Annotated in this window: 102 protein-coding genes, 2 tRNA genes, 1 other RNA gene, 1 pseudogene and 1 riboswitch (2 of these 107 cut by a window edge); of the genes and pseudogenes, 79 read left to right on the top strand and 27 right to left on the bottom strand. The window is 73.4% G+C overall.

The window, feature by feature from the left end:
* The 10 genes from ACPZVR_RS08400 to ACPZVR_RS08355 form a co-directional block, all read left to right on the top strand.
* Positions 1-1,173 carry the 3' portion of a choice-of-anchor M domain-containing protein gene (locus ACPZVR_RS08400; RefSeq protein ID WP_436699117.1) on the top strand. 441 nt of this gene lie to the left of the window's left edge, so the window shows 1,173 of its 1,614 coding nt (coding positions 442-1,614); the start codon falls outside the window, past its left edge; it ends in the stop codon at positions 1,171-1,173.
* Between the two features lie 76 nt (positions 1,174-1,249).
* Complete coding sequence (locus ACPZVR_RS08395) at positions 1,250-3,610, top strand: TIGR03773 family transporter-associated surface protein (protein WP_436699116.1); 2,361 nt, start codon at positions 1,250-1,252, stop codon at positions 3,608-3,610.
* A complete protein-coding gene (locus ACPZVR_RS08390) occupies positions 3,603-5,147 on the top strand; it encodes an anchored repeat ABC transporter, substrate-binding protein (RefSeq protein ID WP_436699115.1) in 1,545 nt (514 codons plus the stop codon). The genes ACPZVR_RS08395 and ACPZVR_RS08390 overlap by 8 nt, the downstream gene beginning before the upstream one ends.
* Complete coding sequence (locus ACPZVR_RS08385; protein WP_436699114.1) at positions 5,135-6,112, top strand: choice-of-anchor M domain-containing protein; 978 nt, start codon at positions 5,135-5,137, stop codon at positions 6,110-6,112. The genes ACPZVR_RS08390 and ACPZVR_RS08385 overlap by 13 nt, the downstream gene beginning before the upstream one ends.
* Positions 6,109-6,879 carry an anchored repeat-type ABC transporter ATP-binding subunit gene (locus ACPZVR_RS08380; protein WP_436699113.1) on the top strand — a complete coding sequence of 257 codons (771 nt, stop codon included), beginning with the start codon at positions 6,109-6,111 and terminating at the stop codon, positions 6,877-6,879. The genes ACPZVR_RS08385 and ACPZVR_RS08380 overlap by 4 nt, the downstream gene beginning before the upstream one ends.
* Positions 6,876-7,796: an anchored repeat-type ABC transporter permease subunit gene (locus ACPZVR_RS08375; protein WP_436699112.1), complete on the top strand. Its 921-nt coding sequence runs from the start codon at positions 6,876-6,878 to the stop codon at positions 7,794-7,796. Before ACPZVR_RS08380 ends, ACPZVR_RS08375 begins: the two co-directional genes overlap by 4 nt.
* A 333-nt stretch (positions 7,797-8,129) precedes the next feature.
* A complete protein-coding gene (locus ACPZVR_RS08370) occupies positions 8,130-10,961 on the top strand; it encodes a choice-of-anchor M domain-containing protein (RefSeq protein ID WP_436699111.1) in 2,832 nt (943 codons plus the stop codon).
* A gap of 96 nt (positions 10,962-11,057) precedes the next feature.
* Entirely contained in the window at positions 11,058-12,053 is a 996-nt protein-coding gene (locus ACPZVR_RS08365; protein ID WP_436699110.1) for a permease, read from the top strand.
* Positions 12,050-12,730 carry a TIGR03943 family putative permease subunit gene (locus tag ACPZVR_RS08360; RefSeq protein ID WP_436699109.1) on the top strand — a complete coding sequence of 227 codons (681 nt, stop codon included), beginning with the start codon at positions 12,050-12,052 and terminating at the stop codon, positions 12,728-12,730. Before ACPZVR_RS08365 ends, ACPZVR_RS08360 begins: the two co-directional genes overlap by 4 nt.
* Complete coding sequence (locus ACPZVR_RS08355) at positions 12,723-13,205, top strand: hypothetical protein (protein WP_436699108.1); 483 nt, start codon at positions 12,723-12,725, stop codon at positions 13,203-13,205. The genes ACPZVR_RS08360 and ACPZVR_RS08355 overlap by 8 nt, the downstream gene beginning before the upstream one ends.
* Here the strand turns inward: ACPZVR_RS08355 and ACPZVR_RS08350 are convergent.
* From ACPZVR_RS08350 to ACPZVR_RS08330, 5 genes are all read right to left on the bottom strand, one after another.
* Positions 13,184-13,612: a VanZ family protein gene (locus ACPZVR_RS08350; RefSeq protein WP_436699107.1), complete on the bottom strand. Its 429-nt coding sequence runs from the start codon at positions 13,610-13,612 to the stop codon at positions 13,184-13,186. The two genes, ACPZVR_RS08355 and ACPZVR_RS08350, sit on opposite strands and share 22 nt — an antisense overlap.
* Positions 13,613-13,697: 85 nt before the next feature.
* Positions 13,698-13,820: a type B 50S ribosomal protein L36 gene (gene ykgO / locus ACPZVR_RS08345; protein WP_436699106.1), complete on the bottom strand. Its 123-nt coding sequence runs from the start codon at positions 13,818-13,820 to the stop codon at positions 13,698-13,700.
* On the bottom strand, positions 13,817-14,005 hold the full coding sequence (gene rpmF / locus ACPZVR_RS08340; RefSeq protein WP_436699105.1) for a 50S ribosomal protein L32: 189 nt from the start codon (positions 14,003-14,005) through the stop codon (positions 13,817-13,819). The genes ykgO and rpmF overlap by 4 nt, the downstream gene beginning before the upstream one ends.
* On the bottom strand, positions 14,006-15,070 hold the full coding sequence (locus tag ACPZVR_RS08335) for a CobW family GTP-binding protein (RefSeq protein ID WP_436699103.1): 1,065 nt from the start codon (positions 15,068-15,070) through the stop codon (positions 14,006-14,008). It abuts the gene before it with no gap.
* Positions 15,067-15,333, bottom strand: a complete 267-nt coding sequence (locus ACPZVR_RS08330) for a type B 50S ribosomal protein L31 (protein ID WP_436699102.1) — start codon at positions 15,331-15,333, stop codon at positions 15,067-15,069. The genes ACPZVR_RS08335 and ACPZVR_RS08330 overlap by 4 nt, the downstream gene beginning before the upstream one ends.
* A gap of 60 nt (positions 15,334-15,393) precedes the next feature.
* Between ACPZVR_RS08330 and rpmB the strand changes: the two genes are divergently transcribed.
* The 3 genes from rpmB to rpsN are packed head-to-tail and all read left to right on the top strand — an operon-like array spanning position 15,394 to position 16,116.
* Positions 15,394-15,630, top strand: coding sequence for a 50S ribosomal protein L28 (gene rpmB, locus ACPZVR_RS08325; RefSeq protein ID WP_436699101.1), 237 nt, complete (start codon positions 15,394-15,396; stop codon positions 15,628-15,630).
* Position 15,631: 1 nt separating this feature from the next.
* Positions 15,632-15,811 (top strand): 50S ribosomal protein L33, encoded by a 180-nt coding sequence (gene rpmG, locus ACPZVR_RS08320; RefSeq protein ID WP_282401542.1) that lies wholly within the window; start codon positions 15,632-15,634, stop codon positions 15,809-15,811.
* On the top strand, positions 15,811-16,116 hold the full coding sequence (gene rpsN, locus ACPZVR_RS08315; protein ID WP_436699100.1) for a 30S ribosomal protein S14: 306 nt from the start codon (positions 15,811-15,813) through the stop codon (positions 16,114-16,116). The genes rpmG and rpsN overlap by 1 nt, the downstream gene beginning before the upstream one ends.
* Here rpsN and ACPZVR_RS08310 read toward each other — a convergent pair.
* Positions 16,097-17,146, bottom strand: coding sequence for a CobW family GTP-binding protein (locus ACPZVR_RS08310; RefSeq protein WP_436699099.1), 1,050 nt, complete (start codon positions 17,144-17,146; stop codon positions 16,097-16,099). The two genes, rpsN and ACPZVR_RS08310, sit on opposite strands and share 20 nt — an antisense overlap.
* A 59-nt stretch (positions 17,147-17,205) precedes the next feature.
* On the opposite strand from ACPZVR_RS08310, the gene ACPZVR_RS08305 reads away from it, so the two are divergent.
* Positions 17,206-18,483 (top strand): YibE/F family protein, encoded by a 1,278-nt coding sequence (locus ACPZVR_RS08305; protein WP_436699098.1) that lies wholly within the window; start codon positions 17,206-17,208, stop codon positions 18,481-18,483.
* Between the two features lie 76 nt (positions 18,484-18,559).
* On the opposite strand, the gene eccCa is transcribed toward ACPZVR_RS08305, so the two are convergent.
* A complete protein-coding gene (gene eccCa / locus ACPZVR_RS08300; RefSeq protein ID WP_436699097.1) occupies positions 18,560-22,738 on the bottom strand; it encodes a type VII secretion protein EccCa in 4,179 nt (1,392 codons plus the stop codon).
* Between the two features lie 173 nt (positions 22,739-22,911).
* On the opposite strand from eccCa, the gene ACPZVR_RS08295 reads away from it, so the two are divergent.
* The 6 genes from ACPZVR_RS08295 (at position 22,912) to ACPZVR_RS08270 (ending at position 29,512) form a co-directional block, all read left to right on the top strand.
* Positions 22,912-24,309, top strand: a complete 1,398-nt coding sequence (locus ACPZVR_RS08295) for a hypothetical protein (protein WP_436699096.1) — start codon at positions 22,912-22,914, stop codon at positions 24,307-24,309.
* Between the two features lie 132 nt (positions 24,310-24,441).
* The gene (locus tag ACPZVR_RS08290) at positions 24,442-24,759 is read left to right on the top strand and encodes a WXG100 family type VII secretion target (RefSeq protein ID WP_282401536.1); all 318 of its coding nucleotides are present in this window, start codon (positions 24,442-24,444) and stop codon (positions 24,757-24,759) included.
* Positions 24,760-24,790: 31 nt separating this feature from the next.
* Positions 24,791-25,105 carry a WXG100 family type VII secretion target gene (locus tag ACPZVR_RS08285; RefSeq protein ID WP_282401535.1) on the top strand — a complete coding sequence of 105 codons (315 nt, stop codon included), beginning with the start codon at positions 24,791-24,793 and terminating at the stop codon, positions 25,103-25,105.
* Between the two features lie 331 nt (positions 25,106-25,436).
* The gene (gene eccD / locus ACPZVR_RS08280) at positions 25,437-26,819 is read left to right on the top strand and encodes a type VII secretion integral membrane protein EccD (protein ID WP_436699095.1); all 1,383 of its coding nucleotides are present in this window, start codon (positions 25,437-25,439) and stop codon (positions 26,817-26,819) included.
* A 12-nt stretch (positions 26,820-26,831) separates the two neighbouring features.
* Positions 26,832-28,238 (top strand): type VII secretion protein EccB, encoded by a 1,407-nt coding sequence (gene eccB / locus ACPZVR_RS08275; protein WP_436699094.1) that lies wholly within the window; start codon positions 26,832-26,834, stop codon positions 28,236-28,238.
* A 32-nt stretch (positions 28,239-28,270) separates the two neighbouring features.
* Complete coding sequence (locus ACPZVR_RS08270) at positions 28,271-29,512, top strand: S8 family serine peptidase (RefSeq protein WP_436699093.1); 1,242 nt, start codon at positions 28,271-28,273, stop codon at positions 29,510-29,512.
* Positions 29,513-29,651: 139 nt separating this feature from the next.
* Here ACPZVR_RS08270 and ACPZVR_RS08265 read toward each other — a convergent pair.
* Positions 29,652-29,739 (bottom strand) — tRNA-Ser (locus ACPZVR_RS08265).
* 82 nt (positions 29,740-29,821) lie between these two features.
* Between ACPZVR_RS08265 and ACPZVR_RS08260 the strand changes: the two genes are divergently transcribed.
* Positions 29,822-30,043, top strand: coding sequence for a hypothetical protein (locus ACPZVR_RS08260; protein WP_436699092.1), 222 nt, complete (start codon positions 29,822-29,824; stop codon positions 30,041-30,043).
* Positions 30,044-30,149: 106 nt separating this feature from the next.
* Positions 30,150-30,240: signal recognition particle sRNA small type (gene ffs / locus ACPZVR_RS08255), an RNA gene on the top strand.
* Positions 30,241-30,255: 15 nt separating this feature from the next.
* Here ffs and ACPZVR_RS08250 read toward each other — a convergent pair.
* Positions 30,256-31,323, bottom strand: a complete 1,068-nt coding sequence (locus tag ACPZVR_RS08250; protein WP_436699091.1) for a class I SAM-dependent methyltransferase — start codon at positions 31,321-31,323, stop codon at positions 30,256-30,258.
* 110 nt (positions 31,324-31,433) lie between these two features.
* Here ACPZVR_RS08250 and ACPZVR_RS08245 point away from each other — a divergent pair, with 110 nt between their 5' ends.
* From ACPZVR_RS08245 to ACPZVR_RS08220, 6 genes are all read left to right on the top strand, one after another.
* Complete coding sequence (locus ACPZVR_RS08245; protein WP_436699090.1) at positions 31,434-33,644, top strand: DNA polymerase III subunit gamma and tau; 2,211 nt, start codon at positions 31,434-31,436, stop codon at positions 33,642-33,644.
* A 54-nt stretch (positions 33,645-33,698) separates the two neighbouring features.
* The gene (locus ACPZVR_RS08240) at positions 33,699-34,112 is read left to right on the top strand and encodes a YbaB/EbfC family nucleoid-associated protein (RefSeq protein WP_436699089.1); all 414 of its coding nucleotides are present in this window, start codon (positions 33,699-33,701) and stop codon (positions 34,110-34,112) included.
* Between the two features lie 16 nt (positions 34,113-34,128).
* Entirely contained in the window at positions 34,129-34,725 is a 597-nt protein-coding gene (recR, locus tag ACPZVR_RS08235) for a recombination mediator RecR (protein ID WP_436699088.1), read from the top strand.
* On the top strand, positions 34,722-35,378 hold the full coding sequence (locus ACPZVR_RS08230) for a DUF5063 domain-containing protein (protein WP_436699087.1): 657 nt from the start codon (positions 34,722-34,724) through the stop codon (positions 35,376-35,378). The genes recR and ACPZVR_RS08230 overlap by 4 nt, the downstream gene beginning before the upstream one ends.
* 99 nt (positions 35,379-35,477) lie before the next feature.
* Positions 35,478-36,755 (top strand): aspartate kinase, encoded by a 1,278-nt coding sequence (locus tag ACPZVR_RS08225; protein ID WP_436699086.1) that lies wholly within the window; start codon positions 35,478-35,480, stop codon positions 36,753-36,755.
* Positions 36,752-37,804 (top strand): aspartate-semialdehyde dehydrogenase, encoded by a 1,053-nt coding sequence (locus ACPZVR_RS08220; protein ID WP_436699085.1) that lies wholly within the window; start codon positions 36,752-36,754, stop codon positions 37,802-37,804. Before ACPZVR_RS08225 ends, ACPZVR_RS08220 begins: the two co-directional genes overlap by 4 nt.
* 92 nt (positions 37,805-37,896) lie before the next feature.
* On the opposite strand, the gene ACPZVR_RS08215 is transcribed toward ACPZVR_RS08220, so the two are convergent.
* The 3 genes from ACPZVR_RS08215 to ACPZVR_RS08205 all read right to left on the bottom strand — a co-directional run bounded on the left by ACPZVR_RS08215 (position 37,897) and on the right by ACPZVR_RS08205 (position 40,389).
* Positions 37,897-39,177: a hypothetical protein gene (locus ACPZVR_RS08215; RefSeq protein WP_436699084.1), complete on the bottom strand. Its 1,281-nt coding sequence runs from the start codon at positions 39,175-39,177 to the stop codon at positions 37,897-37,899.
* 112 nt (positions 39,178-39,289) lie between these two features.
* Positions 39,290-39,363: transfer RNA gene (locus ACPZVR_RS08210), tRNA-Pro, on the bottom strand.
* Positions 39,364-39,444: 81 nt separating this feature from the next.
* Positions 39,445-40,389 (bottom strand): metallophosphoesterase, encoded by a 945-nt coding sequence (locus ACPZVR_RS08205; RefSeq protein ID WP_436699083.1) that lies wholly within the window; start codon positions 40,387-40,389, stop codon positions 39,445-39,447.
* A 36-nt stretch (positions 40,390-40,425) separates the two neighbouring features.
* Between ACPZVR_RS08205 and ACPZVR_RS08200 the strand changes: the two genes are divergently transcribed.
* Positions 40,426-40,884, top strand: coding sequence for a GatB/YqeY domain-containing protein (locus tag ACPZVR_RS08200; RefSeq protein ID WP_436699082.1), 459 nt, complete (start codon positions 40,426-40,428; stop codon positions 40,882-40,884).
* 357 nt (positions 40,885-41,241) lie between these two features.
* Here ACPZVR_RS08200 and ACPZVR_RS08195 read toward each other — a convergent pair whose 3' ends face one another.
* Complete coding sequence (locus tag ACPZVR_RS08195; RefSeq protein ID WP_436699081.1) at positions 41,242-43,605, bottom strand: transglycosylase domain-containing protein; 2,364 nt, start codon at positions 43,603-43,605, stop codon at positions 41,242-41,244.
* A 239-nt stretch (positions 43,606-43,844) separates the two neighbouring features.
* On the opposite strand from ACPZVR_RS08195, the gene ACPZVR_RS08190 reads away from it, so the two are divergent.
* Positions 43,845-44,123: a WhiB family transcriptional regulator gene (locus ACPZVR_RS08190; protein WP_436699080.1), complete on the top strand. Its 279-nt coding sequence runs from the start codon at positions 43,845-43,847 to the stop codon at positions 44,121-44,123.
* Between the two features lie 62 nt (positions 44,124-44,185).
* Here the strand turns inward: ACPZVR_RS08190 and bagB are convergent, their stop codons facing one another.
* From bagB to ACPZVR_RS08160, 6 genes are all read right to left on the bottom strand, one after another.
* Complete coding sequence (bagB, locus tag ACPZVR_RS08185; RefSeq protein WP_436699079.1) at positions 44,186-45,412, bottom strand: ArsA family ATPase; 1,227 nt, start codon at positions 45,410-45,412, stop codon at positions 44,186-44,188.
* Positions 45,412-46,410, bottom strand: coding sequence for an ATPase BagA (bagA, locus tag ACPZVR_RS08180; protein ID WP_436699078.1), 999 nt, complete (start codon positions 46,408-46,410; stop codon positions 45,412-45,414). The genes bagB and bagA overlap by 1 nt, the downstream gene beginning before the upstream one ends.
* Before the next feature lie 35 nt (positions 46,411-46,445).
* Complete coding sequence (locus ACPZVR_RS08175; protein ID WP_436699077.1) at positions 46,446-48,872, bottom strand: ABC transporter permease; 2,427 nt, start codon at positions 48,870-48,872, stop codon at positions 46,446-46,448.
* Positions 48,872-49,609, bottom strand: a complete 738-nt coding sequence (locus tag ACPZVR_RS08170; protein ID WP_436699076.1) for an ABC transporter ATP-binding protein — start codon at positions 49,607-49,609, stop codon at positions 48,872-48,874. The genes ACPZVR_RS08175 and ACPZVR_RS08170 overlap by 1 nt, the downstream gene beginning before the upstream one ends.
* A 160-nt stretch (positions 49,610-49,769) precedes the next feature.
* Positions 49,770-50,459, bottom strand: coding sequence for a response regulator (locus ACPZVR_RS08165; RefSeq protein WP_436699075.1), 690 nt, complete (start codon positions 50,457-50,459; stop codon positions 49,770-49,772).
* Complete coding sequence (locus ACPZVR_RS08160) at positions 50,456-51,628, bottom strand: sensor histidine kinase (protein ID WP_436699074.1); 1,173 nt, start codon at positions 51,626-51,628, stop codon at positions 50,456-50,458. The genes ACPZVR_RS08165 and ACPZVR_RS08160 overlap by 4 nt, the downstream gene beginning before the upstream one ends.
* 87 nt (positions 51,629-51,715) lie before the next feature.
* Here ACPZVR_RS08160 and ACPZVR_RS08155 point away from each other — a divergent pair, with 87 nt between their 5' ends.
* The 5 genes from ACPZVR_RS08155 to ACPZVR_RS08135 all read left to right on the top strand — a co-directional run bounded on the left by ACPZVR_RS08155 (position 51,716) and on the right by ACPZVR_RS08135 (position 54,407).
* Positions 51,716-51,868, top strand: a complete 153-nt coding sequence (locus tag ACPZVR_RS08155) for a hypothetical protein (protein WP_436699073.1) — start codon at positions 51,716-51,718, stop codon at positions 51,866-51,868.
* Positions 51,869-52,036: 168 nt separating this feature from the next.
* A complete protein-coding gene (sp36, locus tag ACPZVR_RS08150; protein WP_436699072.1) occupies positions 52,037-52,192 on the top strand; it encodes a Sp36 family protein in 156 nt (51 codons plus the stop codon).
* A 3-nt stretch (positions 52,193-52,195) separates the two neighbouring features.
* On the top strand, positions 52,196-52,663 hold the full coding sequence (locus ACPZVR_RS08145; RefSeq protein WP_436699071.1) for a RidA family protein: 468 nt from the start codon (positions 52,196-52,198) through the stop codon (positions 52,661-52,663).
* Positions 52,660-53,589, top strand: coding sequence for an NUDIX hydrolase (locus tag ACPZVR_RS08140; RefSeq protein WP_436699070.1), 930 nt, complete (start codon positions 52,660-52,662; stop codon positions 53,587-53,589). The genes ACPZVR_RS08145 and ACPZVR_RS08140 overlap by 4 nt, the downstream gene beginning before the upstream one ends.
* Complete coding sequence (locus ACPZVR_RS08135) at positions 53,589-54,407, top strand: MBL fold metallo-hydrolase (RefSeq protein ID WP_436699069.1); 819 nt, start codon at positions 53,589-53,591, stop codon at positions 54,405-54,407. Before ACPZVR_RS08140 ends, ACPZVR_RS08135 begins: the two co-directional genes overlap by 1 nt.
* Before the next feature lie 51 nt (positions 54,408-54,458).
* On the opposite strand, the gene ACPZVR_RS08130 is transcribed toward ACPZVR_RS08135, so the two are convergent.
* Positions 54,459-55,136 (bottom strand): Crp/Fnr family transcriptional regulator, encoded by a 678-nt coding sequence (locus ACPZVR_RS08130; RefSeq protein ID WP_141800618.1) that lies wholly within the window; start codon positions 55,134-55,136, stop codon positions 54,459-54,461.
* A 137-nt stretch (positions 55,137-55,273) separates the two neighbouring features.
* On the opposite strand from ACPZVR_RS08130, the gene nth reads away from it, so the two are divergent.
* The 5 genes from nth to ACPZVR_RS08105 all read left to right on the top strand — a co-directional run bounded on the left by nth (position 55,274) and on the right by ACPZVR_RS08105 (position 59,412).
* Positions 55,274-55,990, top strand: a complete 717-nt coding sequence (gene nth, locus ACPZVR_RS08125) for an endonuclease III (protein WP_436699068.1) — start codon at positions 55,274-55,276, stop codon at positions 55,988-55,990.
* Positions 55,990-56,619 (top strand): TlpA family protein disulfide reductase, encoded by a 630-nt coding sequence (locus ACPZVR_RS08120; protein WP_436699067.1) that lies wholly within the window; start codon positions 55,990-55,992, stop codon positions 56,617-56,619. Before nth ends, ACPZVR_RS08120 begins: the two co-directional genes overlap by 1 nt.
* Positions 56,616-57,380: an NUDIX hydrolase gene (locus ACPZVR_RS08115; RefSeq protein ID WP_436699066.1), complete on the top strand. Its 765-nt coding sequence runs from the start codon at positions 56,616-56,618 to the stop codon at positions 57,378-57,380. The genes ACPZVR_RS08120 and ACPZVR_RS08115 overlap by 4 nt, the downstream gene beginning before the upstream one ends.
* A 7-nt stretch (positions 57,381-57,387) precedes the next feature.
* Positions 57,388-58,563: a MarP family serine protease gene (locus tag ACPZVR_RS08110; protein ID WP_436699065.1), complete on the top strand. Its 1,176-nt coding sequence runs from the start codon at positions 57,388-57,390 to the stop codon at positions 58,561-58,563.
* A 72-nt stretch (positions 58,564-58,635) separates the two neighbouring features.
* Positions 58,636-59,412, top strand: coding sequence for an enoyl-CoA hydratase/isomerase family protein (locus ACPZVR_RS08105; RefSeq protein WP_436699064.1), 777 nt, complete (start codon positions 58,636-58,638; stop codon positions 59,410-59,412).
* 75 nt (positions 59,413-59,487) lie between these two features.
* Here the strand turns inward: ACPZVR_RS08105 and ACPZVR_RS08100 are convergent, their stop codons facing one another.
* Positions 59,488-60,384 carry an oxygenase MpaB family protein gene (locus ACPZVR_RS08100; protein WP_436699063.1) on the bottom strand — a complete coding sequence of 299 codons (897 nt, stop codon included), beginning with the start codon at positions 60,382-60,384 and terminating at the stop codon, positions 59,488-59,490.
* Between the two features lie 52 nt (positions 60,385-60,436).
* Here ACPZVR_RS08100 and ACPZVR_RS08095 point away from each other — a divergent pair, with 52 nt between their 5' ends.
* From ACPZVR_RS08095 to ACPZVR_RS08045, 11 genes are all read left to right on the top strand, one after another.
* The gene (locus ACPZVR_RS08095; protein ID WP_436699062.1) at positions 60,437-61,648 is read left to right on the top strand and encodes an oxidoreductase; all 1,212 of its coding nucleotides are present in this window, start codon (positions 60,437-60,439) and stop codon (positions 61,646-61,648) included.
* Positions 61,649-61,785: 137 nt separating this feature from the next.
* Entirely contained in the window at positions 61,786-62,892 is a 1,107-nt protein-coding gene (locus ACPZVR_RS08090; RefSeq protein ID WP_436699061.1) for an NAD(P)H-dependent amine dehydrogenase family protein, read from the top strand.
* A complete protein-coding gene (locus ACPZVR_RS08085) occupies positions 62,889-63,713 on the top strand; it encodes an SDR family oxidoreductase (RefSeq protein ID WP_436699060.1) in 825 nt (274 codons plus the stop codon). The genes ACPZVR_RS08090 and ACPZVR_RS08085 overlap by 4 nt, the downstream gene beginning before the upstream one ends.
* Positions 63,714-63,722: 9 nt before the next feature.
* A complete protein-coding gene (locus tag ACPZVR_RS08080) occupies positions 63,723-64,793 on the top strand; it encodes an MBL fold metallo-hydrolase (RefSeq protein WP_436699059.1) in 1,071 nt (356 codons plus the stop codon).
* A gap of 48 nt (positions 64,794-64,841) precedes the next feature.
* Positions 64,842-64,949: riboswitch (TPP riboswitch) on the top strand.
* Complete coding sequence (locus tag ACPZVR_RS08075) at positions 64,941-66,011, top strand: thiamine ABC transporter substrate-binding protein (RefSeq protein ID WP_436699058.1); 1,071 nt, start codon at positions 64,941-64,943, stop codon at positions 66,009-66,011. It overlaps the preceding riboswitch by 9 nt.
* Positions 66,012-66,171: 160 nt before the next feature.
* Positions 66,172-67,818: an ABC transporter permease gene (locus ACPZVR_RS08070; protein WP_436699057.1), complete on the top strand. Its 1,647-nt coding sequence runs from the start codon at positions 66,172-66,174 to the stop codon at positions 67,816-67,818.
* Positions 67,818-68,855 (top strand): ABC transporter ATP-binding protein, encoded by a 1,038-nt coding sequence (locus ACPZVR_RS08065; RefSeq protein WP_436699056.1) that lies wholly within the window; start codon positions 67,818-67,820, stop codon positions 68,853-68,855. Before ACPZVR_RS08070 ends, ACPZVR_RS08065 begins: the two co-directional genes overlap by 1 nt.
* 10 nt (positions 68,856-68,865) lie before the next feature.
* Positions 68,866-69,942, top strand: a complete 1,077-nt coding sequence (locus tag ACPZVR_RS08060) for a phosphatase PAP2 family protein (protein WP_436699055.1) — start codon at positions 68,866-68,868, stop codon at positions 69,940-69,942.
* Between the two features lie 232 nt (positions 69,943-70,174).
* A complete protein-coding gene (locus ACPZVR_RS08055; RefSeq protein ID WP_436699054.1) occupies positions 70,175-71,425 on the top strand; it encodes a C40 family peptidase in 1,251 nt (416 codons plus the stop codon).
* 32 nt (positions 71,426-71,457) lie between these two features.
* Positions 71,458-73,437, top strand: a complete 1,980-nt coding sequence (locus ACPZVR_RS08050; RefSeq protein WP_436699053.1) for an acyl-CoA dehydrogenase family protein — start codon at positions 71,458-71,460, stop codon at positions 73,435-73,437.
* The gene (locus ACPZVR_RS08045) at positions 73,434-74,117 is read left to right on the top strand and encodes a class I SAM-dependent methyltransferase (RefSeq protein ID WP_436699052.1); all 684 of its coding nucleotides are present in this window, start codon (positions 73,434-73,436) and stop codon (positions 74,115-74,117) included. Before ACPZVR_RS08050 ends, ACPZVR_RS08045 begins: the two co-directional genes overlap by 4 nt.
* A 144-nt stretch (positions 74,118-74,261) precedes the next feature.
* On the opposite strand, the gene ACPZVR_RS08040 is transcribed toward ACPZVR_RS08045, so the two are convergent.
* Complete coding sequence (locus tag ACPZVR_RS08040) at positions 74,262-74,750, bottom strand: inorganic diphosphatase (RefSeq protein ID WP_436699131.1); 489 nt, start codon at positions 74,748-74,750, stop codon at positions 74,262-74,264.
* A gap of 141 nt (positions 74,751-74,891) precedes the next feature.
* Here ACPZVR_RS08040 and dacB point away from each other — a divergent pair, with 141 nt between their 5' ends.
* The 6 genes from dacB (at position 74,892) to folE (ending at position 81,949) form a co-directional block, all read left to right on the top strand.
* On the top strand, positions 74,892-76,352 hold the full coding sequence (gene dacB, locus ACPZVR_RS08035) for a D-alanyl-D-alanine carboxypeptidase/D-alanyl-D-alanine endopeptidase (protein WP_436699051.1): 1,461 nt from the start codon (positions 74,892-74,894) through the stop codon (positions 76,350-76,352).
* A gap of 58 nt (positions 76,353-76,410) precedes the next feature.
* Positions 76,411-77,460, top strand: coding sequence for a zinc-dependent metalloprotease (locus ACPZVR_RS08030; protein WP_436699050.1), 1,050 nt, complete (start codon positions 76,411-76,413; stop codon positions 77,458-77,460).
* Positions 77,460-78,488: a tRNA lysidine(34) synthetase TilS gene (gene tilS / locus ACPZVR_RS08025; protein WP_436699049.1), complete on the top strand. Its 1,029-nt coding sequence runs from the start codon at positions 77,460-77,462 to the stop codon at positions 78,486-78,488. The genes ACPZVR_RS08030 and tilS overlap by 1 nt, the downstream gene beginning before the upstream one ends.
* 5 nt (positions 78,489-78,493) lie before the next feature.
* On the top strand, positions 78,494-79,045 hold the full coding sequence (hpt, locus tag ACPZVR_RS08020; protein WP_436699048.1) for a hypoxanthine phosphoribosyltransferase: 552 nt from the start codon (positions 78,494-78,496) through the stop codon (positions 79,043-79,045).
* A 200-nt stretch (positions 79,046-79,245) separates the two neighbouring features.
* Positions 79,246-81,312: an ATP-dependent zinc metalloprotease FtsH gene (gene ftsH / locus ACPZVR_RS08015; protein WP_436699047.1), complete on the top strand. Its 2,067-nt coding sequence runs from the start codon at positions 79,246-79,248 to the stop codon at positions 81,310-81,312.
* Between the two features lie 58 nt (positions 81,313-81,370).
* Positions 81,371-81,949 carry a GTP cyclohydrolase I FolE gene (gene folE / locus ACPZVR_RS08010; RefSeq protein WP_436699130.1) on the top strand — a complete coding sequence of 193 codons (579 nt, stop codon included), beginning with the start codon at positions 81,371-81,373 and terminating at the stop codon, positions 81,947-81,949.
* A 35-nt stretch (positions 81,950-81,984) separates the two neighbouring features.
* Here the strand turns inward: folE and ACPZVR_RS08005 are convergent, their stop codons facing one another.
* The 3 genes from ACPZVR_RS08005 to rfbB form a co-directional block, all read right to left on the bottom strand.
* Complete coding sequence (locus tag ACPZVR_RS08005) at positions 81,985-82,830, bottom strand: IS5 family transposase (protein WP_436699046.1); 846 nt, start codon at positions 82,828-82,830, stop codon at positions 81,985-81,987.
* A 384-nt stretch (positions 82,831-83,214) separates the two neighbouring features.
* Positions 83,215-84,606 carry a sugar nucleotide-binding protein gene (locus ACPZVR_RS08000; protein WP_436699045.1) on the bottom strand — a complete coding sequence of 464 codons (1,392 nt, stop codon included), beginning with the start codon at positions 84,604-84,606 and terminating at the stop codon, positions 83,215-83,217.
* A gap of 2 nt (positions 84,607-84,608) precedes the next feature.
* Complete coding sequence (gene rfbB / locus ACPZVR_RS07995) at positions 84,609-85,598, bottom strand: dTDP-glucose 4,6-dehydratase (RefSeq protein ID WP_436699129.1); 990 nt, start codon at positions 85,596-85,598, stop codon at positions 84,609-84,611.
* 86 nt (positions 85,599-85,684) lie between these two features.
* On the opposite strand from rfbB, the gene rfbA reads away from it, so the two are divergent.
* Positions 85,685-86,578 (top strand): glucose-1-phosphate thymidylyltransferase RfbA, encoded by an 894-nt coding sequence (rfbA, locus tag ACPZVR_RS07990; RefSeq protein ID WP_436699128.1) that lies wholly within the window; start codon positions 85,685-85,687, stop codon positions 86,576-86,578.
* A 61-nt stretch (positions 86,579-86,639) separates the two neighbouring features.
* Here the strand turns inward: rfbA and ACPZVR_RS07985 are convergent, their stop codons facing one another.
* The gene (locus ACPZVR_RS07985) at positions 86,640-88,223 is read right to left on the bottom strand and encodes a glycosyltransferase family 2 protein (protein WP_436699044.1); all 1,584 of its coding nucleotides are present in this window, start codon (positions 88,221-88,223) and stop codon (positions 86,640-86,642) included.
* An 83-nt stretch (positions 88,224-88,306) separates the two neighbouring features.
* Between ACPZVR_RS07985 and folP the strand changes: the two genes are divergently transcribed.
* The 11 genes from folP to ACPZVR_RS07930 all read left to right on the top strand — a co-directional run bounded on the left by folP (position 88,307) and on the right by ACPZVR_RS07930 (position 101,148).
* A complete protein-coding gene (gene folP, locus ACPZVR_RS07980) occupies positions 88,307-89,185 on the top strand; it encodes a dihydropteroate synthase (RefSeq protein ID WP_436699043.1) in 879 nt (292 codons plus the stop codon).
* Positions 89,182-89,589: a dihydroneopterin aldolase gene (gene folB / locus ACPZVR_RS07975; RefSeq protein ID WP_436699042.1), complete on the top strand. Its 408-nt coding sequence runs from the start codon at positions 89,182-89,184 to the stop codon at positions 89,587-89,589. Before folP ends, folB begins: the two co-directional genes overlap by 4 nt.
* The gene (gene folK, locus ACPZVR_RS07970; RefSeq protein WP_436699041.1) at positions 89,586-90,155 is read left to right on the top strand and encodes a 2-amino-4-hydroxy-6-hydroxymethyldihydropteridine diphosphokinase; all 570 of its coding nucleotides are present in this window, start codon (positions 89,586-89,588) and stop codon (positions 90,153-90,155) included. The genes folB and folK overlap by 4 nt, the downstream gene beginning before the upstream one ends.
* Positions 90,156-90,206: 51 nt before the next feature.
* Entirely contained in the window at positions 90,207-90,710 is a 504-nt protein-coding gene (locus ACPZVR_RS07965) for a DUF3180 domain-containing protein (RefSeq protein WP_436699040.1), read from the top strand.
* A 100-nt stretch (positions 90,711-90,810) separates the two neighbouring features.
* Positions 90,811-91,407 (top strand): hypothetical protein, encoded by a 597-nt coding sequence (locus ACPZVR_RS07960; RefSeq protein WP_436699039.1) that lies wholly within the window; start codon positions 90,811-90,813, stop codon positions 91,405-91,407.
* A gap of 94 nt (positions 91,408-91,501) precedes the next feature.
* Positions 91,502-95,143 (top strand): bifunctional glycosyltransferase/CDP-glycerol:glycerophosphate glycerophosphotransferase, encoded by a 3,642-nt coding sequence (locus tag ACPZVR_RS07955; RefSeq protein WP_436699038.1) that lies wholly within the window; start codon positions 91,502-91,504, stop codon positions 95,141-95,143.
* A 40-nt stretch (positions 95,144-95,183) separates the two neighbouring features.
* Positions 95,184-96,368 (top strand): hypothetical protein, encoded by a 1,185-nt coding sequence (locus ACPZVR_RS07950; RefSeq protein WP_436699037.1) that lies wholly within the window; start codon positions 95,184-95,186, stop codon positions 96,366-96,368.
* A 43-nt stretch (positions 96,369-96,411) separates the two neighbouring features.
* Positions 96,412-97,260 carry a hypothetical protein gene (locus ACPZVR_RS07945; protein ID WP_436699036.1) on the top strand — a complete coding sequence of 283 codons (849 nt, stop codon included), beginning with the start codon at positions 96,412-96,414 and terminating at the stop codon, positions 97,258-97,260.
* Positions 97,257-98,510, top strand: a complete 1,254-nt coding sequence (locus ACPZVR_RS07940) for a hypothetical protein (RefSeq protein ID WP_436699035.1) — start codon at positions 97,257-97,259, stop codon at positions 98,508-98,510. Before ACPZVR_RS07945 ends, ACPZVR_RS07940 begins: the two co-directional genes overlap by 4 nt.
* Positions 98,507-99,679, top strand: coding sequence for a hypothetical protein (locus ACPZVR_RS07935; protein ID WP_436699034.1), 1,173 nt, complete (start codon positions 98,507-98,509; stop codon positions 99,677-99,679). The genes ACPZVR_RS07940 and ACPZVR_RS07935 overlap by 4 nt, the downstream gene beginning before the upstream one ends.
* Before the next feature lie 71 nt (positions 99,680-99,750).
* Positions 99,751-101,148 carry an SDR family NAD(P)-dependent oxidoreductase gene (locus ACPZVR_RS07930; RefSeq protein WP_436699033.1) on the top strand — a complete coding sequence of 466 codons (1,398 nt, stop codon included), beginning with the start codon at positions 99,751-99,753 and terminating at the stop codon, positions 101,146-101,148.
* A 91-nt stretch (positions 101,149-101,239) separates the two neighbouring features.
* Here the strand turns inward: ACPZVR_RS07930 and ACPZVR_RS07925 are convergent, their stop codons facing one another.
* The gene (locus ACPZVR_RS07925; RefSeq protein WP_436699032.1) at positions 101,240-102,361 is read right to left on the bottom strand and encodes a hypothetical protein; all 1,122 of its coding nucleotides are present in this window, start codon (positions 102,359-102,361) and stop codon (positions 101,240-101,242) included.
* Between the two features lie 201 nt (positions 102,362-102,562).
* Here ACPZVR_RS07925 and ACPZVR_RS07920 point away from each other — a divergent pair, with 201 nt between their 5' ends.
* The 10 genes and pseudogenes from ACPZVR_RS07920 to ACPZVR_RS07875 form a co-directional block, all read left to right on the top strand.
* Entirely contained in the window at positions 102,563-104,179 is a 1,617-nt protein-coding gene (locus tag ACPZVR_RS07920) for a glycosyltransferase family 61 protein (protein WP_436699031.1), read from the top strand.
* A 189-nt stretch (positions 104,180-104,368) separates the two neighbouring features.
* The gene (locus tag ACPZVR_RS07915; protein WP_436699030.1) at positions 104,369-105,280 is read left to right on the top strand and encodes a Rossmann-like and DUF2520 domain-containing protein; all 912 of its coding nucleotides are present in this window, start codon (positions 104,369-104,371) and stop codon (positions 105,278-105,280) included.
* Positions 105,277-106,155 (top strand): pantoate--beta-alanine ligase, encoded by an 879-nt coding sequence (panC, locus tag ACPZVR_RS07910; protein WP_436699029.1) that lies wholly within the window; start codon positions 105,277-105,279, stop codon positions 106,153-106,155. The genes ACPZVR_RS07915 and panC overlap by 4 nt, the downstream gene beginning before the upstream one ends.
* Positions 106,156-106,172: 17 nt before the next feature.
* The gene (gene panD / locus ACPZVR_RS07905) at positions 106,173-106,592 is read left to right on the top strand and encodes an aspartate 1-decarboxylase (RefSeq protein WP_436699028.1); all 420 of its coding nucleotides are present in this window, start codon (positions 106,173-106,175) and stop codon (positions 106,590-106,592) included.
* A gap of 25 nt (positions 106,593-106,617) precedes the next feature.
* Positions 106,618-108,288, top strand: coding sequence for an L-aspartate oxidase (locus tag ACPZVR_RS07900; protein WP_436699027.1), 1,671 nt, complete (start codon positions 106,618-106,620; stop codon positions 108,286-108,288).
* Positions 108,285-109,202, top strand: coding sequence for a carboxylating nicotinate-nucleotide diphosphorylase (gene nadC / locus ACPZVR_RS07895; RefSeq protein WP_436699026.1), 918 nt, complete (start codon positions 108,285-108,287; stop codon positions 109,200-109,202). The genes ACPZVR_RS07900 and nadC overlap by 4 nt, the downstream gene beginning before the upstream one ends.
* Before the next feature lie 3 nt (positions 109,203-109,205).
* Positions 109,206-109,982, top strand: a complete 777-nt coding sequence (locus tag ACPZVR_RS07890; protein WP_436699025.1) for a type III pantothenate kinase — start codon at positions 109,206-109,208, stop codon at positions 109,980-109,982.
* A 92-nt stretch (positions 109,983-110,074) separates the two neighbouring features.
* Complete coding sequence (locus tag ACPZVR_RS07885) at positions 110,075-110,413, top strand: histone-like nucleoid-structuring protein Lsr2 (protein ID WP_436699024.1); 339 nt, start codon at positions 110,075-110,077, stop codon at positions 110,411-110,413.
* A 136-nt stretch (positions 110,414-110,549) separates the two neighbouring features.
* The gene (locus tag ACPZVR_RS07880; RefSeq protein ID WP_436699023.1) at positions 110,550-111,788 is read left to right on the top strand and encodes a sensor histidine kinase; all 1,239 of its coding nucleotides are present in this window, start codon (positions 110,550-110,552) and stop codon (positions 111,786-111,788) included.
* Between the two features lie 2 nt (positions 111,789-111,790).
* Positions 111,791-112,352 (top strand): annotated as a pseudogene (locus ACPZVR_RS07875) (response regulator); its annotated part runs 83 nt beyond the window's last position; the annotation flags it as partial.

Below are 112,352 nucleotides of genomic sequence, written 5' to 3'. Positions count from 1 at the left end.
GAGGTCGAAGGTCCGGGCGAGGTCCACTCGTTCATGAACGACTCCTTCGGGGGTGTCGAGAAGCACTACGTCGACAGCAGCGACGGCGGTCCCGACACGATCCCGGTCTCCCGCAGCGCCCACGTCCACACGAACTGGACCTTCTCCGAGAAGGGCGACTACACCTTCGAGGTCACGCCGCGGGCCACGACGACCGGCGGCGCCACCCTGACCGGGCCGACCGCGAGCTACCACATCCGCGTGGGCGACCCGGCCCCGGCGGACCTCGGTGTCGAGGTCACGCCCAACAAGCCGGGCGCGACCTACCTCTACGGCCAGGGCATCACGCTCACGGCGGCACCGACCGCGGCGACGGACCTCGACCACTACCACTGGTTCGTCAAGCGCGCCGGCAGCCCGGACTACGCCATCAGCAACGCCTCCAGCACCGCCGAGCTCAAGCTGCCGACGTCGCTCGTCTGGGACGGTGCTCAGGTCTACGCCAACCTCTACGACGACGCCCACAACGTGGTGGCGTCCTCCGAGCCGCTGACGCTGCACGTGTCGCAACTGCCGCAGGTGACCACGCTCACGGCCCACGCCGACAAGGCGTCGTACGCCGTGGGGGAGACCGCCCACTTCAGCTCGACCCAGAGCCCCGAGACGGGTGAGGACCACTTCCACTGGTACGTCCGCAAGCCGGGCGAGGAGTTCTACACCTACATCCCCGACTCCAACCAGGCCACCGCGGACCTGCCCGTGACCGCCGACCTGCAGGGCGCCGAGGTGATCGCGCGGATCTTCGACCACGACCACGCGGTCATCGCCGAGTCGGCGCCGGTCGTGGTGAGCCTCGCCTCCGGCGCCGCGCCCACGCCGACGCAGCCGGCGGCGGGCAAGGCGGCCAGCCAGGTCGAGGTGAAGGTCAAGCCCCAGCGCCTCACGCCCGGCAAGCGCGGCAAGGTCAAGGTCGCGGTCACCGTCCCCTCGGCGCCCGGCGTCCCGGTGACCGGCACGGTCGTGGTCCGCGCCGGCGGCGAGAAGGTCGCCGCCAAGGCGGTCAAGGTCAACGGCAAGGTCGTGATCAAGCTGCCCCGGCTCACCGTGGGCAAGCACCGGATCAAGGTCGTCTACCAGGGCGACGCGACCACGGAGCGGTCGAGCACGACGCGGGTCGTGAAGGTCCGGCGCTGACCGCCCGGCCGATCTGACAGCCCCCCAGGCGGGGCCGGTCTGACGCCGGCCCCGCCCTCCTCCCCTGGGAGCACCCATGAAGACACCTTCGCGCACCCTCTCGTCCCCGCTCGTCCGCCTGCTTCTCGCGGCCGGTGCCGCGCTCTGCCTGCTCGTGATGAGCGGGCTGCCGGCGGCGCACGCCGGCGCCGCCGGCTCGGCGGTGCTGCGCGCCGCGGACGGCCCCGTCACCCTGCTGGACGTCGCGGCCGGCGCGGACGGAGCACCGTCGCTGTCGCTGGTCCAGGACCAGCGCTCCCATGTGCCCGCCGCGGTCGCCCTCCGTCTCGGGGAGGACGCCCTTGGTGCCGGCGTGCCACTGGGCTGGAACACGCGCCTGGCGCCGGCGTCGGCCACGACCCTGGAGATCGACCTCGCGGTGACCGGTCCGGGCCGGATGCTCGTGCGGGACGTCGACGTCCACGGGGCGCCGGTCGACCTGATCGACACCGGGGACGACCGCCCGGACACGCTGGTCCTCCCGATCGGCAGCGAGGGCTGGCCGGTGTGGTCCTTCACCGGGCCCGGTCGCTACGTCCTGGACGCGACCGTCGCCGGCACGACCGCGCGCTACCACCTCGACGTGCCGCCGGTGGAGCCGACCGAGCCCCTGCCGACCGAGCCGGTGCCGACCGAGCCGGTGCCGACCGAGCCTCCATCGGAGGAGCCGCAACCGGAGGAGCCGCTGGTCTCGCCGGGGTCCCCGCCCCTGCCGCCCACGCCCACGCCCATCGCGACGGCGGCGAAGCAGGAGGACGCCTGTGCCGTGCCGGACCTGCCCGCAGACGCCGTCCGGGTCAGCGACGGCCATTTCGACTACGGCGTGCAGGTCGCGGGCGACCGGCTCGACTCGCAGGTCAAGGACGACCGCACCCACCCGCCCCTTTGGCGGGATCCGGCGACGATGCTGTTCGAGGTCGGCGCGCCGGCCCGCAAGCAGGTGCCGGCGAGCCCGGCTCTCGCCTTCCTCGGTACGCCGGGCAGCGACATCTGGACCGTCGGGCAGGTCCAGGAGGCAGGCGTCCCGTGGCTCGGGTGGAACACCCAGCACGAGAGCGCCATCGGCAACATCCAGGGCGCCACGACCTGGCGGCTCGACGCGGTCGAGGGGCCCGGGCAGCTGTTCGTCTACCAGACCGGCTCGTTCGGGTCGATCACGCCGGTGCTGAGCACCGCGGACGGCTGGCCACGCAGCACCACCATCCCCGCCAACACCCACGGGCACGGGAACTGGTCGTTCACCCAGCCCGGCGTCTACCGCGTCACCACCACCCATCTCGCGCGGCTGAAGTCCGGCGGGGAGGTGTCCAGCACCGACACGCTGACCTTCCGGGTCGGTCCCTGCGCCCAGACGGCGCCCGGCCCGGCGTCCGACGCCGGCAAGGCCGGCGACAAGGCGGGGGACGGAAAGAAGAGCACGAAGGGCACGAAGGGCACGAAGAGCAAGAGCGCCCCGGACGGGCCGGAGGCCGGGACGCCCGCCGCGCCGCCGCCCGCTCCGGCGCGGGCCACCCCGGAGTGCGTTCCGGTGACCCGCGGCGCGCAGGCTCCGGCCCCGTCGGACGGTGCCGGCGCGACGGCCCCCCAGGCCACGCCGACCACGCGGACCGCGGTGAGTGACGGTCACTTCGACTTCGGCTCGATGATCGAGGCCGGAGCGATGCGGGCGCGGGTGAAGGACGATCGCAGTCAGCCGCCGAGCTGGGTCGAGCCGGAGAGCCTGTCGTTCGTGATCGGCGGGCCCGCGCGCCAGGAGGTCCCCGCCGGCGCGGCGTACTCCTTCCTCGGCGCGCCCGGCGACCCGATCTGGCTGATCTCGCAGACCCAGGTCGGCGGCGTGCCGTGGCTGGGCTGGAACACCCAGCACGAGACGGTCCGGCAGCAGGTCCGCGGGCCGGTGCGCTACCGACTCGACGGCGTCAGCGGACCGGGCCGGCTGGCGGTCTACCTCACCGACTCGTTCGGCGGGGTCGGGCAGCGCATGTTCGGCAACGTGAGCGGATTCCCGCGGTCCTTCGACGTGCCGCTCAACGTGCACGCCCACGGCAACTGGGTCTTCACCGCGGCCGGCACCTACGAGGTCACCATCACCCAGTCGGCCACGCTGAACGACGGCACGGCGGTCTCCGACAGCGCGACGCTCACCTTCGTGGTCGGCGGCGGCTCCGGCGGCGGCTCCGGCGGTGGGGGCCGAAGTGTCGGGCTGACCGCGCCCCTGACCCTGCCCGCGGTCCTGCCCGCGACCCTGCCCGGGGCGGCGACCCGTGACTGCATCCCCGCCACCGGCGCCGGGGCGAGCCTCACCGTGCTGCTGCCGCTGGGCGTCACCCTCGTCGTGTCCGGCGCCGCCGTGCTCGGCGTACGCCGTCGGTCGATCCGCCGCCTCGCCCATGCGTAGGCGGAGCGCGGGCGGCGCGGCGCTGGTGGTCCTCCTGACCGCCTGCGCCGCGCCACCCACCCTCTCCGCGAACGACGACCGGCTCCAGGTGATCACGACGACCGGCCTGATCGCGGACCTGGTCCGCAACGTCGGCGGCGAGGACGTGAACGTCGTGCCGCTGGTCCCGGACGGCGCTGACCCGCACAGCCACGAGCCCAGCCTGCGCCGCGCGCGCGACGTGGTCTACGCCGACGTGGCCTTCAGCAACTACCTGCTGCTGGAGGAGCACAGCGTGATCAAGGTGCTCGACGCCAACCTGCCCGACGACGCGGTGAACATCTCGCTCGCCGAGGACGCGGTGAAGTACGCCGCCGAGATCATCCCGCTCGTCGAGAAGGTCAACCTGGACACGATCTGGCTGGGGCTGCGGGTCCACGGTCGCGGCGAGCGGTACGGCGCCACGCGCGCCTCCGACGTGCTCCTCTCCGCGACCGGCATGACCGGGCCCGGCCGCGTCGTCGGCTACCTGACGGGATCCTTCGGCGATCCGGAGGTCTACTTCGACTCCGGCGACGGCTTCGAGGCGGCCGACGGCTACCGGGAGGACACCGCGGTCCTGCCCGCCGACGCGCACACCCACATGTCCTGGTCCTTCTCCGAGCCGGGCGTCTACACGGTGGACTTCGCCGCTCGGCTGCAGGTGGAGAGCGGTGCGAAGCCGCTGCCGATCGGCACCACGACGGTGACCTTCGCCGTCGGGATCCCGCCGGACGAGGCCGGGGAGGGTCGGGTGCTGGATCGCGGGCACGCCGACGTCACGGCCGACCTCGACGGCGGCGACCTCGATCTCCGCTACGACGCCGAGGGCGGCGGCGAGCACAGCCAGGAGGAGCTCGACCCGGCCGAGGTGGTCGTCGACGTGCCCGCGAAGGCGCTGGTCGAGGTGCCGGGTGACGAACGCCTCGGCTTCCTCGGCCGGCCCGGAACACGGGTCTACCAGCTGCCGCAGGCCGTGCTCGGCAAGCACGTGCACGGCGAGATCGACCCGCACCTGTGGCAGGACGTCGGCAATGTGATGGCCTACGCCGAGCTGATCCGCGACACCCTGATCGACGCCGATCCCGAGAACGCGCTGGCCTACCGCGAGCGGGCGGACGCCTACCTCGCGGAGCTGGAGGCGCTCGACCGCTACGTCCGCGACACGATCGCGCAGGTGCCGCAGCGCCGTCGCTACCTGGTGACGACCCACGACGCCTTCGGCTATCTCGCGCACGCCTATGGGCTGCAGGTGGCCGGCTTCGTCACGCCGAACCCGGCCACCGAGCCGTCGCTCGCCGACCGCCGCAAGCTCGTCGAGACCATCCGGACGCTCGAGGTGCCGGCGGTCTTCCTCGAGCCGGGGCTGCGCGCTCGTTCGTCCGTGCTCACGCAGGTCGCCGAGGAGGAGGACGTCGCGGTCTGTGCGATCTACGGCGACGCCTTCGACGACCGGGTGACCGACTACGTCCAGATGATGCGCTTCAACGCAGAGGAGATCCGCACGTGCCTGTCCTGAAGGGGCCTGCCCTCAACCGTTGCCGGGCCGTGGTGCTGGCCGCCGCGCTGTCGCTGCTGCTCGTCCCGGCCGCCGCGGCCGCCCCCGGGGACCCCGCCCCGACGGTGCCGCCGGACGACGGATCGCTGCAGCAGACCATCGACCCCGACCAGGAGGTCGCCACCGACGACGTCGTGCTCGAGGCCGGCCACGTCGACCTCGGCCCCCGCGAGGTCGACGGCGCGTGGACGCTGATGGTCCACGACGACACCCGGCTGGCGGGCTCGGTGTGGCGCCCGCTCGAGCACGCCGTGATCCGGGTCCGCGACGCCGCCACCCAACAGGTGCCCGACGACCCGGCCTACGCCTTCCTCGGCGTGCCGCCCGGCGCCGGCGTGCACGTGGTGCCGCAGACCCAGGACCCGGACGTGGTCTGGCTCGGCTGGAACACCCAGGACCCCTCGGTGCTCGACAGCGTCGACCGTGGCGTCACCCTCACCCTGCGGGGCGTGGACGGCCCCGGCCACCTGGTCGTCTACCTGCAGGACGGCGGCTTCGGAGAGCCCGACGTGCTCTGGGACTCCCGCGCCCTCGCCGCCGACGAAGACCAGGACCTCTGGGTGGACGTCAACACCCACACCCACGCCAACTGGGTGTTCGCCGAGCCCGGCGTCTATCTCGTCTCGATCGCCGCCACCGCGACCCTCGTCGACGGCACCGAGCAGACCGCCACCGGCACGCTCCGGATCGCGGTGGGAGACGCCACCGATCCCGCGCAGGCGCTGCGGGCCGCCGTGAGCGCCCCCGGCCCGGACGCTCCGGAGCCGACCGCCGATGACGCGGACCCGGTCGACGGGGACGGTACGCCGATCTGGCCGTGGGTCGTCGGCGGCGGTGCGGTCGTCCTCGTCGCCGTGCTGCTGGCAGCGGTGGCGCGCGGGCGTCGTACCCGCTCCCGGGCGCTGCTGGACGAGGTCGCGCCATGAGCAGCGGACTGCAGGTGCGCGGCCTGGAGGTCGACCTGGGCGGCCGGCCGGTCCTGCGCGGCGTGGACCTCGATCTCCACCGTGGCGAGCTCGTCGGACTGATCGGTCCCAACGGAGCGGGCAAGACCACGCTCCTGCGCGCGGTCCTGGGCCTGACCCGGGCGCGGGCGGGGGAGGTGCGCGTCGACGACCGTCCGGTACGACGGCGACGCGGCGAGATCGGCTACGTCCCGCAGCGCCACGAGTTCGCCTGGGACTTCCCCATCTCGGTCGAGCAGGTGGTGCTCACCGGGCGGGTCGGCGGGCTGCGCCCCGGTCGTGGGCCGCGGGTCGCCGACTGGAGGGCCGTGGACCGGGCCCTGGGCCTGGTCGCGATGACGGACCTGCGCCGACGGCCGGTGGGGGAGCTCTCCGGCGGCCAGCGCCAGCGGGTGCTGGTGGCCCGGGCGCTCGCCCTCGATCCGTCGGTTCTGCTCCTCGACGAGCCGTTCACGGGCCTGGACCTGCCCACCCAGGAGTCGCTGCTCGCGATGCTCACCGGGCTCGCGGACGGGGTGGACGGGCCGGCGCGCGCGGTGCTGATGACGACCCACGACATCGCGTCCGCGCTCTTCGCCTGCCGCCGGGTCGTGCTCCTCAACCGCACCGTGGTCGCCACGGGGAGCGCCGCCGAGCTCCGGGACCGTCCCGAGGCGTGGTCGGACACCTTCGAGGTGAGCGCCGACAGCCCGTTCCTGCGGGTGCTGGCGGCGGGGGTGACGGTGTGAGCCCGCTGGACTTCCTCGCCGACCTCACCAACCCGGACCTGCGCTTCCTGCCGAAGGCGCTGGCGGTCGCGATGATGTCGTCGGTCGTGTGCGGCGTCGTCGGCTGCTATGTCGTCCTGCGCGGCATGGCGTTCATCGGCGACGCGGTCGCCCACGCGGTCTTCCCCGGTCTGGCCGTCGCCTTCGTGCTGTCCGGCAACCTGATCGTCGGCGGGACCGTCGCCGGTGTGCTCACCGCGGTGCTCATCGCGGTGTTCAGCCAGGGTCGGCGTCTGAAGGAGGACGCCGTGATCGGCGTCTTCTTCGTCGCCGCCTTCGCGCTGGGCGTCGTGATCATCTCCCGGGCGCCTGGGTACGCCGGCTCGCTGCAGCAGTTCCTCTTCGGCTCGATCGCGGGCGTGCCCGACCGCGACGTCGCCGTGATCGCGGTGACCGGCCTGGCGGTCCTCACGACGCTGTTCCTGCTCCACCACGGTCTGGTCGCGGTCACGCTCGATCGGGAGATGGCGCGCGCCCTGGGCCTGCGTGTCTTCCTGCACGACCTGGTCCTCTACGTCCTGGTCACGCTGGCTGTGGTGATGTCCGTGCAGACGATCGGCAACGTCTTGGTGCTGGCGCTGCTCGTGGCGCCGGCCGCGACCGCCCGGCTGTTGACCGACCGGCTCGGCGTGATGATGGTGCTCGCCCCGGGCATCGGGGTGGTCGGGGCGACCGTGGGCCTCTACATCTCCTGGTCCTGGGACCTGCCGGTCGGGGCCACCATCGTCCTGGTGCTGGCCGGCGCCTTCCTGGTCGCCTGGCTCGCGGCACCGCGCCACGGCGTCCTCGCCGGGATCGCGCGGGCCGGCGCGGCGCGGACCGGCGCGCCGTCCTCGGCCGAGGGCGCCGCCGTCCCGCTCAGCGGTGGGCCGCGGTAGCGGTTCCGGTGCGCCCGCGGACGAGGCTCGCCAGGCGTGGTCCATCGCCAGGAACCCGCCTCCAGCGCCGGTTCTGTCAGAGCGCGTCGTGTGCCACGGCCCTTCGTTCGGCTCCGGTCGGCCCGCCGCTTCCACTGAAATGAGATTGACAATCATTCTCAACAACCCTACGGTCGAGACCACCGACCGCGCTCGCCACAACGGCCCGGTCGGCTCCGCTGTCTGCTGCGAACGATGACGAGGACTGTGCCGATGTCGCCTGCCCCTGCGCCCGCTCGGGGCGCTCGTACCCTCCTGCCGCCCCTCGTTTCACTGAAACTCCTGCTGACGGCGTTGCTGACGACGACGTTGGGGCTCGGCGTGCTCGGCGCCCTGCCGGCGCGCACGTCGGCCGCGCCGGGGCCGGCGCCGGACCCGGCGGAGCGACGGGTGATCGCCGACGTGCACACCGACGCGATCGCGACCTTCTGGGAGGACGGCGCGCTGGTGCTGGCGACGAGGGCGGACACGCCCGATCCGCACACCCGCTACCCGGCCGACCGGGTGTGGTTCCACGTCGACGACGACTCACGGCGGACCGCGCCCGCCAGTCGGCCGTTCATCGCGCCCGCCGGTGCCGAGGTGTGGATCGCGCCGCAGGGCTTCGCTGCCGACCAGCTGTGGCCGGGCTTCTCGACCGAGTCCGTCCCCGACGGGACCCTGGACGCGAACACCACCACGATGACCCTCGTCGATGTCGCGGGACCCGGCGACGTCGAGCTCTACCAGAACGACATCGACGGCGCGATCCGGCAGTGGTCGAGCGACGAGGACGTCAAGGCATTCGATCTGGTGGGCCGCTCCCACATGCACACCAACTGGGCGTTCACCGCGGCGGGCATCTACCACCTGACCGTGCGGGCCTCCGGCACGGTCGCCGGGCAGCAGGTCGAGGACACCGCGGTCTACACCTTCGTGGTCGGTGAGCTGCCGGAGCAGGTGGCGACCGAGACCGCCGTGCAGATCGAGGGCGATTCGACGGTCACGGTGGGCACGCCCGTGGAGCTCCGCGCGTCCGTCTCCCCGGCGACGGTGGAGGGGTACGTCGAGTTCCGGGACGGTACGACGGTGCTGGGTCACGAGGCGGTCGTCGCCGGTGCGGCAGCGCTCACCGTGGACGCGCTGGCGATCGGCTCCCACGACGTGACGGCGGTCTTCGTCCCGAGCGTCGCCAACCTGGCGGCGACCTCGAGCTCGCAGCCGGTGACCGTCTCCGTCACCGACGAGGGCGGGGTGCCGTTCGCCGTCACCGGCGTCGAGGCGTCCTATGCGCCGGGAGACCTGCTGAGCGCCGAGGTCGTCGGGGTCACCCTGGCGGAGAGCCAGATGTATCGCTGGCTGTGGCGGCCGATCGGCTCCACCAGCACCGGCCTCAACGTGCAGACGTCGACCTCGTCGGCGTACACCCGGTCGCCGGTGCTGGGCGCCTCCGATGACGGTTACGAGCTGAGCGTAGCGGTGCGCCAGTGCGCCAATGAGACGTGCAGCAGCGGCTCGATCGTCGCTCAGGCGGGCTGGTACCCGGTGCACGTCGAGCAGGCGGGCCAGCGGCCCTCGCTCACCCGCGTCGGCGGCAGCGGCCCCATCTATCCCGGAGACCTCTACCGCCTGGAGGCCGGCGGGCTGGACCTGGCGGAGGGCGAGACCACGGAGTTCGTCTACCGTCTCGGCGTCACCTGGTCGACCCGCCTCGCCGTCTCCGGCTCGACCGCGGCCTACCCGGATCCGGCCTCGGTCACGATCAAGCGGGTGGGCGACAACGCGAACGCCTACGACGTCGCGGTGCGGGTGGTGCGCGACGGCGTGCCGGTGCGCCAGTCCGAGCCCCACCGGGTGCAGGCGGCGAACTTCGAGCTGCCCGTCCAGGGGCTGCAGACGCTCTACTTCGAGGGGGCGAGCGCCGACCTGAGCGCGCAGATCCACCCGGTTCGCGACGGCGACGCGTTCACCTACGAGTGGCAGTTCAGCAAGGCGGCGGACTTCGCCGCCGCCGACCCGAGCACGGTCGTGTGGGCCGCGGGCTCGCAGAGCCCCGCGACCGTGGAGAAGACGGTGAACGTCGCCGATCACGACAAGGGCTACCTGCGGCTGCGGGTGCTCACGCCCGACGGGGTCGAGGCGTTCAGGACTCCCGCCGTGCGGATCTACGTGACCGACGATCCGGACGCCCAGCTGTTCTTCCTCAACCAGCTCGCGGAGCACTATCACCAGGGGGACGCCGTGAGCCTGGCGTCGACCGTGGCGCCCGAGCCGCTGCCGGGCGACGAGATCCGCTGGGAGTGGAAGTGGGCCGACCGCGACTGGGAGCCCTTCCCCGGCGCATCGGGGAAGCAGCACCGGCTCACCGCCGAGCAGGCTCTCGACGGCGTGCAGGTGCGGGTCATCCTCGACTTCGCGGCCGAGGGCAAGGACTCGATCGTCGCCGAGCCGGTGACGATCCAGGTCGACGACCACGGCGCCGCGGCGCGACAGCAGCCCACGATCACGGGGCGGACCTCGGCCATCGAGGGGGAGACCACCACCCTGACGCGTGAGCTGCCGGAGAACGGCCCGACGGTCCTGACCGAGCACCGCTGGGAGCGGAGGGCGGCCGGCTCCGAGGAGTGGACGACGCTCGCGGACGAGGTGGGCGAGACGCTCGGGCTCACCGCCACCGCGGCCGACGACGGTGCTGCCTACCGGGTATCGGTGGTGAAGCCGAACGGCGTCGTGGCCTATGGTCCGTCGCCGGAGGTCACGCTCGCGGTGGAGGCGGCGCCGACCGGCCCGCCGCCGTCGGGGCCGGCCGGGCCGTCGGGGGTGGCGGAGCCGGGCGCCGACCCCGTGGTGAAGGCGACGCCGGTGCTGAAGGTGCGGGTGTCGCGGCCGACCGTGCGGCGCGGTGGGTCGGTGGTCGTGCGGGTCCGGGTGCGGGCCGGCGCGCGGGTGCCGTCGGGTGCTGTCCGGGTCAGGGTGGCGGGCAGGGTCCGCACCGTGCACCTGGACGAGAGGGGCCGGGCCCGGATCAGGGTGCGGATCGCGAAGAGCGTCCCGCCCGGGACGAAGCGGGTCGCCGTGATCTACCGGGGTGACGGCCAGGTCGCGGCCGCGCGGGACCGGTCGACGCGGGTCCGGGTGCGGCGCTGAGCTGAGCTGAGCCCTCTGCTTCCGGAGGCGGGCCGGCCACGGTCCGTTGTTGACAATGATTCCCATTCGTAACCAGATGGCACTACGCTCCGGGCGATGAGCACGACCCGTTCGTCCACGACCCGGGCCGGCGGCGATCTCCAGGTCTGGCTGGTGCTGGGCCTGCTGGTCGCCGCCGTCCCGCTCCAGCGTCTCCTCGGCGACCACCTCGAGGGCGCGGCGTTCCAGACCTGGGCCACCGTCTTCCTCGCGATCGTCGTTCAGTCGATCCCGTTCCTCGTCCTGGGCGTGGCCCTGTCGGGGCTGATCTCGGCGCTGCTGTCGGAGCGACTGGTGTCGCGGGTGCTGCCTCGCAACCCGGCTCTCGCCGTCCCGGTCGCGGGCCTGGCCGGGATCGGGCTGCCGACCTGCGAGTGCGCCGCGGTCCCCGTCGCCTCGGGGCTGGCCCGACGCGGCGTACCGGCGCCGATCGCGCTGACCTTCCTGCTCGCCGCCCCGGCGATCAACCCGGCGGTGATCATCTCCACGGCGGTCGCCTTCCAGGGCCGTACCGACATGGTGGTCGCCCGGTTCGTCGCCTCACTGCTCGTCGCCGTCGTCATCGGCTGGATCTATGTGGTCGTCGCCGGACGGCTGCCGGCGCTGCGGTTGCCCCGGATCAGCGCGGCCCAGCACACCCACGGCGGCGACACCCGGTGGGGCCGCTTCGTCGGGGCGGCGTGGCACGACCTGCTCCCCGCGGGCGGCTTCCTGGTCATCGGCGCGGTCATCGCTGCCACCGTCAACGTGCTGGTGCCGGTCAGCGTCGTCGAGTCCGTCGCCGGCAACGTGCTGGTCGGCGTCGTCGTGCTCGCTGCCTTCGCCTTCCTGGTTGCGCTCTGCTCGGAGGCCGACGCCTTCGTCGCGGTGAGCCTCACAGCGTTCTCCGACACGGCCAAGCTGGTGTTCCTCGTCGTCGGGCCGGCCATGGACATCAAGCTCGCCGCGATGGAGGCGGGCCAGTTCGGGCGTGGGTTCGCGGTCCAGTTCGTGCCGCTCGTCCTCACGGTCGCGACCGTCGTCGCTGTCCTGGTCGGGTGGGTGCTGCTGTGAACCGGAACGCCCAGTCCGTCGTCCTCGCCGCGATCGGCGCGGTCGCACTGCGGGTCGGCCTCACGGACGAGTACGCGCGCTATGTCAACGACTGGATGAAGTGGCCGCTCGTCGTCAGCGGGGCCGCCATGGTCGGCCTCGCCTTCCTCGCCGTCTTCAGCAGCCGCCACGACACCGACCGGTCGTCCCCTGCGGTGTGGGCCCTGCTGCTCCCCGTCGTCATCGCCTTCGTCGTCCAGCCTCCCGCTCTCGGGGCCTATGTCGCCGAGCGGCGGTCCAACGATGTGAGCGCCGTGCGGTACGACAAGGCCGCGGTCGCGCCGCTGCGTGAGGGACAGGTCCACGACATGCTGGTCTCGGAGTTCGTCGCCTACGCCTCGGCGTACGGCGAGGTGCTGACCGGTGCTCAGGTCCGGCTGCGCGGATTCGTCACCCACGACGAGGACGGCTGGTACGTCACCCGGCTCTCCATCAGCTGCTGTGCTGCGGACGCGCTGGCCTTCCGCGTCCGCGTCGACCCGGGCGATGGCGAGCAGGCACCCGCCGACGAGCAGTGGGTCGAGGTGGTCGGCGCCTGGGTGCCGGGCACCGGCGAGGGCATCGGGACAGAGGAGGTGCCGGTCCTGGCCGCTGCCGAGGTCACCCCGACGGGCCCGCCCAAGCGCCCCTATGAGTGACGGGTCCGCGCTGCTGCCGCGCCTCGGCCTCGCCCTGGCCCTGGTCGTCGTGCTGGTCGTGACCCTGACGTTCGGCCGCGGTGGGGGCCACGGTGATGGTGGCGACGACCCTCCGCCGGCGGAGGAGGCGTCCCCCGCGGCCGGCGGTGCGGTGCCGGGCGAGGACGAGTTCTGTGCCGGCTACCTCACCCTGGCCGACGCCCAGGGGCAGTACGCCGCGCAGCCCGGCACTGCGGCGGACGCGCTGCGGGCGGCTGCCGGCGACCTCGTCGCCCTCGGCGTACCCGACTCGATGAGTCCCCTGGCGCGCACCGGCTACTACGTCGAGATCTCCGGGGTCTACGGCTCGCTCGGCGACGAGCTCGACCGGAGCGCCGTTCCGGGTGCCCTGGTCGACGACGGCTCGGGCGCCTCGACCTCGGGCTCGGTGGGTGCTTTCGGGGACTGGCTGGCTCAGTACTGCCCGGCGCGTTGACCCGCCGGCCGGGCCGACAGGCCGACCCGGCTGAGCGGGGCGGCGAGGATCGCTCCGACCAGCCCGCCGAGGCCGTTGTGCACCACGTCGGCGAGCGTCGGCACCCGGGGCGGGAGGAACTGCTGCTGCGCCAGCTCGATGCACGCCGACGCGAGCACCGTCAGGGCCGCCGCGAGCAGCGGCCGGCCGAGCAGGACGGCGAGCAGGAAGCCCGCCGGCACGAAGAGCGCGACGTTCGCGATGACCTCGGTCTCGCTCCAGTCGAGCCGGCCGTGGCTGGCCCGCCGCGCCGCCGCGTCGGCCAGGTCGAAGGCCCAGCGGCCCGCCGCCGGGTCGGCCAGGGTGAGCCGCGCGACGACGACGGAGTAGCAGGCCAGCAGGACGGCGGCGACGGGACGACGGATCATGCTCCCGACGCTAGGTCGGTCGACGGTGCCGGACATCGGTCTCGGGTGCCGACCTGTCGTACCCGAGGACCGGTCCGTCGCGTGATCAGCCCTGGCGGGCCTTCATCCGCGGGTTCCGCTTGTTGATCACATAGACGCGGCCGCGCCGCCGCACGACCTGGGCGCCGGGCTGCTTCTTCAGCGACCGGATCGAGTTGCGCACCTTCATCGCCTGCTCCTCCTTCCCGTCTCGGGGTCGACCAGGCCGTCCATGACCGCGCCGACCAGGCGCCGCGGGACGCGGTGGGTGCGGCCGTCGATCGTGACGGGCACCAGGTCCGGGGCGCTCGCCCGCCACTGCGAGCGACGGTGTCGGGTGCGGCTGCGCGACGTACGACGCTTCGGCACGGCCATTCAGGCCACCTCCCGGATCGGCCCGAGCCACGGTTCGAAGCCGTCCTCGCCCGCCGGCCAGGTCACCGGCTCCCCGGGCGCGAGCAGCAGCCCGTCGAAGGCTGAGCGCAGGTGGGGCGGCGCGACGCCCACGCCGGCCAGGACGATCCGCGTGAACGGGCTGCGGGTGCCCCACGAGCCGTGGTCGCCGATGCTCAGCTGGCCGCCGGCGCCGTCCCACTCGAGGATCCGGCCGGGGCGGCTGGGCAGCCAGAAGCAGCCGCGCGATCGGTGCGCCCCGGCGCCGAGCTGCTCGAGCGAGTCCAGCAGCCGGTCCGGCTGGAACGGGCGCAGCGACTGCAGGTCGACGCGCCACACCCCCTCCGCGCGGACGTCGGGCAGGGCGTCCGTGCGCGCCGGGTCGGTCCATGCGTCCGTGCGCGCGTGCTGGTGGAGTCGTCCGACGAGGACGTCGCCCCCGAGTCCGTGTCCGCCCTCCACGACGGTCGCGTCCGGGCGGGCGAGCGTCGTGACGAGGCCGCGCGCGACCGGGTCGACCGCGTCGTCGAAGGCCACCACGTCGGCGTACTCGACCATGGCGGACAGCACCTCCCCGACGCCGCGGCGGTCGTCGTGGGCGCAGTGGTGGCCGCGTTCGGCGAGCAGGTCGTCGCCGAGCAGGTCGCGCACGGGGTGCCGCGCGCCCACGGCCGTGACGACGGCGGAGACCCGCAGGAACCGCGCCAGCCGGGTGTCCCAGGTGAGCGCGGCGCACAGGTGGGCGGCCTCGGCGCCGACGGGGAGGTGGGCCACGATGCTCTGCCAGCGGCCGTCGCGCGCGAGCCGCTCGAGCGTCGGCAGGATGTCCTCGCGGATCGCGCAGCTGACGCAGGCATGCTCGAGCAGCGTCTCGTGCGTCTCGACGACGCCGCTCAGGTCGCTGACCGTACGGGTCAGCACGCCGCGCTCGACGTCGATGCTGTGCCGGCACGCCACGGCGCCCGGCAGGTCGAACTGCAGGCCCACCATGGTCGCGGCCATCGCCTCCGGGTCGACGCCGCTGAGCAGCACCACGGGCATCCTCATCGGGCGACACCCCGGCCGTACCGGCGCTCGAACGCCTCGACCCGCCCCTCCGTGTCGAGGACGCGGCCCTGGCCGGTCCAGAACGGGTGGCTGTGCACGCTGACGTCGACGTCGACGACCGGGTACGTCGCGCCGTCGAGCTCGATCGTGCGTCCGTCGGCTCCGGCGCGCTCGGCCAGCGTCGACCTGGTGAGCACCAGGTCGCCGGTGGCGCGGTCGCGGAACACGACGGGACCGTAGGCGGGGTGGATGCCCTGCTTCATCGCTTGCTCCTCTGGTTTAGAATGAGAATCATTCTCAATCATAGATCAGGAGGGAAGCAGATGTCACAGGTGTGCCAGGTGACCGGCGCGCGGCCCGCGTTCGGCAACCACGTGTCGCACTCCCACCGGCGGACCCGGCGGCGCTTCGACGTCAACGTCCAGCGCAAGCGCTACTGGGTGCCGTCCCTGGGACGGCACGTCACGCTGCGGGTCTCCGCCCGCGGCATCAAGACCATCGACCAGCGGGGGATCGAGGCCGTCGTGGCCGACCTCCGCGCCCGAGGAGAGAGGCTCTGACATGGCTGGATCGAAGGGGAAGGGATCCGACGTCCGACCGATCGTCAAGCTCCGCTCGACCGGCGGGACCGGCTACACCTACGTCACCCGGAAGAACCGCCGCAACGACCCCGACCGCCTGCGCATGCGCAAGTACGACCCCGTCCTGCGCCGCCACGTCGAGTTCCGCGAGGAGCGCTGATGGCCTCGCGCGCGAAGGTCGCCGCGCAGGACCGGCGCCGCGCCACCGTCGAGAGGTACGCCGAGCGGCGGGCCGTCCTCAAGGAGCGGGTCCGCCGCGCGGAGCCGGGCACGGCCGAGCTGGCGGCGGCGGTCCGGGCACTCGCCCGGCTGCCCCGCGACGCGTCGCCCGTCCGGCTGCGCAACCGCGACCAGGTCGACGGCCGCCCGCGCGGCTACCTGCGCAAGGCCGGCCTCTCGCGGATCCGGTTCCGCGAGCTGGCCCACCGCGGCGAGCTGCCCGGGATCACGAAGTCGAGCTGGTGAGCCGCCGGAGCCGCTCCAGTCGCTGACGACCGTCGCGCTCGGTGCCGGGCTGCCCGGCGCTCGGGGCGAGGGCCGCCTCCAGGCGGGCTCGCGCGGCCGCGGCGTCCAGGCCGACGCCGATCGCGACGAGCTCGCTCGACGCGGGCGCCGGCCGGAGCGCGGCGACGTGGACCTGGCTGCCGACCACGTGCACGACGTACCCCGTGCGGCCCCGGCCGGTGTCGACCGCGACGGTCCCCTTGATCCGGTAGGCCCCGGTGGGCGGATCGAGGAGGAGGTCGACCACCCGAGCGGGGTCGACCGGACCGTCCGTGCGCGCGGTCGCCGAGGCGGCATGGGCGTGGTCGTGGCCGTCGTCGGCCTCCTGCGCGGACCGCTCGGCGCGCAGCAGCGCGGCGAGCGGCAGCTCGTCCGGCGGGTCCTCGGCCCGGGCGACGTCGTGGAGGAGTGCCGGGTCGATCCGGCCGCGCGAGGTGCGCACGACGTGCGCCGCCGGGTTGACCGCGCGGATCCGTGCCTCGATCGCGGCGAGGGTGTCGTCGCGCGTCGTCGGCGGCAACAGGTCTGTCTTGTTGATCACGACCAGGGTCGCCACCGAGAACCGGGCGGGCGGCATGCCCCCGTCGTCGAGCGTCGCGAAGTACTCGACCGCGTCGACCACGTCGACCACCCCGCCGGGACGGACCCGGGGCACCGTGGAGCCGCGGATCATCTGGGCCAGCACGCCCGGCTCCGCGAGCCCGCTGGCCTCGACGACGATCGCGTCCAACGCGAGCCGCGGCCGGGCGAGCCGCTCGAGGGCGGCGTCGAGGCCGGACACGTCCTCGATGCAGCACAGGCACCCGCCGGCGATCGACACCGGCTCGTCCACCTGGCCGGTGACGAGGCCGGCGTCCACGTTGATCGCGCCGAAGTCGTTGACGATCACCCCGACCCGCGCTCCGGGGCGGCGCAGCAGCCGGTTGAGCAGTGTGGTCTTGCCGGCGCCCAGATGTCCGGTCAGGGCGGTCACCGGGACGTGCGGACTCACCGTTCCAGCCTAGTTGACAACGATTCTCATATCGGGGCAGGTCGTGGCAGGGTGGGCGCGTGAGCAGCCATCGCGGCCGGGGGCACGGGCACGGACATGGACACGGCCGCCGGGCGGACCGCGGTCCGGAGGACCGGATCGAGGTCGGGACGACGGCGCGGATCGTGCTGCTCTCCGCGCTGGCGCTCGCCCTCATCGGGACGGTGGCCGGCCTCGCGATCTGGTGGCCGCCCGGCGACGCCGCCGCCCGGAGCGCGCGCAGCGGTGGCGCCGCGGCCCAGTTCGCCGCGCCCGGGGTGACCTTCCCGTCCGCGGACGTGGTCGCCGTGGCCGAGCGCTGCTCGGGCCGGACCGGACTGCCGGACGGGTCCGGCTGCAGCACGATCACCGTCGTGGTCGACGGCGAGGAAGAGCCGGTCCGCCTCGACGTACCCCCCGAGGTGGTCGAGTCCGGGCTCGCGAAGGGTGACCGGGTCGAGCTGCTGCGCACGCCGCCGCCCGAGGGCGCGCCCGACCAGGAGGCGACGTACTCCTACTTCGCGACCGAGCGCTACGGGACCCTGGTCTGGCTCGGCGTGCTCTTCGTCGCCGTCGTGCTCGCCGTCGCCCGCTGGCGGGGGCTGCTCGGCCTGATCGGGCTCGCGTTCGGCGGCGCCGTGGTGTGGTGGTGGATGCTGCCCGCGCTGCTCGACGGCGCCCCGGGCGTGGGGGTGGCGCTGACGAGCGCGACCGCGATCATGTTCGTCGTCCTCTACACGACGCACGGCTTCTCCCTGCGCACCAGCACCGCTCTCGCCGGCACCCTGCTCGGCATCGCGCTGACCGCCGGCATCGGCGTCGTCGCGATCGGCGACGCGCAGCTGACCGGCATCAGCGACGAGACCGGCGCGATCCTGGCCTCGTTCGGCGCGCTCGACTTCCAGGCGCTGCTCGGCTGCGCGCTCGTCATCGCCGGGCTCGGCGTCCTCAACGACGTCACCATCACCCAGGCCTCCGCCGTCTGGGAGCTGCGGGCCGCCAGCCCCCAGGCCTCGCGCACGGCGGTCTTCACCAGCGCCATGCGGATCGGTCGCGACCACATCGCCTCGACGATCTACACGATCGTGTTCGCCTACGTCGGCACCGCGCTCATCCTGCTGATGCTGCTGCGCGTCTACGACCGCCCGCTGATCGACCTGATCTCGACCGAGCAGCTGGCCGAGGAGGTCGTCCGGACCCTGGTCACCTCGATCGGCCTGGTGCTCGCCGTACCGGTCACCACCGCCATCGCCGCGGTGATCGCCGCTCCGCGCGCCGATGCCGAGGCGCCCCTGAGGGAATCGCCGGTCGACCGGTGATTCCTGCACTTGTCGTGCGTTGCAACGCCCGACAAGTGACAGTTTCGCCGGTCGACCGGCGATTCCTGCACCAGGATCACAGCGACGGGTCGGTCCAGGCCAGCTGCACGACCTCGGCCCCACGGTCGCGGGTCAGCATCCGGGCACGTCCGGGCTGCGCCGGGCCGGGCCGCAAGTTGCCGATCAGCGCGCCCTCGTCGCGGCTGCCGGCCAGCAGGATGCCGGGCATCGCCAGGTCGCGCATGGTCTGGATGACCGGCTCGTAGAGGGCGCGGGAGGCACCGCCGGAGCGGCGGGCGACCGCGATGTGCAGCCCGACGTCGCGGGCCTGGGCCATCAGCGGCTGCAGCAGCGCGACCGGCGAGCTCTGCTGGGTCGCGACCAGGTCGTAGTCGTCGACCACGACGAACACCTCGGCCCCGGTCCACCACGACCGGTTGCGCAGCTGCTCGGGGGTGACGTCCGGACCGGGGATCCGGTTCTGGAGGTACGTCGCCAGGTCGTTGAGCGCGGGCTGCGCCTGGGTCGCTGAGGTGAGGTAGTTGAGGAGGTACTCCTCGGGGACCTCGCCCAGCAGCGAGCGGCGATAGTCGACGAGGATGATCTGCGCCTCGGCGGGGGTCCGGGTGCGCATGATCTCCTGGCAGTAGGTGCGCAGCAGGTTGGTCTTGCCGGACTTGCCGTCGCCGAAGAGCAGCAGGTGCGGCTCGGCGTCGACGTCGAGCGCGACCGGCGCCAGCTCCTTCTCGTTGATCGCCAGGAGCAGCTGCCGCTGCGGCGGGGTGCCGGACTGCGCGCGCACCTCGTCGAGGGTGATCCGGTCCGGCAGCAGGCGCAGCTTGGGGCCGGCCGGTCCCCGCCAGGCGGCGGTCACCGCGGCGATCAGCGCGTCCACGCCGTCGCCGAGCGTCTCGGCCGTGCCGTCGCCGTCGGTGCGGGGGAGCGCGCCGAGGAAGTGCAGCTTGCCGGGCACCAGGCCGCGGCCCGGGCGGTTGCCGGGCACCAGCGCGGCCACCTTGCGGTCGATCTCGGAGTCGATGGGATCGCCGAGTCGCAGCTCGAGCCGGGTGCCGAGCAGGTCGCGCATGGCGGCGCGGAAGTCCGGCCACCGGGTCGACGCGGTGACGATGTGGAGGCCGAAGGTGAGCCCGCGCCCGGCGAGCTGTTGGATCTCCAGCTCGAGGTCGTCGAAGTCGGAGCGCAGGGTGCCCCAGCCGTCGATGACGAGGAAGACGTCGCCGTACCCGTCGTCGGCGCGGCCCTGGCCGCGGCGGCTGCGGTAGGTCTCGATGGAGTCGATGCCCTGGCTGCGGAAGTAGCGCTCGCGGCGGTCGACGATGCCCTTGACCTCGGCGACGATCCGGCGCACGACCTCCGGCTCCGAGCGCGACCCGACGCCGGCGACGTGGGGCAGCGCGGTCAGCGGCGCGAAGGTGCCGCCCCCGAAGTCCAGGACGTAGAACTGCGACTCCAGCGGGGTCGTGGTCAGCGACAGGCTGGTGACGATGGTGCGCAGCAGCGTGCTCTTGCCGCTACGCGGCCCGCCGACGACGGCGACGTGACCGGCCGCCCCGCTGAGGCTGATCGTGAGGGTGTCGCGGCGCTGCTCGCGCGGCCGGTCGACCGTGCCGAGCGGCACCGTCAGGCCGCCGACCCCGCGCCACTGCAGCGAGACCAGGCCGAGCTCGGGGTGCGGCGCGAGGTCGGGCATCAGCCGGTCGAGCGTGTCGGGCAGGTCGAGCGGCGGCAGCCAGACCTGGTGGGCGGCCGGCCCCCGGCCGTCCATGCGGGCGACGGCGATGTCGAGCAGCGACGCGCTGCCCTCGACGGGAGCGGGGGCCGCCGTGGCCGCGTCCACGTCCTCGCGCTCCGGCTCGTCGAAGGTCTGCACCTCGGAGATCGTGAACGGCAGGATGCCGCGCACCTTGCCGCCGCTGTCGCGCACGACGCGGCGTCGGCTCGTCTCCGGCGGCCCGGAGACGTACGCCGCCTTGAACCGCGTCATCGTCGTGGGATCGGGCTTGAGGTAACCGAGTCCGGGCACCGCCGGCAGCTCGTAGGCGTCCGGTACGCCGAGCACGGCGCGCGACTCCTGGGCGCTGAACGTGCGCAGGCCGATCCGGTACGAGAGGTGCGACTCGAGACCGCGCAACCGACCCTCCTCCAGGCGCTGCGAGGCCAGCAGCAGGTGCAGGCCCAGCGAGCGTCCGAGGCGGCCGATCGCGACGAAGAGGTCGATGAACTCCGGCTTGGCCGACAGCATCTCCGAGAACTCGTCGACCACGAGGAACAGCGACGGCAGCGGCGCGAGCTGCGCCGCGGCGGGGTCGCCCGACGTACGCGCCTTCTCGTAGTCGCGGATCGACGCGAAGTTGCCCGCCTCGCGCAGCAGCTCCTGGCGGCGCACCATCTCGCCCGACAGGGCGTCCTGCATGCGGTCGACGAGGGTGAGCTCCTGGGCGAGGTTGGTGATCACCGCGGAGACGTGCGGCATCTCGGCCATGCCGGCGAAGGTCGCGCCGCCCTTGAAGTCGACGAGCACCATGTTGAGCTGCTCGGGGGAGTGGGTCATCGCCAGTCCGAGGACCAGGGTGCGGAGGAACTCGGACTTGCCGGATCCGGTCGCGCCGATCACCAGGCCGTGGGGGCCCATGCCCTGTTGGGCGGACTCCTTGATGTCGAGGTGGATCGGCCCGGCCGTGTCGCCGACGCCGATCGGGACCCGCAGCCGGTCGCGGGCGGGGCGCGGTCGCCAGGCGGTGCCGGGGTCGAAGCTGTGGACGTCGCCGAGACCGAGCAGGTCCATGAAGTCGGTGGGGCCGGTGAGGTCGGCGGCCGCCTCCTCGCCGACCGCCGCGCCGGCGGTCGGGGTGAACAGCGGGGTCAGCCGCCGGGCCAGGGCCTCGGCCGTGGCCGCGCCGCACTGGTCCGCCTTGGCCCGCACCGGCTCCGTCCGCAGGCGTACGGCGACCAGGGGCACCGTCTCCGGAGCCTGGCCCGCCGCGACCGCTGCGGCCGGCTGGTCCTCGATCTCGAGGCGCAGTGCCGTCGGGCTGTCGAGCTCGCCCCAGCGGGCGGGCAGGTCGATCACGGTGACGCCGTGCAGGCCGTCGGAGGGGACGAGGTGGTTGCCCGGCGGCAGCTCCGCGCCGTCGGTGACGAGGATGATGTGCGGGATCGCCGGCCGCTCGTCGGCGCCGAAGCGGGGCCGCTCGGTCAGGTCGGGCGGCAGCATGGTGGCGAGGTCGCTGAGCGACGTCGTGACCATGCGCGCCGGCCCGACCGCGTCGTTCTGGTGCTGGCTGTGGGCGTGGGGCAGCCACTTGACCCAGTCCCACTGGGCCAGGGTCGCCTCGCCGGCGAGGACCGCGATCTGCAGGTTCTCCGGCGACTGGAAGGTCGCCGCCGAGCAGAGCAGGGCCCGCGCCAGGGAGCGTGCCTCCTCCTCGTCGCCGCAGACCTCGATCCGGTCGAACGCCCGCAGGTCGATCGACGCCGGAAGGTCCGGCTGAAGGCGGTGCACGACGAGCAGTCGGTGCAGGGCCGACGCCGAGGCGGGGTCGACCTCGTCGATCGGGGCGCTCTCCGGGGGCAGCAGCTCCAGGGCCAGGGGCTGGGCGCACACGCCGTACCGCACCTGGAGGAAGGCGGGGTCGGCCGACGAGCGCTCCCACACCCGGGTCCGGTCCTCGGCGAGGGAGGGCAGCGCGGTCGGGGCCGGGTGCATCCAGGTGAGGGCCCGGCGCTGCTGGTCGGCGGCCTCGCGGGCCACCTTGCGGACGGTGGCGAGGTAGCGGAGGTACTCCGTGCGCGAGCCGGTGACCTGCTGCTGGCGCTGCTTCCGCTGCCGGTCGATCTGGACCACGATGAAGCCGAGCGTGGCGAAGAGGAACATGCCGGCCGCGATGAACCGCAGCGCCTGGTTGCCGCCCGCGCCGCCGAGACCGGCGACGAGCACGATCGAGCCGAGGCTGCCGAGCATCGGGATGGCGTTCATCGCCACGCCCGCGGCGCCCTCGCTCGGCTGGAGCTGCGGCGGCGGCTGCAGCTGGAGCTGTCCGCTGGGCAGGTCGGGGCGCTCGCCGCGGTTGCCGCGCTGGGTCAGGCTGCCGGGCGCCGCCGGTGGCGCGACCCGGCGTCCCGGGGGACCGCCCGGCGCCCCGGGCGGCAGCGCGCCCGGGAGACCGCCCTGCGGGCCGCCCGGCGTACCCCGGTGCATGCCCGGTCCGCCGCCTGGTGTGGTCCCCACGGTCACGCTGTCGTCCCCTGTCGTCCGCTGTCGCTCCGCCCGGTCGTGCGACGCGCTCGATGATAGGACCCGGCCCGGTCAGGGTAAGCAGCCTCGGAACGCACGGGAAAGAGGACTACCCTGCGAGCCGGGCCGTGAACCTCGGTCCGGTCCGACACCGATCTCGGGAGGCTGCAACGGTGAACGGGACGTCCCGCCCTCCGGCGCCCGGCACGGTCACCGCGGTGAGCGTGCACGGACCGCGGGGCGTGCTCGACCTGACCGTGCCGGTCGACGCCACCCTCGAGGACGTCGCGCGGACCTATGCGGCCGAGGCCGGACTCCCCGTCGTGCTGCCGCTGGTCACCCGGTCGGGGGAGCCGCTCCAGCCCAGCGCCGTCGTCGGCAACGCCGGGCTGGTCGCCGGCTCGGTCGTCGTCGCCGTGGATCCGTCGTCGCGACCGGCGCCCCCGCGCAGCCGGTTCCGCTCGGGGGACGCCGGCGAGCAGGCGCTGGCCGCGGGCCGGGCGTCCGGGCTGTGGTGCGCACTCGCCGTCGGCGTCGCGGTCGTCGCCGGGTGGTGCGCCGCCCAGTTGCCCGCCGACGACCGGTGGCCGGTCGTCGCGGTGCTCCTCGCGGCGGCCGTCGTCGGCTGCCTGCCGATCGGCGTCCTGCGCTCGCAGCGCGCGCTCGCGGCTCCGGCGTTCGCGGCGGCCGCCGGCCTCGCGCTGGCCTGGGACCCGCTGCCCGAGCGGCTGCCGACGGTGTGCGGCATCGCGGCGCTGTGCGCCGCCGTCACCGCCGGGGTGGGCCGGGCGCTCGCCGCCCCCGACGACCCCGCGGTCGACGGGCTCCGGGTCTGGATCGTGGTCGGCGCCGGCTGGTTCCTGGTCGCCGGCCTGGGTGCGCTGACCGGCGTCGCGCCCCAGGTGGTCTGGGCGGTGCTGTTCCTCGCCGCCGTACTGGCCGCCCGGTTCGTGCCGGAGCTCGCCGTCGACGTGCCCGACCAGTACCTCCTCGACCTCGAGCGCCTCGCCGTGACCGCCTGGTCGGCGCGGGAGCGCCCCACGGGCCGCCGCGGCCGGATCGTCGTGCCCGAGCAGGCCGTCCAGGCGGTGGCGAGCCGGGGCGCCCGCGTCGTCACCGCGGCCGCGACCGCGGTGCTCGTCCTCGTGGTCGTCACGACGCCGCTGCTGCTCGCCACCGCGCACCTGCCGCTGGACAGCTCCGGTGCCCGTTGTCTGATCGGGTTCGGCGGCGCCGCGCTGCTGTTCGCCGCCCGCAGCTACCGCCATGCCGCGGCGAGCCGCCTGCTGCGGCTGGCCGGCGTGGCCGCGCTGGCCGCGCTGGCGGTCGTCCTGCTCGGTCTCGCGCCGGGGGCGGACGGGCCGGTCGCGGCGCCCGGCGTCGTGGCCGCGGTCGCCGTCGCCCTGGCCGGGATCCTCGTGCTGGCGGCGGTCCTCGTGGGCCGCGGGTGGCGCTCGGCGTGGTGGTCGCGCCGGGCCGAGATCGGTGAGGCGATCTGCGGCGCGTTCGCCGTCGGGTCCCTCGTGGTGGCGGTCGGCTTCTTCCGCTATCTCTGGGAAGTCACGGGTTGATGTTTAGCCCCTCGGCGGCGAGGGGTAGCACCTGACGCGTCGGCTCTTTGGCAGCACTCGGGGAGCCAGATCGAGATACCGAATTGCACGGGGCGGGCCGCACCGCCCGCCAACCAGCACCTAGGAGCAGACATGGCAGTCGAGTTCGGACACGCAGAGGGCGCCCTCGGGAAGGTCGCCGATCTGGTCATCACCGCCAAGCAGGACCTCGGCAAGCAGGCCCAGACCATGGAGGGCCAGCTCGAGAGCATGCGCCAGGAGTGGGTCGGCACCGCCGGTCTCTCCTTCGACAACCTCAAGAACGCCTGGCTCGAGAAGCACAAGGTCGTCACCACGGCCCTCGACCGGTTCCACGCGTCGCTGACCGAGACCGAGAAGGACAACGTCGCCGTCGACGAGCAGGCCGGCTCGGAGATGGTCAACCTCCTCAACCGCCTCGGCCAGCAGTAGTCCCCGAACCCACGAACTCCAGGAGAGAACCATGACCGGACCTGACTTCGGTGCCCTCGACGGCCTGCGCGTCAAGCACGCCTCCCTTGAGGCCGCGGCACAGAACATGTACGAGACCGCGAAGGCCATGAACGCCCGCCTCGACCAGCTCGAGAGCGACGCCCAGCCCTACATCAGCACCTGGGCCCCCGACAGCGAGCAGCGACTGAGCTACGACCAGGCCAAGTCCGCCTGGGACTGGGCGATGAAGGAGCTGCTCGACCTGCTCGACGGCGTCTCGAAGACGACCTACCAGTCCAACTCCGAGTACATCCAGGCCGACAAGCGCGGCGCCGGCCGGTTCTGAGTCCACCGGCCGAGCGCGTCTCCGGCGACGCGAAGCAGAGCAAGTTCCCGGAGGTCGCCTCCCGCCGCGCTGCCGGCCGGGGCTCACTGGGCCGAGCGCGTCTCCGGCGACGCGAAAGCAAAGCAAGTTCCCCGGAGGTCGCCTCCCGCCGCGCTGCCGGCCTCTTGCGAGCCGGTCGCACGCACGACGAAGGGACCGACCTGGTGGTCGGTCCCTTCGCTGCTGTGCGGACACGTCGCCGCGCTATCGCGAGCGTCGTGAGGCGCGGCACTAGCGTCGTGAGGCGCGGCACTAGGATCCGGAGCTCGGGCTCTCGGGAAGGATGGGGCAGATGACACAAGCGTCGCGGACGAGCGCCGCCGTCGCCTCCGGGCTGGTCCGGGTGACGGTCACGTCCGGCACCCGTCGGGTCGACCTGGTCCTGCCGGGCGCCATCCCGGTCGCCGAGCTGCTGCCCGAGCTGGCGCGCAGCGTCGGCCTCCTCGACCCGGCGACGGTGCACGGCGGCTACCGCGTCGGCACCGCCGACGGGCGCCGGCTGGCCCTCGACACGGGACTGACGCTGCAGGGCATCGAGGACGGCGGCCTGCTCACCGTCACCGCGGGCGTCGACGACCCGGCACCCCGGGTCTACGACGACGTCGTCGAGGCGATGACCGATGTCGTCGAGCACGATCTCGAGCCCTGGCAGCCGGCCGCCGGGCGTCGTACGGCGCTCGTGGCGGCGGGCCTGTTCCTCCTCCTCGGCGCCGGCGCCCTGTTGATCCAGCGCGGCTCCGACATCGCCGCCGCGGCCACCGCCCTCGTCGCGGTCGCGCTGTGCGCCGGCGCGATCGTGCTGTCCCGCGCCCAGGGCGAGCACGAGGCCGGCGTCGGCGTCGCCTGGCTGGGCGCCGGGTACGCCGCGGTGGCCGGCATCATGTTCGCCCCCGACGGCGACACCTGGTTCGCCGACCCGCTCGCCGCGGCCGGTGCCGGTGCGCTCCTGGCCGGCGTGGTCTGCCTCATCGGGCTCGGGCCGGGCCGGACGCTGGCGTTCCCGCCGATCGTCGTCGGCGCGCTGGGGGTCGGCGTCGGGATCTACGTCCGATCCTCGCCCGACGGGTTCGCGCCCGCTCCGCTGTTGACGACGGTGCTCGTGCTCGTCGTCCTCGCGGGCAGCGTCTTCCCGTGGCTCGCGCTGGGGGCCACGAGCACCCGTGTCGACCAGCTCTTCTCGCCGGCCGACATCACCGCCGACCCCGACGACATCGAGCGCGCCCGGGTCGCGGCCGACGCCCGGGTGGCCCACGAGATCCTGCTCGCGATCAGCGGCACCGTCGGGCTGCTGCTCGTCCTCGTCGCGCCGCTCGCCGTCAGCCTCGGGGTGACCGGCACGCTCCTCGCGGTCGACGCCTGCCTCATCGTCGTCCTGCGCACGCGCCAGTACCGCACCGGCAGCGAGGTGCTCCTCGGGCTCGCCTCCGGCGTCGCCGGCATCGCGGCCACGGCGGTCGCGGTGCTCGCGTTCCACCCCGACTGGCGTCCGACGCTCGCGGTCGTCCTCGCTGTCCTCGGCGCGGTGCTGCTCGTCGCGACGCTGAGCCCTGCCGCCCCGTCGGTGCGCCGCGGCCGGCTCGGCGACGTCCTGGAGTCGGTCGCCCTGCTCACCCTGCTCCCCCTGCTCGTCGTCGCCACCGGTCTGTTCGACCAGGTGCGCGACTGGCTCGGATAGGACGGACCGGTCGTGGCCACCAAGAAGGACCTCGTCGAGGCCTACGCGTTCAGCCGTCGCCGGCTCGTGACCGCCTTCGTGTCCGGGGCCCCGGGCGGCCGGGAGGTCGAGCCCACCCGGCCCGGCCGGATGATCGTCGGCGGCGTCGCGCTGGCCGTCCTGCTCGTCGCCGGCGCCGCCATCGCGGGTGCGCTGTCAGACCGTGCCGAGGTCGACTGGGACAAGCCCGGTCTCGTCGCCGACGACCGGGGCGCGCTCTACGTGATCCTCGACGAGGACCTGGCCTCCGACCTGCCACGGGTCCGACCGGTCATCAACGTGACCTCGGCCCAGCTGATCCTGGGCGCCGGGGTCGAGGCGCGCAAGGTGCCCGACGACGAGATCGCGGGGGAGAGGAAGGGCCCGCCCATCGGCATCCTCGACGCGCCGGCGACCGTGCCGGGCGCCGGCGACCTGGTCGAGAGCGGGTGGACCTCCTGCACCGGCAGCGGGCTCGGCATGCAGACCTCGATCGAGGTCTCGCCCGCCGTGGAGCCGGTGCCGACCACCGGCTTCGTGGTGAGGTCGGCCGCCGAGGGCGGGGTCTATCTCATCGCCGAGGCCGACGTGCCCGGCCTGCCGCGCCGGGCGTACCGCTACGAGCTCACCAGCGGCAGCGACGGTCTCTACAGCGACCTGCGGATCTCGCCCAACGACCAGATCACGGTCCCGGACGCGTGGTTGGAGCTGTTCCCGCCCGGTGCCTCCCTGGACGCGGCGGGCCTCGGCATCAACGGCTGGGGCGAGCCGGCTCGCCTCCCCGGCTACGACGACGCCCGGGTCGGCGACTGGCTCGAGCGCTCCGGCACGACGTACGCGTTCACCAAGGACGGATTCGTGGAGCTGTCGCCCTTCGAGGCGGCGGTGCTGCGCAACACCTCGCTCGGTCAGCGCGCACCGCGGCCCGTGACCGAGGTCCCCGGTGCGCCGTTCGACATCGTCCGCGGTGCCGCGGGCGCCGGCGAGCACTGGCCGGAGCAGGTCCTCACCGGGTCCCTGCCCGCGACCGAGGAGGTCTGCGCCCAGCTGACGACCGACGAGGGCACGGAGCCGGCGGTCCGGCTCGTCACGGCCCCCGCGGGCGCGGCCAGCGCCGCAGACGTCGCCGCCGGCGACCGCGAGGTCACCGTCGCGTCGGGCCACGGCGCCGTGGTCCGGTCGGCCGACTGGATCACGAGCACCGGCGGGACGATCCACCTCGTCGACGACCGGGGCTACAGCTATCCGGTCGCCAGCACCGACGACCTCACGCAGCTCGGCTACGGCAAGGTCCCGGGGCTGGTCGTGCCCGACGTGTGGAACAAGCTGTTCGAGGTCGGGCCCGAGCTGTCCCAGGACGCGGCGCTGTGCCCGCCCTCCAAGGACCTGTCGTGCGGCTAGCGCGGGTCTCGGGCCCCGGCGGGGCTCGCCTCGTGCGGGCCGCTGCGGGCGGGCTCGCCGGCGGGGCGCTGGGGCTTTCCCTCCTCGGTGCCGCCGCCGGTACGCCGGCCGCCGCCGCGGCTCCGGAGGTGCACGTCGCGGCCGAGGCGGAGGGACCGCGCTGCCTGCAGGTCAGCGCGAGCACGACCGACCAGCGCTCGGTGAAGGGCGACAACCCGGCCAACCTGGCGCTGCACGTCGAGGAGGCCCAGGCGCTGGTGCGCAAGACCGGGAGGCAGCCCGGCGCCGGCGTGCAGGTGATCGTCGTCGACAGCGGCATCGACGGGTTCCGGGGGACGAGCCCCGTCGAGCTGCCGACCGGGCACGGCTTCGCCGTCGCGGGCATCATCGCCGGCCCCGACCAGGCGGAGCCGAGCCGGGTGGACGTCGGGATCGCGCCCGGCGCCGAGGTGGTCGACGGTCGGTTCTACGACACGCTCGAGCGGTCGCAGGAGGGGCAGCGGGTCCCCATGGCCGCCGACCTCGCCCGGAAGCTGGGGGAGATTGCCGCGTCCCGCGAGGGCGGTGCCCGCCCCCGGACGGTGGTCGTGGTGCCCGCGCAGGTCCCGTACTCCGCCGAGCTCGAGGCGCAGATCGACCGGCTCGTCGCCACAGGCGTCCTGCTCGTCGCCGCCTCCGGGGACCGCCCGTCCGGCGAGGGTGCCTTCCCCGACGGCTACGAGGGCGAGGCGAGGAAGGGCGAGGACGCCGCCGAGGTGATCTGGCCGGCCGCCCACCCGAAGGTGATCGCGGTCGGGGTCTCCACGCCCGGCACGCGCGGGACCGTGCTGCGCAGCTCGGCCATCGACCTCGCCGCCCCGGGGTCCAGCGCGGTGTCCAAGGCGCTCAACGGCGGCTGGTGCGTCGTCGACGGGGCGTCGACCTCCTGGGCGGCCGCGCAGGTGGCCGGCGTGGCCGCGCTCGTGTGGTCCGCCCACCCCGACGAGGACGCCGCCGACCTGAGGACCCGGCTGGAGCAGACCGCCAGCGGCAACGGCGGCCCGTCGAGCCCGATCACCGGCTACGGCGTGGTCCAGCCCGTCGAGGCGATCCAGCGCGCGATCGTCGACCCGGGCGCGGAGCGCACGCAGCAGGTCCAGCCCGCCAAGCCCCCGCGCGCCCAGGCGGACGTCCTCGCCGGCGCGCGGCACGACGCGATCTGGTGGGGACTCGGGGGCGGCGCCGCGCTCGTCGTCCTGCTCCTGCTGCGCCCGCTGCTCGCCCGACGGCGCTGAGCCCCGGACCGGCTGCGAACCGGCCGCGGTCCGGGTGCGCGGGTGGGTCGGACAGCGTGCTAGTGGCCGGGCGAACCGGCCGCCTCCACGCCCGACGAGCACGAACGGCGCCGACTCGCGTCGGCGCCGTTCGTGTCTGTGGCGGAGGTAGGGGGATTCGAACCCCCGAGGGCGTTAACCCAACCCGCTTTCCAAGCGAGCGCCATAGGCCACTAGGCGATACCTCCGCGGAGGAGGTTACCGGCAGATGGACGGGGAGGTGGAATCGGGACTCCTCGCCCGACCGGCCCGGCGGCGTACCATCGGCCCATGACCTCGCGCGGTGACCGGCCGGAGCCGTGGGCCCCGGTCGAGCACCTGCCCACCGACGCGCAGCGGATGGGCCTCAACCGGTCGGTGCCCGACGGTGCGCTGCTCGAGTTCGCGGGCTCGCTCGACAGCGCGAAGCGCTCGCACCGCGTGGTCGCCTGGGTGCTGCTCGTCGTGGTGGTCGCGCCGGTCCTGCTCACCGTGCTCAACCTGCTGCGCTGACCCGGGACGCCCCGGATCGCCCCGGGACGCTCAGGGCGGGAGCGCGTCGGCGCCGGATGCCGCGGTCGATGTGAACCGGGCGCGCCCCATCCTCTACAGTGGCCGCAACCCCCCACGTGGCGGTATCTCACCCAACTCCCCCAGGGCCGGAAGGCAGCAAGGGTAAGTGAGCTCTATCGGGTACGTGGGGGGCCTCTGCGTCCCGGCCGCGCCTACGGCTTGCGGGCGAGGTAGAAGTAGTTGAACGGGTCGGTCCGCACCTCACGCACGTCGACGTCGACCAGGCCCGCCTCCTCGAGCATCCGCACCGCGGTCTGTCGGCCCCACACCGTGCCGAGGCCGGCGCCGCCATGGGCGAGCGACACGGTCATGCAGTGCATCAGGCTCAGCGTGTAGAGGTAGGTCCGCCACGGCAGGCCCAGGTTGTTCTCGACGCCGGTCTCCGCCTTGATGTCGACCATCAGGAAGGTCCCGCCGGGCCGCAGCGCGGCGGCGATCCCGGCGAGCACCCGGTCGGGGAACGCCTGGTCGTGGATCGCGTCGAAGGCCGTCACGACGTCGTACGCCGCCACCTCGCCGAGCTCGGCGACGTCGCGGACCTCGAAGCTCGCGTTGGTCAGGCCCCACGCGGCGGCCTCGGCGCGCGCCGCCTCGATCGCCTCGGCACCCAGGTCGTAGCCGACGAACCTGCTCGCCGGGTAGGCGCGGGCGAGCAGGTTGACGGCGTGCCCGGACCCGCAGCCGATGTCGGCCAGGGCGGCGCCCGCGGTCAGCTGCTCGTGGAGGCCCGGGACGACGGGCACCACGACGTCGAGCAGCCCGGCGTCGTGGACGGCCGCGGCGTCGGCGGCCATCAGCTCGTGGAACCGGGGGAAGCGGTCGTAGTCCAGTCCGCCGCCGTGCCGGAACCGCTCCCGCAGCTCGGGCTCCACGCCGGCGAGCATGGTGAGCATCTTCATGCTGCGGGCGAGGTTGACCGGTCCGTCGGCGCTGGTCAGGCAGGCGGCACGCTCGCGCGACAGCGCGTAGTGGCCGGTCGTGGCGTCGTACGTCGCGACGTCGCCGGCGACGATCCCGTCCAGCCACTCCCGCAGGTACCTCTCGTCGACGCCCGCCGCCGCGGCGAGGGTGGCGGGGTCCGCCGGCCCGGTGCGGGCCAGCACGTCGAGCAGCCCGAGCTCGTCGCCGATGCCGAGGAGCAGGCTGAGCGCGGCGTCCTCGCGCACCCGGACCATCCGCTTCTGGAACGCCCGCGCCTCGTCCCGGTCCATCGTCGTCATGGTGCTCGTCCTCCCTGTGGCTCGCGCCTCACGATAGGGGCCGGACCGCCCGGTCCGGGACAGCGCCACGGGCCCGGGACGTGTCGGGGCCAGCGACTAGGGTGGCTCCCGTGGACTCCCCGCTCGCGCTCTACCGCCGCTACCGGCCCGAGACCTTCGCCGAGGTCATCGGGCAGGAGCACGTCACCGAGCCGCTGCGGGCCGCGCTGGCCGGCAACCGGGTCAATCACGCCTACCTCTTCTCCGGGCCCCGCGGCTGCGGCAAGACCACCAGCGCGCGGATCCTCGCCAGGGCGCTCAACTGCGAGAAGGCGCCGATCTCGGACCCGTGCGGCGCGTGCGAGAGCTGCCGTGACCTGGCCCGCAACGGCCCGGGCTCGATCGACGTGATCGAGATCGACGCCGCCTCCCACGGTGGCGTCGACGACGCGCGCGACCTGCGCGAGAAGGCCTTCTTCGCCCCGGTGAAGAGCCGCTACAAGGTCTACATCATCGACGAGGCCCACATGGTCACCACGCAGGGCTTCAACGCCCTGCTCAAGCTGGTCGAGGAGCCGCCGCCCCACCTGCGGTTCATCTTCGCCACGACCGAGCCGGAGAAGGTCATCCCGACCATCCGCTCGCGCACCCATCACTACCCGTTCCGGCTGATCCCGCCGCGGCTGCTGACGTCCTACCTCACCGAACTGTGCGACCGCGAGGGCGTCTCCATCGAGCCCGCCGCGCTGCCGCTGGTCGTGCGGGCCGGCGCCGGGTCGGCGCGCGACACGCTCTCGGTGCTCGACCAGCTGCTCGGCGGCGCCGGGTCGCAGGGCGTCACCTACGACCTGGCCAGCGGCCTGCTGGGCTACACGCCCGACACGCTGCTCGACGACGTCGTCTCCGCGTTCGCGGCCGGCGACGGGTCGGCGGTCTTCGGGGTGGTCGACAAGGTGATCGAGACCGGGCAGGACCCCCGCCGGTTCACCGAGGACCTGCTGCGCCGGCTGCGCGACCTCGTCATCATCTCCGCGGTCCCCGACGCCGCCGCCTCCGGACTGCTCGACCTCTCCGGCGACCAGGCCGACCGCCTCGTCGCCCAGGCCGCCGCCTTCGGCCGGGCCGAGCTGACCCGTGCGGCCGACCTGGTCGCGGCGGGACTGACCGACATGCGTGGTGCGACCGCGCCGCGGCTGCTCCTCGAGCTGATCTGTGCCCGGATCCTGCTGCCGGCCGCCGACCACACCACCGAGGGGGTGCTGGCCCGTCTCGACCGGCTCGAGCGCCGCGCCTCGATCAGCGGTACGACGTCCGCGGAGTCCGCGCCCGCGGCGGCTCCGGCTGCCGTGCCGGCCCAGGACCGGCCGGTGCCGTCACGGGCCGAGCGGGCGGCTCCCGAGCGCGTCGAGGACCCGGCGCCCGCCGCGGCTCCGCCCGCCGCGGCTCCGGCCCCTGAGCCCGTCGCCGCGCCGGTCGCCGAACGCGTCGCGGCGCCGGACGCCCAACCCGTCGACCAGCCCGTCGACAACACCGTCGGCCAGCCCGAGCCCGTCGCGCAGCGTGCTCCGGAGCCCGAGCGTGCCGCGGAGCCGGAGGCCGCGCCGACGCCCCCGGCGGCCGCGCCCGCCGCCGAGGCTCCCGCCCCCGCGGGCGGCAGCGGCGGCAGCGGCCTGAGCCTGGTCGACGTCCGCCGGCTGTGGCCCTCGGTGATCGACCGGGTCAAGGGGGTCAAGCGGGTCACCTGGATCCACCTCACGCAGAACTCCCAGGTCGTCGGCTTCAACGGTGCCGTGCTCAGCCTCGGCTTCCAGACCGACGGGCCGCGTCGCTCGTTCGAGACCGGCGGTCACGCGGAGATCGTCCAGCAGGCCGTGATCGACGAGATCGGCGCCAACGTCCGGATCGAGGCGATCATCGATCCCGCCGCCGACCCCGGCGCCCGTCCCCCCGAGCCGGCGTCGGCGCAGGCCCCGCCGCCGGCGGCCACGCCGCAGCCGAGCGACCCGGGCGGCTGGCCGGAGGTCACCGCGCCGCCCGGATCCGTGGCGGTGGCCGGCGGGCCGTCCGCGCCCGCCCCCGCCCAGGCGGCTCCGCCACCGGACGATCCGCCGCCATGGGCCACCGAGCCGGCGCCGGAGCGACCGGCCGAGGGGCCGGTCTCGCGCCGTTCCCGGGTGGCCGACATCCAGGCCCAGGCCGACGCCGCCGCGGAGGCGCCGCCGGAGGACCCGGACGCCGCCGTCGACCTCGACGACCGCGAGGTCGACGCCGAGTCCAGCGCCGAGCTCCTCGCTCGTGAGCTGGGCGCCCAGATGATCGAGGAGATCCCGCGCGGCGACTGAGCCGCCGGCCGACCTCCCGCCCCGAGCACCTCCCGGACACAGAGAAGAGATCCCATGAGCCAGAACCCCTTCGACGCCCTCGGCGGCGCCGGTGGCCTCGACCTCGGCGCGCTGCTCCAGCAGGCCCAGCAGATGCAGGACCAGCTGCAGAGCGCGCAGCAGCAGCTGGCGGAGGCGACGGTCGACGGCACGGTCGCCGGCGGTGCCGTCACCGTCACGGTGACCGGCGCCGGCGAGCTCAGCGCGGTCACCATCACCCCCGACGCGCTCGACGGCACCGACGCCGAGGCGCTGGCCGACCTCGGCGACCTGATCGTCGCGGCGTTCCGCGACGCCCGCGCCAAGGTCGACGAGCTCGCCGAGCAGACGCTGGGCCCGCTCGCCGGCGGACTGCCCGGCATGGGTGACCTGGGCGGGCTGCCCGGCCCGGGCGGACCGGGCGAGTCGCCCGGCCGGCTCGGGTTCTGAAGCGGGGGCCGCACTCTTGTACGAAGGCGTCGTCCAGGACCTCATCGACGAGCTCGGGCGATTGCCCGGGGTCGGTCCGAAGAGTGCCCAGCGGATCGCGTTCCACCTGTTGCAGGCCGACCCGGCCGACGTACGACGCCTCGCCGAGGTCCTCATCGAGGTCAAGGACAAGGTGAAGTTCTGCTCGATCTGCTTCAACGTCGCCGAGGACGACCAGTGCCGCATCTGTCGTGACCCGCGCCGTGACCCGGCGGTGCTGTGCGTCGTCGAGGAGTACAAGGACGTCGTGGCGATCGAGCGGACCCGGGAGTTCCGCGGTCGCTATCACGTGCTGGGCGGGGCGATCTCGCCGATCGACGGCATCGGTCCCGAGCAGCTCCACATCCGGGAGCTGCTCACCCGGCTGGGCGACGGCACCGTCACCGAGGTGATCCTCGCCACCGACCCGAACCTCGAGGGCGAGGCCACCGCGACGTACCTCACGCGCATGCTCGGCCCCCTGGGGTTGCGCGTGACGCGTTTGGCCAGTGGACTTCCGGTGGGAGGAGACCTGGAGTACGCCGACGAGGTCACCCTGGGTCGGGCATTCGTGGGAAGGCAGACAGCGACATGAACGAGCACCTGAGCGACGACAGCACCACCGAGCAGCTCCCCGGCCTCGCAGCGCTCGAGGCGCTGATCGCGGTCGAGACCGAGACCGTGCGCTTCGCCGACGACATCGCGGCGTCGGTGCGCTCCTTCCTCGACGGCCTGCGGGTCGTCGCGGCCCAGGCCAGCGGCGGTCAGGCCGTGTCCCTGCTGCTGCTCCAGATCAGCCAGATCGCGCTCACCGGCGCGCGGCTGGGGGTGCACCGCGACTTCGCGCCGCGCGACGAGTACCAGCCCGACGACGGCCCGGATCCCGACGACATCGACGACCTCCGTCTGCAGCTGGCCCGGTTGCTCGGCAACCTGGACACCTACAGCTACGTCTTCGACCCCTACGCGCCCGAGATCGTCGAGGGCCTGCTCTCCGACGACCTCACCAGCATCGCGGCCGACCTCGCCGTCGGCGTGCGCCACTACGACGCCGGCGACGTCGAGGAGGCGCTGTGGTGGTGGCAGTTCTCCTACGTCTCCTCGTGGGGCGCGCTCGCCGGGTCGGCCATGAAGGCGCTGCTGTCGGTCGTGGCGCACGACCGCCTCGACGTCGACCTGGACACCACCCAGGAGCTCGCGCTGGTCGAGGCGGCGGCCGCCGTGCTGGACAGCGCGGAAAAGGGCTAGCCCACTCTCGTAGACTCGGGGCGGCCCCGTCGATGTGGCCTGCCCCAGAAGTTGCTAGAAGTAGCACCGTCCCCGAGACCACGCCAGGAGTGAGCCCCCGTGGGCATTGTCGTGCAGAAGTACGGCGGCTCGTCGGTCGCCGATGCCGCCGGGATCAAGCGCGTCGCACAGCGCATCGTCAACACGAAGAAGGCCGGCCACCAGGTCGTGGTCGTCGTCTCGGCGATGGGGGACACGACGGACGACCTGATCGACCTCGCCAACGAGGTGTCGCCGCTGCCGCCGGCCCGCGAGCTCGACATGCTCCTCACCGCTGGTGAGCGGATCTCGATGGCCGTGCTGGCCATGGCGATCCACGACCTCGGTCACGAGGCCCGCTCGTTCACCGGCTCGCAGGCCGGCGTGATCACCGACGCCGAGCACGGCAAGGCGAAGATCATCGACGTCACGCCGGGCCGGATCCAGGCCGCGATCGACGAGGGCGCGATCGCCATCGTCGCCGGCTTCCAGGGCGTCTCGCAGACGACCAAGGACATCACCACGCTCGGCCGCGGCGGCTCCGACACCACCGCGGTGGCGCTGGCGGTCGCGCTCGAGGCCGACGTGTGCGAGATCTACTCCGACGTCGACGGCATCTTCACCGCCGACCCGCGCATCGAGCCCCGCGCCCGCAAGGTGCCCCGGATCTCCTACGAGGAGACCCTCGAGATGGCCGCGCAGGGCGCCAAGATCCTGCACCTGCGGTGCGTCGAGTACGCCCGCCGCTACGACATGCCCATCCACGTCCGCTCCTCCTTCTCCGAGAAGGAGGGCACCTGGGTCGTCAAGGCCGAGGATGTTGTTCAGGAGAGTTCCATGGAAGCCGCGATCATCACCGGTGTCGCCCACGACCGCAGCCAGGCCAAGATCACCGTGGTCGGCGTACCGGACAAGCCGGGCGAGGCGGCGGCGATCTTCCGCGCCGTCGCCGAGGCGCAGATCAACATCGACATGATCGTGCAGAACGTCTCGGCCGCGGCGACCAGCCTGACGGACATCTCCTTCACGCTGCCCGCGGGCGAGGGCCAGACCGCGATGACGGCGCTCTCGCGCCTCCAGGCATCCGTCGGCTTCGAGTCGCTGCTCTACGACGACAGCGTCGGCAAGGTGTCCGTGGTCGGCGCCGGCATGAGCTCGTCGCCGGGCATCTCCGCCCGCTTCTTCGAGGCGCTCTCGGAGGCCGGGGTCAACATCGAGATGATCTCCACCTCCGAGATCCGCGTCTCCGTCGTCGTGGCCGAGACCCAGGTGGAGGCGGCCGTCAACGCCGCCCACGCCGCCTTCGACCTCGGCTCCGACGAGATCGAGGCCGTCGTCTACGGAGGGACCGGCCGATGAGCAACGCGGTGATCAACATCGGTGTGGTCGGCGCGACCGGTCAGGTCGGCGTCGCGATGCGACAGATCCTGCTCGAGCGGGAGTTCCCGGTCGGCGACGTCCGCTTCTTCTCCTCGGCCCGCTCGGCCGGCAAGGTGCTGCAGTTCGGCGACCGCGAGGTCACCGTCGAGGACGCCGAGACCGCCGACCCGGCCGGTCTCGACGTCGCCCTCTTCTCCGCCGGTGCCACCGCCTCCCGCGCGCTGGCCCAGCGGTTCGTCGACGCCGGCGTGATCGTCGTCGACAACTCCTCCGCCTTCCGCAAGGACCCGGCCATCCCGCTGGTCGTCTCCGAGGTCAACCCGGAGGCGGCGGCGTCGGTCATCGAGGCCGGCCGCGGCATCATCGCCAACCCGAACTGCACCACGATGGCCGCCATGCCGGTGCTCAAGCCGCTGCACGAGGAGGCCGGTCTGGTCCGGCTGATCGCGTCGACGTACCAGGCCGTCTCCGGCTCGGGCATCGCCGGCGTCGAGGAGCTCGCCACCGGCATCGCCGCGGCCGGCGACAAGGCCCGGGAGCTGGCGTACGACGGCGAGGCCGTCGCCTTCCCCGAGCCGGGCGTCTACAAGGAGACCATCGCCTACAACGTGCTGCCGTTCGCCGGGAATCTCGTCGACGACGGCCTGAACGAGACCGACGAGGAGCAGAAGCTCCGCAACGAGTCCCGCAAGATCCTCGGCATCCCCGACCTGCGCGTCTCGGGCCTGTGCGTGCGCGTGCCGGTGTTCACCGGCCACTCCCTGGCGATCAACGCCGAGTTCGAGCGGACGCTGACCCCGGAGCGCGCGCGGGAGCTGCTCGCCGGCGCCCCCGGCGTCGAGCTCGCCGACATCCCCACCCCGCTCGCCGCGGCGGGCAAGGACCCGTCGTACGTCGGCCGGATCCGCCAGGACCCCGGTGTCGACGGCGACCGCGGTCTCGCGCTGTTCGTCTCCAACGACAACCTGCGCAAGGGGGCCGCGCTCAATACGGTCCAGATCGCGGAGCTGATCGCTGCTGCGCGCTGAGACAGTTTCACCGGCCGGCCGGTGAAACTCACGCTGGGACGAGGAAACTTCTTCGTCCCAGCGTGAGTTTTGTCGTCCCGCCCCGCGTTATGTCAGGTGTCGGCCGGGTCGACGAAGGTCTTGGTGACCCAGACCGAGGCGAGGTACGCGCCGATGCTCAGGACCGGCACGATGATCAGCGTCGACCAGTGGTCGAGCAGGTCGATGAGGAACAGCAGTGCCACGACGGCGACCAGGCCGACCGCCAGGAAGCTGCTGCTCCCCGGATCCGGGATGGCGAACGCCTTGAGCAGCTGGGCGCCGAGCAGGACGCACAGGGCGAAGGTGGCGACCAGCAGCAGGAAGCCCGGCCCTCCGCCGCACGACGACGTCCCGCGCACGGCCTCGCAGCCCCGCAGTGAGAGCCAGGTGAGGACGACCATCGCCGCGCCCACCACTAGACCGGACAGAGCCGCGGCCCGATAGGCGGTGAGGAGGCCGCCACCGGCGCCCAGGGCGGCGATCTCGGCGTCCTCCAGGGCGGCCGCGCTCACCGGCTCGGGCTCCACCTCGACCCCGGTGGGCCGGGGCTGAGGAGCTGGCTGGGCAGTGGACTTCGCGGTCGGCTTGGCGGCGGGCTTGGCGGCGGGCTTGGCGGTGGGCTTGGCGGTGGGCTTGGCGGTGGGCTTGGCGGCGGGCTCCGTGCTCTTCTGCGGGGGTACGCCGGCCGGCGCCTCGTCGGGCGTCGGCTCCTCGGTTTCGGGCAGGACGGCGGTCCGCTCCGGTGCAACCTCGGCGGTCGGCTGCGGTGCCACCTCGGCGGTCGGCTGCGGTGCCACCTCGGCGGTCGGCTGCGGTGCCACCTCGGCGGTCGGCTCCGGTGCGGACTCGGTGGTCGGCGCCGGCGTCGTTACCTCGGGCTGTGCTGTGGACCCGGCGGCGGTTGCGGCGGTCGGCTCCGCGGTGGTCTCGGTGTCCGGCTCGGCGGCGGCCGCGGGGGTCGACGGCGCCCCGACCTCGCTCGCGGTGGTCGCCTCGGCCACGGGCTCTGCGACGGGCTCCGCGTCGGGTTCCGCGTCCGGCGCCGCGGCGGGCTCCGCGTCCGGCTCCGCGGCGGCGTCAGTGCCGACGGCGTCGGGGTCGGGACTGGGCGCCTCGGGCTCGGGGACGGCCTGGGTCTCGGGCTCGGGGACGACCTCGACCTCGGGCTCCGGCTCGGCAACGACCTCGGGCTCCGGCTCCGCGACGACCTCGGCGTCGGGGCGGGCGGATGGACGAGCGGGGCGCGCGGGGGCGGTCGGGGCAGCGGGCGCCCGGCCGGCTGCCTTCTTCTTCCGCCCGAACAGCTTCGGCGGCTCCAAGCTGAGCTTCAGCTTGTCCTGCTCGTCTGACATGGCATGCAGTGTGTCACGAACGCGCAGGTGAGCGAGTGGTGGCCGCAGGGCGACACGGGCGTGAAAAACCCGACGGGCGGATCCGGTCTCACCGGATCCGCCCGTCGATCGGTCGGGCTGACAGGATTTGAACCTGCGGCCTCCTCGTCCCGAACGAGGCGCGCTACCAAGCTGCGCCACAGCCCGCCATGAACCGGCTCCGAGGAGCGGCTCACCAGCACGGGAGCATAGCGGAGCGGGAGGCCGGACCCGCAATCGCCGGTGCCCTCAGGCGCGACGTGACGTGCCCGGCAGCAGGGTGAGCAGGGTCGCCTCCGGGCGACAGGCGATCCGGATCCGGGTGTACGGGTTGGTGCCGAGGCCGGCCGACACGTGCAGCCACGCCGACCCCGGGTCTCCGGGACGGGAGTCGGCCGGGTGCCGGTGGAGCCCGCGGGCCCGGGCGGGCTCGAGGTCGCAGTTGGTGGCGTAGGCGCGGGAGTCGCCGGGCCAGGGGAGCCGCACCTGGCCGCCGTGGGTGTGGCCGGCGAGGACGGCGTCGTACCCGTCGGCGGCGAACCGGTCCAGCACCCGCAGGTACGGCGCATGGGCGAGTGCCAGCCGCAGGTCGGCGGTGGCATCGGCGGGCCCCGCGACGGCGGCCAGATCGTCGTAGGCGAGGTGCGGGTCGTCGACGCCGGCGAGGGCCAGGACGGTCTCGCCGACGGTGAGCCGGTCGCGGCGGTTGGTGAGGTCGACCCAGCCGGCGCCGGTGAGCCCGGCGCTCAGCTCGCGCCAGGGCAGCTGCGGGGTCGAGGTGTGCCGCTTGCCGTTGTCCGGGAGGACGTAGCCGAGCGGGTTGCGCAGCCCGGGCTCGAAGTAGTCGTTGGAGCCGTGCACGAACACCCCCGGGCGCTCCAGCAGTCCACCGAGGCTGTTGAGGACGACGGGGACCGCGGCCCGGTGGGCGAGGTTGTCGCCGGTGTCGACGACCAGGTCCGGCTCGAGCCGCGCGAGGCCGCGCAGCCACTCCTGCTTGCGCACCTGCCCGGGGGTCATGTGGAGGTCGCTGAGGTGGAGCACGCGCAGTGGTCGCATGCCGGCGGGCAGCACCCGTACGTCGACGCGGCGCAGAGTGTATTGGCGCGCCTCCCACAGCGCGTACGACGTCACGGCGGCCCCGAGTGTCCCCCCGACGCCGACGGTCCGCAGCAGCGCCCTCCCGAATCCCATTCGTCCAGTCTCGCCCACGGCAGGCAGAATCGAGACATGAGCACCCTCAAGGACCAGCTGCGCACCGACCTCACGACCGCCATGAAGGCCCGCGACGAGGTCCGGTCGTCGACGCTGCGGATGATCCTGACCGCGGTGACCAATGCCGAGGTCGCCGGCAAGGTCGCCAAGGAGCTCACCGACGACGAGGTGCTCACGGTCCTCGCCGCCGAGGCGAAGAAGCGCCGCGAGGCCGCGGTCGCGTTCGAGGAGGGTGACCGTCCCGAGAGCGCCGCGAAGGAGCGGGCCGAGGCGGCGGTGATCCAGGAGTACCTGCCGGCGCAGCTCGGACCCGAGGAGATCGCGGCGATCGTGACCGCCGCGGTCGAGCAGGCCGGCGCCGCCGGCGCGGGCCCGAAGGCGATGGGCCAGGTCATGGGCATCGTGCAGCCGCAGGTCAAGGGTCGCGCCGACGGCGCCGCCGTCGCCGCGGAGGTACGTCGCCAACTCGGCTGATTGATCGGGCCGAGCGTGTCGCCCTGTCGAGAGGCGCGCACGGTCACTCGCTGCGCTCGGACCGCGGTCGCCTCGCGACGCGGCTTCGCCGCCGGGGCGCCACGCTGCCGGCCGGGCTGACCGATTGGGCCGAGCGTGTCGGATACCGGGCTCGCCGCCCGGACCTCGCTCCGCTCGCTCCGCGGGCTTCGCCGGTGCGGCTGCGCCGCCGTCCGCCACGCTGCCGGCCGTGCCTCCGGGCCGAGCGTGTCGCCCTGTCGAGAGGCGCGCACGGTCACTCGCTGCGCTCGGACCGCGGTCGCCGCGCGTCGACTCTGCCTCGCCAGCGCGGCATGTCACCGACCGAGGGGGTAGGGCTCAGCCCTGGCCGTTCCCGTTCCCGTTGCCGTTGCCGTTGCCGTTCCCGTTGCCGTTCCCGTTGCCGTTGTTGCCCTTGTTCTTCTTGCCCTTCTTCACCTTCGGGCTGCCGTCGGAGAGGTAGAGCGTGACGGTGTCGCCGGCGGCCAGCCGGGCGCCGGTGCCGGGAGCGGACCAGGCGACCAGCCCCTGGCCGACCGCAGAGTCGACCGAGCCTCCGTTGACCACCGTGAAGCCGAGGCCCTCGAGCATCGCCTTCGCGTCGTCGTACGACTTGCCGGAGACGGCAGGCACGGTGGTGAGCAGACCCCGGATGTCGGTCGAGGACGGCCGGGTGAAGTCGATGTCGTCGAGCAGCGGAGCGATCGCCTTGAAGGCGTCGCCCCAGATCGGGCCGGCTGTCGTCGAGCCGGACGATGCGTACAAGGTGCGCCCGCCGACGGACTTGCCGTCGAGGGACTCGGGGTGTCCCTGCCCGTTGACGCCCGCGACCATCGCGGCGCCGGCGAGGTTGGGCGTGTAGCCGACGAACCACACGGAGTTGTTGCCGTTGGTGGTACCGGTCTTGCCGGCCGCGGGCTGGCCCGGGGCCTGGGCACTCGCGAACCCGCCCTCGATGACGCCACGGAGGACGTCGTTGACGGCGTTGGCGACCGGGCTCGCGAGCACCTGGGTGCAGTTCTTCTCGTACTTCTTGAGCACGTTGCCCTGCGCGTCGGCGATCTCGGTGACCGGTCGCGCGTCGCAGTGCAGCCCCTCGGCCGCGAAGGTGGCGTAGGCCTCGGCCATCTCCAGCGGGCTGACGTCGGCGACGCCGAGGGTGAACGACGGGATCATGTTGGCCTCGGTGAGCTCGGTGATGCCCATCTCCCGGGCCAGCTTCCACGGCTCGCAGAGTCCGGTGGCCAGCTCGAGGTTGACGAAGAAGGTGTTGACGGAGTTCCGGGTGCCCTCGTAGAGATCGGGGGCGGACGAGGAGCTCGTGGAGTTCTTGGGCTCCCAGACCTCGGTGCTCTGGTAGGGACCGTCGCAGGTCTCGAACTCGTTGAGGGGGAACCGGCCCGGGTTCGGCGCCGGGAACCGCTGGGTGAGCGGGATGTCCTGGTTGATCGCCGCGGCGAGCACGAAGGCCTTGAAGGTCGAGCCGGGCTGGAAGCCGGCCGCGTCGCCGTACTTGGTGGGCACGGTGTAGTTGAGGAAGGTCTCGCCCTTCTTCTTGCCCATCGGGCGCGACTGGGCGAGGCCCTTGACGTTCCCGGTGCCGGGCTCGACCAGGGCCAGGCCGCCGATGGCGAGGTCGTCCTTGTAGACCTGGGAGCTGACCGAGTCGTTCGCCGCCTTCTGGTAGCGCAGGTCGACGGTGGTCTTGATCGTCAGACCGCCGTTGAAGATCATGCGGCGCCGCTCCTCCGGGTTGGCGCCCAGGGCCGGATCGGTCATCAGCCAGCGCACGACGTAGTCGCAGAAGAACTGGGCCTCGGAGTTGACGCAGCCGTTGGGCTGCTCCTGGACCCGCAGCCCGAGCTTGCGGTCCTTGGCCTGGTCGGCGTCGGCCTTGGAGACCACGCTCAGCTGCGCCATCCGGTCGAGCACGACGTTGCGCCGCACGGTCGCCTGGGCCTTGTTGCGCGTCGGGTTGTAGGCCTCGGGGCTCTGCACCAGGCCCGCGAGGAGCGCGGACTGGCGCAGGTTGAGGTCCTTGGCGTTGACGCTGAAGAAGTGCTGTGCGGCCGCCTGCACGCCGTAGGCCCCGTCGCCGAAGTACGCCGTGTTGAGGTAGCGCTCGAGGATCCAGTCCTTGCTGTGCCGCTTCTCGAGCGCGATCGCGTAGCGGAGCTCCCGCAGCTTGCGGCCGTAGGTGTCGTCGGTGGCGGCCTTGCGCTCCTCGTCGGTCTCGGCCTGGTTGAGGAGGGTCAGCTTGACCAGCTGCTGGGTGATCGAGGAGCCGCCCTGGGTGACGCCGCCCGCCGCCTGGTTGGTGAACAGTGCGCGCATCGTGCCCTTGAGGTCGAGCGCGCCGTGCTGGTAGAAGCGGTAGTCCTCGATCGCGACGATGGCCTCGACCATCGTGCGGGAGATCTGGCGGAGGGGGACGTTGACCCGGTTCTGGTCGTAGAGCGTCGCGATGGTCTTGCCCTCGGCGTCCTTGACCTCGGTGCGCTGCGGCAGCTGCTCGGTCTCGAGCTCCTGGGGGAGGTCGTCGACGGACTCCGAGACGTTGCGCGCGGAGAAGCCGAGGACGCCCGCGAACGGGATGGCCAGGCCCGAGACGACGACGCCGAGCACAGCCGCGACGATCAGCATCACGCCGAGATGAGAGGCGACCTTCCGCGGCGGCAGGCCGTCGAACCGGGTGCGGGGCATGCGGTCAGGGTACGTGAGGGGGTGGCACGGAAAGGAGTCGACGGAGGGCCGCTCGACGGGCTCCGGTCCGGGAGGCGAGCCGGTCAGGTCTCGATCGGTCTAGTCCGATGTGACTAGACAGGTTGGGCCCGATGAGCGATATCCGTGCGGTGCGTCGTCCTTTACCTTGGACCGGTCGAGGAGACCGAGCGCTGTGGGGGCGTTGGCTCCTCGGTTGTGGGAAGCACCAGGGGACAACTATGTGGGTTGAGGATTGGGCGCCGCGCGCCGCCTGTCGGGAACAGCAGCCGGACCAGCTCTTCGTCCGTGGCGCCGAGCAGAACAAGGCCAAGCAGGTCTGCACGGGTTGCCCGGTGCGCACCGAGTGCCTGGCCGAGGCGCTGGACAACCAGATCGAGTGGGGTGTCTGGGGCGGGATGACCGAGCGGGAGCGTCGAGCGCTCCTGCGGCGCCGTCCGAACGCCTCCTGGCGCAACGTCTTGGAGTCGGCACGCGACGGTCAGGACGTCACGGTCTGACTCCGTCCGGGGCCGGTCCGGTCCCGTCGGCGTGACCCGGCATCCGCCGGCGTCGCGCGGAGTCAGTTGCGCTCATCCGCAGCGGGCGGCCCGTCCGCCGCCGCGGCGAGTAGCCTGCCCACGGTCCGCAGGCCCTCGAGGTCGTGCACGTCCCCGGCCAGCGCCGGTACGACGGCCGCCGCCACCTGCGGGTGTGCCGTCGCGAACCGGTCCCGCAGGGTGCGCTCACGCTCGACCATCCGCACCCGGTCGGCGTGCAGCCGGAGCAGGCCCGCGGTCAGGGGCGCCGTCGCCGAGACGGCGTCGGTGCGGCGCAGCCGCTCGGCCGCCGCCATCGCCTCGTCCGCGGACAGCTCGCCCCCCGGGTCCGGGCTCGCCCGGTTGACGACGAGACCGGCCAGCGGCATGTCGTCCTCGCTGAGCCGCTCGACGAAGTACTCCGCCTCACGCAGCGCGTCGGCCTCGGGAGCCGCGACCACGAGGAACGCCGTCCCGTCGGTCTTGAGCAGGGAGTAGGTCTGCTGCGCGCGCTGCCGGAAGCCGCCGAAGACGGTGTCCAGGGCGGTGACGAAGGTCTGCAGGTCCTTGAGGAACTGTGCGCCGAGGATCTTGGTCAGCGCGTTGGTGATCAGGCCGATCCCGGCCGTCATCAGCTTCGCCGGTCCCTTCGCGGGCATCAGCAGCAGCCGCACGAACCGGCCGTCGAGGAAGCTCGAGAGCCGTTCGGGCGCGTCGAGGAAGTCCAGCGCCGAGCGCGACGGCGGGGTGTCGACCACGATCAGGTCGTAGGTCCCTGCCTTCTGCGCGTCGCGGTGGATCTGACCGAGCTTCTCCATCGCCATGTACTCCTGCGTGCCCGCGAACGAGCTCGACAGCGCGATGTAGAACGGGTTGGCCAGGATCTGCTTGGCCTTCTCCGGGCTGGCCTGGGAGAGCACCACCTCGTCGAAGGTGCGCTTCATGTCGAGCATCATGGCGTCGAGGCGACCCTCGCCCTCGACGCCGAGGACGGGGCGCGGGGTGTTGTCGAGCTCCTCGATGCCCATCGACTGCGCGAGCCGGCGGGCCGGGTCGATGGTCAGCACGACGACCTTGCGCCCGCGCTCGGCGGCGCGCAGGGCGAGTGCGGCGCTGGTGGTGGTCTTGCCGACGCCGCCGGAGCCACAGCACACGACGATGCCCGTGCCGGGGTCGTCGAGCAGTGCGTCGATGTCGAGCGTCCCGGCGCGCCGGCCGGGAGCGGTCGCCGGGCCGACGCGAGACGGGTGCTGGGTCGAGCTGCGTGCCATCAGGCCATCCCCTGCTCTCGGAGGAGTCCGGCGAGCTCGTAGAGGCCGCCGAGGTCGATGCCGCCCGCCAGGCGCGGCAGCTCGTACGACGGCACGTCCAGGTCGGCCACCAGGGCGCGTTGGGAGTCCTCCAGCGCCCGCCGCTCGGCGTGATCGGCGGCTTCGGTCAGGAGGCCGTCGACCAGGCGGGGGCTCACCGCGATGCCCCCCTGGGCCAGGTCGGCCTCGATCCCCGCGCGGTCGAGCGTGCCGGTCCGGGCGGCGGCGAGGTCGTCGGCGTCGAGGTCGCGGGGCCGGACCTGGTTGACGATGACGCCGCCCACCGGAAGCCGGGCGCCGCGGAGCTCGGCGATGCCGTCCACGGTCTCCTGGACCGGCATCTCCTCGAGCACGGTGACCAGGTGGACCGCCGTGCGCGGGGAGCGGAAGAGGGTCATCATCGTGTCGGACTGCGACTTGATCGGTCCGACCTTCGCGAGTCCGGCGAGCTCGTTGCTGACGTTGAGGAACTGGGTGATCCGACCGGTCGGCGGTGCGTCGAGCACCACGGCGTCGTACTCGATGGCGAGCTTGTTGCGGCTGTTGCGCTGGACCGCCTCGTAGACCTTGCCGGTCAGCAGCACGTCGCGGACGCCGGGCGCGATCGTGGTGGCGAACTCGATCACGCCGAACCGGTCGAGGGCCTTGCCCGCACGGCCCAGCCGGTAGTACATGGCGAGGTACTCCAACAGCGCCGACTCCGCGTCGATGTGCAGGGCGTGCACCACGCCGCGGCCACCGTCGGGCTCGGGGAGTCCGGTGGTCAGCCGGCGCTCCTGGTAGGGGAGAGGGTCGACGTCGAACATCCGGGCGATGCCCTGGCGACCCTCGACCTCGCACAGCAGGACGTTCCGGCCCCGGGTGGCGAGCGCCAGGGCGAGGGCGGAGGCGACCGTGGACTTGCCGGTCCCGCCCTTGCCGGTGACGACGTGGAGACGCACCTTCGGCCAATCACTCACCCGACGGAGCCTAGTGGCTCCGTCGGGTGAGGCGGTCAGTCCAGCGAGAGCCCGGCCGCCGGCGCGATCCGTGAAGCCCGCCGGGACGGGACGATCGCGGCCACCAGCCCGGCCAGGGCGGCGATCGACACGACCAGGCCCAGCTGGCCCCACGGCAGGACCAGGCCCGCCCCGTCCACAGCCGGCTCGACGAGCGCCCGGATCGCGGTCCAGGCGAACGCGACGCCGAGCGCGGTGCCGAGGAGGGTGGCGACCACCGAGAGCAGCACCGCCTCCGTGGCCAGCATCCGCCGGACCTGGCGGCGGGTCAGCCCGAGGGCGCGGAGCAGCGCGTGCTCACGGCCGCGCTCGAGCACCGAGAGCCCCAGGGTGTTGCCGATCCCCACCAGGGCGATCACGATCGCGATAGCGAGCAGGCCCACGACGCCGCCGGTGAGCACGTCCAGCTGCAGGTCGACGTAGGACCGCCTGGCCAGACCGTTCTCGACGCCAGCGTCGACCGGGGCGGCGATGGCCTCCATCGACCCGGCCAGGTCCTCGGGGTCCGTGCCCTCGGCCGCGCGCAGCCAGACCGCGTGCGTGGCGGCGTCGGGCGCGAGCTCGTCGAGCGTCGTACGTCGGACCAGGGCGGCCTCGCCCCAGCCCTCGCCTCCGGCCACGCGCAGCTCCCGGGTCGTGTCGCCGACCGTGACCCGGACGACGTCGCCGACCTCGACACCGTCGCCGATCAGGTCCCAGGGCACGATCACCTGACGCGGTCCCGGCCTGGGCAGGTCGCCGTGCAGCACCGTCGCGTCGTCGTCGGCCGTCGTCGGCAGCAGCGGGAGGGGGGCGAGGTCGCCGATCGTGGCGAGCGCGCCCGGCACCGGTACGGCGGCGGCCACGCCGTCCACCGCCGCCAGCCGCTCCACGGCATCGGCGGGCAGCGGGCTCGCGGCGGTCACCGCGAGGTCGATCGGGTACTGCTCGTCCATGTCGGCCGACACGGCGGAGCGGGAGCTCGCCATGCCGGTGAGGACGGCGGTCGTGAGCGTGACGCCGATGAGCAGGGAGGCGGCGGTCGCGGCGGTCCGGCGGGGGTTGCGCACGGCGTTGCCCGCGGCGAGCCGGCCGGCCGGTCCGAGCAGCCGCCGGGTGAGCGGCGTGCCGGCGCGGATCAGCGCCGGCACCAGGATCGGCCCGAACAGCAGCACGCCCAGGAACACCGCCGCGCCGCCGACAGCCAGCGCACCGACGTTGGCGGTCGCGACGGCCGCGGCGAGGCCGGCGACGCCGGCCGCGAGCAGGAGGACGCCGAGCCCGATCCGGATCCGGCCGCTCCGGGTGCGCACCTGCGTGCTGTCGTCGGGGCGCAGCGCCGCGAGGGGGCTGACCTGGACCGCGCGCCGCGTCGGCAGCCACGCCGCCACGAGCGTCACGCCGATCGCCACCGCCGCGGCGCCCGCCAGCCACACCGGCGCGACATTGGCGTGCCCCAGCCGGGCTCCCGGCCACTGCGCGCGGACCACGGCCACCAGGCCGTGGCCGGCCCCGAGACCGCCCAGCACGCCGATCCCGGCGGCGAGGACGCCCAGGGCGACCGACTCCAGGCGCACCGAGCGCAGGACCTGGCGCCGCGTCGCCCCGACGCAGCGCAGCAGCGCGAAGTCCCCAGAGCGCTGGGCGAACAGGATCGTGAAGGTGTTGTTGATGACCAGGACGGCGACGACGAGGGCGATCGCTCCGAAGAGCAGCACGACGATCTGGATGATGTCGACGCCGTTGTTGACCTCCCGCTGCAGCTCCTGGAGGAAGGCCGCGACGGTCGTCGGCTCCGCGTCCGGGACCGTCGCCCGGATCGCCGACCGGGCCGCGTCGAAGCCGCCGCCGCTCCACGCGACGCTGCCGACGTAGAGGCTGTCCTCCCACCGGGCGAGGTCGGACCACAGCAGGTAGACCGACGAGACCGCGTGGTTGGACGGCGAGTCGGCGAGGCCGACGACCGTGACCTCGAGCGCGCTGCCGCCCGTGCCGATCCGCAACCGGTCGCCCACCGCGAGCTGCCGGGCCTTGGCGGCGTTGGTGTCGACGAGCGCCTCGCCGGGTTCACCGGGGAAGCGGCCGCTGACCAGCTCCTGCCAGCGGTGGTCGGGACGGTCGGGCACCTGTCCGATGTCGGTGCTGGAGTCGATCACCTTCCCGTCCCGGCTGACCTGCTGCATGGTCCAGCCGACCAGCCACGCGTCGGCGCCGTCGCCCGGCGCGGCCGCGAGCAGGTGGGCGGCCTCGCTCGAGGACGGGCGGTCGAGGACGGCGTCCGCGCCGGCGTAGGGCTCGCCGATGCCGGCGGTCAGGCCGTCGCGGACCGCCGAGGACAGGGCCGCGGTGACCACGATGAAGGCGGTCCCGACCACGACGGCGAGCAGGGCGGCGCCGTACCGGCGGGTGTGGGTGCGCAGCGAGGCGAGGATGACGGTGCGCATCAGAGCGCGTTCCCACGCCGCTCGGTGATCCGGCCGTCGGCCAGGACGATCACGTCGTCGGCGTACGTCGCCGCCTCGGTCTCGTGGGTGACCATGACCACGGTCTGGCCCAGCTCCCGCACCGACTGCCGCAACAGCGAGAGGACCTCGGCGGAGCTGGAGCTGTCCAGGTTGCCGGTCGGCTCGTCGGCGAACACGATCGCCGGCGCGGACAGCAGGGCACGGGCGATCGCGACCCGCTGCTGCTGGCCGCCCGACAGCTCCGATGGCCGGTGGGCGAGCCGCGCGGAGAGGCCGAGGGTCTCCACGATCGCGTCGAAGCGCTGGCGCAGGTCGTGGTCCCGGCCCGCCTGCCCGGCCAGCTCGGTGGGCAGCCAGATGTTCTGCTCGGCGCTCAGCATCGGCAGCAGGTTGAACGCCTGGAAGACGAAGCCGACATGGTCGCGGCGGAACCGCGTCAGGGTGTCGTCGTCCATCCCCTCCAGCGACTGGCCGGCGACCGTCACCGTGCCGGCCGTCGGCTGGTCCAGCCCTGCCAGGCAGTGCATGAGGGTCGACTTGCCGGAGCCCGACGGTCCCATGATCGCGGTGAACCGGCCGGCGGGCAGGTCGAGGTCGACGCCGCGCAGGGCGTGGACCAGGGTGTCGCCGCGGCCGAAGGACTTCGTGAGGCCGCGGGCGCTCGCGGCGAGGGCGGTGGTCGGTGCGGGAGGTTGGGGGGACGTCAGGGAGGTCATGGTGACGAGCCTCGCCGGGATCGGCCGCCCGATCGTCAGGCCACGGGTTGATCCGGCGTCCGACGACGGGTGGATCCTCGGGCCGGTGTGGTCGTCGTACCGGACGAGACGGTCGCGCATCGGTGGATCTCGGAACCGATGTGTCCGGTACGACGCCGGGTCAGGGGCGGACGAGGCCCGTCTCGTACGCCAGCACGACCAGCTGGACGCGGTCGCGGGAGCCGGTCTTGGCCAGCAGTCGGCCGATGTGGGTCTTCACCGTCGCCTCGGAGACCACGAACTCGGCGGCGATCTCGGCGTTCGACAGGCCACGGCCGACGAGGACCAGGGTCTCGCGCTCGCGGTCGGTGAGGCCGTCGAGCCGGGGGTCCGGGCCCGGCGACGCGGGGTCGGGGAGGACGCCCGCGAAATGCTCCAGCAGCCGTCGGGTCGTGCTGGGGGCGACCACCGACTCGCCGCCGTGGACGGTCCGGATCGCGTCGAGCAGGGTCTCGGGGGTGGCGTCCTTGAGCAGGAACGCCGCGGCACCGGCGCGGATCGCGGCGAAGGCGTACTCGTCGAGGTCGAAGGTGGTCAGCACGATCACCTGCGGCGGCTCGGGCCGCTCCGCCAGCCGGCGGGTCGCCTCGACGCCGTCGAGCCGCGGCATCCGCACGTCCATCAGGACGACGTCGCAGCGGGTGACCGCGAGCCGCTCCAGCGCCTCGCCGCCGTCGCCCGCCTCGCCGACCACGCACAGGTCCGGTTGGCTGTCGATGAGCATCCGGAACCCGGCCCGGACCAGGTCCTGGTCGTCGACGAGGAAGACCCGGATCGGCTCCGTCGGCCCGGTCGGCGTCGGCTCGCTCACAGGGGGATCCTCGCGCACACGGTGAAGCCGCCGCCCGGCGCAGGGCCGGTCGTCAGCGTTCCTCCGTGGGCGGCCACCCGCTCCCGCATGCCGGCGAGGCCCAGGCCGCGGCCGTCGTCGGGTGCCGCGGCGCCCCGCCCGTCGTCGGAGACCTCGACGACGACCATGCCGGTCTCGACCCGCAGCGCGACCGCGGCGGTGGCGCCGGGACCCGCGTGCTTGCGGACGTTGGTGAGCGCCTCCTGCGCGATCCGGTACGTCGTCAGGGCGACGCCGTCCGAGACCGCGGGGAGCGGCTCGGGCAACCGGGCCACGACCGGCGTCCCGGCGGCCCGTGCCTCGCCGAGGAGTGCCGTGAGGTCGGCGAGACGGGGCTGGGGAGCGGTCGGCGCCTCCTCGGCGCGCAGCAGTCCGAGCATCCGGCGCAGCTCCGCGATCGCCTCCCGCCCCGTCGAGGCGATGGTGGTGAGCGCCGGACCGGTCACGCTCGGGTCGTGCTCCGCGGCCGCGCGGGCGCCGTCGGCCTGGACGACGATGGTGGTCAGCCCGTGGGCCACGACGTCGTGCATCTCGCGCGCGATCCGGTGCCGCTCGTCGATCGCCGCGAGCGCCGCCTGCTGGGCCGCCTCGCGCTCGAGCCGCGCGCCGCGCTCGACCAGCGCGTCGACGTACGCCTGACGGGTGCGGCCGAGGGTGCCGAGCGTCCAGGCGACGACCACGAACAACGCGATGGTGACGAAGTACGCGGTGACGTTCTCCACGGTCAGCAGGTCGGCGCCGAAGCCGTGCAACCAGTCGACGGCGGCGACCGCGGCGCCCAGCAGGCCGGTGCCGAGCGCCGCCGCCGCCCAGCGCGGGCCGGCGTAGCGGGCGACGGAGTAGACCGCGATCGGGAAGGCGAACTGGCTCCACAGCGGGTTGTCGTTGACCAGCGGCTGGACCGCGGTGGCGGCCGCGACCGCGGCGAACACCGCGACCGGATGCCGTCGGCGGAACAGCAGGGGCGTGATCTGGGCGATCATCAGCAGGCCGTCGACGAAGTCGACGAAGAACTGGTACGGCAGCGTCGGCAGCAGGAGCACCACGGTCAGCGCGACGTCGAACCACCGTTCGCCGCGCGGCCCGAGCCGCCACGGCTGTCGATGCGCTCCCAGGGCAGGTCCGGCCACCGGGCAACCGTAGACGCCGGGCGTCCCCGGAACGTCAGACCACGGGTGGATCCGCGACGTACCATGGTCGGGTCGGAAGGAGCCGCCATGGCCGAGCAGTCGCGACTGGAGCGCTACAAGCACCTGCCGCCGCCGATCGACCCGCAGACCCTGCGGACCGCCCAGGACGTCGAGCCCCCGCCGCCGGAGGAGGACGACCGCTACCGCGAGATGCTCTGGGTCGTGAACCGCTACGGCTGATCGGCCGGGTCGGCGGAACCGGCCGAGTGGCCGCCGAGCCAACGGGAGCCGGCGGTGTGGCCGCCACGTGGACCCGACCACTTGCCCAGGCCGACGGCGCGCGCGGCAGCGCGGCGCGAGGGACGAGCGACGTGCTCGCGCCGATCAGCGCTGAGTAGGGTGCGGAGCATGACCAAGTGGGAGTACCAGGTGGCGCCCGTCCTCAACCACGTCGCGGCGCAGATCCTCAACAACTTCGGCCAGGACGGCTGGGAGCTCGTCGTCCTCGTGCCCGGCCAGGGCGGCAACGACATCGCCTACTTCAAGCGTCCGGTCGAGGACTGAGGCGTGGCGACTCCCGAGGAGAGGCTGGCGGAGCTCGGGCTGACCGTGCCCGAGGTCGTCCCGCCGGTGGCGGCCTACATCCCTGCGATCCGCAGCGGTGAGCGGGTGTACACCTCCGGCCAGCTGCCCATGCGCGATGGCGCGCTGATGGCCACCGGCAAGGTCGGTGCCACGGTGAGCGCCGAGGACGCCTATGCCTGCGCGCGTCAGTGCGCGCTCAACGCGATCGCCGCGATCCGCGCCATCGCGGGTGACCTGAGCCGGGTGCGCATCGTGAAGGTCGTCGCGTTCGTCGCCTCCACCCCCGACTTCACCGGCCAGCCCGGCGTCGCCAACGGAGCGTCGGAGCTCTTCGCCGAGGTGTTCGGCGACGCGGGCGTGCACGCGCGCTCCGCCGTCGGGGTGCCCGTGCTCCCATTGGACGCGCCGGTCGAGGTCGAGGTGATCGCCGAGATCGGCAGCGGCGCGTGAGCGCCGACGGCGTGGCGGGAGGCGGCGCCGCCGGAGACACGTTCAGGTCGGGGAGGGGGGTTGTCCCACTGCCGCCCGTCCAGCTCCCGGCGAAGCTCGCCGACCTCGCGGTGGAGTACGCCGACGGCCGGCGTGAGCCCGCCGCGCCGCGCGACGCGGCGACGGTGGTCGTCCTGAGGCCCGGCACAGACGGCGCGCCCGAGGTCTACCTGCTCCGGCGTCAGGTCTCGATGGCCTTCGCCGGCGGGATGTGCGTGTTCCCCGGCGGCGGCGTCGACCCGCGCGACTACGACCACACCGTGGCGTGGGCCGGTCCCTCCCCGGCGGAGTGGGCCGCCCGGCTCGGCACGGCCGAGGACGTCGCGCGGGCGCTCGTGTGCGCCGCGGTCCGGGAGACCTTCGAGGAGTCGGGGGTGCTGCTCGCCGGCACCTCCGCCGACAGCGTCGTGGCCGACACCACCGGCGACGACTGGGAGGCCGACCGGGTGGCTCTGGAGTCCCGCGAGCTGGCGATGACCGACTTCCTCGACCGCCGCGGATTGGTGCTCCGCACCGACCTCCTGGGCATCTGGAGCGGCTGGCTGACCCCGGTGTTCGAGCCGAAGCGCTACCGGACCTGGTTCTTCGTCGCGCAGCTGCCCGAGGGCCAGGTCACCCGCGACGTGTCCAGCGAGTCGTCCGAGGTCGTCTGGGTCGGTGCCGCGGCCGCCGCCGACGCGGCCGATGCCGGCGAGCTGGCGATGCTCCCGCCGACGTACCTCACCTGCCTGGAGGTCGGCACCCACGCCACCCCCGCCGAGGTGGTCGCGGCGAGCAGGGACCGCACCGTCGTGATGTTCACTCCCGAGGTCGAGCCGCTGGGCGACGGCTTCACCCTGTCGATGCCCGATCGGCTGCGGCCGCTCGTCGCCGCCCGGAGGGCGTGATGGAGGCCTGGCACGGCGGGGCGTACGGCGACCGCGGGCGCTGCGTGCTCGCGCCCAATCCCGGCCTGATGACGCTGGACGGCACGAACACCTGGATCCTGCGCGAGCCCGGCTCCGACCGGTCCATCGTCGTGGATCCGGGGCCGCTGCACGACGCGCACCTGGACGCCGTCGCCGAGGTCGCGGGCCGGGTGGACGCGGTCGTGGTCACCCATCATCACCTCGACCACACCGAGGCCGCCCGCTCCTTCGCCGAGCGGATGGGCTGCGGGGTGCGGGGCCTGGACCCGGCGCAGTGCTGGCGCTCCGACCCGATCGTCGACGGCGAGGTGCTCTCCGTCGGCGGCCTCGACGTCGAGGTCCTCACGACCCCCGGTCACACCACCGACTCGATCTCGCTGCTGGTCGAGGCCGACGGCGCGCTGCTCACCGGCGACATGGTGCTCGGTCGCGGCACGACCGTGATCACCCATCCCGACGGCGACCTGGGCGCCTACTTCGACTCCATCGCCCGGATGCGGTCCCTCGTGACGGAAGGCCGTGTCGCGTCGCTGTGGCCGGCCCACGGCCCCGTCCTGGCGGACGCCGCCGCCGTCCTCGACCACTACGTGGTCCACCGGCGCGACCGGCTCGCCCAGGTCGAGGCCGCGCTGCCCCGCCTGGGCCTGTCCCCGACGGACCTGCCGGCGGACGTCGCGGAGCACGCGACGCTGCCCCGGAAGGTGGTCGAAGTCGTGTACGCCGACGTCGACGAGTCGCTGTGGGGCGCCGCGGAGCAGTCCGTCCGCTCTCAGCTGGCGTACCTGGCCCGGCGTTGAACGACGACGCCCCTCCGCGCCGGGCGCGGAGAGGCGTCGGTGGGTCGGGCGTCAGCGCGCGCGGCGCGACATCCGCTCCATGTCGAGGATGACGACGGAGCGCGGCTCCAGGCGCAGCCAGCCGCGCGAGGCGAAGTCGGCGAGCGCCTTGTTGACGGTCTCGCGGGAGGCGCCGACCAGCTGGGCGAGCTCCTCCTGGGTGAGGTCGTGGTGCACGTGGACGCCGTCGTCGGCCGTGCGACCGAAGCGGTCGGCGAGATCGAGCAGCGCCTTGGCGACGCGGCCCGGCACGTCGGAGAAGACCAGGTCGGCGACGACGTCGTTGGCCTTGCGCAGCCGCGCGGCCAGCTGGGCGAGCAGCCCGCGGGCGACCGTCGGTCGGCCCTCGAGCCAGCGCAGCAGGTCCTCGTGCGACAGCGAGGCGAACTCGGCGTCGGTCACGCAGGTGACGGTGGCCGAGCGCGGACCCGGGTCGAAGAGCGAGAGCTCGCCGAACATCTGCCCGGGACCCATGATCGCCAGCAGGTTCTCGCGGCCGTCGGACGAGGTGCGGCCCAGCTTCACCTTGCCCTCGAGGACGACGTACAGCTTGTCGCCGCTGTCCCCCTCGTGGAACAGCACCTCACCGCGGCGGAGCCGGGTGGTGGCCAGCGACGTGCGCAGCCCTGCCATCGCCTCGTCGTCGAGGGCACTGAACAGTGGCGCCTGACGGAGTACGTCGTTGTCCACGCTTCCTCCAAAGTTGCGTAAAACCCGGTCGGCGGCATCCTAGCCAGTGCGCGATGTCACACCTAGTGCCGCGTCCGGCATGTCCCCCTCGGACGCGCCCGGCGGGGCTGTCGGACGCACACCGTAGGGTGGCCTCCGTGCGGCCGATCGACACCACCGAGGAGACGTCGACCCAGCTCGTCCGGAGGGCCCGCAAGATCGACCGCGTGCTCGCCGAGACCTACCCCGACGCGAAGGCCGAGCTCGACTTCGACAACCCCTTCGAGTGCCTGGTCGTCACCGTGCTGTCCGCGCAGACGACCGACAAGCGGGTCAACGCGGTGCGCCCGACGCTCTTCGCCGCCTACCCCGACCCGCGGTCGATGGCCGCCGCCGACCGGGCCCACCTCGAGCAGATCGTCGGCCCGCTGGGGTTCTTCCGGGCCAAGACGGAGTCGCTGCTCAAGCTGAGCGCGGCCCTCGTGGAGCGCTACGACGGCGAGGTGCCGGCGCGGCTCGAGGACCTCGTGACGCTGCCCGGCGTCGGGCGCAAGACCGCCAACGTCGTCCTCGGCAACGCCTTCGACCTCCCCGGGATCACGGTCGACACCCACTTCGGCCGGCTGGCACGACGTCTCGGGTGGACCGAGGAGACCGACCCGGTGAAGGTCGAGCATGCCGTCGGGGCGCTCTTCCCCAAGCGGGACTGGACGATGCTGTCCCATCACCTGATCTGGCACGGCCGCCGGCGCTGCCACGCCAAGAAGCCCGCCTGCGGCGCGTGCCCGGTCGCGCGGTGGTGCCCGTCCTACGGCACCGGACCGACGGACCCGGTCGAGGCGGAGAAGCTGGTCCGCACCGAGGGACCCAACTGATGCGTCTCCCCGCCGTCGCAGTCGCCCTGATGGCGGCGGGCGTCCTGCTGACGGGGTGCGACAGCGTCGCGCCGGCCTTCGCGTGCAAGGTCGACGCCACCACCCCGGAGCTGATCGAGGACCGGGAGGCGGCCGGCATCGCCGACTGCGACCCGGCGACCTGGTCCGTGGCCGACGGCGCGGCCGCCCAGCTGCCGGACCTCGAGCTCGACTGCCTCGGCGGTGCGACGGGCGCGTCGCTCTCCGAGGTGCGCGGCCCGGCCGTGCTGAACTTCTGGGCGTCCAACTGCGGGCCGTGCCGCAAGGAGATGCCCGCGCTGCAGGAGTTCCACGAGGCCTACGGCGACCGGATCACGGTCCTGGGCGTCAACTGGCTCGACACCTATCCCGGGGCCGCCATCGACCTGGCCCGGCAGAGCGGCGTCACCTACCCCTCGCTCGCCGACGGCTGCGGCGACCTCCAGGAGACGGATGCCGATCTCGGCATCGGCCTGCCGTTCTTCCTGTTCGTCGCCGCCGACGGCACCGTCTCGCGACCGCACACCGGCGGCGTCACCTCGCCGGACGAGATCGTCGACATGGTCGCGACGTACCTCGACCTCGACCTCACCGCGAGGGCCGCGTCGTGACCGACCACTCAGCCGACCACTCAGCCGACCTGCCCGCCGACCTGCCCGCCGACCTGCCCGACTGGCTGCTTCCCGTCGCCCGGGGCGCCCGGCGGATCAGCGGCAGCCACCTGACGGCCTTCCTGCCGCCCGAGGACGCGCCGGTACGCCGCGGCGCGGTCCTCATGCTCTTCGGCGACCGCGACGTGCTGCTCACCGAGCGCGCCCACGACATGCGCTCCCACCCGGGCCAGGTCTCGTTCCCCGGCGGCAGCATCGACCCGGGGGAGAGCGTGGTCGAGGCGGCGCTGCGCGAGGCCGAGGAGGAGATCGGCGTCGACCCCGCCGGGGTCGAGGTGTTCGGCAGTCTGCCCGAGCTGTGGCTGCCGCCGTCCAACTTCGCAGTGACCCCCGTCCTCGGGTGGTGGCGCGACCCGGCGCCGATCCGGGTCGCCTCCCCGCAGGAGGTGCACGCGATCCACCGGGTGACGCTCGAGGAGCTGTTCGCGCCCGAGCACCGGATCCAGGTGCGCCATCCCGGCGGGTGGATGGGGCCGGGCTTCCTCATCGGTCCCGACAAGGACGTCATCCTGTGGGGCTTCACGGGCGGGATCCTCACCCGCTTCTTCGACTTCCTCGGGTGGCTCCCCCCGGTGGCGGACCCGCCGGTGCATGATCTCCCCGACTACATGCTTGCCGAGCACGTCCGCCGGACGGCTGCCGCGGCGGCTGCCGACGAGGACGCGGGGGACGGCATGGACATCTTGGAGCCCAACGAGTGAGGACCGCGTGAACGTCCTCGACTGGCTGCTCGTCGTCCTCGTCGCGGCGTACGCCCTGTCCGGCTACTGGCAGGGCTTCATCACCGGCGCCTTCGCGACGATCGGCCTGCTGTCCGGCGGCCTGGGCGGCATCCTGCTGGCGCCGCTGGTCCTCGGTGGCCTCGACCCGTCCCTGGCGGTCTCGCTGGGCGCGCTGTTCATCGTCATCCTGTGCGCCTCGCTCGGCCAGGCCGTGCTGCAGTACGCCGGCGCGCGGGTCCGCGAGCGGATCACCTGGCAGCCCGCGCGGGCGTTGGACGCCGTCGGCGGCGCGCTGCTGAGCGGTCTCGCCGTCCTGCTGGTCGCGTGGGCGCTGGGCGTCGCGATCTCCGGCACCCGGATCGGCTCGGTGACCTCGATGGTCCGCAGCTCGGCCGTGCTGTCGAAGGTCAACGAGGTGCTGCCGGAGTCCGCGCCGAACGCCCTGCAGGCCTTCAACAACGTCGTGGGCACCGGCTTCTTCCCCCGCTACCTCGAGCCGTTCGCGCCGGAGCGGATCGTCGAGGTCGCTCCCGGACCGTCCGACCTGCCGGGGTCGGACCGGGTCGAGGCGACCCGGTCCAGCGTGGTGAAGATCCGTGGCGCGAACCGCTGCGGTCGCGGTGTCGAGGGCACCGGCTTCGTCTTCGCCGAGGACCGCGTGATGACCAACGCCCATGTTGTCGCGGGCGTCGAGGACCCCGAGGTCAGCATCGGCGGTGGCACCGAGCTGGCCCGGGTCGTGCTCTACGACCGCGACCTCGACGTCGCCGTGCTGGCGGTGGAGACCGACGACGCGCCGGTGCTGAAGTTCGACACGGGCGTGGGCGCCGAGGACCCCGTCGCGATCGTCGGCTACCCCCAGGACGGTCCGTTCGACGTCCAGACCGGCCGGGTGCGCGCGATGCAGAACCTCCGCTCGCCCGACATCTACGGCGCCGGCACGGTCGTCCGCGAGGTCTACTCACTGCGCGGCCTGGTCCGGCCCGGCAACTCCGGCGGCCCGATCGTCACGCCCCAGGGCAGGGTCGCGGGGGTGGTCTTCGCCGCGTCGGTCACCGATCCCGAGACGGGCTACGCGCTCACCGCCCAGCAGGTGCAGGCCAGCGCACGCAACGGCACGAGCGCCGACGCGGAGGTGGGCACGGGCGACTGCGCCTCCTGAGGGTGCTGAGCGGGGTGCGGGAATCCCCGGACCCCCGCGCCCGCCCCCTCCGGCCTACGCCATAGTGGGCGCATGACCGACACCTTCGTGCGCTACGAGTACGCCGACGGCGTCGCCCGGATCACCCTGGCCGACGGCGATCGCGGCAACCCGATCCATCCCGCCTCCGTGGGCCAGCTCCACGACGCCGTCCGCTCCGCCCACCGCGACGGCGCCCGGGTCGTCGTCCTCGCCGCGGAGGGCCGCTTCTTCTCCGTCGGCGGCGACCTCGGGGCGTTCGCGGGATCCGACGACGTGGCGGGCTTCATCGACGACCTCGCCGAGGCGCTGCACCGGGTCGTCAGCGAGCTGGTCCGCTCCGATGCCATCGTCGTCAGCGCGGTCCAGGGCACCGCCGCCGGCGCCGGCTTCCCGCTCGCGGCCGCGGCCGACGTGGTGGTCGCGGCCGAGAGCGCGAAGTTCAGCCTGGCCTACACCAAGGTCGGGCTTTCTCCCGACGGCGGCAGCTCGCTCCTGGTCCACACGCTCGGCCTCCACCGTGCCCTGCGCCTGGCGCTGCTCGGGGACCCGCTGAGCGCCCAGGAGGCGTACGACGCCGGCCTGGTCGCGCGCGTCGTACCCGCCGACGAGCTGGCCGCCACGGTGGACCAGCTGGTTGCCGGTCTCGCCGCGGGAGCGGCCACCGCCAACGCCGCCGCCAAGCGCCTGCTGCGTGACGTCGCCGCCCCCGCGCCGGAGTCCGCGCTGCGCAGGGAGACCCTGTCGATCCGCCAGCTCGCCGACAGTGCGGACGGTCGGGAGGGCGTGGCCGCGTTCGTCGAGAAGCGGTCCCCTCGGTTCGGGGCCTGATGTGGTCGTCGTACCGGACACCGCGGTCGTGAACTCGCCGAGATCGCGACCGGATCGTCCGGTACGACGAGCGGATCAGCCTGCGACGGCGGAGGTGCCGTGGCGCACCGGGCAGCCCGCCACGCCGGGCACGGGGAAGGTGCCGAGCTCGCCGATCCGATAGCCGTTCGGGTAGCTCTTGATCCGCGGCAGGTCGGCGGTGAAGGTCGGCTTCCTGTTCGACGGGGTGTGCCGCAGCAGCCGGGCACGCAGCCGCATCGCTCCGACACTGAGCCGGCGGACGACCGGGCCCGGGTCGGCGTACGCGAAGGCGTCGAGGAGGGGCGCGTCCATGAGGCCGCGACTGAACAGCTCGACCGGCCGGCGCAGCGGCCGCGGGTAGAACGTGGTGAGCAGCCGCAGGGTCGAGTCCGCGACCCGCCGGCCGCCGGCGTCGAAGTCGAAGTGCGCGCGCTCGTAGTCGTCCATCAGGTGCATGAACGCGTCGTAGGTCTCGGGGATGTCCTTGATGCCCATGTGCCGGCCGAGCGCGCGGTAGTAGTTCACGCTCGCGCGCAGCTCGCCGTCGGTGAGCGTCCGCCAGCCGTAGTCGTCGAGCCAGCGCTTGGGGACGACGACGAAGGTCGACAGGACGTAGCGGAAGTCGTCGTCCGCGATGTCGTACATGCGGTGCATCTGGTTGATCCGCCGCATCGCGGTCCTGCCCGCCTCGGAGTCGAAGCCGTGCACGAACGGCGCCTCGAGGAGCAGCGCCGTGTCGTCGTACCGCTTCTGCACCGCGCCGGTGAACGCGCCGGTCTCGTCGAGGAGGCGGCCGATGCTGGGGACGGCGTAGGTCCGGAACAGGGCGAAGCTCAGCGCCTGGGTGAGATCCCAGGTGAACTCGTAGAGCGCGAGGTTCTGGTAGATCTCGACGTAGTCCGTCTCCGGGTCGAGGGCGTCGTTGCGGTCCCGCCACAGCGTCTTGGCCATGACGGAACGATACGACGAGAACGTGTTCTAGGTTGGGGGCTACAGTGCGGGCGTGCCCGCTCCTGACGTCTTCGCTCCGGCCGACCTCGGCCCCGTGCGCCTGCGCAACCGGACGGTCAAGGCCGCGACCTTCGAGGGACGTACGCCGGACGGCGTGGTCACCGACGAGCTGATCGCCTATCACCGGGCGCCCGCGGCCGGCGGCGTCGGCCTCACCACGGTCGCCTATCTCGCCGTCGCGCCCGACGGCCGCACCCACCGCGAGCAGATCGTCGTGGGGGAGCGGACGCTGCCCGGTCTGGCTCGACTGGCCGACGAGATCCACGCGACCGGTGCCGCGATCGCCGGCCAGGTCGGGCATGCGGGTCCGGTCGCCAACGGCCGCTCCAACGGCGTGCCCGCCATCGCAGCGAGCCCGATGCCGAGCCCGCTGTCGATGCAGATGGTCCGCTCCGCCTCCGAGCGCGACCTGACCCGCGTGACCCGTGCGTACGTCGACGCGGCGCGCACGCTGGTCCGGGCCGGCTTCGACGTGCTCGAGCTGCACATGGCGCACTCGTACCTGATCTCGTCCTTCCTCGCTCCCGGCCTCAATCGCCGGCGCGACCGCTGGGGCGGTCCGCTGGAGCGGCGAGCCCGGCTCGCGCGCCAGGTCGCGCGCGTCGTACGCGAGGAGGTGGGGGACGCCGTCGCGGTGACCGCCAAGGTGTCGGTCTCCGACGGCTTCGCCGGAGGCGTGACGACCGCGACGAGCATCGAGCTCGCCCAGCTGCTGGAGGCCGACGGCCATCTGGACGCGCTGCAGCTGTCGGGCGGCTCGTCCCTGATGAACCCGATGTACCTCTTCCGCGGAGGCGCGCCCGTCGCGGAGTTCGCCGCGACCATGCCGCCGCTGGTGCGCTGGGGGATGCGGACCCCGATGGGCCGGGGCTTCCTCAAGCGCTACGACTTCGAGGAGGCGTACTTCCGCGAGAAGGCGCTGCAGATCCGCGCCGCGGTCGGCCTGCCACTGATGCTCCTCGGCGGCGTCAACGAGCTGGCCACCATGCGCCAGGCGATGGCCGACGGCTTCGACTTCGTCGTGATGGGCCGCGCGCTGCTGCGCGAGCCCGACCTGGTCGACCGGCTGCGGACGGGCGCGGCGAGTCGCGGCATCTGCAGCCACTGCAACCGGTGCATGCCGACGATCTACTCGGGCACCCGATGCCCCGAGTGGGCGCCCGGCGAGGTCATCCCCGTGCCGTCGACCGGCTCGGTGGGGTGACATAACGCGAGCTGGGACGAGGAAACTCATGCTGGGACGAGGAAGCTTCCTCGTCCCAGCATGAGTTTCACCGGCCGGCCGGTGAAACTGTCGCGCACCCCTTCCCCAAAACTAGAACTCGTTCTACATTGACCCGCATGTCACAGGTCATCCCCGAGAAGCCGCTGCGCGTCGTCGTCTGGTCCACGGGGACGATCGGCCGCCACGCGATCGTCGGCGTCGACGCCCACCCCGACCTCGAGCTGGTCGGCGTGTGGACGTCGACGGCGGAGAAGCACGGCCAGGACGCCGGCCTGCTGGCCGGTCTCGATCGCGAGCTGGGGATCAAGGCGACCACGGACCGCGACGAGCTGGTCGCGCTCCGCCCGGACTGCATCGTGCACGGCGCGATGACCGACGACCGGGTGTTCGAGTCGATCGCCGACCTCACCGAGCTGATCCGCGACGGCGTCAACGTGGTCTCGTCGGGTCCGGTGATCCTGCTGCACCGCGACGGCACGCTGCCGGCGGAGATGATCGACCAGATCGACGACGCCGGGCGCCAGGGCAACGCCAGCCTGCATGTCAACGGGATCGACCCGGGGTTCGCCAACGACGTGCTCCCGCTGGTGCTCACGAGCCTCAGCCAGCGCATCGACCACGTCAAGGTCAGCGAGATCGCCGACTACTCGACCTACTACCAGCCCGTCGTGATGCGCGACCTGTTCGGCTTCGGGCAGCCGCTCGACGCCACGCCGCTGCTCTGGGAGCCCGGCATCCTGACCACGGCCTGGGGGCCGGTCGTCCGCGTCATCGCCGCCGGGCTCGGCGTCACCCTCGACGAGCCGCTGGTCGAGGAGGTCACCCGCCGCCCCGCGCCGCGTGCCGTCAGCACGGTGTCCCTCGACATCGAGGAGGGCACGATGGGTTCGGTGCTGTTCCGGGTCATCGGCACCGTCGACGGCGTGCCGCGGATCACCCTGGAGCACGTCACCCGCACCGATGCCTCGGCCGAGCCCGACTGGCCCACGCCCGCCGAGGGCGACGGCTGCTACCGGGTGGAGATCACGGGCGAGCCGTGCATGCGGCTCGAGTTCACCCATCACGGCGAGCACGGCGACCACAACGTCTCCGGCATGATCGTCACCGCCCAGCGGCTGATCAACGCGATCCCGGCGGTCGTCGCGGCGAGGCCGGGCTTGGTCACCGCGCTCGACCTGCCGCTCGTCACCGGCCGCGGTCTCGTCACCGGTACGACGCGATGAGCATCCTCGACCGGTTCCGGCTGACCGACCACGTCGCCGTCGTCACCGGCGCCGGCCGTGGGATCGGGGCCGCCACCGCGATCGCCCTCGCCGAGGCCGGTGCGGACGTGGTCATCTCCTCGCGCACGGAGGCGCAGCTGAAGGAGGTGGCGCAGCGGATCGAGGACGCCGGGCGCCGTGTCCTCGTGGTGCCCGCGAACCTCGCGCACACCGAGGAGGTCGCGGGCCTCGCGCAGCAGGCCTTCGACACGTTCGGTCGCCTCGACGTCGTCGTCAACAACGTCGGCGGCACCATCCCGAACGCCTTCCTCGACACCGACGTCGCCTACCTGGAGGAGGCGTTCCACTTCAACGTCGCCACGGCGCACGCGCTCAGCCGCGCCGCCGTGCCGCTGATGCTGGCCTCGGCGGGACAGGGCCGGCAGAAGTCGATCACCTCGATCTCCTCGGCGATGGGGCGCCTGGCCGGGCGCGGCTATCTGGCCTACGGCACCGCGAAGGCCGCACTCGCACACTGGTCCCGCCTCGCCGCCACCGACCTGAACCCGGAGATCCGGGTGAACGGCGTCTTCGTCGGCTCGGTGATGACGAGCGCGCTGGAGTTCGTCGCCGGCGTACCGGAGATGAGGACCCAGCTGGAGGAGGCGACGCCGCTCGGCCGGATCGGCGAGGCCGAGGACATCGCCGCCGCCGTGGTCTATCTGGCCTCGCCGGCCGGGAAGTACGTGACCGGCAAGATGCTCGAGGTCGACGGCGGGATCCAGGAGCCGAACCTCGACCTGCAGCTACCCGATCTCCGACCGGATGTGAATGCCACCTAGAGTGCCATCATGACCACTGGAGGGATCGCCACCGGCCACGCCGTCTCGCCCGACTCCGGTCGGTACTGGTCGGACGAAGGCGCCTGGCAGGTCGCCGAGGGCATCTGGCGGATCCCGCTGCCCCTCCCGATGGACGCGCTCAAGGCCATCAACGTGTACGTCGTGCAGGGCGACGACGGTCTCACGCTGATCGACGGCGGCTGGTCGATCCCGGTCGCGCGCGAGCTGCTCGACAAGAGCCTGCGCTCGATCGACTCCGGCTTCGGTGACATCAAGCGGTTCCTGGTCACCCACGTGCACCGCGACCACTTCACGCTCGCGACCGTCCTCGGCCACGAGTACGGCGCCGAGGTGGTGCTCGGCGCCGAGGAGCAGCCCGCGCTCGAGCTGCTCCACCGCGCCTCCGAGGCCGACCTCGGCGAGAGCCCGTTCCTCGACATGCTGCGCTCCGCGGGCGCCGAGGAGGTCGCCGAGCTGTGGCGCCAGGGGCACGACGGCGCGCTCCCCGACGCCGCCGACTGGGCCTACCCGGATGTCTGGCTCGACGGCGACCGCACCTTCGACATCGGCCGCCGGCAGATCGACGCCGTGCACACCCCGGGCCACACCCCCGGCCACTACGTGTACGCCGACCAGCGCGAGGGGGTCCTGTTCGCCGGAGACCACGTGCTGCCCACGATCACCCCGTCGATCGGCTTCACCGCGCCGCCCGCCGACCAGCCGCTGGGCCAGTTCATGGCCTCGCTTGCGCGGGTCCGCGAGCTGCCCGACCTGCGCATCCTGCCCGCGCACGGCCCGGTGGCGCCGTCGTCATACGCCCGTGTCGACGAGCTGCTCGCCCACCACGAGCATCGCCTCGCGCTGTGCCTGGCCTCGCTCACCGAGCGTGGCGCCGTCACCTCGCTCGTCGTTGCCCGGGACCTCGGCTGGACCCGGCACGAGCGGGCCTTGGGCGAGCTCGACGTCTTCAGTCAGGGCATGGCCGCGATGGAGACCAAGGCCCACCTCGACCTCCTGGTGGCCCGTGGTCAGGCCTCAGCCACGGATCACCCGGACGGCGTCGTCTACACCGCTCTCTGACGGCCCGTGCCCCGTGCGCGGGGCCGCGCCGGGACGGCCTAGACTGGCGGCGTCAGACAGGGGAGCACCCATGGGTGCTGAGAGTGCGGCGCGGGCCGCAGACCCTCCGAACCTGATCCGGTTAGCACCGGCGAAGGGAGTCATCCGATGATGCGTACGCGCATGCGCACCGGCCGCCTCGCCCTGGCGGCCCTCACGTCCTCCGCCCTCCTGGCGAGCGGCTGCTCGCTGATCGGCAGCGAGAGCGACGGCGACGGATCCGAGGCCACCACGGTCACCTTGGTGACCCACGAGTCGTTCGCGATCCCCGACGAGCTCGTGGCGGCGTTCGAGGAGGACACCGGCTACGACCTCAAGATCAGCAAGCTCGAGGACGCCGGCGCGCTGACCAACGAGCTGGTGCTCACGAAGAGCAACCCCGTGGGCGACGTGGTGTTCGGCGTCGACAACACCTTCGCGACCCGCGCGGTCGACGAGGGCGTGTTCGCGTCGTACGCCCCGACGCTGCCCGCGGGCGCCGATGCCTACGAGCTCCCGGGCGACGAGGACGACGCACTCACCCCGATCGACACCGGCAGCGTGTGCGTCAACGTCGACGACGCCTGGTTCGAGGCGAAGGGCGTCCCCGCCCCGGCGACGCTCGACGACCTCACCAAGCCCGCCTACAAGGACCTGTTCGTGATCCCGGGCGCCAGCACCAGCTCGCCCGGCCTGGCCTTCCTGCTCGCGACCATCGGCCGGTACGGCGACGACTGGGCGTCGTACTGGACGAAGCTCGTCGACAACGGCGCCAAGGTCGTCAAGGGCTGGTCGGATGCCTACTACACCGACTTCACGTTCTCCGGCGGCGACCGGCCGATCGTCGTGTCCTACGACTCCTCGCCCGCCTTCACCCTCGACGAGGCCGGGGAGGGCTCCACGACGAGCGCGCTGCTCGACGGCTGCTTCCGGCAGGTGGAGTACGCCGGCGTGCTCGCCGGTGACGGGACCGAGACCGCCGGCGCCCACGCGGTGATCGACTGGCTGCTCTCGCCCGAGGTGCAGGCCGCGCTGCCGGAGTCGATGTACGTCTTCCCCGTCGACGCGGACGTCGAGCTCCCCGCTGACTGGTCGACCTTCGCGAAGCGCCCCGAGCGGACCGAGGAGGTCGCGCCCGCCGAGATCGCGGCGCAGCGCCAGGCGTGGCTGCAGGAGTGGACGGAGATCGTCTCGCGATGATGGCGGGGCGTGCCTGGGAGATGCTGTCCGTCGCGAGCGTCGTCCGGCGCGTGCGATGGCAAAGGCCACTTCGTTCAGACCTCGATGCGCGGGCATACCGGGCGTCTGTCGAGCGTCGGCAACGCCGCCAGCGTGCGTGCCGGGCGGCGCGCAGCAGGGCATGATCTCCCAGGTGCGCCCTGGGCGGCTGGGGCTGGGGCTGCTCGCCGCGGTCCCGGTCGCCGTCGTCGGCGTCTTCTTCGTGCTGCCCGTCGGCGCGATGCTCCAGCGGGGCGTGTGGCCGGACGGATCGTTCGACCCGGGCGCGGTGCTCGACGTGCTGCGCCGACCGCGGACGGGGCGGGTGCTGTGGTTCACGGTGTGGACGAGCACCGTCGCGACGACGATCGCCGTGCTGCTCGGTCTGCCGGCCGCCTACGTCCTGCACCGGCTGCGCTTCCCCGGGCGTGCGCTCGTGCGCACCGCGCTGCTGGTGCCCTTCGTGCTGCCCACCGTCGTGGTGGGCCTGGCGGTGCGCGAGCTGATCGCGGACGCCGGCCTGCTGGGCTTCCTCGGCCTCGACGGCACCCCGGCCGCGATCCTGATCGGGCTGGTCTTCTTCAACGTGGCGGTCGTGATCCGGACCGTGGGCGCGGCCTGGGAGGGCCTGGACCGGCGCCCGGCCGAGGCAGCCGCGGCGCTCGGGGCGACACCGACCCAGGTGTTCCGCACCGTCACCCTCCCGGCGCTGCGGCCCGCGATCGTGTCCGCGGCGAGCGTGGTCTTCCTGTTCTGCGCGACGGCGTTCGGCGTGGTGCTCGTCCTCGGCGGCGTGCGCTACTCGTCGGTGGAGACGGAGATCTACCTGCTCACCGCCGACCTCCTCGACCTGCCCGCCGCGGCGGCGCTGTCGCTCGTGCAGATGCTGGCGGTCGTCGTCCTGCTCGTCGTGGTGGGCCGGCTGCGCGCCGTACCGGACCCGACCGTGCGGCGGGTCGCGGCCTCGCCGACGCGGCCACGGTGGCGAGACGCCCCGGCCCTGGCGGTGACCCTGATGACGCTCGGACTGGTGGCGCTGCCGGTGCTGGCGCTGGTCGTCGGCTCGGTACGCCGCGACGGCCACTGGACGCTCGCGCACTACCGCGCGCTCGCCGGATCGGCCGACGGCCTGCTCCAGGTCTCGGTCACCGACGCCCTGGCAGCCTCGCTCCGGATCGCGCTCGACGCCACCTGGATGTCGCTGTCACTGGGCCTCATCGTGGCCTTCGTGGTGACGCGCACCGTCCGCACCCGCGCGGGGCGGCGGGCCCGGGCGGTGCTCGACGGCCTCTTCATGCTGCCGCTGGGGGTCTCGGCGGTCACGCTCGGCTTCGGCTTCCTCATCGCGCTCGACCAGCCCCCGCTCGACCTGCGGGCCAGCCCGGTCCTGGTGCCGATCGCCCAGGCGCTCGTGGCGCTGCCGTTGGTGGTCCGGGTGCTGGTGCCGGTGCTCGCGGGCATCGACGACCGCCAGCGGCAGGCGGCCGCGTCGCTCGGGGCCGGCCCGGTGCGCACCCTGCTGACGGTCGACCTCGCCGTCGTCTGGCGGCCGCTGCTGGCCGCCGCGGGCTTCGCCTTCGCGGTCTCGCTGGGGGAGTTCGGTGCCACCTCGTTCATCGTGCGTCCGGCGGAGCCGACCCTGCCGGTCGTGATCTACCGTCTGCTCGGCCATCCCGGCGCCCTCAACTACGGCACCGCGATGGCGGCCTCGGTGGTGCTCGCCGCCGTCACCGCCGGTGTCATCCTCGTCGTCGAACGGCTGCGTGTGCCGGGAGTAGGAGCCTGGTGATGCTCGACCTGCGGGGAGTCACCGTCACGTTCGGCGGGGCCACGGCCGTCGACCGCGTCGACCTGAGCGTCGCGGACGGCGCCGTGCTCGCCGTCCTCGGCCCGTCGGGCTGCGGGAAGTCGACGCTGCTGCGCGCCGTCGCCGGTCTCGAGCCGCTCGCCGCGGGCCGGATCGCGTGGGACGGCGCCGACCTCGCCGGCACACCCACCCACCGGCGCGGGTTCGCGCTGATGTTCCAGGACGGCCAGCTCTTCGACCATCTCACCGTGGCCCGCAACGTCGGGTACGCACGCCGCCTGCAGGGCGTCTCGCGGTCCGTCGTCCGCACCGAGGTCGCCGACCTGCTCGACCTCGTCGGCCTCGGCGGGTACGCCGACCGCCTGCCGCGCACGCTGTCCGGCGGCGAGCGGCAGCGGGTCGCGCTGGCCCGCTCGCTCGCGGCGCGCCCCCGGCTGCTGCTGCTCGACGAGCCGCTCAGCGCCCTCGACACCGGCCTGCGCGGCCGCCTGGCCGCGGACCTGCGCCGGATCCTCGTCGCGTCCGGTACGACGGCGCTGCTGGTCACCCACGACCAGGACGAGGCCTTCGCGGTGGCCGACCGGCTGGCCGTGATGCGGGACGGCCGCATCGTCCAGGAGGGCGCGACCGGTGACGTCTGGGCGCACCCGGCCGACGCCGACACCGCCCTCTTCCTCGGCTACGGCCGGGTGCTCGAGGGCGAGGCCGCGGCCACCCTGCTGCGCCGTGCCGGACTGCCGTCCACCGCGGGCGCGGTGGCGCTGCGGCCCACCGCGGTGTGGGCCGGTCCGGACCCGAGCGAGGGCGGGAGCGGGATCCCGGCCGTCGTCCGCAGCTTCCGCCCGGCCCCCGACGCCGGCCGGCTCGTGGTCGCCGTCGAGGGCGTGGGCGAGCTGGACGCCGTCGGTGCGCCGGGGTGGGTCACGCAGCCCGGCCGGCGCGTCGTCGTACGTGTCGAACGGCACGCGATCGCCGTCCTGACGGGCGGTGCCACGAACCCCGCTGGTGGCGCACCGTAGGATCCGTCGGGTGTATCGCCGCGCCTACACCCTCCTCATCGGCACGGCCGCGCTCATGCTGGGCCTCGCTGTCTTCACCGCGTGGAAGCTCGATCGCCGGCTCCTCGATCCTGAGGGGAGCTTCCTCGGACCGTCCTACATCCGGCTCCCGCTGCTCCTCTTCGGCGCCCTGCTGCTCGACCTGCTGCCGCTGGCGCTGTGGAAGGCGCACGGCCGGCCCAGCCGGGTGGTCCCGGTCGTGCGGGAGCGGCTGAAGACGCACTGGACCAAGGAGCGCGCGACGCTGGTCGCGATCGGCGTCATCAGCTTCTACCTGACCTACGTCAGCTACCGGAACCTCAAGTCGTTCCTGCCCTTCGTGCGCTCGGACCCCGACGCCGAGCCCGGGGTGGTCAAGGCGCTGTCCTACGACCGCGAGCTGCACATCATGGACCGGGTCATGTTCTTCGGCCACGACCCCAGCGACGTGCTGCACGCGGTCTTCGGCACCAGCCTCACGGCCCACGTGCTCTCTCCGATCTACCTGATGTTCCTGCCGCTGGTGCCGCTCGGCCTGACCGCCTGGCTGGTGTGGTCGCGCAACCTCTCCTTCGGCTACTGGTTCGTGACCTCCCAGTGCCTGGCCTGGTCGCTCGGCACGCTGTCCTACTACCTGCTGCCGACCCTCGGCCCGGGCATCGCGTTCTGGCCGGAGTACACCTCGCTCGCGCACACCGGCACGACGGACCTGATGGACAGCATCGTCAACGCACGCGGCAACGTGCTCTACGGCGGCGCCACGCAGTCGGTGAACTCGATCGCCGGCTTCGCCAGCCTGCACACCGCGATCACGCTGCTCATCGCGCTGATGGTGCAGTACACGCTCCACTCGAAGGTGCTGAAGTGGATCTTCTGGGTCAACTTCGGTCTCACCGTGATCGCCACGCTGTACTTCGGCTGGCACTACGTCGCCGACGACCTCGCCGGCATCGCCATCGCGATCGTCGCCTTCTACGTCGGCGGCATCGCCAGCGGGCAGAAGTTCGACCGGCATCTGCACTCGCATCCCACGACGACCACGTCGAAGGTTCCTGTCGACGTCGATTGAGGTCGGGCGCGAAATGAGTTTCACCGGCCGGCCGGTGAAACTCACGCTGGGACGAGGAAACTTCCTCGTCCCAGCGTGAGTTTTGTCGTCCCGGTCGGGCAGTTTTCCCCAGGCGGCAGGCAACCTGGCGCGAATGACAACGATGTAGTTCGTCAAGACGACACGCCGGTGGCCAGTGAGATTTTTGAGATTTCTGTTTCGCATGTGACGAAAGCGCACTACGGTGACGCAAGTGCGTTCTCCCAGCCTCGGTTCCGGACTGCTCGCCCTCGTCGTGACGGCGGTGGTCTGTATCCCCGGGGCTCAGGCGGATCCGCCCGCCGACCCGGCCGCCCCGGCCGTGCCGAGCGCCCCGACCGCCGCCGACGTGCAGGCGGCCCAGGAGCGGGCCGGCGCCGCGGAGGGGGATGTGGCCGCGATCCGGCAGCGGCTCACCGAGGCCGCGGCGCGACTCGACGCCGCGACCGTCCGCGCCGCGAAGGCGACCGAGGCGTGGAACGGGGCCCGCTGGACCGCCCGCACCGCGCGCGCCACCGCGCGCCAGGCCGTGGCGGACGCCGCCGCGGCGAGCCAGACCCTGGCCGAGCACAAGGCGGCCTTCCGCGACGCGGTCATCACCGCGCAGGGCATGGGGCTGGAGCTGTCGATGGTGGAGGCGATCGTCGACGCCCAGGGCATCGACACCCTGCTCGAGGAGTCGGCGGCCAGCGACCACATCGCGGCGCTCTTCGACCAGCGCCGGGCCGCGTACGTCGCGGCGGCCGATGCCGCGGCGACCGCGGCCGAGACCGCCACCACCGCGTCCGCGGAGGCCGACGAGGCCCTCGCCGCCGCGCGGGCGGCCCGCGACGCCGCCCGGGCCGCCGCGGGCGACGCGGCCGCGATCACACAGCGGATCGAGGCGCGTCGTACCCGACTGGTGCGGCGGCTGGCCCGGCTCCAGGGGGTCAGCGTCGCCGTGGCGCGCGCCCACCAGGCTGCAGTCGACGCCGAGGCGGCCGCGCAGGCAGCGGCCGCGGCCCAGGCCGCCCAGGAAGCCCACGCCGCCCACGACGCCGAGCACGCGAAGAGCGTCACCGGGCCCGAGGACGATGCCCCGGCGACTCCCGCGCCCGCCCCCGGAGGCGGCGCCTCGGCGGCCATCGCCTTCGCCCGCGCCCAGCTCGGCGAGCCCTACCGCTGGGGTGCCGCGGGCCCGGGCGCGTGGGACTGCTCCGGCCTCGTCGCACAGGCGTGGGCGACGGGCGGGAAGACGCTGCCGCACTACTCCGTCGCGCAGTACGAGCAGTCCACGCCGATCGGTCGCGACGAGCTCCGGCCCGGCGACCTGGTGTTCTGGTCCGACGGCGGCCCGGGCGAGATCTTCCACGTCGCGCTCTACGCCGGGGACGGCCGGATCATCCACGCCCCGCGCACCGGTCGCCCGGTGAGCGAGGAGTCGATCGACTACTGGCGCACCCCGGACTTCTACGCGCGGCCCTGACCGGCCTTCCGCCGATCCACTAGGTTCGCCTCATGGCCGAGGAGTCCACCGCGACCGCGCCCCCCGAGCTGAGCGTCGACGTCGCCGCGCTGACGGCGCTGCTCGACGGGAGGTACGCCGACGTCCGCCGCACCGTGCGCGAGCTGCTGCCGGCGTACGCGGCCGTCCTCGAGGACGCCGAGACGATGCCGCGGGCGGAGTTCCGCGAGCGGGTCCTGGAGGTGGTGCTGGAGATGGCCGGCACCGGGGCGGCGGCGATGGGCTTCCCGAAGGAGTACGGCGGCGGGGGCGACATCGGCGCCTCGATCGCCGCCTTCGAAACCCTCGCGTACGGCGACCTGTCGGTGCTCGTCAAGGTGGGGGTGCAGTTCGGCCTGTTCGGCGGCGCGATCCTGCAGCTCGGCACCGAGCGCCACCACGACGCCTACCTGGCCGACGTGGTGAGTGGTCGCCTGCTCGGCTGCTTCGCGATGACCGAGACCGGCCACGGCAGCAACGTCCAGGCGCTCGGCACCGTCGCCACCTACGACCCGGAGACGGGCACCTTCGTCCTCACGACGCCGACGCCCGAGGCGGGCAAGGACTACATCGGCAACGCCGCCGCCCACGCGCGGGTGGCCGTCGTGTTCGCCCAGCTGGAGGTGGCCGGCGAACGGCACGGCGTGCACGCGCTCGTCGTACCCCTGCGCGACGAGAACGGCGCGACCCTGCCCGGCGTCCGGATCGAGGACGACGGTCCCAAGATGGGCCTCAACGGCGTCGACAACGGCCGGATCTGGTTCGACGGCGTCCGGGTGCCGCGCGAGGCGCTCCTCAACCGGTTCGCGGACGTCACCGAGGACGGCACCTACGTCAGTGACATCGAGAGCCCGGGCCGTCGGTTCTTCACGATGCTCGGCACCCTGGTCCAAGGACGCGTCTCGGTCGGTGCGGCGGGCGTGAGCACGGCGAAGACCGCCCTGACCATCGCGGTGCGCTACGGCCTGCGGCGCCGGCAGTTCGAGACCGGCACCGACGACGGCGGCGCGGAGCAGCTGCTGCTCGACTACGGACTGCACCAGCGGCGGCTGTTCCCGCGGTTGGCGCGGACCTACGCGCTCCACTTCGCCCAGGAGGTGCTGGCCGGGGAGCTGCACGACGTGTTCTCGGGCGTCCGCACCGACGAGGAGACCCGGCGGCTGCTGGAGTCCCGGGCGGCCGGCACCAAGGCGCTGACGACCTGGCACGCGACCGACACGATCCAGGAGTGTCGTGAGGCGTGCGGCGGCGCCGGCTACCTCGCGGTCAACCGGTTCGCCGCGCTCAAGGCCGACACGGACGTGTTCACGACCTTCGAGGGCGACAACCACGTGTTGCTCCAGCTGGTCGGGAAGGGACTGCTGACCGACTACGCGAGCGACTTCTCCGACCTCGACCAGCTCGGGATGGTGCGCTTCGTCGCCGGTCTCGCGGTCGACACGGTGCTGGAGCGGACCCGGGTGCACCGGCTCTTCGAGCAGATCCGGGACGCGCTGCCGGGCGGACGGGACGACTGGCACACCGACAGCGGCCTGCGCGACCCCAACTACCACCTGGCGATGTACCGCTTCCGCGAGGAGCACCTGATCGGCGGCGTCGCGCGCCGGCTCAAGCACGGTGTCGACTCCGGCATGAGCCCGGGCGAGGTCTTCTCCCGGGTGCAGGACCACGTCATCGCCGCGGCCCGCGCGCACGTGGAGCGGTTGGTGCTGGAGGCGTTCGTGGCGAAGGTCGCGGAGCTGCCCGACGACAGCGGCGACCTCAAGCTGGTCCTCAACCTCCTGTGCGACCTGCACGCGCTGTCCGGCATCGAGGCCGACCGCGGCTGGTTCATCGAGCACGGCCGACTCAACACCCAGCGCTCCAAGGCCATCACCAGCGAGGTCGCCGACCTGTGTCGCCGGGTGCGCCCGATCGCGCGCGAGCTCGTCGACGCGTTCGCCGTACCGGAGGCCCTGCTGCGCGCCCCCGCACTCATCGGAGAAGGCGCATGATCCGTGCCGCCCTGGCCCACGTGCCCGGACTCGGTGGGTGGTCCGACGACCCGCTGTGGGCCTCGTTCTACGACTGGACCGTCGAGCACCCGACCGCGGGAGGCGCGCTGTGGCGGCTCGGCGTCAACAGCGACCTGCGCCTGCTCTACCGCGCCGCCGACGAGATCGGCCGGCAGCCCGCCGGCGCCCGGATCCTCGACATCCCCTGCGGGGGCGGTGTGGCGCTGCGCGGCCTGCGCCGCGGCCAGGGCGTCGAGTACGTCGCCGGCGACATCGCGCGGACCATGCTGGATCGCACCCTGCGGGTGGCCGAGCGGCGCGGCGTCGCCGATCAGGTCGTGCCGCGGATCGCCGACGTCGGTGACCTGCCGTTCGAGGACGCCTCGTTCGACCTCGTCGTGACCTTCACCGGCCTGCACTGCTTCCCCGACCCGCACCGCGCGGTCGTGGAGATGTCCCGGGTGCTGCGCCCGGGCGGCGTCCTCACCGGGAGCGCCCTCCTCAACGACACCGGCCTGCGCTTCGAGCCGCTGCGTCAGGCCGGCCGGGTCGCCGGGCTGCTCGGCCCCGGCTGCACGAGCGCCGACCTCGAGAGCTGGTTCGCCGGCGAGGGCGTCGCCGACCTGGTGATCGAGCGCAGTGGCGCGATCGCCTACTTCCGCGGGGTCAAGCGCGGCTGACGCGGGGGTGAGTGCGGCAGCGGAGCGCCGTTCCGGCGTGTTCGGCGCGCTGCTGATTCGCTTGTAACTACGTGTTATTGCTACTACCCGGGTGCTGTTGCGCCGGTTTTCGTGCTGTAACACTTAGTTACATGAGCGTCGAGGTCAGTGACCCGAGGTCTTGAACCGCTCGAAGGACGCGGCGATCTCGGCCTCGGCCTCGGTGCGACCGACCCAGTCGGCGCCCTCGACGGACTTGCCCGGCTCGAGGTCCTTGTAGACCTCGAAGAAGTGCTGGATCTCGAGACGGTCGAAGTTCGGCACGTGGTTGATGTCGCGCAGGTGCTCCATGCGGGGGTCGCCCGCGGGCACGCAGAGGACCTTGTCGTCGCCGCCGGCCTCGTCGGTCATCCGGAACATGCCGATCGCGCGGCACTTGATCAGGCAGCCGGGGAAGGTCGGCTCCTGGAGCAGCACGAGCGCGTCGAGCGGGTCGCCGTCCTGGCCGAGCGTGTCCTCGATGTAGCCGTAGTCGGCGGGGTACATCGTCGAGGTGAAGAGGAAGCGGTCCAGACGCATCCGCCCGCTCTCGTGGTCGACCTCGTACTTGTTGCGGCTCCCCTTGGGGATCTCCACGAGGACGTCGAACTCCAGCACTGGCTTCCTCCACACGATCTCGGCCCGGAAAGGGTCTGGCGCGGACGTCCTCGCGGGAGCCCTCGAGCGAGCCCGGCGCCGATGTACGCGTCATTGTCCCGCACAATGTCCCGGAACGCGCAGTCGGGGAGGAGAACCGTGGGCAAGAGGGACCGGGAGCGGGGCGCCGGGCGGGTCCGGCGGATGCTCGTCGGCGTGCTGGTGCTCGCGCTGCTGGCCGGCGCGGGCGTCGCCTGGCAGACCGGCTGGGCCGAGCGGTGGTGGGATGAGCTGCGCGCCGACGCGGGTACGCCGGACCCGGCCGCCGTCGCCCCGCCATCGACCGTCGACATCCCGCCGGTCGTCGTCCCCGCCGCGCTCGCACCCGCCGCCGACGGGGCGGCCGCGCTCGACCCGGCCGCCGTGCGGCAGGCGCTGGCGCCGCTCGACTCGCCCGACCTCGGTCGCCACGTGATCGCCGCCGTCGGCCCGCTGGAGGGGACCGGCCTGACCTACGAGGCCGCCGAGGGCGCCGGCGTGGCGATCCCCGCGTCGACCACGAAGGTCGTCACCGCGGCCGCGGCCCTGTTCCTCCTCGGCCCGGAGCGCACCTTCGCGACGACCACCGTCCTCGACACGTCCGGTACGACGCCGCGGCTGGTGCTCGTCGGCGGCGGCGACCCGCTGCTGGCCCGCTCGCCGGGCCGGCCGGCCGGCGGGGCGACGTACGACCCCGCGCGCGCCGACGTCCGCACCCTCGCGAAGCGCACGGCCCGCGCCCTGCGGCGGTCCGGCGTCACGACCGTCGAGCTCGGGTTCGACGACGGGCTGTTCTCCGGTCCGTCCGTGCATCCGAGCTGGAAGCCGGAGTACATCCCCGACGAGGTGAACCCGGTGAGCGCGCTGTGGGTCGACGAGGGGCGTGCGCTGCCCGGCCGGGGCGCCGTCGCGGACCCCGCGCTGGAGGCGGCGACGGCCTTCGCGCAGGCCCTCGCCCGCCGCGGCGTCACCGTGACCGGCGGCCCGACCCGCGGTGCCGCGCCTGCCGGCGGCACCGAGGTCGGCCGGGTCACCAGCCCGACGGTCGCGCAGATCGTGCAGCGGCTGATCGAGGTCAGCGACAACGCCGCCGCCGAGGTGCTGCTGCGCCACGCCGGGATCGCCGACCAGGGCGACGGCTCCTTCGCCGGCGGCCAGCGCGCCGTCGAGCGGGCTCTGGTCGCCAACGGCATCGACCTGCGGGGTTCGGTGCTGTACGACGGCAGCGGCCTCTCCCGCGACAACCGGCTCGCGCCCGGCGTACTCGTCGACGTGCTGCGACTCGCCGCCTCGGCCGACCACCCCCAGCTGCGACCGCTGCTGACCGCGCTCCCCGTGGCCGGCTACACCGGCTCCCTCACCGACCGCATGGACCTCGGTCCCGCCGCCGGCCGCGGCCGGGTCCGCGCCAAGACCGGCACCCTCACCGGCGTGACGACGCTCGCGGGCATCGCCGTCGACGCCCACGGCCACCTGATGGCCTTCGCGCTCATGGCCGACCGGGTCAAGAAGGTCAAGGGCCTCCCCGCGCGCGTCGCGATGGACAACGCCGCCGCCGGTCTCGGGGCCTGCCTCTGCTGACCCGCGCGAGGAGCCGGAGCCTGGGCCCTGGCTGGGGCCGACGGCCTAGGCTTCCGACATGACCGCACCCGCCGCGCACCTGCCTCCGATGATCGACTGGGGCCTCGCCGTGTCGCTCGGGTCCCGGCTCGCGGGCGACGGGCCCGTGGTGAGTCGTGCCGAGGCCGACGAGGCCGTCGCCGAGCTCCGGGCGGGAGCGCACCGCTCGACGGGCCTGGTCCGGGAGTTCACGGGCCTCGACGCGCCGGAGGGCACCGCGCCGATCCTCGTCGTCGACCGGCCGGGCTGGGTCCAGGCCAACGCGGAGGGCTTCGCGGTGGCGACCCGACCGATGATCGAGAAGCTCGCGGCGAGCAAGCCGCCCAGCGGGATCGGCCTCAAGGTCGGCGCGAAGGTCACCGGCGCCGAGGTCGGGGGACTGCTGGGGTTCCTGGCGGGCAAGGTGCTCGGTCAGTTCGACCCGTTCCACGAGCCGTACGGCCGGCTGCTGCTGGTCGCCCCCAATATCGTCCACGTCGAGCGCGAGCTCGATGTCGACCCCCACGACTTCCGGCTGTGGGTGTGCCTGCACGAGGAGACGCACCGGGTCCAGTTCACCGCGGTGCCGTGGATGCGCGAGCACCTGTTCTCCGAGATCCGTGCCATCAGCGACACCGTGGAGCCGTCCAGCCTCCTCGACGACGGCCTGGAGCGGGTCGTCGAGGCGATCAAGGCCGGTCGCAACGGGGGCAGCATCGTCGAGATGTTCAGCAGCCCGGAGCAGCTGGCCGTCATCGACCGGGTCACCGGGATGATGTCGCTGTTGGAGGGTCACGCCGACGTCGTGATGGACGACGTGGGTCCGTCCGTGATCCCCAGCGTCGCCCAGATCCGCCGGAGGTTCACGAAGCGTCGCCAGGGCGTCGGCGCCCTCGACCGGCTGCTGCGACGCCTGCTCGGGCTCGAGGCGAAGATGGCGCAGTACCGCGACGGCGCCCACTTCGTCCGCGCGGTCGTCGACAAGGTCGGCATGGACGAGTTCAACGCCGTGTGGGCCGGCCCGGAGAACCTGCCGAGCAAGGCCGAGCTGAGCGACCCCGACGGCTGGGTCAAGCGCGTCCTGGCCTGATGGGCCTCCATCCCGCGATCGCCTCCGTCCGACAGGGCGTACGCCGGTCGCTGGCGGACCTCGATCCCGGAGCCACGGCGCTGGTGGCGTGCTCGGGTGGAGCGGACTCGCTCGCCCTGCTGGCCGCCACGGTCTTCGAGGGGCACAAGGCCGGTCTGCGGGTGATCGGCGCGACCGTCGACCACGGCCTGCAGGAGGGCTCCGCCGAGCACGCCGGCCGGGTGGTCGCCCAGATGGCGGAGCTGGGCGCCGACGAGACCGCGACCGCCCGGGTCCGGGTCGAGCCGGCCGGGCTGGGAGTCGAGGCGGCCGCCCGTCGCGCCCGGTACGCCGTGCTGGAGCAGCTGCGCACCCACGCCGGCGCGGCCGTCGTCCTGCTCGGCCACACCCGCGACGACCAGGCCGAGACGGTGCTGCTCGGCCTGGCGCGCGGGTCCGGCGGCCGCAGCCTCGCGGGCATGCGCCGCGGCTTCGACCACTACCGGCGGCCCCTGCTCGACGTCGCCCGCGCGGACACGGTCGCCGCCTGCCTGGCCGACGGCATCGCGTTCTGGGACGACCCCCACAACAGCGATCCGGGCTTCGCCCGGGTCCGGGTGCGGCAGCGGGTGCTGCCGGTCCTGGAGGAGGAGCTCGGCCCGGGCGTCGCGGCGACGCTCGCCCGCACGGCGGACCAGGTCCGCGCCGACGTCGAGGCGTTGGACGCCCTCGCCGCGTCGCTCTACGACCGGATCCGCGCGCAACGTCAGGCGTCCGCTGGGCCGGACCCCGCGGATCGAGTGACGTCGCCCGCGGAGGTCCCGCTGGCCGAGCTGGACGCGCAGCCCCGCGCGATCGCGACCCGGGTGCTCCGGCTGGCCGCGCTCGACGCCGGCGCGCTCGACGCCGAGCTGTTCCACGTGCATGTGACGGCGCTCGCGGAGCTGGCCGCCGGGGGGATCCGCGGGGAGGTGCAGCTGCCGGGCCACGTCACGGCATACCGCGACCGCGCCCACCTCCGGTTCCGGACCACGCCTGTGGCAGGCTGACGCCCATGCACGCAAGCGACGTCGCGGACGACCTGGTCGAGGTGCTCTTCACCGAGGCCCAGATCCAGGATCGGGTCAAGGAGCTTGCGGCCGAGATCGAGCGCGACTACCAGGGCAAGGACCTCGTCCTGGTGGGCGTCCTGCGTGGCGCGGTCATGATCATGGCCGACCTCGCCCGGGCGCTGGGCAGCCACGTCGAGATGGACTGGATGGCGGTGTCGTCGTACGGCTCCGGCACCAAGTCGTCCGGCGTGGTGCGGATCCTCAAGGACCTCGACGCCGACATCACCGGCCGCCATGTCCTGATCGTCGACGAGATCATCGACACCGGCCTGACCCTGTCGTGGCTGACCTCCAACCTCGGCTCCCGCGGCCCGGCGAGCGTCGAGATCGCGACCCTGCTGCGCAAGCCCGAGGCGCTGCAGATGCCGGTGAAGGCGAAGTACGTCGGCTGGGACATCCCCAACGAGTTCGTCGTCGGCTACGGCCTCGACTACCGCGAGCGCTACCGCAACCTGCGCGACATCGGCACCCTCGCGCCCTCGGTCTACTCCTAAAAACGCAGCCTGCGCGTCTCCGGCGGCGAGAATGCGGAACGACTCCCCGGAACACCGCCCGCCCGCCGCGCCGCCGGCCCGAACGGGTCCCGCGGGGGCCGTCCCGCTCGCGCCCAACCAGGGACCAGTCAGAATAGGAGCCGTCGGCGGCGTGTACCGTCGTCTGATCCTGTCGTGAATATGGGGAGCGAGTTAAGTCTGTGAAGCGCGTTTTCAGGGGGCCGTGGCTCTGGATCGTGGTGGCGGTCCTCGCCGTCGTCCTCGCTCTCGAGTTCCTCGCCCCCGGCGGCGGGTACGACGAGGTCCCCACCTCGCAGATGTCGACGTACATCGAGAAGGGGCAGGTCGAGGAGATCACCTTCATCGACGGTGACCAGGCCATCGAGGCCACCCTCGACAAGGGCACCCGCGAGTCCGGCGACAAGGTGATGTCCTACTACATCGACGGCCAGCAGGAGACCCTGCTCGCGCAAGTCGACGAACAGGTCGCCAAGGGCACCATCGACAAGGCCAACTCGAAGAACCCCAAGCCCAGCCTGCTCGGGTCGATCCTGGCCACGCTGCTGCCCTTCGCGCTGATCATCCTGCTGTTCATCTTCTTGATGAACAACGTCCAGGGCGGCGGCCGGGGCGTCATGCAGTTCGGCAAGTCCAAGGCCAAGATGATCAGCAAGGACATGCCGAAGACCACCTTCGCCGACGTCGCCGGCTGCGACGAGGCGATCGAGGAGCTCGGCGAGATCAAGGAGTTCCTCCAGGAGCCGGCGAAGTTCCAGGCCGTCGGCGCCAAGATCCCCAAGGGTGTGCTGCTCTACGGCCCGCCCGGCACCGGCAAGACCCTGCTCGCGCGCGCCGTCGCCGGCGAGGCGGGCGTCCCCTTCTACTCGATCTCCGGCTCGGACTTCGTCGAGATGTTCGTCGGCGTCGGCGCCTCGCGGGTCCGCGACCTGTTCGAGCAGGCCAAGGAGAACGCCCCCGCGATCGTCTTCATCGACGAGATCGACGCCGTCGGCCGCCACCGCGGCGCCGGCATGGGCGGCGGTCACGACGAGCGCGAGCAGACGCTCAACCAGCTGCTCGTCGAGATGGACGGATTCGACGTGCGCGGCGGCGTGATCCTGATCGCGGCGACCAACCGGCCCGACGTCCTCGACCCGGCGCTGCTGCGCCCGGGCCGCTTCGACCGCCAGATCCAGGTCGACGCGCCCGACCTGGCCGGCCGCAAGCGGATCCTCGAGGTCCACTCCCGGGGCAAGCCGCTCGGTGGCGACGTCGACCTGATGTCGACCGCGCGCCGCACCCCCGGCTTCTCCGGCGCCGACCTCGCCAACGTGCTCAACGAGGCCGCGCTGCTCACCGCGCGCAGCAACCAGAAGGTCATCACCGCCGCGATGCTCGACGAGGCGATCGACCGCGTGATCGCGGGCCCCCAGCGTCGTACCCGCCTGATGACCGAGAAGGAGAAGCTGATCACCGCCTACCACGAGGGCGGCCACGCCCTCGTCGCGGCGGCGCTGCCGGGCACCGACCCGGTCCACAAGATCACGATCCTGCCGCGCGGCCGGGCCCTGGGCTACACCATGGTCCTGCCCGACGAGGACAAGTACTCCCAGACCCGCAGCGAGATGCTCGACAAGCTGGCCTACATGCTGGGCGGCCGGGCCGCGGAGGAGCTCATCTTCCACGACCCGACGACCGGCGCGGGCAACGACATCGAGAAGGCAACGTCCCTGGCCCGCGCGATGGTCACGCAGTACGGCATGACCGAGCGCCTGGGCGCGATCAAGCTCGGCGAGTCGAACTCGGAGCCGTTCCTGGGCCGCGACCTCGGCCACTCGCGCAACTACTCCGAGGACGTCGCCGCGATCGTCGACGAGGAGACCAAGAACTTCCTCGCCGCCGCCCACCAGGAGGCCTTCGACATCCTGGTCGAGAACCGCGACGTGCTCGACGCGCTCGTGCTCGCGCTGCTCGACAAGGAGACCCTCGACAAGGAGCAGGTGGCCGAGATCTTCACCGCGCTGCGCCTGCGCCCGGAGCGCCCGGCCTGGACCGGATCGCCGACCCGCGTGCCGTCGACGATCCCGCCGGTGGAGATCCCCGAGGAGATCCGGCGTCGGGCCGAGCAGAACGGCTCGGCGCCCGAGCCGGAGGGCGAGGGCGGTCAGATCCTGACCCCGCCGGGACCGGGTGGCGACGTGTACGGCGGGCCGCCCGCCGTACCCCCGAGCGACCCGACGCCGCCGGCTCCGCCCACGGGGACCTGAGGCGACGGGGACCGCGGTGACCGACCCGATCAGCGCGCCCGATCGCGGGCCGCAGGACGTGCCGCCGTTCGACCACGAACGGGCGGAGGCGGCCGTCCGGGAGCTCCTCGCCGCCATCGGCGAGGACCCCGAGCGCGAGGGCCTGCGCGACACCCCCGCCCGCGTCGCCCGCGCGTACGCCGAGCTCACCGCCGGCCTGCGGACGGCGCCGGAGGACGTCCTCACCACCGCCTTCGACCTCGGCCACGACGAGATGGTGCTGGTGCGCGACATCGAGCTGTGGTCGATGTGCGAGCACCACCTGGTGCCGTTCACCGGGGTCGCGCACGTCGGCTACATCCCGGCCGAGTCCGGCAAGATCACCGGCCTGTCCAAGCTGGCCCGGCTGGTCGACGTCTACGCCAAGCGACCGCAGGTCCAGGAGCGACTGACCACGCAGGTCGCGGACTCGATGATGGAGCTGCTCGACGCCCGGGGCGTGATCGTGGTGATCGAGGCCGAGCACCTGTGCATGACCATGCGCGGCGTGCGCAAGGCCGGCGCCCGCACCATCACCTCCGCCGTGCGCGGGACGATGCTCAAGGACGCCGCCACCCGCGCCGAGGCGATGGCGCTCATCCACAGCCCGCGGGGCTGACCCCGCGCTTGTAACTAAGAGATCGCGCGGATAGGTCACGGTCGGCGTTCGGGGCGGTGTGCCCAGCGGTGGGTGTACCAGGCTGCGGCGAGGAGTCGGCGGAGCACGATGACCGCGTTGGCCAGGGCGATGTAGGCCTCGATGACGCGGGTACGGCGTTCGGTGCAGATGGCGAGCTTCTTGAAGCCGCGGTTGTGCCAGGCGTTGGTGCGTTCGATGACCCATCGGCGGCCGGCTTGGAGGGGGTGTCCCTTCTGAGAGATCACGCTGTGACAGCCGAACTCGTCGAGCAGGTCGCGGGTGGTTGCGCTGTCGTAGCCGGCGTCGAGGTGGACCGTGATGTTCTCGGGCAGTCCAACACCGAAGCGGACTTCGAACCGGCCCAGGTGCTCCAGGGTGGGGCGTAGGAATGGTGAGTCGTGTCGGTTGCCGGGGGCGACCACGCAGCCCAGTGGGATGCCGTTGCCGTCGGTGAGCAGGGAGCGTTTGGTGCCCAGTTTCCCGCGATCCACGGGGGATCTGCCCGCTGCCTGTCCGCCGCAGGGAGCCTTGACCAGGCATCCGTCGACGGTGATCTCGTGCAGGTCGAGTCCGACGATCCGGTCGTAGGACTCGAGCACGATCTGTTCGAGTTGGGCGAAGATCCCGGCGTCGATCCACTCGTCGCGGCGTGCGCGCAGCGTGGTTGCCGAGCACGTGGAGTCGGCGATCTTGGCGTATCCCGCGCCGAGAACCAGGACCTGGATCAGCTTGTCGAACACGACCCGATCGTCGATCCGTGGCCGGTGGCAGCCCAGCGGGTGGCTCACGTGGTGTTCAGGGATCAGCGCGGCGAACTGGTCCCACAGCGGGTCGATGACAGAAGATGGCAGCGCAGGCACGAGTACCTCGGGGAGAAGGTGGCGTCAGACACCCCTTCTGTTACCGAGGCTCGTGCCTGTCCTGCGTCACCGACACGCACCTATCCGCGCGATCTCTAAGGGTTACCGCACGATTTTCGCGACCAGAGCACCCTGGTAGTAGCCACAGCGCCCGGGTAGGTGTGTCGCGACGGCGAGGCGTGGGCCGCTGTTGGGCCCGACCCGCCGGATGCCCGTGAGGCACGCCGGCGGTCGGCCGGCCGGCGCGAGGCCCCTGCCGCCGGCGCGACGCCCCGGCGGCAGGCGCGACGCCCCGGCGGCAGGCGCGACTACCCGGGCGCTGTGGCTACTACCCGGGCGTTGTTGCAGCGATTTGCGCGCTGTAACCCTTAGTTACAAGCGGGGTCAGCGCCCGAGGTACGCCGCCAGCGCCTCGTCCGCGTCGGTGCTGACGAACCCGGTGCCGGCCAGCTTGTCGAGCGCGAGGGTGCTGTGCAGCGGGCGGGGGGAGACGTCCTTGCCGGCGGCGTACTCCTCGGTGGTCACCGTGCTGACCCGGGCGGGGTCGTGGCCGGTGAGCTCGAAGACCCGGCGGGCGTAGTCGGCCCAGGAGCGCGGGGTGCCGCTGTTGGTGACGTTGTAGGTGCCGTACGGCGCGCCGCTCGCCACGAGGTGCGCGCTCGCGCGGGCGAGCTCGGCCGTGAAGGTGAGCCGGCCCACCTGGTCCGACACCACGGCCGGGTCGACCCCGTCGGCCGCCAGGCGGGCCATGGTGCGCACGAAGTTGTGGCCCTCGCCGATCACCCAGGAGGTCCGCAGGATGTAGTGGCGGGGGGCTCCCGCCACGGCGAGGTCGCCGGCGGCCTTGGTCTGGCCGTAGACGCCGAGCGGCGCGAACGGCTCGTCCTCGCGGTGCCCGCCCTCGACCGGTGAGCCGTCGAAGACGTAGTCGGTCGAGTAGTGGACCAGGGTGATGCCCCGCTCCGCCGCGATCCGCGCCAGGGTGGCGGGCGCGGCCGCGTTGGCCGCCCAGGCGACCGGGCGCCCCTCGGGTGTCTCCGCCTTGTCGACGGCGGTGTAGGCCGCCGCGTTGAGGATCAGCGCGTACTCCTCCCACGGCCACGCCGCGAGGGCGGCGTCGTCGGTGAGGTCGAGCTCGTCGAGATCGACCAGCGTCGCGCCCGGGAAGAGCGGGGCGAGGGCCTGGCCGAGCTGGCCGTTGCAGCCGGTGATCAGTGTCCTCTTCGGTGCCAGGGGCGTGACGTCGGGCAACAGCGGGTTGGCCTGGTCCTTGGCCGAGATCTCGACCTCGGCGGAGTCGAGCGGGATCGGCCACGGGATCGCGGAGTCCGGGTCGCCCAGGTGGAGCGCGGGGTAGGTCCTACCGGGCACGAAGTGGTCGTTGACCAGGTACGAGTAGACGGTGCCGTCCTCGAGTGCCTGGTACGAGTTGCCCACGCCGCGCGGCACGAAGACCGCGACGTCCTCGTCGATCTCCACCCAGAAGGTCGTGCCGAAGCTCTCGCCCTCACGCATGTCGACCCAGGCGGCGAAGACCCTGCCGGCCGCGACCGACACGAACTTGTCCCATGGCTCGGTGTGGATGCCCCGCGTGGCGCCCCGGGTGGCGTTGAAGCTCATGTTGTTCTGCACCGGCCCGAAGTCGGGCAGGCCGAGCGCCACCATCTTCTGGCGCTGCCAGTTCTCCTTGAACCAGCCGCGCTCGTCGTGGTGGACCGGCAGGCGGACGACGAGCAGGCCCGGGATCGGCGTCGTCTCGATGCGGAGGTCGCCCACGCCTACTGACCCTTCGCGGCGTACGCCGCCTCGGTGGCGTCCTTCTTGGGCCGCCACCAGGCCTCGTTCTGCTGGTACCACTCGACGGTCTGCGCGAGGCCCGCCTCGAAGTCGGCGTACTGCGGGGTCCAGCCCAGCTCGGTGCGCAGCTTGCCGGAGTCGATGGCGTAGCGCAGGTCGTGGCCGGCGCGGTCGGTGACGTGCTCGAAGTCGTCGGCGTCGCGGCCCATCAGGGTCAGGATCATCCGGACCACCTCGAGGTTCGACTTCTCTCCGTCGGCGCCGATGAGGTAGGTCTCGCCGATCCGGCCCTGCTCGAGGATCCGCAGGACCGCCGAGGAGTGGTCCTCGGTGTGGATCCAGTCGCGGACGTTCTCGCCGGAGCCGTAGAGCTTCGGCCGGCGGCCGTCGACGACCTCGGTGATCTGGCGCGGGATGAACTTCTCGATGTGCTGCCACGGGCCGTAGTTGTTGGAGCAGTTCGAGATCGTCGCCTGTACGCCGAAGCTCCGCACCCACGCGCGCACGAGGTGGTCGGAGCCCGCCTTGGAGGCGGAGTACGGCGACGAGGGGGTGTAGGGCGTGTCCTCGGTGAACCGCTTCGGGTCGTCGAGCTCGAGGTCGCCGTACACCTCGTCGGTGGACACGTGGTGGAAGCGCACGCCGGCCTTGCGGACCGCCTCCAGCAGCGTGAACGTGCCGATCAGGTTGGTCTGGATGAACGGCGAGGGGTCGTTGAGCGAGTTGTCGTTGTGCGACTCGGCCGCGTAGTGGACGACCGCGTCGTGCTGGTTGACCAGCGGCTCGACGAGGCCCGCGTCGACGATGTCGCCGACGACGAGCTGGACCCGGTCCTCGGGCAGCCCGGCCAGCGACTCGCGGCTGGCGGCGTAGGTGAGCTTGTCGAGAACCGTCACCGTGGCGTCGGTGTGACGGACGAGGTGGTGGACGAAGTTGGAGCCGATGAACCCGGCTCCGCCGGTCACGAGAATGCGCACGTCGGACAGCCTATGTTGGAGAATGCCCCGTCGAGACATCGAGACGGCGCTGCCGAGCGCGCCGAGGAGTGGGAGACATGATGCGCGGGATCATCCTGGCGGGCGGCACGGGGAGTCGGCTCCACCCGATCACCCACGCCATCAGCAAGCAGCTGATGCCGATCTACGACAAGCCGATGATCTACTACCCGCTGTCGACGCTGATGCTCTCGGGCATCCGTGAGGTGCTGGTCATCACGACGCCGCACGAGGCCGACCAGTTCCGCCGCCTCCTCGGCGACGGCAGCCAGTTCGGGATCGAGATCACCTACGCCGTGCAGCCCTCGCCCGACGGTCTCGCGCAGGCGTTCCTGATCGGCGAGGAGCACCTCGCCGGCGGCGGCGCGGGGCTCGTGCTCGGCGACAACATCTTCTACGGCGCCGGACTCGGCACCCGGCTGCGCCGGTTCGAGGGCCTCGACGGCGCCGCCGTCTTCGGCTACCGCGTGGCCGACCCGACGGCGTACGGCGTGGTGGAGTTCGACGCCGAGGGCAAGGCGCTCTCCCTGGAGGAGAAGCCCGAGAAGCCGCGCAGCCACTACGCCGTGCCCGGCCTGTACTTCTACGGCTCCGACGTGGTCGAGAAGGCCAAGACGCTCACGCCGTCACCGCGCGGCGAGCTGGAGATCACCGACCTCAACCGGATGTACCTCGACGAGGGCCGGCTGCAGGTGGAGGTGCTGCCCCGCGGCTCGGCGTGGCTCGACACCGGCACGTTCGACGACCTCAACGACGCGAGCAACTTCGTGCGCGCGCTCGAGGCCCGGCAGGGCACCAAGGTCGGCGCCCCCGAGGAGATCGCCTGGCGGCTCGGGATCATCGACGACGCCCGGCTCGAGGAGCTGGCCCAGCCGCTGCTGAAGAGCGGGTACGGCCGCTACCTCCTCGACCTGCTCCACGAGGCCGCCGACGCCGGTCCCGATCACCTGCTGTGACAGGGGCGCGAGCGCGTCGCAGAGCGTGCTCGCCGCCTCGCGCTGACCGGCCCCGGCTTCACTAACCCCGTCGCAGGCGGCCGAGCAGGCCTTTGCGCGGGGGTGGTGCCGGCGCCTCGGCGGCGGGGACACGCAGCAGCAGCCCGTCCTGGGCGGAGTAGTCGAGGCGGACCGGTCCGACCTCGGTGCCGGCGGGCAGGTCGCTGAAGGCGCGCTTGATGCCGGTGCGCCCGTCCAGCTCGCACATGCCGAGCACGAGGTGCGCGCCGGGCGGCAGCGGGCCACCCATCGCCGCCGTGCGCGGGTCGAAGGTGGCGGTGAACCGGCCCGCCGGCTCCAGCGTCCCGTCCCCCTGCTCGACCAGCTCCACGTGGGAGGTCGACGGCAGCAGCCAGTTGACCCGGGTCGGCGCGTGCCGGATCGCCACGTCGACGAAGGCGGCCGAGACGTCCGCGCTCGGGGTCAGTCCGTGCTCGGCGAGCAGGCCGGCCAGCGGCTCGGGCAGGTCGCGGACGATCTCCCCGTCCGGCGTACGACGGGCGAAGGGATGTCCCGGGACCCGACTCCAGGTCACGGTGCCGCTGAGCGTGACGGCGCCGTCGCCGGTCTCCTCGACGGTGACGACGGTGAACTCCGGGCGGCGCCCGATCCCGTCGCGCAGGAAGTCGGCCGCGGCCTCGACGTCGCCACCGCGGAAGAGGGCGAGCGCGGTCCGGCTGCGCACCGGCAGGTGCGGGTCGACCTCGCCGGGGACGAACGTGTCGACCAGCCGGGCGATCTCCGTGCGGTCCCGGGCGATCTCGGCCTCCGCCCGGCCGGTCGGCCGGTGTCCGATCTCGGGGACGAGCCGGACGTGGGCCGTGTGCGCGAGCAGGGTGGCCCGCAGCTCGGGGTCCGCGACCTCGCTGATCCGCCGGAGCAGCTTCTCGAGATAGGGCCAGTAGTCGGGTGTGCCCCGGTAGTCGCGCTCGCCCTCCGACGTCGTGGAGCTGTTCTCCCCGGTGTGGCGCCAGTGGTAGAACGGCGTCGAGCTCAGCAGGGCCACGACGGGCCGGTGCTCGATCAGGTCGACCTGGAAGAAGATGTCCTCCCACAGGTGCCGCGGCGCCTCGGGGAACCGGATGTCGTGCTCGAGGAGGAACGAGCGCCGGTACAGCTTGTGCGGTGTCATCGGCAGCAGCCCCCGCAGCGGCTCGTCGCGCGCGTCGCCCGTGTCGCGGGTGTAGTGCGTCAGGCCCCACCGGGCGACCTGGGTCCGCACCTCCTTGCCGTTCACGACGTCGGCCCCGGCCCCGTCGCCCGCCGCGTCGCCGAGGGCGACCGCGGCCCGGAGCGCGTCGGGGTAGAGCTCGTCGTCGTGGTCGAGGAACAGCACGTACCGGCCGCGCGCCTCGCGCACGCCGATGTTGCGCGGGCGGCTCGGCCAGCCCGACGCCTCGAGCGCGAACGCGCGGTAGTTCGCGCGGCCGGCGGCGATCCGCTCGATCCGCTCGGCGGTGTCGTCGGGCGAGCCGTCGTCGAGCAGCAGCACCTCGAGCTCCGACTGCGGCAGGGTCTGCGCGTCCAGCGACGCGATCGCCCGATCCAGGCCCGGCCCGGAGCGGAAGGTCGGGATCACGACGGACACTGCGGGAGCCTCGACCATGGCGCCGAGTCTAGGGAGTCCGCTCGCGCAGGCAGGGGGCGACGGGTGATCCGGGTCCGAGGAGGACTACTAGGGTTGCGGGCATGACCGCTCCGTCGACCCCGCTGGTGATGGGGGTCGTCAACGTCACACCCGACTCGTTCTCCGACGGCGGCCGGTACGACGACCCCGAGCGCGCGATCGCGCACGCCCGCGCCCTGCTCGCGCAGGGTGCCGACATCCTCGACGTCGGGGGCGAGTCCACCCGCCCGGGCGCGACCCGGCCGCTGCTCGCCGAGGAGCTCGACCGCGTCGTACCCGTCATCGAGGCGCTCGCCGCCGACGGCGCGACCGTCTCCGTCGACACCATGCGTGCCGAGGTCGCCGCGCGGGCGGTCGAGGCCGGCGCCCGCATCGTGAACGACGTCTCCGGCGGCCTGGCCGACCCCGGGATCCTCGACGTGGTCGCCCGCACCGGTGTCACCTACGTCGCGATGCACTGGCGGGCGCACAGCGACCGGATGCAGGAGTTCACGGCGTACGACGAGCAGGGCGGTGTCGTCGCCGCGGTGCGCGCCGAACTGGCCGAGCGGGTCGCGGCGATCCGCGCGGCGGGCGTCCGCGACGACCGGATCGTGCTCGACCCCGGTCTGGGGTTCGCCAAGCTGGCGCACCACAACTGGGAGCTGCTGCGCCGCCTCGACGTGTTGGCGGACCTCGGGTTCCCGCTCCTGGTCGGCGGGAGCCGCAAGACCTTCCTCGGGCGGCTGCTCGAGGACCCCGACGGCAGACCGCGGCCGGTGGGGGAGCGCGAGGCGGCCGGCGTCGCGCTGAGCGGACTGCTCGCGGCCGGACTCGGCGGGGCACCGGTGTGGTGCCTGCGGGTCCACGATGTGCGTGCCCACCGCGACGCACTCGCGGTTGCGGCACAGTGGGACCCGGTCACGGATCGGGCCGTGGCCTCGGAGAGGGACTGGGAATGACGGACGAGCTGAGCATCCTCGGCATCGAGTGCTTCGCCCATCACGGCGTCTTCGACCACGAGCGCCGCGACGGCCAGGTCTTCAAGATCGACCTGTGTCTGGGCGTCGACACCGCCTCCGCGGCCGCCTCGGACGATTTGCGCGACACCGTGGACTACGGAAGCCTCGTGGACCAGGTCGTGGCCGTCGTGACCAGGGACCCGGTCGACCTGATCGAGACCCTCGCGCAGCGGATCGCGGACACCTGCCTGTTGGACCCTCGTGTTGAATGGGTGCGGGTGACCGTCCACAAGCCGGATGCGCCGATCCAGGCGACGTTCGCCGACGTACAGCTCACCATCACCCGGCGCCGTGAGGCGGCGGGGGTGGGAGACCGAACTGGGAAGGCAGAGGGCCGAGCATGACCGAGACCCCCAATCCGAATATCGTCGACGCGGACACGCTGACCGGCGAGATGCGACCGATCCGTCGGATGGTGATCGCCCTCGGCTCCAACCTGGGCGAGCGGTTCGCGACCCTGCAGGGCGCGCTCGGCGCGCTCGCGGACACCCCCGAGGTCTGGGTGACCGGCGTCTCGCCGGTCTACGAGAGCGTCCCGGTCGACTGCCCGCCCGACGCCCAGAACTTCCTCAACGCCGTGGTCCTCGCCGACACCACCCTGTCGGCGCACCGGCTCCTCGACCGGGCGCTGGCCATCGAGGACGCCTTCGACCGCGAGCGCGGCGAGGTCAAGAACGCGCCCCGCACCCTCGACGTGGACCTGATCGTCGTGGGCGACCGCCGCAGCGACACCGAGGAGCTGCGCCTGCCGCACCCCCGCGCCCACGAGCGGGCGTTCGTGCTGCAGCCGTGGCTCGACCTCGAGCAGGACGCCGTCCTCCTCGACCGCGGCCCCGTCGCCGACCTGCTCGCCGCGATCGGCGTCGACGGCCTCACCCGTCGTGACGACCTGGTGCTCGCGACCGAGTGACTCCCGAGTGACTCCCGAGTGACTCGCGAATGACCTCCGAGTGATCCGCGCGTGAGCCGCGACCCGATCCCGCGGTCCGAGGAGCCCGAGCAGCCCTCGGGCCCGTCGCCCGACGGCCTGCGGCCGACGGGACTGCCCACCCTGCTGGCCTGGACGGCGGTCGGACTGGTCGGAGGCTGGGGTCTTCACCCGCTGTGCGAGCGGTTGGGTGTCGTTCCTCCGCTGGTGTCGGCGGCCCAACCGCTCGCGCTGCTGCTGCTCGCCGCGATCCTGGGCTACGTCGCCTGGGTGACCCATCGCGCGGTGCACGTGCGCCGGGAGCGGCTCGAGTCGCACCAGGCCGTCAACCGGCTGGTGCTGGCCCGCGCCAGCGCCCTCGTCGCCGCGCTGGTCACCGGCGGGTACGTCGGCTACGCGCTCTCGTGGGTCGGCGACCCCGCCGAGCTCGCCGACGAGCGCCTGGTCCGGGCACTCGTCGCGGCCGGGTGCGCGCTGGCCGCGGTCGTGGCCGGTCTGTTCCTGGAGCGGGCGTGCCGGGTCCACGACGCTCAGTGAGCACCGGGCGGGGTACGACGCGACCACCTGTGACGGTTGGGACGGGTGTGACAAGCGTGTCTGCCGCGTCCGCGCCGTTTCGAGGCCTACCGTGCAGAGCATGACTTCCCCTGTCATGTCCGGCAGCCGCCGTCGTCAGCGGTCGACCCGCGTCCTGGTCGCCGTCCTGCTCCTCGTGCTCGCGGCGCTCGCCGTCGCCGGCACGGCCGTGACCGGGTCCTGGGTCCTGGTCACCATCGCCGCGGTCGGCGCCGTCCTGCTGGGCGCGGCCGCGGTGAAGATCACCCACGCCGAGCTCCTGGACTCCCGTCAGGAGGCCGCCCGCGACCGCGCCGCGCAGGCGCGCGCCTACGCCGACCTGACCGAGGTCCGCACCGCGGAGAACGTCGAGTTCGCCGCCGACATGACCGGCAAGGTCGCCAAGCGCGACGCCACCATCACCCGTCTGGAGAAGCGCCTCGGCGACGCCGCCGCCGAGCTGGCCGACGCCCGGCGCGAGCTGGCCGAGGCCGGCGAGCGCGCCGAGGAGGCCCAGCGCACGGCGGACCGCCTCGCCCAGCGACTGGCCGACGCGGAGGAGCGGGCCGGACAGGCCGTGGTCCGGGTCGCGGAGCTCGAGGCCGAGCTCGACGTCCTCACCGCCCAGATCCACGCGCTCGAGGCGCAGGCGCGCAGCCAGGCCCGCCGTCCGGCCTGACCCCGCCTGACCCTCCCGTCGCCCAGGGCGCTGGGTAGCATCGGGCGACCCTGAGTGGTCATCCGCTCGCCGACCCGGAAGGACGCTGCTGCCCGTGGCCCTCGACCGCGCCCGCGCCCAGCAGGGCCTGATTCGGATCGCCAAGGCAGGGCCGGGGAGGCTGCGGGGCCCCCTCGGGCGGGCCACGCGGCGCTTCCGCGGTGAGTTCTCCGGGCCGCTGGTCACCGTGGTGCTGCCCGTCAGCGACGACGACACGACGCGGATCGGCACGTGCCTGGACTCGCTGAAGGTCCAGACCCACCGCAACCTCGAGGTGCTCGTCGTCCGGTTCGGGCGCCACGACCGGGTCACCGCCACCGTCCGGGAGCACGCCGCGCACGACTGGCGCATCAAGACCCGGGTCCGGGTCGAGAGGTCCCTGGCCGCGGCCCGCAACGCCGGTGTCGCCGCCGCCTCCGGCGACCTGGTCGTGGTCGTGACGAACGCCGGCGACGACTTCGTCCACACCGGCATCGAACGGCTCGTCGAGGCCCACCAGCGCTCGGGATCGCCCGTCGTGGTCGGCGCGATGCGCGAGCCCGACATCGCCGGCTGGATCCCCGACTCGGCGTACGACGCCGCCCACCACACGCCGGTCCGCGCCACCACGCTCGCCGCCACGCCGGTCGCGGTCACCGATCTCGGCCTGGGCAACAAGCTGTTCACGCGGACGGCCTGGCGGCAGACCGGCCTGCGCTTCACCGACGAGTTCCCCGACGGTGCCGACGTCGCCCTCGGGCTGCTCGAGCGGGCCTCGTCCTTCGACCTGCTGGCCGACTTCACCTACATCCCGACCGACCGCCGCGACGGCGTGCAGGTCGGCACGGTGCCCGACGTGCTGAGCGGGCTGGCCGGGTGGATCGAGCGCAACGACCACACCTGGCACCGGGTCGAGGCGCTCGGGCTCCCCGAGGTCCGCGAGTGGTTCCTGTGGGGCGTGCTCGACACCGCGGTGCAGCCGCTGATCGCCGACGTCGAGCGCGCCGACGAGCACCAGTGGCAGACCCTGCGCGACCACGTCGCGATGCTGCTCGACGCCGCCGACGAGCAGGTCTGGGCGCGTCTGGCCGCCGAGGCACGCGTCAAGCTCTGGCTGCTGCGGCACGACCACCGTCGCGCTCTCGAGGACTTCCTCGGCGCCCGGCTGTTCACCCGGGGCAACCGGCCCACCGAGGTCCGCGACGGCAAGGTCTTCGCCCTGCTGCCGCACCACGACGACACCGAGCTCGCGATCCCGCCCGAGCTCTTCGAGATGACGGCCGACGAGACCCGGTTCCGGGCGATGCTGCGTGAGGCCCGCTGGGTCGACGCCACCACGCTGGAGCTCACCGTCTTCGCGGCCATCGACTTCGTCCACATGACCGGTACCCCCGAGATCGCGTGCGCGCTGGTCGACCGCGCCACCGGCCGCCGGATCGCGCTGGGGATCCGGCAGTTCCGCGACGCCCGCGCCAACCAGGCGCTGCGCCGTCACCAGGACTTCTCCTGGGGCGCGTTCGACGCCGTCGTCCCGGTCGCCGACGTCGTCGCCGCGAGCGCCGCCGGCCCCGCCGGCCCCGACGGCCCGCGGCGACCGGACGGCACCGCCACCTGGGTCCTCGAGGTCGACATCGACGTCGACGGCGTCCGCCGCTCCGGTGCGGTGCCGCTCATCGACGAGCAGGCGTCCGCCGGGTTCATCGGCCGCGACCACCTCGCGCCCCGCCCGGTCGCGGGCTCGGTCGTGGCCTTCAACCCGCGCTCGGACGTCGTCGGCCTGCGCGTCCGCCCGGACCGTGATCCCCGGCTGCGCTCGCTCGAGGTCGAGGGTCGCAGCGTCTCCGGGGTCCTCGACCAGCCCCCGGACAGCGCGGGCCGGACGCCGATCACCGGCCTGCGGGTCGTCCAGGGCACCCAGCAGGTGCGGGCCACGACCACGCCCGCGCCCGACGGAGGCCTCGCGTTCCGGCTGCAGCTCCCCGCGGCCTGGACCGGGCAGCGTCGCTGGCAGGTGCACGCCCTCACCGCCGACGGGCGCGAGCTGCCGCTCGGCTGGCCCGCGGCCGCGCCCCAGTGGCTCGGCGTCGGCGCCGGCGAGGTCGTCGGCTCCCGCACGGCGTCGGGCGACACCGAGCTCTACGAGACCGCCGGCACCCTGGTGGTCGACGACCTGGTGGTCGAGGGCCTGCGGCTCGAGGTGTCCGGCCATTGGCTCGGCGCCCCGGCCCCCGACGCGGCCCGCCTCGTCCTGCTCACGCAGGTCGGTGGCACCGAGGTCCTCGCCACCGACCTGCTGCCCGGCAGCGCGCCGGGCGAGGTGCGCGCGAGCGTCGAGCTCACCACCGACCGGTGGGGGCTCGGTGCCCGTCCGCTCGCCCCGGGCTGGCTCTGGCTCGCCGTCGCCGACGGGTCCACGACCACCCGCGCCCTCCTCGGTGAACGCGCCATCGACCGGCTCCACCACTTCATGGTCGGCACCGGCCACCGCAGCTACTCCGCGCGCGTCGTGCAGGAAGGACGCGTCGCCGGCGTCGAGCTGCTCCCGCCGGTGCCGGTCGAGGAGCGCGTCCCCTACGGCCAGACCCGGCTCCAGGAGTGGTACGCCGCCGGCGACATCCCGCTCGAGCCGGGATCGGTGTACTTCCAGTCCTATGTCGGTGCCTCCGCCACCGACAGCCAGCTCGCCCTGCACGAGCACCTGCGGCGCACCCGCCCCGACCTGACGCTCTACTGGGGGGTGGCCTCGGCCGCCTCGTGGGTGCCCGAGGGCGGCGTCCCGGTCGTGATGACGACCCGCGAGTGGTACCGCGTCCTGGCCGCCGCCGGCAGCCTGTGCATGAACATCGACCCGGAGCGTTGGTTCCGCAAGCGTCCCGGCCAGCGGCTGCTGCAGACCTTCCACGGCTACCCGTCGAAGTCGATGGGCATCCGGATGTGGGACGCCAAGCACTACCCGCCGCGCCGGATCGAGCTGGAGCTGGCGCGCACGTCGCGGCAGTGGGACCTGATCCTCACGCCCCACCCCGACATGGACCAGTACTACCGTCGCGAGTACGCCTACGACGGGCCGATCCACAGCCTGGGCTATCCGCGCGACGACGTCCTCGTGGGTGAGCGCGCGAGCGCCGTGCGGGAGGACGTCCGTCGGCGGCTCGGCATCGCGCCGCACCAGAAGGCCGTCCTCTACGCGCCGACCTGGCGCGACGACCAGGCCACGAACTGGCGGGCCGCGGACGCCGTCCACCATCTCGACGTCGCCTCGGCCGCCCGCGCGCTGGGACCCGACTACGTCCTCCTGCTGCGCGGCCACCGGTTCCACAACCCGGCGGGCGACGCGGGCGACCGGGCGACCCGGTTCCTCGACGTCACCGAGTATCCCGAGATCAACGACCTGATCCTCGCCGCCGACGCCGCGGTCCTCGACTACTCCTCGCTGCGCTTCGACTTCGCGCTGACCCGGCGGCCGATGATCTTCCTGGTCCCCGACCTCGACACGTACGTCGGCGGTGTGCGCGGCTTCCTCTACGACTACGTCCCCACCGCTCCCGGGCCGCACGTCGACACCGCCGACGAGGTGGTCGACCTGCTCCGCGACCTCGACGGTCTCCGGCACCGGTACGCCGAGGCGACGGAGACCTTCCACCAGCGGTTCAACAGGTTCATGGACGGCCACGCCGCGGAGCGGGTCGCGGCCGCCTTCTTCCAGGACCCGGCCTAGGATCAGGGTTTCCCGACCGATCGAAGGAGTTGTCCGCGCGATGCGCTCTGTGGCACTGCCCGACGCCCTGCCGGACGGCTCGCGGTTCATCCACATCGGCCTGCCCAAGACCGGGACGACGGCGCTGCAGGGCGCTCTCGACCGCGCCCGGCCCCGGCTGGAGGAGCTCGGCGCGCACAACGTCGGCAGGGGCCGGCACGAGATGCGGGTCGGCCAGGTCGCGGCCGACGGTCTCGCCGAGTTCTGGCAGGGCAGCTGGGAGGAGCGCTGGCAGGAGCTGGCGCGGGACTTCCGCTCCTCGACCGCGCGCTGCACCTTCTGGTCGAGCGAGTCGCTGAGCCACGCGAAGGGGGAGCGGGTCGCCTATCTCGCCGAGCAGCTGGGCGCCGACACCCATGTCGTCGTCACGCTGCGCCCCCTCGCGCCCCTCATGGTGTCGCAGTGGCAGCAGTGGCTGCGCCGGCGCGGCGTGCAGTCCCTCGAGGAGTGGGCGACCAGCCAGTTCGAGGCGGTCTCGGTCGGCGGCGAGGTGAGCGTCGACTACGTGCGCTTCGCCCCGATGCTGCACCGGTTCAGCCTGCGCCGGATCGTCGAGGAGTGGGGACCGGTCTTCGGTGAGGACCGGATCGTCCTCGTCGTCCCCGACGCGCTGGACCGGGCGCGGACCCTCCGGGTCTTCGAGCGGTTGATGGGCGTGCCCGAGGTGCTCGAGGCGGTGCCGGAGGGCAACGCCTCGCTGCCCTATCCGGAGGCCGAGATGCTGCGGCAGTTCAACCGCGCCTACACCGACCACGGCGGCGACCACGCCACGTGGATGGAGGCGATCGGCGTGCTGGCCCGGGTCCCGCTGCGCGACTACACCAACACCCTCACGCCCCAGCCGATCCGTGCGCCGCGCTGGGTGGCCGAGCGCGCCAACGAGTACGCCGCGGCGTGGAACTCCGTCGTCGAGGCCTCGGGCGTGACCGTGGTCGGCGACCTCGCCGACCTCCTGGTCGACCCCGCGGACTACGCCGAGGAGGTCGCCGTGCCGACGGCCGTCGACGTGGCGAGCGCCGGTCGGCTGATGGACGTCGTCTTCACCGCGGCGCTCGAGCACGCCTCCCGCCGACACGCCGCGGCGGCGGCGCCGACGGCGGCAGCGACCGACCTGACGACCTACGGCGGCCGGCAGCTGCTCGGCGAGCTCGGCCGTCGGGCCCGGCGACGGGTGATCCGCCGATGAGCCACCCCACGAGACTCCCCAGGACGACCCCGCGGGGACCCCGATGAGCCTGCTGCACGTGCCCGACGCCGCCGGCGGGATGAATGCCTTCGCCGTGCCGACCTGGTGGGCCTCGCTCGAGGACGAGCGGGTGACCCGGGACGAGGACGAGCGGCCGGACGTGACCGTCGTCGACGTCGCCGAGCTGCCCGGCGACCGGACGCTGCTCGTCGTCGGGGCCGTGGCCGAGCTGCTGTCCGACCCGACGCCCGACGGGCTCGCGGCGTGGGTCGACGAGGTCCGCGCGATCCACGCCGCCGCCACGGCACCGGTGCACCTCGCGGTCTCGCTCGACGAGGTCACCTCCCTCGAGCAGCTGCTGACCCTCGCGGCCGGTCGTCGCTGGCCCGCCTTCGACGTCGCCGCCGCGGCCGCCCACACCGGGCAGCCGGGCGCCGACCCGATCCCGCCGCAGAGCGTGCCGGGCGGCCAGGACGCCGCCCGCGCGTACGCCGACGCCCTCGTCGCGCAGGTCGAGGTGCTGCTGCCCCCGTCCTGGCAGACCGCCGCCGACGGTGCCGCCGACGCGACCGCCTGCATCAGCCGGGCCCTCGACACCGACGCCGAGGTCGGCCCGGCGCAGGCGCGCGCGCTGCGTGCGGCCTGCCGCTCCGCCCTCGCCGACCTGGAGGCCGACGGCGTCACCATCAGCGGCCCCCGTGACGCGCTGCTCTGGCCGGTCCCCGCCGAGCGGGGCCTGGTCCCGATCGACGTCGCCGCCGACGCGGCGCTCGAGGTGATGCTCGCCGTGCTCGAGCGTCCGGTCGACCTCGCGCCGGACCGGCCGGTCGTCGTACCCCTGGAGGAGCTGCCGGCCCGCGCCCTCCTCGCGCGGCTGGGGGGCGGCCGATGAGCCACCCGGCGCGCACCGCACCCCTCGCCGACGGCACCACGCTCGTCCACATCGGGCCCTACAAGACCGGCACCACCGCCATGCAGGGCGCATTGTGGGCCGCCCGCCCGGCCCTGGCCGACCACGGGATCCTCTATCCCGGCGAGTTGGCGCACGAGATGAACGCGTCGATGGCGGTCGCGCTCGGTCGAGTCGATCCGGGCAAGGACATCGACGCCTTCCGGCAGCGCTGGTTCGACCTGGTCGCCCGGCTCCATGCCGAGCGGCCGCGGATCGGAGTGCTCAGCAGCGAGGTCTACTGCGAGGCCACCGACGAGGGCGCGCGCACCGTGCTCGACGCCCTCGGCCCGCGCACGCACGTCGTGATCACCGTGCGACCGATCGTGCGGCTGGTCGGCTCACAGTGGCAGCAGTACGGCCAGAACGTCCCCGTTCCCCCGTACGACGCGTGGTTGCGCGCGATCCTCGACCCGGCCGCCGTCGGCGAGCCCGACGGCCCGGCGGGGGAGGGCGGCGTGACGCCGTCCTTCTGGCAGCGGCACCGCCACGACCGGCTCGTGAAGCGCTGGGTCGGCCTGGTCGGCGCCGAGCGCGTCACCGTCATCGTCGTCGACGACCGCGACCACCGCGGCCTGCCGGCCGCCTTCGAGGGCCTGCTCGGCCTCCCGGACGGGCTGCTGCGGCCTCCGGTCGACAAGACCAACCGCTCGCTGACCCATCCCGAGGCGACGCTGATGCAGACGCTCGTGGAGCGCACCTCCCGGCCCCCGTGGTCGAGCGCCGACCACGGCCGGTTCATCCGGTTCGGCGCCGCCCGCGGGCTCCAGGCCGCGCCCCCGGACCCCGACGCCGAGCGGCTGCTCACCCCGGCGTGGGCGATCGACCGCGCGCTCGAGATCGGCGCCGGGATGGCCGCGCGGATCGACGCCTCCGGTGCCCACGTCGTCGGCGACCTCGGCCTGCTCTCCGATCGCGCGCTCGCGCCCGCGGAGGGGGAGAACGCCGCGGTGAGCGCCATCGCCCCCGAGGCGGCGGCCGCGCTGGCCGCCGGCATCATCAGCAAGCTCACCGGCGTCCACCCCCGACCCGAGCACCGCGACCTCGCCGGGCCCGTCGAACGGGCCGTCTGGTCGCGTCACCGGGCCGTCGCCGAGGAGTGGGACGCCGCGCGCGACCGGGACGGCGCCCGCGTGAGCGCGGCCCGCGAGCTCGCCCGCCGGGCGCGCCGCCGGCTCGGAGGCGCATCATGACCGACGCCGCCCTGCCGGACGGGGCCAAGCTGCTCCACATCGGGATGCCGAAGACCGGCACCACCGCGCTCCAGCACTCCCTGTGGGCGGCCCGCGCACAGCTCGAGGAGCACGGCGCCCACAACGTCTCGCGCCGTGCCCACGAGCGGAAGGTCGCCATCACCGCGGCCGGCAACGTCCGCTCCTACTGGGCGGCTGAGCACGAGCGGTGGCAGGAGCTCGCCCGCGAGTTCCGCACGTCCACCGCCCGGCGCACCTTCTGGTCGAGCGAGTCGCTGTCGCTGGCCGCGCCGGAGCGGATCCGCGGGCTGCGCGAGGAGCTCGGGCCGGCGTACGTCGTGACGACGATCCGCGCGCTCGCGCCCCAGCTCGCGTCGCGCTGGCAGCAGGGTCTGCGCCGCGCCGACCCGCTGCCGCTCGACGACTGGCTCCGCGCCCGCTTCGCCGAGGAGCCGCTCGGCGGGGTCGGGGCCGGGTTCGTGCCGGGCCAGGCGCTGCGCCGGCTCAACCCGCGTCGGGTGCTCCAGGACTGGGGCGCCGTGTTCGGCGAGGAGAACCTGGTCTTCGTCGTGCTCGACCCGACCGACCACGCCTGGCTGCTGCGGGCCTTCGAGAGCCTGCTCGGCGTTCCCCCGCTGCTCGAGCCGTCGCCCTCGCGCAACCTCTCCCTGCCGCTGCCGGAGGCCGAGATGCTCCGCCACCTCGCCGCTGCGTACCGCGGCCACGGCGGCGACCTCGACGCCTGGATGGCGACCGCCGGCGACACCCGACGGATCAAGCTGCGGCCGGTCGTCGAGGCCGCCCCGCGCCACCAGACGGTGCGGGTGCCGCGCTGGGCCGCCGAGCGCGCCGACGAGTACGTCGCCGACTGGGTCGAGGCGCTGCGGTCCTCGGGCGCCCGGGTGCTGGGCGACGTGCGGCACCTGTTCAGCGATCCCGCCGCCCACCCCGTCGAGGTGGAGGTGCCCGACGTCGTCGACGTCGCGTCCGCGGGCCGGATGATGGACGCCTACTTCCGGGTCGCGCTGACCCTGCCGGCACCCGGCCCCGACCCGACACCCGGCACGACACCCGGCACGACACCCGGCCTGGCGGGCGTCGGCGGGCGGGACATCCTGCGCGAGCTGCGCCGGCGTGCCCGCGCCCGGATCCGCCGGCAGGCGCCGTAGGAGGCGGTCGGCCGCGGGACCGGGCCGACGTCGAATCCGTCGCCGGGCGGACCGCGTGGGAGACTGCGCCCATGACGAGGAATGTCGCCGTCCTGCTCGCCGGCGGTGTCGGGAGCCGGGTCGGGCTCGACATCCCGAAGCAGCTCATCAAGGTCGCGGGGAAGACCCTGCTGGAGCACACGCTGCAGGCACTGCACGACCACCCCGAGGTGGACGAGGTCGTCGTGATGATGACCCCCGGGCACACCGACGCGGTCCGCGACATCACCCGCAAGGGCGGCTACCCGAAGGTCACCGCCATCCTCGAGGGCGGTGAGACCCGCAACGACACGACACAGCGGGCCATCGACCACCTCACCGCGACCGGCGACGCCGCCGCGACCCGGATCCTGCTCCACGACGCGGTCCGCCCGCTCGTGACGCCGCGGATCATCGGCGAGTGCTTCGCCGCCCTGGGGGCGTACCCCGCCGTCGACGTCGCGATCCCGTCGGCCGACACGATCATCGAGGTCGCCGCCGACGACACCATCTCCAGCATCCCTCCGCGCGCGTCCCTGCGCCGCGGCCAGACGCCGCAGGCCTTCCGACTCGACGTGCTCGCCAAGGCCTACGAGATCGCGGCCGGCGACCCGGACTTCACCGCGACCGACGACTGCAGCGTCGTGCTGAAGTACCTCCCCGACGAGCCGATCATCGTGGTCCACGGCGACGACCGGAACATGAAGGTCACCGAGCCGATCGACGTCTACATCGCCGACAAGCTCTTCCAGCTCACCGGGATCGACCTGCCCCGCGCCCGCGACGAGGCCGGCTACCGCGCGGCGCTCGACGGCAAGACGATGGTCGTGTTCGGCGGCAGCTACGGCATCGGCGCCGACATCGCCGAGCTCGCTCGGTCCTACGGCGCCACGGTGCTCAGCTTCAGCCGCTCCACGACCGGCACCGACGTGGGCAAGCGCGCGGACATCGCCGCCGCCGCCCAGGAGGCCGTCGCCCAGGCCGGCTCGATCGACTTCGTGGTCAACACCGCCGGCGTGCTGCCGCGCGGCGAGCTCCTCGAGACGACCGAGGAGACGATCTACGCCGCGACCGACATCAACTACCTCGGCCCGATCTTCATCGCCCAGGAGTTCTACCCGCACCTCGCGGCCGCGCAGGGCTCCCTGCTGCTGTTCACGTCGAGCTCCTACACGCGGGGCCGCGGCGGCTACAGCCTCTACTCCTCCGCGAAGGCCGCCACGGTGAACCTGACCCAGGCGCTCGCCGACGAGTGGGCCGACACGGGCGTCCGGGTCAACTGCATCAACCCGGAGCGGACCGCGACCCCCATGCGCACCAAGGCCTTCGGCCCCGAGGCGCCGGGCACGCTGCTGGACTCCCAGACCGTCGCGCGCACGTCGGTCGACGTGCTCATCTCGGAGTCCTCCGGGCACGTCTACGACGTCCGCAAGGACGACCCCTTCGCCTGAGCGACTCCTCTGTCGCGACCGGACGTGCAGCTCATGGGAGCCGACCTTCGGAACAGGCCTGCGACGGTGACGCCGCTGGCGTCGTACGTCGTCACCTGAGTCGGCCGAGCAGACCGCGTCGCCCGCGGGCGGGCGCGTCCGGTGCGGGTGCGTCCGGGCGCGACGGTCCGACGGCCAGCCGGTCCGCCGCCGACGCGAGCCCCGCGGCGAACCACGCGGCCACCCCCGCGTCGACCGCCGCCGGCGGCTCCGGTGTGGTGGCGACACCCGCCACCCGCGTCGCCGCGATCGAGTCGAGATCGCCGTGCACGGGCACACCGAGCGACCGGATCCGGTCCGCCATCGCGCGGCCGATGTCGTTGGCCTGCCGGATCGCCCAGTCCGGCGTCACCAGCCCCGCCTCGCCGGCCGCCGGCACCCGCGCCTTGAGGTGGTCCTTGAGATGGCGGAACAGGCGCACGTAGTGCTCCGGGCCGAGGCCGAGGGCGACGTAGTCCTCGTTGAAGCGGCGCAGGAGCTCCGCCTCGTCCGCCGTCAGCGAGCGGTTCTCCTTCGCGTCCTGCCCGGCCAGCGTCTCCGCACTGAGCCCGAGCAGGTGCTCGAAGGTGTGCGGCAGGAAGTCGTGGTCCCGGGCGTCCAGGACGACCACATGCACCCGATCCGGGCCGAGCTGCTCGACCCAGCGGCGGACCAGCTCGTCGTGCCGGTGACGGGTCCAGAACTCCCGCGGCTCCGGCGCGGTCACGTCGGTGAGGACGACGCGCAGCCAGGCGTCGTACCCGTAGGTGCTCTGCCGCTGCAGCCCCTGCTGGTACTGCGACGACAGGATCCGGGCCAGCGGTCGCAGGGTCACCGCGACCCACAGGTCCTCGGAGCCGACCTCCTCGACGATCCGGGCGATCTGCGCGTCGGACGCGTCGGACAGGAACTCGCTGCTGAACACCCGGCGCTCGGCGCCGGCCGCGGTCAGCGCGCCCACCACGTCGTGCCACGCCCGCTCGGCCCGCAGCGGGTCCCGCCCGGGCACCGGCCGACCGGTGACGTAGCGCGCCGCCTTGGCGTCGTGCCGGCTGCGCGAGACGTATCGGACGCCCTGCCGTGCCAGCTCCGCCCGCGCTTGGTGGAACGCGCTCTGGAGCGCGGTCGTGCCGGTCTTGTGCGGGCCGACGTGCAGCAGCCGGGCCCCGGCGGGCAGGGCGGACTGCGCGGACATGGACCCGAGCCTAGAGGGGCGGCGCCCGGGACCCACCGGGGCGCCGGCCCGGGCCGCGCGTTGCTGTAACTACCTGTCCTTGCTGCTACCTGACCTGTCTACTGGTAGGGCAGAGGCACGGACAGGTAGTTACAGCAGCGCCCCCCGCCACCGGACGCCGCGGCGGGGTGTGTCGGAGGGCCGCCGGAGGTACCGTGACGCATGCGATGGGCCCGGGTCCGTCTCGCTCGTCCCTCGCGCGTCGCCGCGCGGGCCGCCGAGCTCGCCCCCGGCGACGACCCGCGCGTCGTCCTCCTCGGGCCCGGCCGGCGTTCGGTCGCCCGCGCGCTGCGGCGCCGCCTGCCCGCGGCCGCCGTGCTCGCCCCGGCGGGCGGGCCGGAGGACCAGCATGTCGCCCTCGTCGAGCACGGTCCGGTCGACCTGATCGTGGACACCTCCGTCGGGTCGCGGCTGCGTCACTTCCGGGCCTGCTTCTTCCATCTGCGCCCGGGCGGCAGCTACCTCGTCGCGGGCGGCGCCGACGAGCTCGGCCCCGAGCCCGGTCCGCTGGGGCGTGTCCTGCGCGCGGCGGCCGCCTCGGCTCCCGAGCCGCTGCGGGTGCCGAAGGTCCGGCCCCGGCTGAGCGATCGTCGTGCGCTGCGCGACCACGTCCGCGTCCGAGCCGCCGGGGACGACCTCGTCCTGGTCCACGACCTGCCCGACGTGTTCGCCGAGGTGCGGGAGGAGATGGTCAACGACCTCCTGCCGCGGCTGTCCGGCGGACACCGGGTGCTGAAGGTCCTCGACGGCGGCGTGCCGCCGCTGCCGGACGTGCGGGAGGGGCCGGTGCCCCGCACCGCGTACGCCGGCCTCGGGCTCTGCTCGGTGCCGCTGAGCCTGCGCGACTACCGCGAGGCCGTGGTCGCGCCGTACCAGCTCGTCCTCGCCGGCCGCGTCGTGCTGCCCGACAGCTTCCGCCACAACCAGAGCACCCGCCTGCGCAGCAAAGCCCTGGCCAGCGTCTCGCCCGGGCACTCGGTCCCGGTGCAGCCGCTTCCGGAGCGCGTCCCGCGCATGGACGGCACCTTCCTCCATCTCGACGACGAGGCCCGCGGGCACTTCGGGCACCTGCTCACGGAGACGCTCTCCCGGGTCTGGAGCTGGCCGGAGGCGCTGGCTCTCGATCCCGACGCGCGGGTCGTCGTCTGCGCGACCCGCAAGCGCCCGGCGCTGATGGACTACGAGCGCGAGATCTACGCCGCGTGCGGCATCCCGCGCGACCGCGTGGTCGTGGCCGAGGGACCGACCCGGGTGGAGCGGCTGCTGTCCGGGACGCCGATGCTCTGCAACCCCCACTACGTGCACCCGCGGATCGTCGAGATCTGGGACCTCGTCGGTGACCGGCTGGCGGCCGGGGTGGGGAGCCGGCCTCCGCAGGCGTGGCCGCGGCGGATCTTCGTCGGGCGACGCGGTGCCAAGCGCCGCTGTCGCAACGCGGCGGAGGTCGAGGCGCTGTTCCACGCCCACGGTTTCGAGACGGTCTACCCCGAGGACCACGGCCTCGGCGACCAGGTGCGGATGTTCCGGTCCGCGGAGGTCGTCGGGGGCTTCGGCGGCAGCGGGCTGTTCCACCTGGCCCTCGTGCCGGAGGCCAAGCGCGTCGTCGAGGTGGTCTCGGACGCCTACAGCGCGCGCAACGAGTTCCTGATCGCCGCCGTCCGGCGGCATCGGACGGTCACCGTCGTCTGTCGGGCCGAGCGCCGCGAGTTCCAGTCGCCGTTCCGCTACGACGACGCACGGGAGGGACCGGTCCTGCGCGCGGCGCTGGCCACGCTGTGAGCGGGTGAGCCTCGGTCCGGCGTGTGATGCAGGCCACCGGACCGACCCGTTCCGGGGCTCCGCGCGCAGGCGTACCGTTGTGGTGTCCCGGAACCCCGGGACGACACCACTGAGCACAACGTCCGGTACCCACACCGGCTCCGCCGCGATCGGGGGAGTGGTCGGAGGGACGGGAACGAAAGGTTCACGATGTCCCACCTCTTCCGTGTGGGTGTGGTCGGCGCCGGCCGGGTCGGCGCCGTGCTGGCCGCGGGTCTCCGCTCCAGGGGCCACTCCGTCGTCGCCGCCGCCGGCGAGTCCGACGCCTCCCGCCGCCGCGCCGCCGACCTGCTGCCCGGAGTCGCGCTGCGCAAGCCGAGCGATGTCGCGCGCGAGGCCGAGCTGCTGCTGCTCACCGTGCCCGACGACATGCTCCCCAACGTCGTGAAGGTGCTCGCGGACAGCGGCGCCCTCCACGCCGGCCAGGTCGTGGCCCACACCTCCGGCCGGCACGGTCTCGCCGTGCTCGCCCCCGCCGCGGCGGTCGGCGCCCGGGTGATCGCGCTGCACCCGGCGATGACCTTCACCGGCACCGCGGTCGACCTCGAGCGGCTGCACGGCTGCGTCTTCGGCCTGACCGCCGGACCCGCGGAGCGCGAGATCGCGGAGGCTCTCGTCGCCGACCTCGGCGGCCGCGCCACGTGGGTGCCCGAGGAGATGCGCACGCTCTACCACGCCGGCCTCGCGCACGGCGCCAACCACCTGGTCACCCTCGTCAGCGAGGCGATGGGACTGCTCGGCGCCGCCGGCGTCGACGACCCGGCCGGCACCCTGCGCCCCCTCCTCGACGCGGCCCTCGACAACGCGCTCGCCCACGGCGACGCGGCGCTGACCGGCCCGATCGTGCGCGGTGACGTCCAGACCGTCGCGGCCCACCTGAAGGACATCTCGGCCAACGCGCCCGACACCGTGCCGTCCTACGTCGCGATGGCGTGGGCCACCCTCGACCGCGCGGTCATCGACGGCCGCCTGCTCCCGATCCGCGCCCAGGCCATCGCCACCGTGCTCAGCGCGTACGGCGACCGTCGGGTCCTGCCCACGCCGCGGGTGGAGTCGGCGTGAGCACCTTGACGACCCCGGCCGTCGTGCGCAGCCGGGGCGATCTCGCCGGCCTGCGCGGGACCGGCCCGGTCGTCTTCGTGCCGACGATGGGTGCGCTCCACGAGGGTCACGCCTCGCTGCTGAGGATCGCCCGCGAGCGGGCCGGCGCCGACGGCACCGTCGTGCTCTCGATCTTCGTCAACCCGCTGCAGTTCGGCCCGGGTGAGGACCTCGACCGCTACCCGCGCACCTTCGACGACGACCTCGCGCTCGCCGCGGCCGAGGGCGTCGACGTGGTGTTCGCGCCGACCGTGCCCGAGATGTACCCCGACGGCGTACCGCACGAGGGGGTCGCCTCCGAGGCCGTGACCGTCCAGCCCGGACCGCTCGGCGACGTGCTCGAGGGCGCCAGTCGCCCCGGCCACTTCCGCGGGGTGCTCACCGTGGTGGCCAAGCTGTTCGGCCTGGTCCGTCCCGACGTGGCCGTCTTCGGCGAGAAGGACTACCAACAGCTCGCCCTGATCCGCCGGATGGCCTCCGACCTGTGTCTCGGCATCGACGTCGTCGGCGCCGAGACCGACCGCGAGCCCGACGGGCTGGCCCGCTCCAGCCGCAACCGCTATCTCGACGCCGACCAGCGCCAGCAGGCGGCGGCCCTGAGCCGGGCGCTGCGCGCCGCGCAGGAGCGGGCGTCGTACGGCGTCCCCGCGGCGCGCTGGGCGGCCATGAGTGTGATCAGGGCGGAGCCGGGTGTCGAGCTCGACTACCTCGCCCTGACCACGACGGGCCTCGGCGAGCTGCCCGACTATCCCGAGCCCGGCACCGAGGGCCGGATCCTCGTCGCGGCCCGGGTCGGCACCACCCGGCTCATCGACAACCTGCCCCTGCAGTTCTGAAACCGAGGGAGACCCCCGTGCTGCGCACCATGATGAAGAGCAAGATCCACCGCGCGACGGTCACGCAGGCCGACCTGCACTACGTCGGCTCGGTGACGGTCGACGAGGACCTGCTCGAGGCGGCCGACCTGCTGGCCGGCGAGCTGGTCCACATCGTCGACATCACCAACGGCGCCCGCCTGGAGACCTACACGATCGCAGGCGAGCGCGGCAGCGGCGTGATCGGCATCAACGGCGCCGCCGCGCGGCTCGTGCACCCCGGCGACCTCGTCATCCTCATCGGCTACGGCCAGATGACCACCGAGGAGGCCAAGGAGCACCAGCCGCACGTGGTCTTCGTCGACGCCGACAACAAGATCATGGCCACCGGGTTCGACCCCGCCGAGACGTTCGGCGACCCGAGCCTGTCCCGCGGTGACGTCACCGCGACGCACTGAGCTCGCGGATCAGTAGTCTGCTGGGATGCCAGAACAGCTGCGCCTGCCCGGGCGCCTCACCGCGCCGGACCCGGGTTGGACCACGCGCGCCGACGTCGTCATCGTCGGCTCCGGCATCGCCGGGCTCACCGCCGCGCTGCGCCTGCGCGGCCGGGTCGACAAGATCCTGGTGGTCACCAAGGACGTGCTCAACGCCGGGTCCACCCAGTGGGCCCAGGGCGGCATCGCCGCGGCCCTCGGCCCCGGTGACACCCCCGAGCAGCACGAGGCGGACACCCTCGTCGCGGGAGCGGGGGCCTGCGACGGCGCGGCGGTGCGCGTGCTCGTCAACGAGGGACCCGAGGCGGTGCGCGAGCTGATCGCGCTCGGCACCAACTTCGACCACACCGACGACGGCGAGCTGTCGCTGACCCGCGAGGGGGGACACCACCGCGACCGGATCGCCCACGCCGGCGGTGACGCCACCGGCGCCGAGATCCAGCGGGCGCTCATCGCCGCGATCGAGGCGGCTCCCGACATCGAGGTCATCCAGCACGCGCTCGCCGTCGACCTGCTGCTCGCCCCCGACGCCTCCGGCGCGACGGGCGTGGCCGGACTGACCCTGCACGTCATCGGCGAGGGCGAGCGCGACGGCGTCGGCGCCGTCCACTGCCGCGCGGTCGTCCTGGCCAGCGGCGGGCTCGGGCAGGTGTTCTCCCAGACCACCAACCCCGCCGTCACCACCGGCGACGGCATGGCGCTCGCGCTGCGCGCCGGTGCCACGCTGCGCGACCTGGAGTTCGTGCAGTTCCACCCGACGGTCATGTACCTCGGTCCCGACTCCCGGGGCCAGCAGCCGCTCATCTCCGAGGCGGTCCGCGGCGAGGGCGCCTTCCTCGTCGACGACGAGGGTCACCGGATCATGCAGGGCGTCCACGAGCTCGCCGACCTCGCGCCGCGCGACGTGGTCGCCAAGACGATCATGAAGCGGATGCTCGAGACCGGGCGGCCCCACCTGTGGCTCGACGCGCGCCACCTGGGCGCGGAGTTCTGGGAGCGCCGCTTCCCGACGATCCTCGCCACCGCCCGGTCCCACGGCATCGACCCGGTCACCCAGCTGATCCCCGTCGCGCCCGCGTGTCACTACGCCTCCGGCGGGGTGCGCACCGACCTGCTCGGCCGCACCGACGTGCCCGGTCTCTACGCGACCGGCGAGGTCGCCTGCTCCGGCGTCCACGGCGCCAACCGGCTCGCGTCCAACTCGCTGCTCGAGGGCCTGGTCTTCTCGCGCCGGATCGCCGAGGTGCTGCCCGGCGAGCTGGCGCCCTGGCGCGATCCGGTCGCCGACCGGCGGACGCCGGGGCTGGTGGCCGGCGACATCCGCCGTGAGCTGCAGGAGACGATGAGCTCGCGCGCCGGCGTCCTGCGCTCGGCCCCCGGCCTGGCTGAGGCCGGCGTCGTCCTCGACAAGCTCGCCGGGCACGCCGCCGAGACCGTCGACCAGGCGTCCTGGGAGGCGACGAACCTGCTCACCATCAGTGCCGCGCTCGCCGACGCCGCCGCGCTGCGCGAGGAGACCCGCGGGTCGCACTGGCGCGAGGACTTCCCCGAGCGCGACGACGTCCGCTGGGCCGGGCACTTCGACGTCTCCATGACCGACGGCGTCACCACGGTCGCGTTCGCTCCCGCGCCGGCGACCGACGGGAACGTCGCATGATCGCGCGCACGCCGTACGACGCCCTGCCGGCTGCGCTCCTCGCCGAGATCGCTGCGGCCGGGCTCGACCCGCGCGCGGTCTACGACCACGTCGTCGTCGCCTTCGAGGAGGACCTCCCCGGCGGCGTCGACGACGTCACGAGCGACGCGATGCCCGACATGGGCACCGCGGTGGCCGACTTCGCCGCGCGGGAGCCCGGTGTGGTCGCCGGGCTCGCGATCGCCGAGCTCGCCTTCGCCTACGCCCTCGGCGACACGGTCACGATCACCGGCCGGGTGGCCGACGGCACCAGGGTCGCTCCCGGCGACGTCGTGCTGACGGTGTCGGGCCCGGTCCGCGGCGTGCTGACCGCGGAGCGGACCGCCCTCAACTTCGCCTCCCACCTCTCCGGCGTCGCCACCGCCACCGCGCAGTGGGTCGACGCCCTCGCCGGCACGCGGGCGCGGGTCCTCGACACCCGCAAGACGCTGCCCGGGTGGCGCGCCCTGCAGAAGTACGCCGTGCGCTGCGGCGGAGGCGTCAACCACCGGTTCAGCCTGGTCGACCGGGCGATGGTCAAGGACAACCACGCGGTCGCCGCGGGCGGTGTCGTGGCGGCCTACCGGGCCGTCGTGGCCAAGCATCCCGGCCTGCGGGTCGAGGTCGAGGTGATGGACCTCGAGGAGCTGCGGGCCGTCCTCGCCGCCGGCTGCACCGAGGTGCTGCTCGACAACATGAGCACCGCCGACATGGCCGAGGCGGTCCGGATCAACGCCGCGGCCGGAGGCGCCGCGACGCTGGAGGCCTCCGGCGGGCTCACGATCGAGCGGGCCCGCGAGGTCGCGGAGACCGGCGTCGACTTCATCTCGGTCGGCGCGCTGACGCACTCGGTCGACGTCTTCGACCTCGGCCTCGACTTCCGGGCCGAGGCCTAGCCGATGCCCCTCCTCGCGGCCGACATCGGCAACGCCCACACCGTGCTGGGTCTCGTCTCCGACGGGGCCGTCCACGCGGACTGGCGGGTGTCCACCGCGGAGCATCGCACGGCCGACGAGTGGGGAGTGCTGCTGCGGGGGCTGCTCGGCCCCCGGGAGGACGAGGTCACCGGGATCGCCGTGTGCTCGACGGTGCCGGCGGTCCTCAACGCGTGGCGGGAGATGCTGCCGGCGCATTTCCCCGACATTCCGTGCGTCATCGTCGAGCCCGGCATTCGCACCGGCGTACCCATTCTGGTCGACAATCCGCGCGAAGTCGGCACCGACCGCATCGTCAATGCGCTCGCCGCCGCGGCCGATTTCGAATGCCCCGCCATCGTCGTCGATTTCGGGGGGACCGCCACGACCTACGACGTGGTCGACGCGCGGGGGCGCTATGTCGGCGGCGCCATCACGCCGGGGATCGAGATCTCCCTCGACGCCCTCAGTCGCGGTGGCGCGCAGCTGCGCATGGTCGAGCTGGTGCGCCCGCGTGGCGTGATCGGCAAGAACACCGTCGAGGCGCTCCAGTCCGGGATGGTGTTCGGCGTGGCCAGCCAGGTCGAGGGCATGGTGGAGCGGCTGGTCGCGGCGCTCGGCAGCGCGGCGGGCGACGTCTCGGTGATCTCGACCGGCTATCTCGCCCCGCTCGTCGTCGACGAGTGCCGCTGCTTCACCCACCGCGCACCCTGGCTGACCCTGCGCGGACTGGAAAAGGTATTCCTCCGCAATCAGCGCTGATTCATTTTCGCGCTCACATGTGCAAGGATTGAAATATCGCGTCGGCACGGGCGCGTTAACCTTGCGATACTGTTCTCCGAGGAGTCCCACACATGGCACAGAAGGTCAACATCGTCCTCGTCGACGACATCGACGGCAGTGAGGCCAACCAGACGGTCGCCTTCGGTCTCGACGGTTCCAATTACGAGATCGATCTCAACGACAAGAACGCCTCCGCGCTGCGCGAGGCCCTCGCGCCGTACGTCGGCCACGGCCGCAAGGTCGGCCGCGCCGGCGGCGGGGCGAAGCGGGGGCGCGCCGCCGCGGCGGGAGCCTCGGGCGGGGTGCCGGCCAAGGAGGTCCGCGAATGGGCCCGCGCCAACGGCTTCTCCGTCCCCGAGCGCGGCCGGATCCCCTCCGACGTCCGTGAGGCCTACGACAACGCCCACTGACCTTCCCCGCGGAGCGCGCCCGAAGGGTCCGCTCGGCTCGATCGAACGGCGACCGGGGGTCCCCCGCACGGGGGACCCCCGGTTCCGTTCCCCGGAGGGTGGTGCCGCCCGCGCCGACCGCCCGAGGATGGACGACATGGTCCCCGCTCTGCTGAAGCCGCACGACCGGCCCGTCCCCGCGTCGTACGTCGTCGCGGCCGTCACCGCGAGCGCGGTCGTCGGCATCTGCTTCGTGACCGCCCGCTGGACGCCGTGGTTCCTGGAGGACTGGGGGATCGGCTACGGGGCGTACGGCGCGATCAGCGTGGCGGCCCTGAGCCTCATCGGCCTCGGGCTGGCGCTGATCCAGGTGCCCGCCTGCTGGCTGGCCTTCCGGTGGCCGGTGTTCGCGATCGGCCTCGCGTGTGCGCCCCTCGTCGTCACGCTGCTCGACCCGAGCCGGGCGCCCCTGCACTTCGGCGTCGTGGCGAACCTCGCCGCGGTCGCTCTCACGGTGGCCTGGCGTCGGCCCGTGCCCGCACTGGCGGCCGTCGGCATCGCCTATGCCGTCGTCCTGGTCTGGCTGCGGGGCGGGGGCGACATGGCGGCCCCGTTCCGCGCGACGATCGAGCTGCAGTACACCGAGCCGCTCCAGGTCGGCATCGTCTATACGGTCGCGCTCGCCCTCCTGCTCGCCTTCGTGCTGTGGTTCCGCTCGACGGCGCTGCGCGAGGCGCAGCGGGTGCGCCTCGTGGCCCACGAGTCCGCCGTGGCCGAACAGGGCGCGGTGGTCGCCGAGCGGGCACGGCTGGCCCGCGACCTGCACGACGTCGTCGCGCACCACGTCTCGCTGATCGCCGTGCGCGCCGAGACCGCGCCCTACACCGAGCCCGACCTCGAACCCGCCGGGCGCCGCGTCCTCGGCGAGGTCGCCGCCGAGGCCCGGCTCGCGCTCGACGAGCTGCGCGGCGTGCTGGGCATCCTCGGCCGCGCCGGCGACGCCGATCGGGCGCCGCAGCCCACCCTCGCCGACGTCGCCGCGCTCGTCGAGCGCACCCGCAGGTCGGGCCAGGAGGTCCGGCTCGCGGGCGACCTCCAGGCTCCGGTCGGCGCGGCGGCCGGTTACGCGGCGTACCGCGTCGTGCAGGAGGCCCTCACCAACGCCCGCAAGCACGCGCCCGCCGCGCCGGTCGACGTCGAGGTGGCGGCCACCCCGCGGCTGCTCGAGGTCCGGGTGTCCAATCCGGTCGCCCGGCCGGCGAGCGAGCTCGGGTCGGGGCGCGGGCTGGCCGGGATGAGGGAGCGGGTCGAGGCGCTCGGCGGCCGGCTCCGGATCCAGGCGGCCGGGGAGCGCTTCGAGGTGGCGGCGACGATCCCGACCGGAGACGCGCGGTGACCGTGGCCGACGACGCGACGATCCGGGTGGTCGTCGCCGACGACCAGCCGGTGATCTGCGCCGGCTTCGCGGCGCTGCTCGACGCCCAGCCGGGCATCTCCGTCGCGGGGACCGCCGGTGACGGACGAGATCTGGTGGCGCTCGTGGCCCGCACCCGACCCGACGTCGCGCTGGTCGACGTACGCATGCCGGAGCTGGACGGCATCGAGGCCACCCGGCTCATCACGGCCGACCACCCGACCCGGGTGCTGATCTTGACGACCTTCGACCTCGACGCCTACGTGTACGACGCCGTGCGGGCGGGTGCGAGCGGGTTCCTGCTCAAGGACGCCACCGCCGACCGTCTCGTCGAGGCGGTCCGGATGGTCGCCGAGGGCGCCGTGCTGCTCGCGCCCGCGGTCAGTCGCCAGCTCGTGGCGGCCAGGTTCGCCGAGGCGCCCGGAGCCCGGCCCGAGCCGGTGGCGGCCCGCGGCCTCAGCCCGCGGGAGCGGGAGGTGCTGCTCGAGCTCGCCACCGGGCGGTCGAACGCCGAGATCGCCGCCGAGCTGCATATCGCGCCCGAGA

Source organism: Nocardioides segetis, from assembly GCF_051390595.1.
GTDB lineage: Bacteria > Actinomycetota > Actinomycetes > Propionibacteriales > Nocardioidaceae > Nocardioides.
The sequence above is the reverse complement of the archived record's forward strand: the minus strand, read 5'-3'. Positions and strand labels throughout refer to the sequence as shown.

What these genes read in the sequence shown, in the direction of transcription:
- ACPZVR_RS08395 (WP_436699116.1), top strand. Translation starts at nt 1,250, where the DNA reads ATGAAGACACCTTCGCGCACCCTCTCGTCCCCGCTCGTCCGCCTGCTT.
- ACPZVR_RS08390 (WP_436699115.1), top strand. Translation starts at nt 3,603, where the DNA reads ATGCGTAGGCGGAGCGCGGGCGGCGCGGCGCTGGTGGTCCTCCTGACC.
- ACPZVR_RS08380 (WP_436699113.1), top strand. Translation starts at nt 6,109, where the DNA reads ATGAGCAGCGGACTGCAGGTGCGCGGCCTGGAGGTCGACCTGGGCGGC.
- ACPZVR_RS08365 (WP_436699110.1), top strand. Translation starts at nt 11,058, where the DNA reads ATGAGCACGACCCGTTCGTCCACGACCCGGGCCGGCGGCGATCTCCAG.
- ACPZVR_RS08355 (WP_436699108.1), top strand. Translation starts at nt 12,723, where the DNA reads ATGAGTGACGGGTCCGCGCTGCTGCCGCGCCTCGGCCTCGCCCTGGCC.
- ACPZVR_RS08350 (WP_436699107.1), bottom strand. Translation starts at nt 13,612, where the DNA reads ATGATCCGTCGTCCCGTCGCCGCCGTCCTGCTGGCCTGCTACTCCGTC.
- ykgO (WP_436699106.1), bottom strand. Translation starts at nt 13,820, where the DNA reads ATGAAGGTGCGCAACTCGATCCGGTCGCTGAAGAAGCAGCCCGGCGCC.
- rpmF (WP_436699105.1), bottom strand. Translation starts at nt 14,005, where the DNA reads ATGGCCGTGCCGAAGCGTCGTACGTCGCGCAGCCGCACCCGACACCGT.
- ACPZVR_RS08335 (WP_436699103.1), bottom strand. Translation starts at nt 15,070, where the DNA reads ATGAGGATGCCCGTGGTGCTGCTCAGCGGCGTCGACCCGGAGGCGATG.
- ACPZVR_RS08330 (WP_436699102.1), bottom strand. Translation starts at nt 15,333, where the DNA reads ATGAAGCAGGGCATCCACCCCGCCTACGGTCCCGTCGTGTTCCGCGAC.
- rpmB (WP_436699101.1), top strand. Translation starts at nt 15,394, where the DNA reads ATGTCACAGGTGTGCCAGGTGACCGGCGCGCGGCCCGCGTTCGGCAAC.
- rpmG (WP_282401542.1), top strand. Translation starts at nt 15,632, where the DNA reads ATGGCTGGATCGAAGGGGAAGGGATCCGACGTCCGACCGATCGTCAAG.
- rpsN (WP_436699100.1), top strand. Translation starts at nt 15,811, where the DNA reads ATGGCCTCGCGCGCGAAGGTCGCCGCGCAGGACCGGCGCCGCGCCACC.
- ACPZVR_RS08290 (WP_282401536.1), top strand. Translation starts at nt 24,442, where the DNA reads ATGGCAGTCGAGTTCGGACACGCAGAGGGCGCCCTCGGGAAGGTCGCC.
- ACPZVR_RS08285 (WP_282401535.1), top strand. Translation starts at nt 24,791, where the DNA reads ATGACCGGACCTGACTTCGGTGCCCTCGACGGCCTGCGCGTCAAGCAC.
- eccD (WP_436699095.1), top strand. Translation starts at nt 25,437, where the DNA reads ATGACACAAGCGTCGCGGACGAGCGCCGCCGTCGCCTCCGGGCTGGTC.
- ACPZVR_RS08260 (WP_436699092.1), top strand. Translation starts at nt 29,822, where the DNA reads ATGACCTCGCGCGGTGACCGGCCGGAGCCGTGGGCCCCGGTCGAGCAC.
- ACPZVR_RS08250 (WP_436699091.1), bottom strand. Translation starts at nt 31,323, where the DNA reads ATGACGACGATGGACCGGGACGAGGCGCGGGCGTTCCAGAAGCGGATG.
- ACPZVR_RS08240 (WP_436699089.1), top strand. Translation starts at nt 33,699, where the DNA reads ATGAGCCAGAACCCCTTCGACGCCCTCGGCGGCGCCGGTGGCCTCGAC.
- ACPZVR_RS08230 (WP_436699087.1), top strand. Translation starts at nt 34,722, where the DNA reads ATGAACGAGCACCTGAGCGACGACAGCACCACCGAGCAGCTCCCCGGC.
- ACPZVR_RS08220 (WP_436699085.1), top strand. Translation starts at nt 36,752, where the DNA reads ATGAGCAACGCGGTGATCAACATCGGTGTGGTCGGCGCGACCGGTCAG.
- ACPZVR_RS08215 (WP_436699084.1), bottom strand. Translation starts at nt 39,177, where the DNA reads ATGTCAGACGAGCAGGACAAGCTGAAGCTCAGCTTGGAGCCGCCGAAG.
- ACPZVR_RS08205 (WP_436699083.1), bottom strand. Translation starts at nt 40,389, where the DNA reads ATGGGATTCGGGAGGGCGCTGCTGCGGACCGTCGGCGTCGGGGGGACA.
- ACPZVR_RS08200 (WP_436699082.1), top strand. Translation starts at nt 40,426, where the DNA reads ATGAGCACCCTCAAGGACCAGCTGCGCACCGACCTCACGACCGCCATG.
- ACPZVR_RS08195 (WP_436699081.1), bottom strand. Translation starts at nt 43,605, where the DNA reads ATGCCCCGCACCCGGTTCGACGGCCTGCCGCCGCGGAAGGTCGCCTCT.
- ACPZVR_RS08190 (WP_436699080.1), top strand. Translation starts at nt 43,845, where the DNA reads ATGTGGGTTGAGGATTGGGCGCCGCGCGCCGCCTGTCGGGAACAGCAG.
- bagB (WP_436699079.1), bottom strand. Translation starts at nt 45,412, where the DNA reads ATGGCACGCAGCTCGACCCAGCACCCGTCTCGCGTCGGCCCGGCGACC.
- ACPZVR_RS08175 (WP_436699077.1), bottom strand. Translation starts at nt 48,872, where the DNA reads ATGCGCACCGTCATCCTCGCCTCGCTGCGCACCCACACCCGCCGGTAC.
- ACPZVR_RS08170 (WP_436699076.1), bottom strand. Translation starts at nt 49,609, where the DNA reads ATGACCTCCCTGACGTCCCCCCAACCTCCCGCACCGACCACCGCCCTC.
- ACPZVR_RS08155 (WP_436699073.1), top strand. Translation starts at nt 51,716, where the DNA reads ATGGCCGAGCAGTCGCGACTGGAGCGCTACAAGCACCTGCCGCCGCCG.
- sp36 (WP_436699072.1), top strand. Translation starts at nt 52,037, where the DNA reads ATGACCAAGTGGGAGTACCAGGTGGCGCCCGTCCTCAACCACGTCGCG.
- ACPZVR_RS08135 (WP_436699069.1), top strand. Translation starts at nt 53,589, where the DNA reads ATGGAGGCCTGGCACGGCGGGGCGTACGGCGACCGCGGGCGCTGCGTG.
- ACPZVR_RS08120 (WP_436699067.1), top strand. Translation starts at nt 55,990, where the DNA reads ATGCGTCTCCCCGCCGTCGCAGTCGCCCTGATGGCGGCGGGCGTCCTG.
- ACPZVR_RS08105 (WP_436699064.1), top strand. Translation starts at nt 58,636, where the DNA reads ATGACCGACACCTTCGTGCGCTACGAGTACGCCGACGGCGTCGCCCGG.
- ACPZVR_RS08100 (WP_436699063.1), bottom strand. Translation starts at nt 60,384, where the DNA reads ATGGCCAAGACGCTGTGGCGGGACCGCAACGACGCCCTCGACCCGGAG.
- ACPZVR_RS08090 (WP_436699061.1), top strand. Translation starts at nt 61,786, where the DNA reads ATGTCACAGGTCATCCCCGAGAAGCCGCTGCGCGTCGTCGTCTGGTCC.
- ACPZVR_RS08085 (WP_436699060.1), top strand. Translation starts at nt 62,889, where the DNA reads ATGAGCATCCTCGACCGGTTCCGGCTGACCGACCACGTCGCCGTCGTC.
- ACPZVR_RS08080 (WP_436699059.1), top strand. Translation starts at nt 63,723, where the DNA reads ATGACCACTGGAGGGATCGCCACCGGCCACGCCGTCTCGCCCGACTCC.
- ACPZVR_RS08075 (WP_436699058.1), top strand. Translation starts at nt 64,941, where the DNA reads ATGATGCGTACGCGCATGCGCACCGGCCGCCTCGCCCTGGCGGCCCTC.
- ACPZVR_RS08070 (WP_436699057.1), top strand. Translation starts at nt 66,172, where the DNA reads ATGATCTCCCAGGTGCGCCCTGGGCGGCTGGGGCTGGGGCTGCTCGCC.
- ACPZVR_RS08065 (WP_436699056.1), top strand. Translation starts at nt 67,818, where the DNA reads ATGCTCGACCTGCGGGGAGTCACCGTCACGTTCGGCGGGGCCACGGCC.
- ACPZVR_RS08050 (WP_436699053.1), top strand. Translation starts at nt 71,458, where the DNA reads ATGGCCGAGGAGTCCACCGCGACCGCGCCCCCCGAGCTGAGCGTCGAC.
- ACPZVR_RS08045 (WP_436699052.1), top strand. Translation starts at nt 73,434, where the DNA reads ATGATCCGTGCCGCCCTGGCCCACGTGCCCGGACTCGGTGGGTGGTCC.
- ACPZVR_RS08030 (WP_436699050.1), top strand. Translation starts at nt 76,411, where the DNA reads ATGACCGCACCCGCCGCGCACCTGCCTCCGATGATCGACTGGGGCCTC.
- tilS (WP_436699049.1), top strand. Translation starts at nt 77,460, where the DNA reads ATGGGCCTCCATCCCGCGATCGCCTCCGTCCGACAGGGCGTACGCCGG.
- hpt (WP_436699048.1), top strand. Translation starts at nt 78,494, where the DNA reads ATGCACGCAAGCGACGTCGCGGACGACCTGGTCGAGGTGCTCTTCACC.
- rfbA (WP_436699128.1), top strand. Translation starts at nt 85,685, where the DNA reads ATGCGCGGGATCATCCTGGCGGGCGGCACGGGGAGTCGGCTCCACCCG.
- ACPZVR_RS07985 (WP_436699044.1), bottom strand. Translation starts at nt 88,223, where the DNA reads ATGGTCGAGGCTCCCGCAGTGTCCGTCGTGATCCCGACCTTCCGCTCC.
- folP (WP_436699043.1), top strand. Translation starts at nt 88,307, where the DNA reads ATGACCGCTCCGTCGACCCCGCTGGTGATGGGGGTCGTCAACGTCACA.
- folB (WP_436699042.1), top strand. Translation starts at nt 89,182, where the DNA reads ATGACGGACGAGCTGAGCATCCTCGGCATCGAGTGCTTCGCCCATCAC.
- folK (WP_436699041.1), top strand. Translation starts at nt 89,586, where the DNA reads ATGACCGAGACCCCCAATCCGAATATCGTCGACGCGGACACGCTGACC.
- ACPZVR_RS07960 (WP_436699039.1), top strand. Translation starts at nt 90,811, where the DNA reads ATGACTTCCCCTGTCATGTCCGGCAGCCGCCGTCGTCAGCGGTCGACC.
- ACPZVR_RS07950 (WP_436699037.1), top strand. Translation starts at nt 95,184, where the DNA reads ATGCGCTCTGTGGCACTGCCCGACGCCCTGCCGGACGGCTCGCGGTTC.
- ACPZVR_RS07945 (WP_436699036.1), top strand. Translation starts at nt 96,412, where the DNA reads ATGAGCCTGCTGCACGTGCCCGACGCCGCCGGCGGGATGAATGCCTTC.
- ACPZVR_RS07940 (WP_436699035.1), top strand. Translation starts at nt 97,257, where the DNA reads ATGAGCCACCCGGCGCGCACCGCACCCCTCGCCGACGGCACCACGCTC.
- ACPZVR_RS07935 (WP_436699034.1), top strand. Translation starts at nt 98,507, where the DNA reads ATGACCGACGCCGCCCTGCCGGACGGGGCCAAGCTGCTCCACATCGGG.
- ACPZVR_RS07930 (WP_436699033.1), top strand. Translation starts at nt 99,751, where the DNA reads ATGACGAGGAATGTCGCCGTCCTGCTCGCCGGCGGTGTCGGGAGCCGG.
- ACPZVR_RS07925 (WP_436699032.1), bottom strand. Translation starts at nt 102,361, where the DNA reads ATGTCCGCGCAGTCCGCCCTGCCCGCCGGGGCCCGGCTGCTGCACGTC.
- ACPZVR_RS07920 (WP_436699031.1), top strand. Translation starts at nt 102,563, where the DNA reads ATGCGATGGGCCCGGGTCCGTCTCGCTCGTCCCTCGCGCGTCGCCGCG.
- ACPZVR_RS07915 (WP_436699030.1), top strand. Translation starts at nt 104,369, where the DNA reads ATGTCCCACCTCTTCCGTGTGGGTGTGGTCGGCGCCGGCCGGGTCGGC.
- ACPZVR_RS07900 (WP_436699027.1), top strand. Translation starts at nt 106,618, where the DNA reads ATGCCAGAACAGCTGCGCCTGCCCGGGCGCCTCACCGCGCCGGACCCG.
- nadC (WP_436699026.1), top strand. Translation starts at nt 108,285, where the DNA reads ATGATCGCGCGCACGCCGTACGACGCCCTGCCGGCTGCGCTCCTCGCC.
- ACPZVR_RS07890 (WP_436699025.1), top strand. Translation starts at nt 109,206, where the DNA reads ATGCCCCTCCTCGCGGCCGACATCGGCAACGCCCACACCGTGCTGGGT.
- ACPZVR_RS07885 (WP_436699024.1), top strand. Translation starts at nt 110,075, where the DNA reads ATGGCACAGAAGGTCAACATCGTCCTCGTCGACGACATCGACGGCAGT.
- ACPZVR_RS07880 (WP_436699023.1), top strand. Translation starts at nt 110,550, where the DNA reads ATGGTCCCCGCTCTGCTGAAGCCGCACGACCGGCCCGTCCCCGCGTCG.